General features: G+C 69.3%; 100 protein-coding genes, 1 tRNA gene and 1 pseudogene (1 of these 102 cut by a window edge). 53 read left to right on the plus strand and 49 right to left on the minus strand.

From position 1 onward, the window contains the following. Window positions 1-20 precede the first annotated feature (20 nt). Entirely contained in the window at window positions 21-2,057 is a 2,037-nt protein-coding gene (locus DDF67_RS16720; RefSeq protein ID WP_109101991.1) for a TonB-dependent receptor plug domain-containing protein, read from the plus strand. A gap of 113 nt (window positions 2,058-2,170) precedes the next feature. Here DDF67_RS16720 and DDF67_RS16725 read toward each other — a convergent pair whose 3' ends face one another. The 4 genes from DDF67_RS16725 to DDF67_RS16740 all read right to left on the minus strand — a co-directional run bounded on the left by DDF67_RS16725 (window position 2,171) and on the right by DDF67_RS16740 (window position 7,817). After that, window positions 2,171-4,747: an HWE histidine kinase domain-containing protein gene (locus tag DDF67_RS16725; protein WP_109101992.1), complete on the minus strand. Its 2,577-nt coding sequence runs from the start codon at window positions 4,745-4,747 to the stop codon at window positions 2,171-2,173. A gap of 94 nt (window positions 4,748-4,841) precedes the next feature. Next, complete coding sequence (locus DDF67_RS16730; protein ID WP_233247682.1) at window positions 4,842-5,573, minus strand: DUF4908 domain-containing protein; 732 nt, start codon at window positions 5,571-5,573, stop codon at window positions 4,842-4,844. Window positions 5,574-5,808: 235 nt separating this feature from the next. Continuing rightward, window positions 5,809-6,531 (minus strand): beta-ketoacyl-ACP reductase, encoded by a 723-nt coding sequence (gene phbB, locus DDF67_RS16735; RefSeq protein ID WP_109101994.1) that lies wholly within the window; start codon window positions 6,529-6,531, stop codon window positions 5,809-5,811. Between the two features lie 110 nt (window positions 6,532-6,641). Further along, a complete protein-coding gene (locus DDF67_RS16740) occupies window positions 6,642-7,817 on the minus strand; it encodes an acetyl-CoA C-acetyltransferase (RefSeq protein WP_109101995.1) in 1,176 nt (391 codons plus the stop codon). A gap of 221 nt (window positions 7,818-8,038) precedes the next feature. On the opposite strand from DDF67_RS16740, the gene phaR reads away from it, so the two are divergent. After that, window positions 8,039-8,728 (plus strand): polyhydroxyalkanoate synthesis repressor PhaR, encoded by a 690-nt coding sequence (gene phaR, locus DDF67_RS16745; protein WP_109101996.1) that lies wholly within the window; start codon window positions 8,039-8,041, stop codon window positions 8,726-8,728. Window positions 8,729-8,786: 58 nt separating this feature from the next. After that, on the plus strand, window positions 8,787-9,122 hold the full coding sequence (locus DDF67_RS16750; protein ID WP_101716084.1) for a hypothetical protein: 336 nt from the start codon (window positions 8,787-8,789) through the stop codon (window positions 9,120-9,122). Here DDF67_RS16750 and DDF67_RS16755 read toward each other — a convergent pair. From DDF67_RS16755 to DDF67_RS16775, 5 genes are all read right to left on the minus strand, one after another. Beyond that, window positions 9,103-9,429, minus strand: a complete 327-nt coding sequence (locus DDF67_RS16755) for a DNA-binding protein (RefSeq protein WP_109101997.1) — start codon at window positions 9,427-9,429, stop codon at window positions 9,103-9,105. The two genes, DDF67_RS16750 and DDF67_RS16755, sit on opposite strands and share 20 nt — an antisense overlap. A 529-nt stretch (window positions 9,430-9,958) precedes the next feature. Beyond that, window positions 9,959-11,227, minus strand: coding sequence for an acetyl-CoA C-acyltransferase (locus DDF67_RS16760; protein WP_109101998.1), 1,269 nt, complete (start codon window positions 11,225-11,227; stop codon window positions 9,959-9,961). Between the two features lie 78 nt (window positions 11,228-11,305). After that, complete coding sequence (locus tag DDF67_RS16765) at window positions 11,306-11,962, minus strand: sulfite oxidase-like oxidoreductase (protein ID WP_109101999.1); 657 nt, start codon at window positions 11,960-11,962, stop codon at window positions 11,306-11,308. 69 nt (window positions 11,963-12,031) lie between these two features. Next, complete coding sequence (locus tag DDF67_RS16770) at window positions 12,032-12,457, minus strand: hypothetical protein (protein ID WP_109102000.1); 426 nt, start codon at window positions 12,455-12,457, stop codon at window positions 12,032-12,034. A gap of 112 nt (window positions 12,458-12,569) precedes the next feature. Continuing rightward, window positions 12,570-13,310, minus strand: a complete 741-nt coding sequence (locus DDF67_RS16775; RefSeq protein ID WP_109102001.1) for a glycosyltransferase family 2 protein — start codon at window positions 13,308-13,310, stop codon at window positions 12,570-12,572. Between the two features lie 55 nt (window positions 13,311-13,365). Here DDF67_RS16775 and DDF67_RS16780 point away from each other — a divergent pair, with 55 nt between their 5' ends. Then, the gene (locus tag DDF67_RS16780) at window positions 13,366-15,144 is read left to right on the plus strand and encodes an ArnT family glycosyltransferase (protein ID WP_109102002.1); all 1,779 of its coding nucleotides are present in this window, start codon (window positions 13,366-13,368) and stop codon (window positions 15,142-15,144) included. Then, on the plus strand, window positions 15,141-16,043 hold the full coding sequence (locus tag DDF67_RS16785; RefSeq protein WP_109102003.1) for a hydroxymethylglutaryl-CoA lyase: 903 nt from the start codon (window positions 15,141-15,143) through the stop codon (window positions 16,041-16,043). Before DDF67_RS16780 ends, DDF67_RS16785 begins: the two co-directional genes overlap by 4 nt. Before the next feature lie 172 nt (window positions 16,044-16,215). Here the strand turns inward: DDF67_RS16785 and DDF67_RS16790 are convergent, their stop codons facing one another. Both DDF67_RS16790 and DDF67_RS16795 read right to left on the minus strand, forming a co-directional pair. Further along, window positions 16,216-16,920 (minus strand): glycosyltransferase family protein, encoded by a 705-nt coding sequence (locus tag DDF67_RS16790; protein ID WP_109102004.1) that lies wholly within the window; start codon window positions 16,918-16,920, stop codon window positions 16,216-16,218. A 70-nt stretch (window positions 16,921-16,990) separates the two neighbouring features. Then, complete coding sequence (locus tag DDF67_RS16795) at window positions 16,991-17,866, minus strand: bifunctional regulator KidO (protein WP_058349463.1); 876 nt, start codon at window positions 17,864-17,866, stop codon at window positions 16,991-16,993. A 100-nt stretch (window positions 17,867-17,966) separates the two neighbouring features. Here DDF67_RS16795 and DDF67_RS16800 point away from each other — a divergent pair, with 100 nt between their 5' ends. After that, window positions 17,967-18,962, plus strand: a complete 996-nt coding sequence (locus tag DDF67_RS16800) for an XdhC family protein (protein WP_109102005.1) — start codon at window positions 17,967-17,969, stop codon at window positions 18,960-18,962. Window positions 18,963-18,975: 13 nt separating this feature from the next. Here DDF67_RS16800 and DDF67_RS16805 read toward each other — a convergent pair whose 3' ends face one another. The 6 genes from DDF67_RS16805 to moaA all read right to left on the minus strand — a co-directional run bounded on the left by DDF67_RS16805 (window position 18,976) and on the right by moaA (window position 22,312). Continuing rightward, complete coding sequence (locus tag DDF67_RS16805; RefSeq protein WP_109102006.1) at window positions 18,976-19,482, minus strand: hypothetical protein; 507 nt, start codon at window positions 19,480-19,482, stop codon at window positions 18,976-18,978. 100 nt (window positions 19,483-19,582) lie between these two features. Next, on the minus strand, window positions 19,583-20,050 hold the full coding sequence (moaC, locus tag DDF67_RS16810; protein ID WP_109102007.1) for a cyclic pyranopterin monophosphate synthase MoaC: 468 nt from the start codon (window positions 20,048-20,050) through the stop codon (window positions 19,583-19,585). 7 nt (window positions 20,051-20,057) lie between these two features. Continuing rightward, a complete protein-coding gene (gene moaB / locus DDF67_RS16815) occupies window positions 20,058-20,609 on the minus strand; it encodes a molybdenum cofactor biosynthesis protein B (RefSeq protein WP_109102008.1) in 552 nt (183 codons plus the stop codon). Window positions 20,610-20,618: 9 nt separating this feature from the next. Further along, window positions 20,619-21,062 carry a molybdenum cofactor biosynthesis protein MoaE gene (locus tag DDF67_RS16820; RefSeq protein ID WP_109102009.1) on the minus strand — a complete coding sequence of 148 codons (444 nt, stop codon included), beginning with the start codon at window positions 21,060-21,062 and terminating at the stop codon, window positions 20,619-20,621. Then, window positions 21,059-21,298 (minus strand): MoaD/ThiS family protein, encoded by a 240-nt coding sequence (locus DDF67_RS16825; RefSeq protein ID WP_109102010.1) that lies wholly within the window; start codon window positions 21,296-21,298, stop codon window positions 21,059-21,061. Before DDF67_RS16825 ends, DDF67_RS16820 begins: the two co-directional genes overlap by 4 nt. A gap of 3 nt (window positions 21,299-21,301) precedes the next feature. Further along, complete coding sequence (gene moaA, locus DDF67_RS16830; protein ID WP_109102011.1) at window positions 21,302-22,312, minus strand: GTP 3',8-cyclase MoaA; 1,011 nt, start codon at window positions 22,310-22,312, stop codon at window positions 21,302-21,304. Window positions 22,313-22,358: 46 nt separating this feature from the next. On the opposite strand from moaA, the gene DDF67_RS16835 reads away from it, so the two are divergent. Continuing rightward, a complete protein-coding gene (locus DDF67_RS16835) occupies window positions 22,359-22,931 on the plus strand; it encodes a nucleotidyltransferase family protein (protein WP_109102012.1) in 573 nt (190 codons plus the stop codon). Here DDF67_RS16835 and DDF67_RS16840 read toward each other — a convergent pair. The 7 genes and pseudogenes from DDF67_RS16840 to DDF67_RS16870 form a co-directional block, all read right to left on the minus strand. Then, window positions 22,928-23,338, minus strand: a complete 411-nt coding sequence (locus tag DDF67_RS16840; protein ID WP_109102013.1) for a hypothetical protein — start codon at window positions 23,336-23,338, stop codon at window positions 22,928-22,930. The genes DDF67_RS16835 and DDF67_RS16840 overlap by 4 nt on opposite strands. A 106-nt stretch (window positions 23,339-23,444) precedes the next feature. Continuing rightward, a complete protein-coding gene (locus DDF67_RS16845; protein WP_109102014.1) occupies window positions 23,445-23,660 on the minus strand; it encodes a hypothetical protein in 216 nt (71 codons plus the stop codon). Between the two features lie 37 nt (window positions 23,661-23,697). Continuing rightward, on the minus strand, window positions 23,698-24,051 hold the full coding sequence (locus DDF67_RS16850) for a hypothetical protein (protein WP_109102015.1): 354 nt from the start codon (window positions 24,049-24,051) through the stop codon (window positions 23,698-23,700). A 218-nt stretch (window positions 24,052-24,269) separates the two neighbouring features. Next, window positions 24,270-24,551, minus strand: a complete 282-nt coding sequence (locus DDF67_RS25575) for a hypothetical protein (protein WP_233247683.1) — start codon at window positions 24,549-24,551, stop codon at window positions 24,270-24,272. 142 nt (window positions 24,552-24,693) lie between these two features. Next, window positions 24,694-24,870, minus strand: a pseudogene (locus DDF67_RS26410) (response regulator transcription factor); the annotation flags it as partial. Between the two features lie 74 nt (window positions 24,871-24,944). Beyond that, window positions 24,945-27,128 (minus strand): xanthine dehydrogenase family protein molybdopterin-binding subunit, encoded by a 2,184-nt coding sequence (locus DDF67_RS16865; protein ID WP_109102016.1) that lies wholly within the window; start codon window positions 27,126-27,128, stop codon window positions 24,945-24,947. Next, window positions 27,125-27,694, minus strand: coding sequence for a (2Fe-2S)-binding protein (locus tag DDF67_RS16870; RefSeq protein ID WP_109102017.1), 570 nt, complete (start codon window positions 27,692-27,694; stop codon window positions 27,125-27,127). The genes DDF67_RS16865 and DDF67_RS16870 overlap by 4 nt, the downstream gene beginning before the upstream one ends. Window positions 27,695-27,884: 190 nt before the next feature. Here DDF67_RS16870 and DDF67_RS16875 point away from each other — a divergent pair, with 190 nt between their 5' ends. The 3 genes from DDF67_RS16875 to DDF67_RS16890 all read left to right on the plus strand — a co-directional run bounded on the left by DDF67_RS16875 (window position 27,885) and on the right by DDF67_RS16890 (window position 31,534). Next, window positions 27,885-28,781 (plus strand): NAD(P)-dependent oxidoreductase, encoded by an 897-nt coding sequence (locus DDF67_RS16875; protein WP_109102018.1) that lies wholly within the window; start codon window positions 27,885-27,887, stop codon window positions 28,779-28,781. A 369-nt stretch (window positions 28,782-29,150) separates the two neighbouring features. After that, window positions 29,151-30,743 carry a bifunctional phosphoribosylaminoimidazolecarboxamide formyltransferase/IMP cyclohydrolase gene (gene purH, locus DDF67_RS16885; protein WP_109102020.1) on the plus strand — a complete coding sequence of 531 codons (1,593 nt, stop codon included), beginning with the start codon at window positions 29,151-29,153 and terminating at the stop codon, window positions 30,741-30,743. Window positions 30,744-30,760: 17 nt separating this feature from the next. Continuing rightward, entirely contained in the window at window positions 30,761-31,534 is a 774-nt protein-coding gene (locus DDF67_RS16890) for a dienelactone hydrolase family protein (RefSeq protein WP_109102021.1), read from the plus strand. A gap of 192 nt (window positions 31,535-31,726) precedes the next feature. On the opposite strand, the gene DDF67_RS16895 is transcribed toward DDF67_RS16890, so the two are convergent. After that, entirely contained in the window at window positions 31,727-34,063 is a 2,337-nt protein-coding gene (locus tag DDF67_RS16895) for a TonB-dependent receptor (RefSeq protein ID WP_109102022.1), read from the minus strand. Between the two features lie 51 nt (window positions 34,064-34,114). Here DDF67_RS16895 and DDF67_RS16900 point away from each other — a divergent pair, with 51 nt between their 5' ends. The 5 genes from DDF67_RS16900 (at window position 34,115) to DDF67_RS16920 (ending at window position 37,645) form a co-directional block, all read left to right on the plus strand. After that, window positions 34,115-35,203, plus strand: a complete 1,089-nt coding sequence (locus DDF67_RS16900; RefSeq protein WP_408608616.1) for an RluA family pseudouridine synthase — start codon at window positions 34,115-34,117, stop codon at window positions 35,201-35,203. A gap of 95 nt (window positions 35,204-35,298) precedes the next feature. Then, window positions 35,299-36,012: a hypothetical protein gene (locus DDF67_RS16905; RefSeq protein ID WP_199229262.1), complete on the plus strand. Its 714-nt coding sequence runs from the start codon at window positions 35,299-35,301 to the stop codon at window positions 36,010-36,012. A 78-nt stretch (window positions 36,013-36,090) separates the two neighbouring features. After that, the gene (locus tag DDF67_RS16910; protein ID WP_109102024.1) at window positions 36,091-36,930 is read left to right on the plus strand and encodes an MBL fold metallo-hydrolase; all 840 of its coding nucleotides are present in this window, start codon (window positions 36,091-36,093) and stop codon (window positions 36,928-36,930) included. Window positions 36,931-36,999: 69 nt separating this feature from the next. Next, on the plus strand, window positions 37,000-37,419 hold the full coding sequence (locus tag DDF67_RS16915) for a PaaI family thioesterase (RefSeq protein ID WP_109102025.1): 420 nt from the start codon (window positions 37,000-37,002) through the stop codon (window positions 37,417-37,419). A 136-nt stretch (window positions 37,420-37,555) separates the two neighbouring features. Next, window positions 37,556-37,645: transfer RNA gene (locus DDF67_RS16920), tRNA-Ser, on the plus strand. Window positions 37,646-37,676: 31 nt separating this feature from the next. On the opposite strand, the gene DDF67_RS16925 is transcribed toward DDF67_RS16920, so the two are convergent. Both DDF67_RS16925 and DDF67_RS16930 read right to left on the minus strand, forming a co-directional pair. Next, entirely contained in the window at window positions 37,677-38,072 is a 396-nt protein-coding gene (locus tag DDF67_RS16925) for a hypothetical protein (RefSeq protein WP_109102026.1), read from the minus strand. Between the two features lie 81 nt (window positions 38,073-38,153). After that, entirely contained in the window at window positions 38,154-39,155 is a 1,002-nt protein-coding gene (locus DDF67_RS16930; RefSeq protein WP_109102027.1) for a LacI family DNA-binding transcriptional regulator, read from the minus strand. Between the two features lie 202 nt (window positions 39,156-39,357). Between DDF67_RS16930 and DDF67_RS16935 the strand changes: the two genes are divergently transcribed. Continuing rightward, window positions 39,358-40,551, plus strand: coding sequence for an MFS transporter (locus DDF67_RS16935; protein ID WP_109102028.1), 1,194 nt, complete (start codon window positions 39,358-39,360; stop codon window positions 40,549-40,551). Between the two features lie 72 nt (window positions 40,552-40,623). On the opposite strand, the gene nagE is transcribed toward DDF67_RS16935, so the two are convergent. The 4 genes from nagE to DDF67_RS16955 form a co-directional block, all read right to left on the minus strand. Further along, on the minus strand, window positions 40,624-42,363 hold the full coding sequence (gene nagE, locus DDF67_RS16940) for an N-acetylglucosamine-specific PTS transporter subunit IIBC (protein WP_109102029.1): 1,740 nt from the start codon (window positions 42,361-42,363) through the stop codon (window positions 40,624-40,626). Window positions 42,364-42,367: 4 nt separating this feature from the next. Continuing rightward, window positions 42,368-44,890 (minus strand): phosphoenolpyruvate--protein phosphotransferase, encoded by a 2,523-nt coding sequence (gene ptsP / locus DDF67_RS16945; RefSeq protein ID WP_109102030.1) that lies wholly within the window; start codon window positions 44,888-44,890, stop codon window positions 42,368-42,370. A gap of 22 nt (window positions 44,891-44,912) precedes the next feature. Continuing rightward, window positions 44,913-47,225: a family 20 glycosylhydrolase gene (locus DDF67_RS16950; protein ID WP_109102031.1), complete on the minus strand. Its 2,313-nt coding sequence runs from the start codon at window positions 47,223-47,225 to the stop codon at window positions 44,913-44,915. Window positions 47,226-47,444: 219 nt separating this feature from the next. Continuing rightward, a complete protein-coding gene (locus DDF67_RS16955; protein ID WP_109102032.1) occupies window positions 47,445-50,198 on the minus strand; it encodes a TonB-dependent receptor in 2,754 nt (917 codons plus the stop codon). Between the two features lie 285 nt (window positions 50,199-50,483). Between DDF67_RS16955 and DDF67_RS16960 the strand changes: the two genes are divergently transcribed. From DDF67_RS16960 to nagA, 3 genes are read left to right on the plus strand one after another with little or no spacing between them, the layout of a single operon-like run. Then, a complete protein-coding gene (locus DDF67_RS16960) occupies window positions 50,484-51,230 on the plus strand; it encodes a GntR family transcriptional regulator (protein WP_109102107.1) in 747 nt (248 codons plus the stop codon). Window positions 51,231-51,252: 22 nt separating this feature from the next. Further along, a complete protein-coding gene (locus DDF67_RS16965) occupies window positions 51,253-52,320 on the plus strand; it encodes an SIS domain-containing protein (protein WP_408608617.1) in 1,068 nt (355 codons plus the stop codon). Continuing rightward, window positions 52,320-53,462, plus strand: coding sequence for an N-acetylglucosamine-6-phosphate deacetylase (nagA, locus tag DDF67_RS16970; RefSeq protein ID WP_109102033.1), 1,143 nt, complete (start codon window positions 52,320-52,322; stop codon window positions 53,460-53,462). Before DDF67_RS16965 ends, nagA begins: the two co-directional genes overlap by 1 nt. Before the next feature lie 15 nt (window positions 53,463-53,477). On the opposite strand, the gene DDF67_RS16975 is transcribed toward nagA, so the two are convergent. After that, window positions 53,478-53,942, minus strand: coding sequence for an Lrp/AsnC family transcriptional regulator (locus tag DDF67_RS16975; RefSeq protein ID WP_456297805.1), 465 nt, complete (start codon window positions 53,940-53,942; stop codon window positions 53,478-53,480). A 122-nt stretch (window positions 53,943-54,064) separates the two neighbouring features. Here DDF67_RS16975 and DDF67_RS16980 point away from each other — a divergent pair, with 122 nt between their 5' ends. From DDF67_RS16980 to DDF67_RS17000, 5 genes are all read left to right on the plus strand, one after another. Next, entirely contained in the window at window positions 54,065-54,313 is a 249-nt protein-coding gene (locus tag DDF67_RS16980; protein ID WP_109102035.1) for a DUF6356 family protein, read from the plus strand. 156 nt (window positions 54,314-54,469) lie between these two features. Then, window positions 54,470-55,888, plus strand: a complete 1,419-nt coding sequence (locus DDF67_RS16985; protein ID WP_109102036.1) for an amino acid permease — start codon at window positions 54,470-54,472, stop codon at window positions 55,886-55,888. A gap of 33 nt (window positions 55,889-55,921) precedes the next feature. Then, entirely contained in the window at window positions 55,922-58,204 is a 2,283-nt protein-coding gene (locus DDF67_RS16990; RefSeq protein WP_109102037.1) for a S8 family peptidase, read from the plus strand. A gap of 83 nt (window positions 58,205-58,287) precedes the next feature. Beyond that, window positions 58,288-59,436, plus strand: coding sequence for an acyl-CoA dehydrogenase family protein (locus tag DDF67_RS16995; RefSeq protein WP_109102038.1), 1,149 nt, complete (start codon window positions 58,288-58,290; stop codon window positions 59,434-59,436). 120 nt (window positions 59,437-59,556) lie between these two features. Beyond that, the gene (locus DDF67_RS17000) at window positions 59,557-61,137 is read left to right on the plus strand and encodes a globin-coupled sensor protein (protein WP_109102039.1); all 1,581 of its coding nucleotides are present in this window, start codon (window positions 59,557-59,559) and stop codon (window positions 61,135-61,137) included. 242 nt (window positions 61,138-61,379) lie between these two features. On the opposite strand, the gene DDF67_RS17005 is transcribed toward DDF67_RS17000, so the two are convergent. Continuing rightward, complete coding sequence (locus DDF67_RS17005; RefSeq protein WP_101720636.1) at window positions 61,380-61,691, minus strand: hypothetical protein; 312 nt, start codon at window positions 61,689-61,691, stop codon at window positions 61,380-61,382. A gap of 347 nt (window positions 61,692-62,038) precedes the next feature. On the opposite strand from DDF67_RS17005, the gene DDF67_RS17010 reads away from it, so the two are divergent. The 13 genes from DDF67_RS17010 (at window position 62,039) to DDF67_RS17070 (ending at window position 74,928) form a co-directional block, all read left to right on the plus strand. Then, a complete protein-coding gene (locus DDF67_RS17010) occupies window positions 62,039-64,006 on the plus strand; it encodes a methyl-accepting chemotaxis protein (protein ID WP_109102040.1) in 1,968 nt (655 codons plus the stop codon). Continuing rightward, a complete protein-coding gene (locus tag DDF67_RS17015; protein WP_408608618.1) occupies window positions 64,006-64,290 on the plus strand; it encodes an STAS domain-containing protein in 285 nt (94 codons plus the stop codon). Before DDF67_RS17010 ends, DDF67_RS17015 begins: the two co-directional genes overlap by 1 nt. Continuing rightward, the gene (locus DDF67_RS17020; RefSeq protein WP_058347355.1) at window positions 64,287-64,652 is read left to right on the plus strand and encodes a response regulator; all 366 of its coding nucleotides are present in this window, start codon (window positions 64,287-64,289) and stop codon (window positions 64,650-64,652) included. Before DDF67_RS17015 ends, DDF67_RS17020 begins: the two co-directional genes overlap by 4 nt. Before the next feature lie 57 nt (window positions 64,653-64,709). Further along, on the plus strand, window positions 64,710-67,019 hold the full coding sequence (locus tag DDF67_RS17025; protein WP_109102042.1) for a chemotaxis protein CheA: 2,310 nt from the start codon (window positions 64,710-64,712) through the stop codon (window positions 67,017-67,019). Between the two features lie 4 nt (window positions 67,020-67,023). Next, window positions 67,024-67,491 carry a chemotaxis protein CheW gene (locus DDF67_RS17030; protein ID WP_109102043.1) on the plus strand — a complete coding sequence of 156 codons (468 nt, stop codon included), beginning with the start codon at window positions 67,024-67,026 and terminating at the stop codon, window positions 67,489-67,491. Then, window positions 67,491-68,369, plus strand: coding sequence for a CheR family methyltransferase (locus tag DDF67_RS17035; RefSeq protein ID WP_109102044.1), 879 nt, complete (start codon window positions 67,491-67,493; stop codon window positions 68,367-68,369). The genes DDF67_RS17030 and DDF67_RS17035 overlap by 1 nt, the downstream gene beginning before the upstream one ends. A 2-nt stretch (window positions 68,370-68,371) precedes the next feature. Beyond that, on the plus strand, window positions 68,372-69,400 hold the full coding sequence (locus tag DDF67_RS17040; protein WP_109102045.1) for a protein-glutamate methylesterase/protein-glutamine glutaminase: 1,029 nt from the start codon (window positions 68,372-68,374) through the stop codon (window positions 69,398-69,400). 4 nt (window positions 69,401-69,404) lie between these two features. Then, window positions 69,405-69,794: a response regulator gene (locus tag DDF67_RS17045; RefSeq protein ID WP_058347350.1), complete on the plus strand. Its 390-nt coding sequence runs from the start codon at window positions 69,405-69,407 to the stop codon at window positions 69,792-69,794. After that, window positions 69,791-70,366 (plus strand): chemotaxis protein CheD, encoded by a 576-nt coding sequence (locus DDF67_RS17050; protein ID WP_109102046.1) that lies wholly within the window; start codon window positions 69,791-69,793, stop codon window positions 70,364-70,366. Before DDF67_RS17045 ends, DDF67_RS17050 begins: the two co-directional genes overlap by 4 nt. Window positions 70,367-70,371: 5 nt before the next feature. Beyond that, window positions 70,372-70,761 carry a chemotaxis protein CheU gene (locus DDF67_RS17055; RefSeq protein WP_109102047.1) on the plus strand — a complete coding sequence of 130 codons (390 nt, stop codon included), beginning with the start codon at window positions 70,372-70,374 and terminating at the stop codon, window positions 70,759-70,761. A 7-nt stretch (window positions 70,762-70,768) separates the two neighbouring features. Then, the gene (locus DDF67_RS17060; protein WP_101711067.1) at window positions 70,769-71,371 is read left to right on the plus strand and encodes a response regulator; all 603 of its coding nucleotides are present in this window, start codon (window positions 70,769-70,771) and stop codon (window positions 71,369-71,371) included. Further along, window positions 71,368-71,823, plus strand: coding sequence for a chemotaxis protein CheE (locus tag DDF67_RS17065; RefSeq protein ID WP_109102048.1), 456 nt, complete (start codon window positions 71,368-71,370; stop codon window positions 71,821-71,823). The genes DDF67_RS17060 and DDF67_RS17065 overlap by 4 nt, the downstream gene beginning before the upstream one ends. 255 nt (window positions 71,824-72,078) lie before the next feature. Next, window positions 72,079-74,928 carry a TonB-dependent receptor gene (locus DDF67_RS17070; RefSeq protein WP_109102049.1) on the plus strand — a complete coding sequence of 950 codons (2,850 nt, stop codon included), beginning with the start codon at window positions 72,079-72,081 and terminating at the stop codon, window positions 74,926-74,928. 215 nt (window positions 74,929-75,143) lie between these two features. On the opposite strand, the gene DDF67_RS17075 is transcribed toward DDF67_RS17070, so the two are convergent. Beyond that, window positions 75,144-75,773 carry a TetR/AcrR family transcriptional regulator gene (locus DDF67_RS17075; RefSeq protein ID WP_109102109.1) on the minus strand — a complete coding sequence of 210 codons (630 nt, stop codon included), beginning with the start codon at window positions 75,771-75,773 and terminating at the stop codon, window positions 75,144-75,146. Window positions 75,774-76,092: 319 nt separating this feature from the next. On the opposite strand from DDF67_RS17075, the gene DDF67_RS17080 reads away from it, so the two are divergent. Together DDF67_RS17080 and DDF67_RS17085 are read left to right on the plus strand one after the other, a co-directional pair. Then, the gene (locus tag DDF67_RS17080; protein ID WP_058347344.1) at window positions 76,093-76,917 is read left to right on the plus strand and encodes a UDP-2,3-diacylglucosamine diphosphatase; all 825 of its coding nucleotides are present in this window, start codon (window positions 76,093-76,095) and stop codon (window positions 76,915-76,917) included. Further along, a complete protein-coding gene (locus DDF67_RS17085) occupies window positions 76,917-78,008 on the plus strand; it encodes a glycosyltransferase family 4 protein (RefSeq protein ID WP_109102050.1) in 1,092 nt (363 codons plus the stop codon). Before DDF67_RS17080 ends, DDF67_RS17085 begins: the two co-directional genes overlap by 1 nt. 244 nt (window positions 78,009-78,252) lie before the next feature. Here DDF67_RS17085 and DDF67_RS17090 read toward each other — a convergent pair whose 3' ends face one another. From DDF67_RS17090 to phnC, 8 genes are all read right to left on the minus strand, one after another. Beyond that, entirely contained in the window at window positions 78,253-79,014 is a 762-nt protein-coding gene (locus DDF67_RS17090; RefSeq protein WP_109102051.1) for a TIGR02281 family clan AA aspartic protease, read from the minus strand. Between the two features lie 25 nt (window positions 79,015-79,039). Next, window positions 79,040-80,347, minus strand: a complete 1,308-nt coding sequence (locus DDF67_RS17095; protein ID WP_109102052.1) for a hemolysin family protein — start codon at window positions 80,345-80,347, stop codon at window positions 79,040-79,042. 168 nt (window positions 80,348-80,515) lie between these two features. After that, the gene (locus DDF67_RS17100) at window positions 80,516-81,559 is read right to left on the minus strand and encodes a substrate-binding domain-containing protein (RefSeq protein ID WP_109102053.1); all 1,044 of its coding nucleotides are present in this window, start codon (window positions 81,557-81,559) and stop codon (window positions 80,516-80,518) included. 69 nt (window positions 81,560-81,628) lie between these two features. Further along, entirely contained in the window at window positions 81,629-82,864 is a 1,236-nt protein-coding gene (locus DDF67_RS17105) for an OprO/OprP family phosphate-selective porin (RefSeq protein ID WP_109102054.1), read from the minus strand. A 351-nt stretch (window positions 82,865-83,215) separates the two neighbouring features. Beyond that, window positions 83,216-85,627, minus strand: coding sequence for a TonB-dependent receptor (locus DDF67_RS17110; protein ID WP_109102055.1), 2,412 nt, complete (start codon window positions 85,625-85,627; stop codon window positions 83,216-83,218). A 439-nt stretch (window positions 85,628-86,066) separates the two neighbouring features. After that, complete coding sequence (gene phnE, locus DDF67_RS17115) at window positions 86,067-86,885, minus strand: phosphonate ABC transporter, permease protein PhnE (protein ID WP_109102056.1); 819 nt, start codon at window positions 86,883-86,885, stop codon at window positions 86,067-86,069. 8 nt (window positions 86,886-86,893) lie between these two features. Next, window positions 86,894-87,901: a phosphate/phosphite/phosphonate ABC transporter substrate-binding protein gene (phnD, locus tag DDF67_RS17120; protein WP_109102057.1), complete on the minus strand. Its 1,008-nt coding sequence runs from the start codon at window positions 87,899-87,901 to the stop codon at window positions 86,894-86,896. Then, the gene (gene phnC, locus DDF67_RS17125) at window positions 87,898-88,692 is read right to left on the minus strand and encodes a phosphonate ABC transporter ATP-binding protein (protein ID WP_109102058.1); all 795 of its coding nucleotides are present in this window, start codon (window positions 88,690-88,692) and stop codon (window positions 87,898-87,900) included. The genes phnD and phnC overlap by 4 nt, the downstream gene beginning before the upstream one ends. A 238-nt stretch (window positions 88,693-88,930) precedes the next feature. Here phnC and DDF67_RS17130 point away from each other — a divergent pair, with 238 nt between their 5' ends. The 7 genes from DDF67_RS17130 to DDF67_RS17160 all read left to right on the plus strand — a co-directional run bounded on the left by DDF67_RS17130 (window position 88,931) and on the right by DDF67_RS17160 (window position 95,016). Beyond that, complete coding sequence (locus DDF67_RS17130; RefSeq protein WP_109102059.1) at window positions 88,931-90,202, plus strand: type III PLP-dependent enzyme; 1,272 nt, start codon at window positions 88,931-88,933, stop codon at window positions 90,200-90,202. A gap of 162 nt (window positions 90,203-90,364) precedes the next feature. Next, entirely contained in the window at window positions 90,365-91,417 is a 1,053-nt protein-coding gene (locus DDF67_RS17135; protein WP_109102060.1) for a 1,9-bis(guanidino)-5-aza-nonane synthase, read from the plus strand. A gap of 62 nt (window positions 91,418-91,479) precedes the next feature. Continuing rightward, window positions 91,480-92,250 carry an acid phosphatase gene (locus DDF67_RS17140; RefSeq protein WP_109102061.1) on the plus strand — a complete coding sequence of 257 codons (771 nt, stop codon included), beginning with the start codon at window positions 91,480-91,482 and terminating at the stop codon, window positions 92,248-92,250. A gap of 36 nt (window positions 92,251-92,286) precedes the next feature. Further along, entirely contained in the window at window positions 92,287-92,772 is a 486-nt protein-coding gene (locus tag DDF67_RS17145) for a Fur family transcriptional regulator (protein WP_109102062.1), read from the plus strand. Between the two features lie 50 nt (window positions 92,773-92,822). Continuing rightward, entirely contained in the window at window positions 92,823-93,017 is a 195-nt protein-coding gene (locus DDF67_RS17150; RefSeq protein WP_109102063.1) for a hypothetical protein, read from the plus strand. Window positions 93,018-93,076: 59 nt separating this feature from the next. After that, complete coding sequence (locus DDF67_RS17155) at window positions 93,077-94,024, plus strand: thioesterase family protein (protein ID WP_109102064.1); 948 nt, start codon at window positions 93,077-93,079, stop codon at window positions 94,022-94,024. Window positions 94,025-94,086: 62 nt separating this feature from the next. Further along, a complete protein-coding gene (locus DDF67_RS17160; protein WP_109102065.1) occupies window positions 94,087-95,016 on the plus strand; it encodes a bifunctional helix-turn-helix transcriptional regulator/GNAT family N-acetyltransferase in 930 nt (309 codons plus the stop codon). A gap of 546 nt (window positions 95,017-95,562) precedes the next feature. Here DDF67_RS17160 and hisG read toward each other — a convergent pair. The 3 genes from hisG to hisS are packed head-to-tail and all read right to left on the minus strand — an operon-like array spanning window position 95,563 to window position 99,144. Continuing rightward, complete coding sequence (gene hisG, locus DDF67_RS17165; protein ID WP_109102066.1) at window positions 95,563-96,525, minus strand: ATP phosphoribosyltransferase; 963 nt, start codon at window positions 96,523-96,525, stop codon at window positions 95,563-95,565. Beyond that, window positions 96,522-97,697, minus strand: a complete 1,176-nt coding sequence (locus DDF67_RS17170) for an ATP phosphoribosyltransferase regulatory subunit (protein WP_109102067.1) — start codon at window positions 97,695-97,697, stop codon at window positions 96,522-96,524. The genes hisG and DDF67_RS17170 overlap by 4 nt, the downstream gene beginning before the upstream one ends. After that, window positions 97,660-99,144, minus strand: a complete 1,485-nt coding sequence (hisS, locus tag DDF67_RS17175; protein WP_109102068.1) for a histidine--tRNA ligase — start codon at window positions 99,142-99,144, stop codon at window positions 97,660-97,662. The genes DDF67_RS17170 and hisS overlap by 38 nt, the downstream gene beginning before the upstream one ends. A 297-nt stretch (window positions 99,145-99,441) precedes the next feature. Between hisS and DDF67_RS17180 the strand changes: the two genes are divergently transcribed. Then, window positions 99,442-102,471, plus strand: a complete 3,030-nt coding sequence (locus tag DDF67_RS17180; protein WP_109102069.1) for a DUF4982 domain-containing protein — start codon at window positions 99,442-99,444, stop codon at window positions 102,469-102,471. A gap of 10 nt (window positions 102,472-102,481) precedes the next feature. On the opposite strand, the gene DDF67_RS17185 is transcribed toward DDF67_RS17180, so the two are convergent. After that, entirely contained in the window at window positions 102,482-102,994 is a 513-nt protein-coding gene (locus DDF67_RS17185) for a hypothetical protein (protein WP_109102070.1), read from the minus strand. Between the two features lie 223 nt (window positions 102,995-103,217). Between DDF67_RS17185 and DDF67_RS17190 the strand changes: the two genes are divergently transcribed. Further along, complete coding sequence (locus DDF67_RS17190) at window positions 103,218-105,290, plus strand: TonB-dependent receptor plug domain-containing protein (protein ID WP_109102071.1); 2,073 nt, start codon at window positions 103,218-103,220, stop codon at window positions 105,288-105,290. Window positions 105,291-105,439: 149 nt separating this feature from the next. Here DDF67_RS17190 and pgi read toward each other — a convergent pair whose 3' ends face one another. Beyond that, the gene (pgi, locus tag DDF67_RS17195; protein ID WP_109102072.1) at window positions 105,440-107,059 is read right to left on the minus strand and encodes a glucose-6-phosphate isomerase; all 1,620 of its coding nucleotides are present in this window, start codon (window positions 107,057-107,059) and stop codon (window positions 105,440-105,442) included. A gap of 104 nt (window positions 107,060-107,163) precedes the next feature. Here pgi and DDF67_RS17200 point away from each other — a divergent pair, with 104 nt between their 5' ends. Continuing rightward, the gene (locus DDF67_RS17200; protein ID WP_109102073.1) at window positions 107,164-107,655 is read left to right on the plus strand and encodes a hypothetical protein; all 492 of its coding nucleotides are present in this window, start codon (window positions 107,164-107,166) and stop codon (window positions 107,653-107,655) included. Between the two features lie 180 nt (window positions 107,656-107,835). Here DDF67_RS17200 and DDF67_RS17205 read toward each other — a convergent pair whose 3' ends face one another. After that, entirely contained in the window at window positions 107,836-108,438 is a 603-nt protein-coding gene (locus tag DDF67_RS17205) for a redoxin domain-containing protein (RefSeq protein ID WP_109102074.1), read from the minus strand. A 190-nt stretch (window positions 108,439-108,628) separates the two neighbouring features. On the opposite strand from DDF67_RS17205, the gene DDF67_RS17210 reads away from it, so the two are divergent. Both DDF67_RS17210 and DDF67_RS17215 read left to right on the plus strand, forming a co-directional pair. Further along, window positions 108,629-109,363, plus strand: a complete 735-nt coding sequence (locus DDF67_RS17210; protein WP_199229263.1) for a DUF1353 domain-containing protein — start codon at window positions 108,629-108,631, stop codon at window positions 109,361-109,363. A gap of 56 nt (window positions 109,364-109,419) precedes the next feature. Next, window positions 109,420-109,872, plus strand: coding sequence for a hypothetical protein (locus DDF67_RS17215; RefSeq protein ID WP_109102075.1), 453 nt, complete (start codon window positions 109,420-109,422; stop codon window positions 109,870-109,872). Here the strand turns inward: DDF67_RS17215 and DDF67_RS17220 are convergent. Next, on the minus strand, window positions 109,869-112,052 hold the full coding sequence (locus tag DDF67_RS17220) for a protein-disulfide reductase DsbD family protein (protein ID WP_109102076.1): 2,184 nt from the start codon (window positions 112,050-112,052) through the stop codon (window positions 109,869-109,871). The two genes, DDF67_RS17215 and DDF67_RS17220, sit on opposite strands and share 4 nt — an antisense overlap. A gap of 114 nt (window positions 112,053-112,166) precedes the next feature. Between DDF67_RS17220 and DDF67_RS17225 the strand changes: the two genes are divergently transcribed. Further along, on the plus strand, window positions 112,167-112,559 hold the full coding sequence (locus DDF67_RS17225; protein WP_109102077.1) for a hotdog family protein: 393 nt from the start codon (window positions 112,167-112,169) through the stop codon (window positions 112,557-112,559). A 33-nt stretch (window positions 112,560-112,592) separates the two neighbouring features. Then, a protein-coding gene (locus tag DDF67_RS17230) for a hypothetical protein (RefSeq protein WP_109102078.1) crosses the window boundary here: on the plus strand, window positions 112,593-112,867 show its 5' portion. 268 nt of this gene lie beyond the right edge of the window; the window shows 275 of its 543 coding nt (coding positions 1-275); the start codon lies at window positions 112,593-112,595; its stop codon lies beyond the right edge, outside the window.

Raw genomic sequence — 112,867 nt, forward strand, 5'->3', positions numbered from 1 at the left:
GGCCAGGGGACGGAAAAGACATGCAGTTCGGATCGCTTTTCGCGGCGCTCGCGGCCGCCTCGCCCGAGGCCGCCGCGCAAGCCCCCGGGATCGCGGCGTCGACGGAGGGCGTCACTCGCTATCCCGCCGCCTTCTTCGCAGAGCGCCAGCCGCTGTCGGCCTACGACATGGTCGTGCGCGTGCCGGGCTTCACCTTCGACGGCGGCGACAGCGTGCGCGGCTTCGGCGGCGCGGCCGGCAACGTTCTGATCGGCGGCCAGCGCCCGGCCACCAAGAGCGAGTCCCTGGAAGACGCCCTGCGCCGCATCCAGGCCGGCCAGGTCGACCGCATCGAGATCATCGTCGGCGGCGCGCCGGGGATCGACATGCAGGGCAAGACCGTCGTCGCCAACGTCATCCTGCGCGCCGACGCCAAGGGCTCGACCCTGCTGGCCGTGGCCAGCTCGTTCCAGCAGGACGGCCGCACCACCCCGGCCATGCGCTTCGAGGGCTCGCGCCAGTACGGCGTCAACGCCGTCGACTGGTCGATCCTGGCCTTCCGCTATGTCGACGACGGCGCCGGCGAGGGGCCCAGGGTCGTGCGCCGCGCCGACGGCGCCGTCAGCCCCTCGTGGCTGGACGAGACCGGCGGCGGCGACGGCCTGACCGCCAAGGCCAACCTCAAGCGCCCGCTGCTGGGCGGCCGGCTGTCGGTCAACACGGTCTACGAGCAGGAAACCTATGACTGGAGCCTGGAGGATATCCCGCCCTCCGGCGTCGACCGCCTGAAGGTCATCGACGCCGACCAGCGCGAGGAAGGCGAGATCGGCCTGGGCTGGGAGAAGGCCCTGACGAACAGGTCGCGGGTCGAGCTGACCGGCCTCGTCCGCCGCAAGCACGTCGACTACGCCAGCACCTTCACCGAGGCTGGCGGATCCGGCCGCTTCACCTCGGCCCGCGACAGCGGCGAGACCATCGGCCGGGGCGTGCTGCGCCACACCCTCAATCCGGCCTGGTCGTTCGAAGGCGGCGGCGAAATCGCGGTGAACTTCCTCGACAGCCAGATCGGCTACGTGGTCAACGGCGCGCCCCAGGTGCTGCCGGCCGCCAACGTGCGGGTCGAGGAAAAGCGCGGCGAGGCCTTCGGCGTGGCCACCTGGCGCGCCCGCCCGGACCTGACCCTGGAGGGCGCCGTGCGGCTGGAGCGCTCGACCATCTCCCAGACCGGCGACACCAACCTGGAGAAGTCGTTCACCTTCCCCAAGCCGCGCCTGTCGGCGACCTGGTCGCCCAGCCCGCGCGACCAGTTCCGCGGCCGCATCGAGCGCGAGGTCGGCCAGCTGGACTTCACCGACTTCGTCTCCTCGACCACCTTCTCCACCGGCCGCGACACCGCCGGCGGGGCGGAACTGGCGCCCGAGCACGGCTGGGTGTTCGAGGCCGCCTGGGAGCGCAAGTTCGGCAAGGACGGCGCCGTGGTGCTGACCGCCCGCCACAAGGAGATCAGCGACGTCGCCGACCGCATCCTGGTGGTGGTCGACAACGGCGACGGCACGACCAGCGCCTACGACGCCCCCGGCAACATCGGCGACGCCGCCAGCGACGAGCTGGAGCTGTCGGTGAACCTGCCGCTGGAACGCTTCGTCCCCGGCGGCCTGCTGCGCGGCAAGGGAACCTGGACCCGTTCGCAGGTCGTCGACCCGATCACCCGCCACAAGCGCAGGATCAGCGACCAGGAGCCGTTCGAGGGCGAGCTGCGGTTCTCGCAGGACCTGCCCAAGCGCAAGCTGCAATGGGGCGTGGAGCTGTTCTCCGGCTCCACCGAGACGGCCTACGCCTTCAACGAGGTCAGCCGCTTCGAGATCGAGCCGTGGCTGCTGGCCTATGCCGAGGTCCAGCCGCGCCAGGGGCTGTCGCTGCGGGTCGAGGCCCAGAACCTCACAGGCCGCGGCCTCAATCGCCAGCGCGAGGTGTTCGAGGGCCGCGCCCGCGCACCGGGCGACTTCGCCTATCTCGACGACCGCCGCGTCGACTTCGACCCGTTCATCTATTTCCGCCTGCGCCAGACCTGGGGCTAGGCCGGACGAGACGAGAACCAGGCCGCCGCCCGCGCCTATCGGTCCCCAACCCAGCGGATAGAAGCGGCCAACTGAAAGGACCCCGGCGCACCTTTACCGGGGTCCCTTTTTCTTCAGCCCTCGCCGGGACCGACGCCCAGGCTGTCCATGGCCCGGGCCAGGTTCTCCAGGGTGTAGGGCTTCTGCACCACCAGGCGACCCCGATGGTTCTGCGGCAGGTTGGCCTGCTCGCCGTAGCCAGTGGCGAACAGGAACGGAACCTTCAGCTCGGCCAGCCGGTCGGCGATGGGATAGCTGTTGCGGTCGCCAAGATTGATGTCCAGCACCGCCACGGTCGGGGGATGGGCCTCGATGCTGTCCAGCGCTCCCTGCACCGTCGCCGCGGTCGTCACGCCGCGCGCGCCCAGCCGGTTGGCGATGTCCTCGGCGTCCAGCGCGATGATCAGGCTGTCCTCGACCAGCAGCACGTCCTGGCCCTCCAGGATCCTGGTCGGCGCGGGATGGGCGTGACCCGGCGCCGGGCGCGGATACTTGATCGCCTGCGGCCCCGCGCCTTGGCGCGGTTCGGACAGGTGCCTGGCCGGGATGCAGAACACCGCGTGGAAGCCCTTGGGATCGTAGTCGACCTTCACCGTCCCGCCCAGGTCATAGGGCACAGAGCGCTCGATGATCGTGGTGCCGAAGCCTTTGCGGGTGGGCGGAACCACCGGCGGGCCGCCGGCCTCGCGCCACTCGACCGCCAGTTCGCCGCCCGCCTTGCGATGCCAGCCGATGGTCACCCGCCCGCCCTCGGCCGACAGCGCCCCGTACTTGTTGGAGTTGGTCACCAGCTCGTGGAAGACCAGCGCCAGGGTCGAATAGGCCTGCGGATTCAGCGACACCGGCTCGCCCTGCACGGCGATGCGGTCGCGCTCGTCGACGAAGGCGGCGGCCTCGGCGTCGATCAGCGCCTGCAGGGGCGCGGGGCCCCAGTGGTCGTCGGTGATCTGGTTGTGGGCCCGGGCCAGGGCGTGGATGCGCCCGTCCACGACCTTGACGAACTCGGCGATGTCGCCGCCCGTCGGCAGCGACTGCCGGATCAGGCCCCGGATCAGACCAAGGATGTTGCGCACCCGGTGGTTCAGCTCGGCGATCAGCAGCTCCTGGCGGGCGCTGGCCTGCTGGCGCTCGGCCGAGGCCTCGTCGGCGAGCCGCAGCACCACCTCGATCAAGGTGGCGCGCAGGGTCTCGGCGACGCGGACTTCCGAACCGCTGAACGGCTGGGAATGGTGCTCGACCAGTTCCTTCCACTCGGCGAAGCTGGCGCGCGGCGTCAGGCGCGGACCGTTGGGTCCATACTCGATCGGCTTGTGCGGGTCGCCGGCCCAGCGCACCGAATGGATCAGCTCCTTGCGGAACAGCACCACGTAGTCGCGCGGCGAGCGCGAGATCGGGATGGCCAGCAGGCCGGCCGCGTCCGAGGCGAACGTGTGGGCGTCGCTGATCAGCGAGCCGATGTTGTCGGTGGCGAAGACCTTGCCGGCGGCGGTGCCGTTCAGCGCCCGGACGATACGGCGGAAGTCGTCCAGCGGCGGCGCCGTGCCCGAGAAGGCGTGGTTGCCGCCCAGCCACACGCCCACCCCGTCGGCGGGAATGGCGTTGGTGAGGATGTCGCCCAGCCAGTCGGGGTCCTTCAGAAGGGTCTCGTCCGAGGCCACCGCCCCCAGCAGTTGGTCGGAGATGTCGCGCGCCCGGCGCTCGTACTCCACCGTCTCCTGCCGCTCGCGGCTCTCCAGCCGCATCGAGAACATCTGGGCGAACAGCTCGCTGACCGAGCGCCGCTCGAAGGTCGGGCAGCGCGGCGCGTAGTGGTGGCAGGCGAACAGGCCCCAGAGCTTGCCCTCGACGATGATCGAGATCGACAGCGACGCCTGCACGCCCATGTTCTTGAGGTATTCGATGTGGATCGGCGAGACCGAGCGCAGCACCGACAGCGACAGGTCCAGCGGCTGGCCCGCCTGGTCGCGCTGGGGCACGATCGGCGCCGGCGTGGCGTTCACGTCGGTGATCACCCGCAGGAGGTTGCGCCGATAGAGCTCGCGGGCCTGGGCCGGAATGTCCGAGGCCGGATAGCGCAGCCCCATGAACGAGCCGATGCCGTGGCGCGCCGCCTCGGCCACCACCTCGCCCGAGCCGTCGGCGGCGAAGCGATAGACCATCACCCGGTCGAACTCGATCAGTGCGCGCACCTGGCGCGCGCCCTCGCGATAGAAGGCGGAAAAGTCGGCCGCCCCGTCCAGCCGGGCGATCATCGAGCGCACCATGCCGGTGGCGTCGCCATGCTCGCCCGAGGCCGGCTCGGCCTCGATGACGATCTGGCCGCCTGAAAAGTGCAGGGCCACGTCGAAGTTCGGCCGCCCCGCCACCAGTTCCAGGTCGAAGATCCGCTCCACCGCGTCGGCCCCGCGCAGCAGGGTCGAGCGGTTGCGCAGGTCGTGGATCGCCTTGGGCAGGAACAGCTCGAACAGCGGCTTGCCGAAGAGGTCGGCCGGCTGGAAGCCGATGAAGTCGCCGATGTTGGCCGAGGCGCGCGCCACCAGCCAGTCGGCGGTCAGGGCGATCAGGAAGCCGATGGGCTGGATCGCGCCGAGGATGTGGATCGGCTCGCGGTCGCAGTTGGTCAGATCGACGGGAGCGGTGTCGGTCGGCAAGTCAGGCTCCGAAAACCGGAAAAGCGCCTTGAGGAGCTTGGCCGTATGCTTGGATTTGCATGAACGTGGATCAACAGCCCAGGTTCCGCCCCCCCTACTTGTCCACCACCTTGATGATGCGGTCCGACGACGGCCGGCCGGCCAGGCCCTTGCCGGCGGCGTAGGTGACGATCAGGGCGTCGTCCTTGATCGTCGCGCCGGGCTTGCGGCCCTCGGCCAGCAGTACGCGGCCGATGCGGTTCAGCAGGCCGCGATCGCCGTTGCGGGCCATGCGCTCGAAGGCCTCGGCGGTGACGTTGGCGCATTCGGCGACCAGAACCGAGGTCTCGGGCCGGGCGTCCTGCACGGTCTCGAAACTGACCCGGTGGCGGGCCGCGCGGCTGGCGCGGTCGGCGGCCTGCAGCATGCGCTGGAACAGCACGTTGGGGGTGATGAAGGCCGGCGGCTGGATGGTCGGCGCCCGGCCCATCAGGGCCGCGGCCGCGCCGGCCGGCCGGTCGGCGGTGAACAGGGTCATGCCGCCCAGCTTGGTGGCGCGCAGCACCGGCTCGCCCAGCTCGTTCTTGTAGATGACGTCGCCGCGCGGACCGGCGTGGGGCGACAGCACCCACACCTCGCTGCTGTTCTCGAACTTCAGCAGGGTGGTCGGGGTGGCGCGATCGAGCACGAAGGCCCCGCCCCCGTCCGAGACATAGCGGGCAACCGGCGGCGGCGGCGCCTTGCGGGCCTCGGCGGCGGCGCGATCGCCGAACAGGGCGTCGCGAAGGCTGTGCTTGGATTGCGCCGCGACCGGCGTGGCGATGGTCAGGCCTGCCAGGGCGAGCATCAGCGTTGTCGCGCAGCCTCCCGGCCCCATCCTTTCCACCGTTGGTCGTATCATGCGAACGGTGATGGTCCCCGACTGGGGCGAATCTTGGACGTGGAGGCGGCGCTTCCTGGCAAGCGCTGCCGTGCGACTTTTCTGCAACGCTTCCCTTGGCGCATGACCCCCGTCACGCGCCCCCCTGATCCCGGTCGGCGGATTGACGCCAACCGGGACCGTCAGGTCAAGACATAAGGCCTCAGGCCAGGTACTGGCCGCCGTTCAGCGACAGGGTGGCCCCGGTCACGAAACCGGCGCGCTCGCCGGCCAGGAACGAGACCATGTCGGCGATCTCCTCGCCCTTGCCCAGGCGGCCGACGGGGATGCCGCCGATGATGCCGGCCAGCACCGTTTCCGGCACCGCGGCCACCATCTCGGTGTCGATATAGCCGGGGCAGATCACGTTGACGGTGACGCCCTTCTTGGCGTTCTCCAGGGCCAGGGCCTTGGTGAAGCCGATCAGGCCGGCCTTGGCGGCCGAGTAGTTGGTCTGGCCGACCTGGCCCTTCTGGCCGTTGATCGAGCTGATGTTGATGATCCGGCCCCAGCCGCGCTCGCGCATGCCCTCGATCACCGGACGGGTCATGTTGAAGGCCGAGTCCATGTTGACCCGGATCACTTCGGACCACTGCTCGTAGGTCATCTTGTGCAGGAAGCCGTCGCGGGTGATGCCGGCGTTGTTGACCAGCACGTCGACCGGCCCGAGCTCGGCGGTGACCTTGGCCACCGCGGCCTGGCAGTCGTCGAAGGAGCCGACATTGCCCTTCACCACCATGACGCCCAGCGCCTTGGCGCAGGCCTCGGCCGCCTCCTCGTTGCCGGAATAACCCGCCGCGACCTTGAGGCCGTCGGCGACAAGCCGCTCGCAGATCGCCCGACCGATGCCCCGCGTACCGCCGGTCACGAACGCAACTCTAGTCATTCACTAGTCTCCTGCTGCCGTTACGTCATGGTTGCACGTGGTCGCGTCCGGAGCGCAAGCCCCGGACGCAGTTTGTCACGAAGACTTCTTCCGGGGCCAGACTACCCGGCTCAGACGGCCTCGACGCAGAGGGCCACGCCCATGCCGCCGCCGACGCACAGCGTCGCCAGGCCCTTCTTGCCGCCCGAGCGCTTCAGCTCGTGCACCAGGGTGGTCAGGATCCGCGCGCCCGAGGCGCCGATCGGGTGGCCGATGGCGATGGCGCCGCCGTTGACATTGACCTTGGCCGGGTCAAGGCCCAGCTCGCGCACCACCGAGATCGACTGGGCGGCGAAGGCTTCGTTGCTTTCGATCAGGTCGAGGTCGCCGACGGTCCAGCCGGCCTTTTCCAGGGCCTTCTTGGTGGCCGGGATCGGGCCGGTGCCCATGATCTCGGGCTCGACGCCGGCATTGGCCCACGAGACGATCCTGGCCAGGGGCTTGAGACCGCGCTTCTCGGCTTCCTCGGCCGTGGTCAGCACCAGGGCGGCGGCGCCGTCATTGAGGCCCGAGGCGTTGGCGGCGGTCACCGAGCCGTCCTTGGCGAAGGCCGGCTTCAGGCCCGAGATGCTTTCCAGCGTCACGCCGTGGCGGATGTATTCGTCCTGGTCGACGACGGTGTCGCCCTTGCGGCCCTTGATCGTCACGCCGACGATCTCGTCGGCGAACTTGCCGGCCTTCTGGGCGGCCTCGGCCTTGTTCTGGCTGGCGACGGCGAACTTGTCCTGGTCTTCGCGGGTGATCTGCCAGCGGTTGGCGATGTTCTCGGCCGTCTGGCCCATGTGATAGCCGTGGAAGGCGTCCCACAGGCCGTCCTTGATCATGGTGTCGACGAAGCCCAGGTCGCCCATCTTCTGGCCGGTGCGCAGGGCCTGGGCGTGCGGGGCCTGGCTCATGCTCTCCTGGCCGCCGACCACCACGATCCTGGCGTCGCCCGACAGGATCTGCTGGGCGCCCAGGGCGACCGCGCGCAGGCCCGAGCCGCACAGCTGGTTGAGGCTCCAGGCCGGGCTCTCGACCGGAATGCCGGCCTTGACCGAGGCCTGGCGGGCCGGCCCCTGGCCAGCGCCCGCCTGCAGCACCTGGCCCAGGATCACCTCGTCGACGTCGGCCGGCGTGATCCCGGCTCGCTCCACGGCGGCGGCGATCGCGGTCTTGCCCAGCTCCGCGGCCGGCAGGCTGGACAGCGCGCCGAGGAAGGAGCCCACCGGCGTGCGGGCGGCGGAGACGATGACGATATCGGTCATTGGCTGTGATTTCCCGTGACTGTTCCGTGGCGCATTTCGCAGGTGCAGCGCCCACACTTTTGCAGTGCAACAGCACCATGCCCAAACGAACGCCGTTCGTCACGAATACATTTTCATGTCATCATCTGGCGTACAGCTTCTCGCGGGACTGGCGCCCCGGCTTTGCATTAGCGATAGTGCGATGCGAAAAGGCGGGCGACACCGCTGTCCCAGGGAACGAAATGTCCGAGAACCGCGAAAAAGGCGAAGCCGCCCCTGGCGCCGAAAAAGCGTCCGCCGACAAGGCTTCCAGCCAAGGGTCGAGCCAGCGCGTCGTCATCAAGAAGTACGCCAACCGCCGGCTCTACAACACCGCGTCCAGTTCCTACGTCACCCTCGAACACCTGTCGGACATGGTGAAGGAGGGCGTCGACTTCGTGGTCTACGACGCCAAGACCAACGACGACATCACCCGTTCGGTCCTGACCCAGATCATCTTCGAAGAAGAAAACCGCGGCGGCGGCCAGAACCTGCTGCCCATCCAGTTCCTGCGCCAGCTGATCGGCTTCTACGGCAACTCGATGCAGGCCTTCCTGCCCAGCTACCTGGAGATGTCGCTGGAAAGCTTCTCCAAGCAGCAGGAGCGCATGCGCCAGCAGTTCACCGGCGCCCCCGGCCTGGCTGGCAAGGCCGCCGCTCCGGGCATGGCCATCTACGAAGAGCAAATCCGCCAGAACATGGCGCTGTTCGACCGGGCCATGAAGATGTTCTCGCCCTTCGCCTACAGCCGCCCGGAAGACGCCGCGGCCGAGACGCCCGCCGCACCCCCGCCGCCCGCTCCCTCCGCGCCCAGCGAGGACAGCCTGGCCGACCTCAAGCGCCAGCTCGAGGCCATGCAGGAACAGATCGCCAAGCTGGCGACCAAGTCCTAATTCCCGTCAACCATGCCGGCGCATTCGTTCTTAACGGAGCGCCGCTAGCCTTGCGACCATGACCGGTCCTATCGACCCCATCCGACGTGCGGCCAACGCGCGCCGGGCGCTGGCCGCGCCCAAGGACTCCGACCGCCATGAGGCGGACGGCGAAGAGGTCGTGTTCGTTCGCGACGAGGAAGAGGCGCCCGCCGATCCGCCGCCGCAGCCGCGTCCGCGCGGTCCGTTCGCCGCCTTCGCCGCCCAGGTCATGGGCCAGCCCGGCCAGAAGCGCGGCCTGCGCGGTGGGCAGGAAGTGCTCGACGCGGCGCGTTCGACCTATCTCGGCACGGAATATTCCGGCCCGGCCGACCGCCGTCCCAAGGCGGGCCTGATCAAGAAGACCGAAATCTAGCCAGCAGTCCGGCGACCTGCGCCTCCAGCGCCGCCACCCTGGCCTCCAGCAGCGCGACGCGTCGATCGGCTGGATCGGCCGGCGCGGCATGCCCGCCCACACCGGCCCGGCGCGCGGCTTCTTCGCGGGAAACCCCGACCATCTCGGCGAAAACCGCCAGTTCGTCCGGTCCGATCTCGCGCTGGTCCTTGAAGACAAGGTCCAGATCCTCGGGACTCAGCCCCGCCGCCGCGGCCAGAGCCAGGCGATCCAGGCCCCGCTCGCCTAGCCGCGCGTCATACCACTGATGATCGAAGAACAGCGCCATGCGGGTTTTCTAGCGCCTCGCCCGGACTTGGCGCCAGTCTTGCTAGGTCGAGACCCGAATCTTTTCGGAAAGCGTCCCGACCTATGCTGTCCATCCTGATCCGAGCGTTCGATGTGGCCGTCGTCACCCTGATCTTCTCGGTCCTGACCTGACACCGATTTCCTGACAACGCTTCCCTGCGACAAAAGCGCCGAGCGACATCCATTCGCTTGATCGGGGGGACTGTCGGGTCCAATTTAACCGTGTCGCGTCCACCCCCCCACAACGCGACATGCGTACCGCCGGCCCGAGGTTGCCCCTAGTCCTCGGGCCGGTTCTACGTTCAGCCTCCAAAACATCGTTGGATTTCGCGGCCGCTCTTCGAGAAGAGGCGTGCGCTCGAAGACCATCCATAATTCTTCGCCTCCCTCGCCCCTGTGGCGAGAGCGCATGCCGGCGACCGCTCAGACCTCGATCTAGCTTGAAAGGTCTGAGCAGGCGAAACGATGGGTCCTGGGCGCAAGGCCCAGGACGGCAGCCGAGTTGAGGCCTATGCCGCCTCCAGCAACATCATCGTGCCCTGGCCGCCGTCGGCGCAGATGCTGACGATGGCCTTCTCGCCCTTGCCGCGTGCGGCCAGCTCTTTGGTCGCCTGGCTCAGGATCCGCGCCCCGGTGGCCCCGAACGGGTGACCCAGCGCGAGACTGCCGCCGGTGGGGTTCATCCGCTCGCGCGGGAAGGCGCCGAGATCGGCCGTGACCCCGGCCCTGTCGGCCAGGAACTTTTTGCTCTCCCAGGCGGCGATGTGCGACAGCACCTGGGCCGCGAAGGCCTCGTGGATTTCCCACAGCCCGATGTCGGAAAGCCTCAGGCCGTTGCGCGCCAGCATGCGCGGCACGCCGTAGGCCGGGGCCATCAGCAGGCCTTCGTTGCGCAGGTCGATGGCGGTGATCTCGTAGTCGAGGATCTTCACGCGCGGCGTCCGCTCGGGCAGGCGCGCCAGCCCCGCCTCCGACGCCACCCAGACGCTGGCCGCGCCATCGGTCAGCGGCGAGGAATTGCCCGCCGTCAGCGTGCCCTGGCCGCTGGTCTTGTCGAAGGCCGGCTTGAGCTTGGCCAGCTTCTCCAGCGTGCTGTCCTTGCGCGGAATGGTGTCGCGGCGCGCCTCGCCGACGGGGATCACCAGGTCGTCGAAGAAGCCGTTCTCCCAGGCGCGCACGGCGTTCTGGTGGCTGGAAAAAGCGATGGCGTCCTGGTCGGCGCGCGAGAGGCCCCATTCCTTGGCGGTGATCTCGGTATGCTCGCCCATGGAGAGGCCGGTGGTGCGATTGGCCACCTTGGGAATGAACAGCTTTGCATCCGCCGCCTTGAACGCCGACAGCACCGCCAGCCGCCCCTTCAGGTCGCGGGCCTGCTGGAAGCGGCGGATCCAGTCCGACAGCCGCACCGACAGGCCGATCTGCACCCGGCTCATGGCCTCGACGCCACCGACGAGGGCAAGATCCCGGCCGCGCCCGTCGATCATGCCGGCGGCCTCCAGAACGCCGGCCATGCTGGTCGAGCAGGCCATGACCGTGGAGAAGGCCGGGATGGTCGGATCGGCCCCGGCGTCCAGCAGCACCTCGCGGGCGATGTTGCTCCAGGTGAGGTTCGGAATGACCGTGCCCCACACCGCGAAGTCGGGCCGCGCGCCCTTTTCCAGCATGGCCTTCACCACGGGCACGGAAAGGTCGATGGCGTCGTGGGAGGCCAGCGCCCCGTCGACCTTGGCGAAGGGCGAGCGCAGGCCGGCGGCGAGCCAGAGGTTGGAAGCGGTCATGACACGGCGTCCGTAAGAGGGTCTGTTACCGATAGATAGGCGCTCGGATGCGCCGGCGCTTGTCGAAATCGGCCGCCCTCAGCCGTAGCGCTCCTCGCCCCAGGGATCGCCGCGATTGTGATAGCCGCGCTCCTCCCAGAAGCCGGGCCGATCAGCGGCGACGAACTCGACCCGCTTCAGCCACTTGGCGCTTTTCCAGAAATAGAGATGCGGCACGACCAGCCGCACCGGCCCGCCGTGCTCGGGCGCGATCGGCGCGCCTTCCCAGCCGTGGGCCAGCAGCGCGCCCTCATGGGCGAAGTCGTCGAGGGCGAGGTTGGTGGTGTAGCCGTCGTAGGAATGCAGCACCACGAACCGCGCCTCGTCCCTGGGCGCGACGGCCAGCACCACGTCGCGGGTCAGCACCCCGTGCCAGTGGTTGTCGTAGCGCGACCAGGTGGTGACGCAGTGGATGTCGGACACCGGCGCGCTCTGCGGCTGGGCCAGCAGGGCCGAAAAGCTCCACGTCGCCGGCCGCGACACCAGGCCGTCGATGCGCAGCCGCCAGTCCTCGCGGGAGACGTCGGGCTTGAGGCCCAGGTCCAGCACCGGCCAGTCGCTCGTCAGGTGCTGGCCCGGCGGCAGGCGCTCGGCCTCCGGTCGGCTCCTGTCGCCGGTCAGGAACTTGCCCGAGCGCGCCCAGGCCTCCTTGCTGCGGGTCAGCTTGCTGTCTTGCGGCGGCTGGTCGTCGTCCATCGGGGCCTCCTGGCGGAAGGCTAACGCGGGACGGCCCCTGGCGGCTTGAAGAAAGCGCTCGGCGCGCGCCTAGCGCATCTCGCCGAAGTCGACGTCGCGGCGGGCGGCGACGATGGTCACGATGAAGCCGGCCAGCACGTCCAGCAGCACCATCAGGGTGATCAGGAAGAACACCGAGGTCGCGAAGGCCGGCAGCAGCAACAGCTCCACCAGGCAGACGATGAACAGCACCATCGACAGCGAGTGGTTGACGATCGCCACCTTGCGGCTGGTCGTCGACTTCAGAAGCTCGACGAACAGCACCACCAGCGAGGCGGCCAGCAACAGGTCGCCCCAGCTGACGATCCAGTCGACGCGCGAAGCCATGTGGATGCGAAACAGCTGCTCGCTGAACCGATAGCTGGCCGCCTCCGACGAGAAGCCGCCGCCGACCGTCAGGGCCAGCAGATTGTAGATCAGCACCGGCAGGGCCAGCAGCGGAAAGGCGGCGAACATTGCGGTGAATTCCCCCGAAGTCGAGCTTCAGGGTTAACCGGTTTTGCGACGCCGGTGAAGCGGGGGGCGGCTCTCTTGCCCCTCTTCCATAGGGAGAGGGAGGGATCGAGAGTTACGCCTCGTCCACGCCCTGCGGGTTGCGGGCCCGCGACTGCAGCCACATCACGCCGAAGAGGTCGCTGACCGAGGCCTTCAGGCGGCCGAAGTTGGTATATTTCGACACGCCCGTCTCGCGGTGACGGTGGTTCACCGGCTGGAAGGCGATCTCGTAGCCCTCGCGCAGCATCAGCGCGGGGATGTAGCGGTGGATGTGATCGAAGTAGGGCAGCCGCAGGAAGGCCTCGCGGCGGAAGGCCTTCAGGCCGCAGCCGGTGTCGTTGGCGGTGTCCTTCAGGAGCCGCTTGCGCACGCCGTTGCCGAACTTGCTGGCGAAGCGCTTGGCGTTGCTGTCCTGGCGCTTGACCCGCTCGCCGCCGACCAGGGCCAGCTGCGCCGGCCCCGCCTGCAGCGCCTTGGCCAGGCGCGGGGCGTCGGCCGGGTCGTTCTGGCCGTCGCCGTCCATGGTCACCACGATCGGGGCGCGGGCGGCCAGGATGCCGCTGCGGATCGAGCGGCTCTGGCCCGAGTTCTTGCGGTGGCCCAGCACGCGCAGTTGCGGGATCTCGGCCTTGAGGGCGGTCAGCAGGGCCTTGGTGTCGTCGCGGCTGGCGTCGTCCACGAAGATCATCTCGTAGGACTCGCCGGCGAAGGCGGCGGCGATCTCGCGCGCCAGGGCCGGCGCGGCCCCGCCCTCGTCGAACACGGGCACGACGACGGAGAAATCGGGGGTCGCGGCGGAATTATCGGATGTCATGGCCGCTTTTACCGCAAATCTCGCGCCATGAAAGGATCGTGCTATTCCAGCACGCATGAGCGCGAACACCAGCCCTAATCCCGGTCAGAGCCCTACTCTTGAATCCCGTCTCGACGCCTGGTCGCGCGGCTGGCGCGCGCCGGTGTTCGCCGCCCTGGTGGCGCTGATCGCCGGCCTGCCGGGCCTCTTCGCCATGCCGCCGCTCGACCGCGACGAGTCGCGCTTCGCCCAGGCCACCGCCCAGATGCTGGAGACGGGCGACTATGTGAACATCAAGCTGCAGGACCAGCCGCGCAACAAGAAGCCGGTGGGCATCCACTGGCTGCAGGCCGTGGCGGTCGAGGCCGTCTCCGCGCCCGAGGACCGGGGCATCTGGGCCTATCGCATCCCTTCGCTGCTGGGCGCCATGCTGGCGGCGGCGGCCTGCGCCTGGGGCGCCGCGGCCTTCTTCGGCCCGCGCGAGAGCCTGCTGTCGGGCGCGATCCTGGGCGCGACCTTCCTGCTGTCGACCGAGGCCTTCATCGCCAAGACCGACGCGGCCCTGTGCGGCTTTACGACTTTGGCCATGGCCGGCCTGGCGCGGATCTACGCCGCCGGGCTGGCGAGCGAGAAGGTCGGCAAGGGACCAAAACTGGCCTTCTGGATCGGCATGGCCATGGCCGCCCTGATCAAGGGCCCCGTCGGTTTGCTGGTCGCGATCCTGGCCATCCTCGCCCTGTGGGCATGGGACCGGAGGATCGGCTGGCTCAAGCAACTGGGCTGGAGCTGGGGCCTGATCCTGTTCGCCGCCATCGTCCTGCCCTGGGCGACCATGATCACCATCGCCACCGACGGCGCCTTCTGGGGCGCGGCGGTCGGCGGGGATCTGGCCCCCAAGCTGGCCGGCGGCCACGAGAGCCACAGCGGCCCGTTCGGCTACTACGCCCTGCTCTCGCCGCTGCTGCTGTTCCCGGTGACCCTGCTGCTGCCCGCCGCGCTGGTGCTGGCCTGGACCCGTCGCGATGAGCCCGGCGTGCGCTTCGCCCTCTGCTGGCTGATCCCGACCTGGCTGATGTTCGAGATCCTGCCGACCAAGCTCGCCCACTACACCCTGCCCTCGTTCGGGGCTCTGGCGATGCTGATGGCCGCCGCCCTGCGCAAGCCGCTCGGGCTGGGTTCGCGGATCGTCGGCACGGTGCTGCTGGCGATCGCGGGCGTCGCCTTCGCCGCCGTCTGCATCGTCGCCTGGAAGACCTACGCCGCGCCGCAGACCCTGCCGCTGGCCATCCTGCCGGCCTTGCTGTTCCTGGCCGCCGCGGTCGCCGGCGGCTGGCTGATCCTGCGCCGGCGCAAGGCCGCCCTGGCTCTGGTCACCGCCGGCGCCCTCGGCGTCCTGGCGCACGGCGCCATGGCCGGCCTGCTGGCCCCGCGCCTCGATTCGCTGTGGCTGTCCAAGCGCCTGGCCCGAGCGCTGGAGGCCGCCGATCTGGCCCCCCGCGCCGGCGCACCCGGCCCGGTGGCGGTGACCGGCTATTCCGAACCCAGCATGGTCTTCCAGCTGGGCACGACGACGCAGCTGACTGACGCGGAAGGCGCGGCCGACGCCGTCGACGAGGGCCGCCCCGCCGTGGTCGAGGGCCGCGAGGACGAGAAGTTCCGCGCCGCCCTGGCCGCCTTGGGCCACTCGCCCCGCCTGGCCGGCGAGATCAGGGGCCTGAACTATTCCGACGGCGACGACGAGGTGCTGCGCGTCTATCGCGGCGAGCCCCGCCGCCCCTCTCTTCCTGGGCGCGAGGCGCCGGACGTCCTGCAGGACGCCGAAGCCCCCGCCGCAACCGAGGAGGCCCGCCCGTGAGCCGCTTCATCGAGATCGTCGAGGTCGGTCCGCGCGACGGCCTGCAGAACGAGAAGGCCATACTGTCGGTCGACGAAAAGCTCGACCTGATCCGCCGCCTTGAATCCGCCGGCGCCCGGCGCACCGAGGTCGTCTCGTTCGTCAATCCCAACCGCGTGCCGCAGATGGCGGGGGCGGAAGAGATCATGGACGCCCTGGGCGGCCCCGATCCGAAGCGTTCGCGCATCGGCCTGGTGCTGAACATGCGCGGCTGGGAGCGCTGCGTGTCCACCGGCTGCGACGAGGCCAATGTCGTGGTCTGCGCCTCCGACGGCTTTGGCACGCGCAACCAGGGCGCCACGGTCAATCAGCAGCTCGATGCGCTGGCCGCCATCGTCGAGCGCCAGGCCGTCGACGGCGGCCCGCCGATCACCGCCACCATCTCGGTGGCCTTCGGCTGTCCGTTCGACGGCGAGATCAGCGAGGACCAGGTCGTGGCCATCGCCCGCGAGGCCGCCGCCATGAACGTGCCCGAGATCGCCATCGCCGACACCATCGGCGTGGCCGACCCCTGGACCGTCCGCAAGCGCATCGAGGCCGTCCGCGCCGCCGCCCCCGACGCGCGCCTGCGCATCCACTTCCACGACACCCGCAACACCGGTCTCGCCAACGCCTTCGCGAGCGTCGAGGCCGGGGTCGACGTGCTCGACGCCTCGGTCGGCGGCCTGGGCGGCTGCCCCTTCGCCCCGGCGGCGACGGGCAATATCGGCACCGAGGACCTGGTCTACATGCTGGAGCGGGCCGGCTTCGAGACGAGCTACGACCTGGCCGCCCTGATCACGATCGGCCGCGACATCAGCGAGCGCCTGGGCAAGGCGCCCGCGTCGTCGCTGGCCCGGGCGGGCGGGTTTCCGGCTTAAAACCCCTCTCCCGTGGGGAGAGGGAGGGGCCCGCGCCGAAGGCGTGGGAGGGTGAGGGCGTACGCCGTCGGCGGTCCCGTCACTTAGATGAAGTGCGAAATCGGCAAGGGTGAAACCCCTCACCCTCCCAGGCTATCGCCTGGGCCCCTCCCTCTCCCTCTGGGAGAGGGGGTTAAGCCGCGAACCGTCCCAGGTCCTGCTTGCTCTCCACCAGGTCCAGAACGTCGCCCATGCGGAAGCCGGGATCGACCGGGTGCAGGGCGTCGTAGATCGAGCGGGCGAAGGCCAGGTCCGCCGGGGTCTTCACGCGCCAGTCCAGGGCGCTCCAGTCGCGCACGGCCCGCAGGTGGGCGTGGCGGAAGCGGTTGGGCTGGTTGCGGATGGCGGCGGTGGGCGAGATGCGGGCCAGCGGGTCGCGCTCCTCGGCGGCGGCGGTGCGCAGGGCCTGGGCCGAGATGACCTCGACCTCCAGGCCGGCCGGATAGGTGCGATAGACGCGGTTGGAGGCGTAGTCGGCGCCGGTGCTCAGCGCCAGCTTGACGGTCTGGTCGATCAGGCCCGGGTCGACGAACGGCGCGTCGCCCTTCAGGCGGACGATGTGGCTGACCGGACCTGCGGCCTCGGCGCAGCGGGCGATGCGGTCGAGAATGTCGGCGCCCGCCCCGCGATGGACGGTGACCCCGCGCGACACCAGGAAGCCGGCCAGGGCGTCGTCGGCCGGCTGGTCGCTGGTGGCGACGATGATCTTGGAAAGGGTGGCGGCCTGCCGGATGCGCTCCAGCTGGCGCAGGATCATCGGCTGTCCCTGGAGGGTGGCCATCGCCTTGCCGGGCAGACGGCTGGAGCCCATGCGGGCCTGCAGGACGGCGAGGATCATGGCGCGGCCTCCCTTCGAGGCGTCTTGTCTGGTTCTATCCTGAACCTTGAGCTTCGAGTCGGGTCCGCGGCTAGGCGACCCAACGTCGCGGGTCGAGCGCCACCGGATCGTCGATGGCCATCTCGTCCCAGTCCAGGTCCGGCGGCGGGCTCGAGGCGGCGGCGACGACGGCCGACAGTTCGGCCGCCGAGGTCACGCCAACGATCACGGCCGAGGCTTCCGGACGCGAAAGCGCGAAACCGAGCGCGGCCTGCAGCGGGTCCGAGCGGCCCTCGGCGATCATGCGGCGCACGCGCGACAGGCGGCCCGAGGCCCCCTTCAGCTGGGCTGGAACGCGGTCGGGCGGCAGGAACAGCAGGCCGTTGAGGAAGATCGAGCGCAGCTGAACCTCGACGCCCATGCCGGCGATGCGCTGCAGCGAGCCGTCGGCCAGCAGGCGCTGGTCGAGCAGGCTGGCCGGCGCCTGGATGATGTCGGGCTTGAAGCGACGGGCCACGCCCACCGGATCATCGGTGGCGTGCGCGGAGATGCCGATGTTGCGGAACAGGCCCTGCTCGCGCAGGCGCAGCAGGCGGTCCCACATGGCCGGGCCATGGGCGCCGAACAGTTCCGACGGCGATTGGACGACGATGGTGTCGGCGCGCTCCAGGCCCAGGCGGCGCAGCGAACCGCGGGCCTCGGCCTCGACGAAGTCGGGGCCGCGGTCGGCGCGGGCGGCGGCCAGGGTCACCCGGCACGAGACGGGACGCGGGATCAGGTCGCCGAGCACGGACTCCGAGCGGCCATAGACGCCCGAGACGTCCAGCACCGACAGGCGGGCGCGCGCGGCGATGTTCAGGATGTCACGCGCCTCGACCTCGGGGGAGCGCGAACGCGGCGACGCGTTCATGCCGTCCAGTCCGAACTGGGCGGCGGCAAGACCGAGCTTGGAGACGGTGAGCGACATGAACTTCCGCGTCGGATGAAGCACCAATGTCGGGGAGCGTACGCGCCAAGGTTTGAAGAAGGCGTTTCTGGAACCTTGCCGAGGCGTTAAGATCGGCCCGATGGACCTTACCGATCCCGCCGCCCCTTCCGGCCCCGAATGGCCGATGCACGGCCTGGCCGACGACATGCGGCCAGCGCTCGAAGAAGCCCTCGCGCAAGGCCCCGCGGCGCTGGCGACCATCATCGCCCTGGAGGGCGGCGGCCCGCGCCCGGTCGGCACGCAGATGGTGTTCGCACAAGGCTTCGTGGCCGGTTTCCTGTCGGGCGGCTGTATCGAGGGCGACGTCGAACTGCATGCCCGGGAAGTGCTCGAAACAGGGGTCCCCAGGCGCCTCGTCTATGGCGAGGGCAGCCCCTGGCCGGACATCCGCCTGCTGTGCGGCGCCCGCATCGAGATCCTGGTCGAACGCCTTAACGCCGACGATGGCGCGTTGCGCGACCTTTTGACTCACGCCGGAAAAAGACGCCCGGCCCTGTGGTTCACCGACGGGACCCGGCGGGTCTGCGCCCCGGTCGGCGCGACGCCCGTCCCATGGCCCGGCGTCTTCGTGCGCCGCTTCGATCCGGTCCCGCGACTGGTGGTGATGGGCGGCGATCCGACCGCCCTGGCGCTGGCCAGCCTGGGCGTCCAGGCCGGGTTCGAGACCACCCTGGTGCGCCCCAAGGGTCCGATGGCCGCCCCGCCCCTGGCCGGCGTGCGCTACAGCCGCGAGGCCCCGGCCTCCGCCCTGGCCGCAGCCGGCCTCGACGCCTGGACGGCGGTGGCGGTGTGCAGCCACGACATGGCGCTGGACCACGAGGCCCTGCTGGCCGCCCTGCCCTCGCCGGCGCCTTACGTCGGCCTGCTGGGAGCGCGGCGGCGGCTGTCCGAACGGCTCGCGGCGCTGAAGGCCGACGGCCTGACGGAAAGAGACCTCGCCAAGCTTCGCGCGCCCATCGGCCTGGATCTCGGCGGCAAGGCCCCGTTCGAGGTGGCCGTGGCCGTGATCGGCGAGATCATCGCCACGCGGAACGGGCAGCCGGCTCTGGAGCGGCGGGCCGAAGCGGTGGGCTGAGCCCCGGCCAAGCCTACGGATAGGTGATCGTCAGATCCTGCGACGACACGAGGGTCCCGCTGATCTCGCAGCCGTAGGGCGCGGGCGCCGGACCGACCGCCTGGGTCGGAATGGTCAGGATGTTGGCGGCGTCGTTCCACTGCACCTCGATCGTCTCGCGACAGTCCCCCAGGAACGTGTGCAGGAATAAGTTCGAGATCGTCATGTCGGTGACCGTCGTCCCGCCAGACGGCGGCAGGGTGTTGAACGACCAGGCCGGGCTGAACCACGGCGTGATGACGCCGCAAGGCGCACCGGGCGGCCCCATCGATCCCGACGAGACGGTCATGGTGGTTCCGCCGCTGCTGATCGTGGCGTTGAGGGTCAGGGTGCAGGTGTAGACCGGCGAGCCCGCGATCTTGAACAGGATCGGACCGCTCAGCACGATCGGCGTCCCGGCGGAGGTGAAGCCGGCCTGCGCCGCCGGCGCCACGCCGAGCGCCAAGGCCGCAACCATCACGGCGCCTGCGATCCTGACCATGAGACGTCTCCCTGCGTAGTTGTCCATGCACAACCCTGGGAGGCAATTTCCATTATTGTAAGTAGAGAGTCCAGAGCAATCTGCACGGGGTCGGCAGGCTTCAGCCCTTCCAGTCGCCCGACTTGCCGCCGGTCTTCTCCAAGAGCCGCACGGTCTCGATGACCATGCCTTTCTCGGCGGCCTTCAGCATGTCGTAGATGGTCAGGCAGGCTACCGAGACCGCCGTCAGGGCCTCCATCTCCACGCCCGTCGGGCCGGTGGTCCTGACTCGCGCGGTCACCGCCAGCCCGCCCTGCGCCGGCTCGACCTCGACCACCACCTTCGACAGGGCCAGCGGGTGGCACAGCGGGATCAGGTCGGAGGTTTTCTTGGCCGCCATCACCCCGGCCAGCTCGGCCACGGCGCGCACGTCGCCCTTGCGGCCGGTTCCCGAGACGGCCAGAGCCAGGGTCTCAGGGCTCATCCGCACGAAGCCCGTCGCCACCGCCTCGCGGGCCGTGGCGGGCTTGTCGGAGACGTCGACCATGCGGGCGCGGCCCTGGTCGTCGATGTGGGTCAGCCTGCTCAAAGTCGCTCTATTTCTCTAGAAGCCGGGGCATCAGCTCGACCATGTTGCAAGGCTTGTGGCGGCTGTCGAGCTGGGCGGCGATCACCTTGTCCCAGCCGTCCTTCACCGCGCCGTTCGAGCCCGGCAGGCAGAACACGAACACCCCGTCGATGATCCCGGCCGTGGCTCGCGACTGCAGGGTCGAGAGCCCAACCGTGGCGTAGGAGACGAGGTGGAACACGACGGCGAAACCGTCGATCACCTTGTCGAACAGCGGCTGCAGCGCCTCGACGGTGACGTCGCGCCCCGTGAGGCCGGTGCCGCCGGTGGTGACCACCGCATCCACTTCACCGCCGTCGATCCAGCCGCGCACGGTGGAGCGGATCTTCTCGATATCATCGCGCACCACCGCCCGTCCGGCGAAGTCGTGGCCGGCGGCCTTGACGCGCTCGATCAGGATCTGGCCCGAGGTGTCGGTGGCCTCGTCGCGGGTGTCGGAGACGGTCAGGATCGCCACCCGCACCGGCTTGAACGGCAGCTCCGGCTTGATCCCGCCGCCCTGGGTGAGGCCTGCCGACATCCGCTTCTCCTAAACGTCCCAACGCTGAGCGTCGGTCCTATCCTGAGCCGTCGGCTCGATCCAGCGGGCTCCGGCAGGACCATGCTCCTTCTTCCAGAACGGCGCCCGGCTCTTGAGCCAGTCCATCAGGAAGTCGCACGCCTCGAAGGCGGCCCGGCGATGCTTGGCCGCCGTCGTCACGAACACCACCGCCTCGCCCGGCGCGATCTTCCCCACCCGGTGGACGATCCGCCAGTCCTGCAGGCCGAACCGCCCCGCCGCCTCGACCGCGAAGGCCTCGATCGCGCTTTCGGTGAAGCCTGGATAGGCCTCCAGCTCCAGGATGCTGGCGCTCCCGCCCTCGGCGCGGGCCAGCCCGACGAAGCTGGCCACCGCCCCGGTCTCGTCGCGGCCGGCGCAGAAGGCGGTCAGCAGCGCGCCAGGGTCGAACGGCGCCTGGGCAAGCGTGATCATCCGCCGCTCATCGGCGGCAGGAAGGCGACCTCGGTGGCCGCGGCCAGCACGGCTTCGCCACGCACCAGCGCCTTGTCCACGGCCACCTGAACGCCGGGGCCTTCCAGGGCCCGCGCGAGGGCCGCATCGTCATGGGCGATCGACGCGCGCAGGGCGGCCAGGCTGGCCGCCTCGACCTCGCGCTCGCGCCAGCCGGCCTGGTCGGCCAGGCGTCCGAACAGCAGCACGCGCGCCATCGCCTAGCCTCCGGTCGTCGACATGTGGCGGGCCACCGCCGGACGCGGGGCGTCGACCTGGAAGTCGTGGCCCTTGGGCTTGGCGCCGATCGCCGCGTGAATCGCCGCCACCAGCTCGCCGTCGGTCGCCCCGCCGCGCAGCACGGCCCGCAGGTCGCTGGCGTCGTCGCGGCCAAGGCAGGTGTGCAGGGTGCCGGTGCAGGTCAGCCGCACGCGATTGCAGGCCTCGCAGAAATTGTGGCTCAGCGGGGTGATGAAGCCCAGCCGCCCGCCGGTCTCCTCGACCTTGGAATAGCGGGCCGGACCGCCCGTGGCGTAGGCCAGGTCCGTCAGCGTCCAGTAGGAGGAAAGCTCGCGCCGCACCTCGCGCAGCGACAGGAACTGGTCGGTGCGATCCTCGTCGATCTCGCCCAGCGGCATGGTCTCGATCAGGGTCATGTCGCAGCCGCGCGCATGGGCCCACTGGATCAGATGCGGCAGCTCGGCGGCGTTGTCGCGCTTCAGCGCCACGGCGTTGATCTTGACCTGGATGCCGGCGGCCAGGGCCGCGTCGATGCCGCCGACCACCTTGGCCACGTCGCCGCCGCGCGTCAGCCGCCGGAAGAGATCGGGCTTCAGCGTATCGAGCGAGACGTTGATCCGCTTCACGCCCAGGGCCGCCAGCCGGCCGGCGTGCTGGGCCAGCTGGGTGCCGTTGGTCGTTAGGGTCAGCTCGTCCAGCGCGCCGCTCTTTAGGTGGCGCGACAGGGCCTCGACCAGCTCCATGATCCCCTTGCGCACCAGCGGCTCGCCGCCGGTCAGGCGCAGCTTGCGCACGCCCAGCCCCACGAAGGTCGAGGCCAGGCGGTCCAGCTCCTCCAGCGTCAGCACCTGCGCCTTCGGCAGGAAGGTCATGTGCTCGGCCATGCAGTAGACGCAGCGCAGGTCGCAGCGGTCGGTCACCGAAACGCGCAGATAGCTTACGGCCCGGCCAAAGCCGTCGACCAGTCGGGGGCTGTCGTCAGGGGACGTCATATCGGCGATAGAATAGGCGTCTCGGAGGCTGGCGGAAAGGGATCGCATGCGGCTGGAGGCCATTGTCCTGGCGGCTGGCGCGGGAACGCGCTTCGGCGGCGGCAAGCTGCTCGCCCGCTATCGCGGCCGGCCGCTGCTGGATCACGCCCTGGACGCGGCCCTGGCGGCCCCGGTGCACCGGGTGAGCGTCGTGCATCGCCCCGGCGACGCCGAGGTCGCCGCCCTGGTCGCCGCCCGACCTGGCCCCCGTCTGCGCGCCTTGGCCGCGCCCGACGCCGCCGAGGGCCTGGCCGCCTCGTTGCGGGCGGGAATCGCGACGCTCGATCCGGCGACCGATGGGGTGTTCGTCTTTCTCGGCGACATGCCCGGCGTGCCGCACGATCTGGCCGGCGACCTGGCGGCGGCGCTGTCGGGCGAGGTCGAGATCGTCGCCCCGGTCCATGCCGGCCGGCGCGGCCATCCGGTGCTGTTCGCGCGCGCCTGCTTCCCGGCCCTTGAGGCCCTGACCGGCGATCGCGGCGCACAGGGGCTGATGGCGGCGCGCGCCGTGGCCCTGGTCGAGACCGACGCCCCCGGCGTGCTGTTCGACGTCGACCGCCGCGAGGACCTGGAACGCTAGACGCCTTGGTTCCGGACTCGCCGCTGCTCGCGCCAGTGGCGCCAGACGGCGACGGCCAGCACGACCAGTATGCCGTAGCTCCAGACCGCCAGGCTCACCCTGTAGGTGTTGATGGTCACGCGATGATCGATGACCGTGGCCAGGTGCGAGGCCACGCCCAGCATCTGGAACGCCGCGATGACGACGGTCCACAGCCGGCGCGACGACAGCGAGACCCAGACGAACAGCGCCGCCACCACCCCATCGACCAGCATCAGGCCCGCATCGGCGAAGCGCGTGCTGTGCCTGACGACGATCAGCGAGATGATCCAGCCGCCCAGCGTGATCATGCCCACGCGCTGGGCGGGCTTGTCGCCGAAGCGTATGGCCAGGGTGCAGACGGCGATCGCCACGCCGAAGGAAATCAAGGCTTGTATCAAAGGAGGGGCCCCCGACTCGCGGGGGCAACATGACGCAAGTCGGGCCCGGATCAAGCGCGATCCGGGCCCTTGCTCACTTCGGGAGCGACGCGCCTCAGTGGTGCGTCAGCCGCCCCTCGCCGAGGATGCGCCGCACCTCGTCGATCACGACCAGGGCGCCTTCGGCGTCGTTGGCCTCTTCCATCGCGATCAGCCGGTGCATCAGCGCGGTCAGCACCCGTTTCTGGACCGGGCAGAGGTCGCGCACACAGCGGCCGAACTCTGCGGCTTCATCGATCGCCGGCTTGAGCGCGGCGAGAACGGCGGTCATGGATTGGCTCCAGGATTAAGAGGAGATTCGCGCGGCCTCAGGCGGCGCGGCCGCCGTCGACGGCGTGCAGGCCCGCGGTGCGCGGCGTGTCGCCACCCTCGATCTTGCCCATGTCGCCGATGGCGAGGGCGCCGCAGCCGATCTGGGCGCGGACTTCGGCGAGGTCGCCATGCGCCTTCACGATCGTCCGGCGGGCGGAAAGGATATGGGTCAGGGTGTCGCCGAGGGTCTCGATCGCTTCCTGGCCGATCACGGCCGACAGTTGCGCGTCGAGCCGCAGAGAGGGCAGCAGGCCCACCAGCTCGGCGGTTTCACGCAGGGCCGCATCGATGGCGGCTTCGGCGCGCTTCAGTTTCTCGGCCCCAGCACGGGCCGCGTCGCTGCGTTTCATGCAAGACTCTCCCACTCGCGCGGGAGCCCCCCGCACGTTCAAGGCGATGAATTGTTCGGAACTTGGTTTTGCCGGTCAGTGCGCCGGCGGCGTGCTCCAGCCCTCGCGGAACCGCTGAAGGGCGAAGAGGAATTCATGGGCGCCCATGGTCACCACGCTGAGCAGCACGCCGGCCGCCAGGGCAGAAACCAGGATCAGGCCCAGCCATTGGGCGGGAGTCAGGTCATGGCGCCAACCTCCCCGCGTTCGGACCGGATCGGACTGTCGTCCGACAGGAACGCCGTCGCCGCGAGAACTCGCAGCAGCAGCTTCGACGGAGGGTCGCCAGCCGCCTGCGCCTTGCGCAGCGCCGAAACCGTCTCCGGCACCAGGCGCTCCCGCTCGGGGGTGCCCGCCATCAGGGTCAGGCCCTCTTCCAGCGACTTCCAGCTCGCGATGAAGAACGCCGAACCGGGAGCGCCCGAAGGCCTCGTCTTGGATGAGTTGTCGTTCATGGCCATGGCCGCTCCCGCTGTTGAAAGCAGGAGAGACCGGCTCGAGCTCGACCGCTAGGCCTGGCGATTGCCTACGGTAGTCATTACCGGGGTCCCAATTACCGGGGGTCTGCTCCCAGGCCACGAAGGCCAGGGCGGCGTCGCGGCGCGGCATGCCGGCCAGGCGGCGGCGCGCGCTGAGCACGTGCATCTCGACGGTCTTGGGCGACAGGCTGAGCAGGCGCGCGATTTCCTTCGAGCGCTGATGCTGGGCGATCAGGCGCAGGATCTCGCGCTCACGAGGCGTGAGTTTCTCGAAACCAAGGCTGTCGGCAGGCTCGACCATGGCGCTAAGATGGTCCTAGCACAGCCTCTCGTCCAGCGGTCCGACGTCAATTCCGGTCGCTTCAAGGTTAACGATCAGACAGATCTGACCAGGGGCAGCCTCGCGGTCGCCTGGCCTGACAGCGCCAGCAGGGCGTTGGCGAGCGCCGGGCCGATCACCGGCGTGCCCGGTTCGCCCACGCCGCTGGGCGGCGCGGCCGACGGCACGATGTGGGTCTCCACGCTCGGCGCCTCGCCGATCCGCAGCACGCGATAGGTGTCGAAATTGCTCTGGTCGACCGCGCCTTCGGTCAGGGTGATCTCGCCATAGAGCGTCGCCGACAGGCCATAGCAGGTCCCGCCCTCCATCTGGGCGGCGATCTGGTCGGGCGAGACGGCCACGCCGCAGTCGATGGCCGTGACCACCCGGCCGACCCTGGGCGCGCCGTCCACCAGCCTGACCTCGGCGATCTGGGCGACGACCGAGCCGAAGCTCTCGTGCACCGCCACGCCGCGCGTCCAGCCGTCTGAAACCGTCGGACCGGCCTTCTCGACCGCCAGGTCCAGCGCCGCCAGGTGGCGGGCGGCGCCGGCCTTGGCGTAGAGCGCGCGGCGATATTCGACCGGATCCTTGCCGGCCTTGCGGGCCAGCTGGTCGATGGTGTGCTCCATGACGAAGGCGGTGTGGGTCGCCCCCACCGATCGCCACCACAGCACCGGCACGCCCACCTCGGGAAAGGCGACCTGGGCGTCGACCACGGGCGTGGCCTTCAGGTAGGGCGAATCCATCGCCCCCTCGACGGCGGTCTGGTCGACGCCCTTGGCGGGCATCGGCGAGTCCTTCATGATCGACTGGCTGACGATGCGGTGGCGCCAGGTCGCCGGCAGGCCGTCCTTGTCCAGCGTGACGCGCACGGCGTGGACCACCAGCGGCCGATAATAGCCGGCCCGCATGTCGTCCTCGCGCGTCCAGACCAGCTTCACCGGCTTGCCGCCCCAATCCTTCTGGGAGGCGACCTTCTTGGCCACGTGGACGCACTCGGCCACGTAGTCGGAGGTGAAGGTCGCCCGCCGCCCGAACGAGCCGCCGGCGAACAGGGTCTCGACCTCGACCGAACCCGGCAGGGTTCCGACGATCTTGGCCGTGTTCAGCTGGTCCAGGGTCTGGCCCTGCGAGCCGTGGATCAGCCGCACGTGACTGCCGTCGACGACGGCCACGCAGTTCATCGGCTCCATCGTGGCGTGGGCTAGGTAGGGGAACTCGTAGACCGCCTCGAAGGCGTCGGCCCCGCTCGCGGCCTGGGCCGCGTCGCCCTTGGCCCCGAACGATTCCCACTTCTGGTCGGCCGGGCCCTTGCCGGTCGCCAGGTCGCGGAAGGCGGCCGTGATTTCGGCGGAGCCGCGTTTTTCGGCCTTGCCCTCGTCCCAGCGCACGTTCAGCGCCTCGCGGCCCAGGCGCGCGGCCCAGGTGGACCTGGCCACCACCGCCACGCCGGTCGGGATCTCGAACACGTCGACGACGCCCGCCACCTTCCTGGCCGCGTCGGCGTCGAAGCCCTCGACCTTGCCGCCGAACCTGGGCGCATGGGCGACCATGGCCGTCAGCATGTCGGGCAGGTGGACGTCCTGGGTGTAGCGGGCGCTGCCGTCGCTCTTGGCCTGCGCGTCCTTGCGGCGCACGCGGTCGGTCCCGATCAGGGTGAAGGTCCTGGGGTCCTTCAGCACAGGGTTCGCCGGCGGGGTCGCCCTGGCCGCGTCGGCCATCAGGTCGGCGAAGGCGGCGGACTTGCCCGAGGCGTGGGTCAGCACCCCGTCCTTGACCACCACCTCGCCGGCCGGGACGTTCCAACGGTTGGCGGCGGCCTCGACGAACATCGCCCGCGCCCCGGCGCCGGCCTTGCGCAGCTGCTCCCAGCTGTTGGAGATCGCCGAGCTGCCGCCGGTCAGCTGCGCGCCGAGCGCGCCGTTGCCATAGAGCTTGGCGTTGGCCGGCGACTGCTCGACCCGCACCTTGGTCCAGTCGGCGTCCAGCTCCTCGGCGACGATGGCCGCCAGGCCCGCATGGCTGCCCTGGCCGAACTCGACGTGCTTGGAGATCACCGTGACGAAGCCGTCCGGCTCGAAGCGGATGAACGGCCCGAACGCCCCGACCTCGACCTTTGAGCCGGCGCTCATCAGGTCGGCCGGCGAGCAGCCGACGCTCAGCGCCCCGCCGACGAGCACCGCCCCGACCACCACCTCGCGGCGGCTTAAGCCTTCGGGTTTGACGGGCGGGTTCATCGCACCTCTCCGCGCTGCACGCGCGAGGTCGCGCCGGAAGCGGCCGAGATGGCCTCGTCGACATCGGCCTCGACCTGCGCCTGGTTCGCGGCCGGCGGCGCGGCGACCACCGGGGCGGCCGTGCTGGTCGCGGCCTCCTTGATCGCCGCCCGGATCCGCTGGTAGGCGCCGCAGCGGCAGATGTTGCCGCCCATCGCCGCGTCGATGTCCTCGTCGCTGGGCGCCTTGCTGGCCGCCAGCAGGGCGGCGGCCGACATGATCTGGCCCGACTGGCAGTAGCCGCACTGGGGCACGTCCAGCTTCACCCAGGCCTGCTGCAGCGGATGGGCGCCGCCCAGGCCCTCGATAGTGGTGATCTTCGCGCCGGAAAGGGCGGCGATCGGGGTGACGCAGGACCGCACCGGGTCGCCGTTCACATGCACCGTGCAGGCCCCGCACTGGGCCAGGCCGCAGCCGAACTTCGTGCCTGTCAGGCCCAGCTCGTCGCGCAGCACCCACAGCAGCGGCGTATCCGGCTCGGCCTCCACCGACACGGTCTTGCCGTTGACGTCCAAGCTCGCCGCCATGCGTCCTCTCCTGCCCCTGAAGCGGAGCTAACACCGTTATCTCGATGCGCCGCCAGCGAAATTTCACGCCGCCAGGGCGGCGCGCGCCTCAGTTCCTTGAACGCCTGTTGCGCGAAAGGGCTCACGTTCGCGGCCGACGCGCCCTAGCTTTGGGGCAGGACCCGCACGACCACCGCCAGAGGACCCCGCCTTGGACTCCTTCCCCGCCTACTTCCCCCTCGCCGGCCGCAAGGTGGTGATCGCCGGAACCGGCGAGGGCGCCGACGCCAAGGCCCGGCTGTTCGACGGCTCGCCCGCCGCCCTGGTGCGGCTCGAGGATCACGCCGCCTTCCTGCCCGGCTCCTACACCGGCGCGGTGCTGGCCTTCGTCTCCAGCGCCGACGAGGTGTTCGCCCAGGCCGCCGCCCGCGCGGCGAGGGCGGCCGGCGTGCTAGTCAATGTCGTCGACAGACCCGACATGTGCGACTTCAACACCCCCGCGGTCATCGATCGCGGCGAGGTGGTGGCGGCCGTCGGCACCGGCGGCGCCGCGCCCGTGCTGGCCACCATGCTGCGCTCGGACATCGAGGCCCAGGTGCCCGAGGGCGCCGGCCGCGTGGCCGCCCTGATGCGCAACTTCCAGAGCGAGGTGCGCGGCGCCCTGCCCACCCTGCACGAACGCCGCGCCTTCCTGCGCGAGGCCCTCTCCGGCGAAGCCGCCCAGGCGGCCATGACCGGCGACATGGAAAAGGCCGGCCAGCTGTTCCGCGAGGCCCTGGCCCGCAACGTCAGAAAGGAGGGCAAGGTCCGCTTCGTGGCCGGCAAGGGCCCCGCCGACCTCCTGACGCTCCGGGCCGTCAGAGCGCTGTCGGCCGCCGACGTGCTGGTCATCGACGAGGCCGCCGACCCCGAGGTCGTCACCATGGCCCGCCGCGACGCCCACCGCCTGTCGCCCGCCGAAGCCACGCCGGAACACCTGATCGAGCTGGCCAGGAGCGGCCGCCAGGTCGTTCGCCTGGTCGCCGCCCCGGTCGAGGCCGCCGACATCCAGGCCCTGGCGGCGGCCGGCGTCGCGGTCGAGGTGCTGCTGGCGGCGCCGAACGCATAAGATCCTCCCCCTCTGGGGGAGGTGGCCCGGAGGGCCGGAGGGGGGCGTTTTCAGCTTCCGCGAAGCCGGCCGATCGTCACGCAACTCCCCCCACCGATCGCTACGCGATCGCCTCCCCCACAGGGGGATGTTCCTCGATCATCGCGCCGCATTGACTCCCCGCCCCCCCTCCGTATGTTCCGCGCCGTTCGAGTGACTGGCGTTGAAGGTGGGTGACCACCGGGGAGCTCGAGACGGTGCGCTTTCATTAGAAAGCGCACTCGGCAAGCAAGCTTGCGAGCGGACGCAAAACCGGCGTCCACTTTTGCTGCTCGCAAGCCGCCGCGCGCCTGGGCTCCCTTCTGACCGCAACCAGACCCGGAGTCCCCCGTGCCCGCCGCCCCCGACTATCCGTCCGCCCCCGATCTCGTCGCCCCCAAGCGCGCCCTGCTGTCGGTCTCCGACAAGACCGGCCTCGTCGAGGCGGCCAGGATCCTGCACGAGGCGGGCGTCGAGCTGGTCTCGACGGGCGGCACCAAGGCGGCCATCGCCGCGGCCGGCCTGCCGGTGAAGGACGTCTCGGACCTGACCGGCTTCCCCGAGATGATGGACGGCCGGGTCAAGACCCTGCACCCCATCGTCCACGGCGGCCTGCTGGGCGTTCGCGATGCGCCCGAGCACGCCAAGGCCATGGCCGACCACGGCATCGGCGGCATCGATATCCTCTATGTGAACCTCTATCCGTTCGAGGCCACCGTCGCGAAGGGCGGCGCCTACGAGGAGTGCGTCGAGAACATCGACATCGGCGGCCCGGCCATGATCCGCTCGGCGGCCAAGAACCACGGCTATGTCGCCGTCTGCACCGACCCGGCCGACCTGGCCGACGTGCTCGAAGCCCTGAAGGCGGCCGGCGGCACCTCGCTGGCCCTGCGCAAGACCCTGGCGGCCCGCGCCTACGCCCGCACGGCGGCCTATGACGCGGCCATCTCGGCCTGGTTCGCCGCTCAGCTTGGCCAGGACTTCCCGGCCCGCAAGTCGATCGCGGGCGAGCTGCGCCAGACCATGCGCTATGGCGAAAACCCGCACCAGAAGGCGGCCTTCTACACCTTCCCCAATCCCCGCACCGGCGTGGCCACGGCCAGGCAGCTGCAGGGCAAGGAACTCAGCTACAACAACATCAACGACACCGACGCGGCCTTTGAGCTGATCGCGGAGTTCGATCCGGCCCAGGGCCCGGCCGTCGCCATCATCAAGCACGCCAACCCCTGCGGCGTGGCGCTGGGCGCCACGCAGCGCGAGGCCTATGAGCGCGCGCTGGCGTGCGATCCCACCTCGGCCTTCGGCGGCATCGTCGCCACCAACACCCGCCTGACCCGGCAGGCCGCCGAGGCCATGGTCGAGATCTTCACCGAGGTGGTGATCGCCCCCGAAGCCGACGACGACGCCGTCGCCGTCTTCGCCGCCAAGAAGAACCTGCGCCTGCTGGTCACCGGCGGCCTGCCCGACCCGCTGTCGACCGGCGACACCTTCAAGAGCGTGGCCGGCGGCTTCCTCGTGCAATCCCGTGACGACGCGCGGATCAAGGCGGCCGACCTGAAGATCGTGACGAAGCGCCAGCCCACCGAGGAAGAGATCCGCGACATGCTGTTCGCCTTCCAGGTCGGCAAGCACGTCAAGTCCAACGCCATCGTCTACGCCCGCGCCGGCCAGACCCTGGGCGTCGGCGCCGGCCAGATGAACCGCAAGGACAGCGCGCGCATCGCCGCCCTCCGCGCCGCCGACTTCGGCCTCGACCTGGCGGGCTGCGCCTGCGCCTCGGAAGCCTTCTTCCCGTTCGCCGACGGGCTGATCCAGGCGGCCGAAGCCGGCGCCACGGCGATCATCCAGCCGGGCGGCTCCATGCGCGACGCCGAGGTCATCGAGGCCGCCGACAAGCTCGGCCTCACTATGGCCTTCACCGGCGTGCGAGTGTTCCGCCACTAAGGTTTGAGCGAAAAGTCATGGACAGCGCCAGCTGGGGAGCCAAGGTCGTCGCGCGCTCGCGGGTGTTCAAGCCCGCGGGCCTGGGCCCCTTCCCCGTGGCGCTGATCCTGCACGGCTGCGGCGGCAAGACCCCGTTCCTGGAGACCTATGCCGAGGTGGCGGTGAAGGCCGGCTACGCCGCCATCGTGCTCGACTCCTTCAAGCCGCGCGGCATGAGCACGTTGGACGGCAAGCTCTTCGTCTGCACCCTGATGACCCTGCACGGGGCCAGGCGCGCGGCCGACGTGTTCGGAACCCTGGCCTGGCTGAAGACGCAAGGCTGGGCGCGGGCCGACCAGGTGTTCCTGGCCGGCTGGAGCCACGGCGCCTGGACGATCATGGACGCCTACGCCGCCGGAACCTCGGCCCCCGGCGCCACCGGCCTGCCCGACGCCGACGCGGTCGCCCTGCGAGCACAGGTCAAGGGCGCGCTGCTGGTCTATCCGTATGCGGCCTATCCCTCGATGACCAGCCGGCGCGGCTGGGGCCCCGGCGCCCCGCCGGTGTGGTCGGTGCTGGGCCAGAAGGACGGCGTCGTCGGCTGGCGGTTCCCCAAGAAGGCGCTGGACCGCCTGACCGCCGACGGCGTGAAGGTCGACCTCAAGCTCTATGCCGACGCCACCCACGCCTTCGACGACGACAAGGCCAACGACCCCCGCGCCATCTACCGCCCCGACCTCTTCCAGGAGGTGCAGGACTATTTCGGCGCGGCCCTGAAGGCGGTGGCGCCGCCGAGGCCGTTGTTCAGCTGAGGAAGAGCCTCAAGATCCTCCCCCTCTGGGGGAGGTGGCCCGAAGGGACGGAGGGGGAAGTGACTGATGCGTTCGGCACATCCCCGACGCCAGCAATCACTTCCCCCTCAGTCGCTCCGCGACAGCTCCCCCTTCAGGGGGAGCATCTGGAGCGGTGAACCTCCCTCCGGGCGAGGTTCCGAAAGACGCCCCCTACCGCTTGATCGACATCGACACGCCCACGAAGCGCGGTTCGCCGGCGATGAAGGTGGGGATGCCGAAGGCGTCGCCGGTGTTGCCGGCGTCCTTGATGTACTTCTGCTTCAGCGCGTTGGTGACGAAGGCGCCGAAGGTCAGGGCGCTGTCCTTGGGCTGGTAGGTCAGGCGCAGGTTCAGGAGGCCGTAGCTCTTCTGGATCTCGTCCTGCACCGTGTCCTTGATCACCCCGGTGGTGGTCTGCAGCGCGGCGATGTCGTTGTTGTTGTCGAAGAACATCTCCGACTGCCAGGTGTAGGTCGGGATCAGGGTGAAGCGGCCCACGCCGGTGTCGACCGAGGCCTTCACACCGATCGAGGCCTGGTGGTCGGGCGACAGGCGGAAGTGGTTGCCGTCGAACAGGCCGTTGCCGAAGCGGGCGTGGCTGTAGCCGTAGGTGGCGAAGACCAAGAGGTTCTGCGTCGCCTGGAAGTTGGCCTGGCCCTCGAAGCCGGTGGCCTTGGCCTCGCCGGCGTTCAGCGGGATCACCTGGCCCGCGTCGGTGCGCTGGCTGGTCTGGAAGTTCTCGTAGTCGTAGCGGTAGACCGCGCCTTCCAGGGTCAGGCGACGGTCCAGCAGGGCGGTCTTGGCGCCCAGCTCGTAGGAGGTGACCTCCTCGGCCGCCACTTCACGGAAGGTGGCCGCCGCGCCGGGCGTCCCGTTGCTGCCGGCCAGCACCTTGGGCCGGCGGCCGGTCGAGACCGAGCCGTAGAGGCTGGTGTTGTCGGCCGCCTTGTAGCGGGCCACCAGGCGGTAGGTGACGCCGTTGTCGGTGAAGTCCTGGTACTGGGCCTTGCCGTTCAGGGTGGGCTGCACGATCAGGCCGCGCTGGGTTCCGGTCTGGGCCAGCATGATGATCGACGGGCCGCTCATCGTGGCGCCGTAGCCGCTGGTCTTGTCGTCATAGGTGTAGCGGGCGCCGGCGGTCAGTTCGAGGCGGTCGGTGGCCTTGAAGGTGAAGTCGCCGAACACGTCGTACGAATTGGTCTCGCCGTAGTTGGTGTATTCCTCCAGGCGGCTGGACGGCAGGGCCGCCAGCGCCGGCAGGACGTTGATCACCGACATCGGCAGGCCGTTGGGGATCGGCAGCTGGCCGGTCAGGAAGAGGCCGGCGACCTTCTCGTTGATCAGCATCGGCACGCGCTGGCTGCCGTCCTCCCAGAACCAGCTGGCGCCGCCGAAGGCGGTGACGCGGCCGCCGGCGTCGTAGTTGAGGCGGAATTCCTGGCTGGCCGACTTGCCCTGGGCGTCCTCGGCGAAGGTCAGCATCGGCAGCGAGAAGCCGTCCGGATCGAACACTTCCTCGCCGGTGAAGTAGCGATAGGCCGAGGTCGAGTTCAGCGTGAAATTGTCGTTGAGCTTGTAGCTGGCCAGGGCCGTCAGGCTCCACAGGCGGCGGTTCAGGCCCAGTTCCTGGTCGTTCTCGAAGCCCGCGACGGTCGACAGGGCCGCGCCCGAATTGCGGCCCCGGTCGCCGATCACCGCGCCGGTCTGCGGATTGGTCGGCGCATAGGTCAGCGACTTGAACGAGGTGCCCGACGGCTTGTCCTGCTGGTAGTTATAGAGCACGTCCAGCTTGAAGCGGTCGCCCGGATCATAGGCAATGGCCACGCGCACGGCCTGGGTGTCAGTCGAGTTGAAGTCCTCGCCGCCCAGCAGGTTCTCGACATAGCCGTCGCGCTTCTTGGAGCGGGCCGAGACGCGCACGGCCAGGGCGTCGCCGATCGGCGCGTTGATCATGCCCTCGACCAGGGCGTAGCCGTAGTCGCCGCCTTCGAGCTTCAGGCTGGCGGCGGCGTCGTGCCTGGCCTTGGCCTGGATGATGTTGACCGCGCCGATCAGGGCGCCGCGGCCATAGAGGGTCGACTGCGGCCCCTTGGCGATCTCGACGCGCTCCAGGTCGAAGAGCTCGACATAGGAGCCGCGCGACTTCGAGATCGACACGCCGTCCTGGTAGACCGACACGCGCGGCTCGGTGGTGGCCTCGCCGCTGTCGGACGTGATGCCGCGCATCACGAAGCCGGGGTTGTTGGGCGACTGGTTCTGCACGTCGAAGCCGGGCACGAACTGGCCCAGCTCCTCGAATTCCGAAAGGCCCAGCGCATCCAGCGTCTCGCCCGAATAGGCGGTCAGGGCGATCGGCACGTCCAGCACGCTCTGCTCGCGCTTCTGGGCGGTGACGACCACCTCCTGCACTTCGGTCGAAGCCGGAGCGTCGGCGGCGAAGGCCTGGCCGGTGAGGGTGAGAGCCAGCAGGCTGGCTCCGGCGAGCGAGGTGGTGCGGATGGCGCGCATGGACTATTCCCCTCCAACAACTGTACGAGGCCTCGCCCCTAGGGAGCGGCCATGTCGCCCGCGCGACGAGGTTGTGAAGGAGCCGTGAAACCCTTGGCCGACGCCGACGACGATATCGAGGACCTGCTGGACGCCCCCGACGAAGGAGGGGCCGCCGATACGGCGGGCGAGCGCCGCCTGCAAACGCGTCTCGACGGCGATCTCGCGGGCCAGCGGCTCGACAAGGCCCTGGCGATCCTGTTCGACGACCTGTCCCGCGCCCGGCTGCAGGCCCTGATGGCCGAGGAAAGGGTCTTCCGCCTCGACTCAGGCGGCCGACCGCAAGCGGTGACGAACGGCTCGGCCAAGGCCCAGGCCGGCGACTACCTCGTGGTCGAGCCGCCGCCGGCCCCGGCGATCCCGCAGCCCGAGGCCATCCCGCTCAGCGTGCTCTACGAAGACGCCCACCTGATCGTGGTCGACAAGCCCGCCGGCATGGCCGTCCACCCGGCGCCCGGCAGCGAGACCGGCACCCTGGTCAACGCCCTCCTCCACCACTGCGGCGACAGCCTGTCGGGCGTGGGCGGCGTGGCGCGTCCGGGCATCGTCCACCGCCTGGACAAGGAGACCTCCGGCGTCATGGTCGCGGCCAAGAGCGACGCGGCCCATCGGGGCCTGTCGGCGCTGTTCGCCACCCACGACATAGACCGCATGTACGTGGCCCTGGTGCGCGGCGCCCCGCACCCGTCGTCCGGTACGATCGAGACACGGCTGGGCCGCTCGCCGCACGACCGCAAGAAGATGGCGGTGCTGAAAAGCGGCGGCCGCGAGGCGGTCACCCACTACAGGGTCGAGCGCACCTTCGGCGGCGACAGGCCGCTGGCCGCCCGCGTGTCCTGCCGGCTGGAGACGGGCCGCACCCACCAGATCCGCGTCCACATGGCCAGCAAGGGCTCGCCTTGCCTGGGCGATCCGGTCTACGGCGCCGGCGCGCCGGCCGCTCCGGTCAAGGCGGTGCTGGCCGAGACCGGCTTCTCCCGCCAGGCCCTGCACGCGGCCCTGCTGGGCTTCGTCCATCCGGTGACGGGCGAGACCCTGCGCTTCGAGACCCCCCTGCCGCCCGACATGGCCGCGGTCCAGGCGGGGCTGGAGGCGCTGTGAGCATCGTCCGGTCGCGGAACTTGCGCCCGAGCAACATTCGCGCCCTAATTCGGCTTCGCCGCCCGCGTATCGGTTCAGGGCTGGAGATCCGTCGCATGCTGTTCGCCGCCCGCCTCATCAAGACCTTCCCTCTGGGTCTCGCCCTGCTCGCCGCGCCCGCGCTGGCGCTCGCCGCCGGCGCCGACGACGAGGTCGTGGCCACCGCCAAGACGACGTCCAGCCCGGCCCAGGCCGAGGCCGCTCCCGCGCCGGCCGCGCCGACCGCCACCCGCCCCCTCACCACCCAGGAACAGATCGACGCCTGGCTGAAGGCCTCGCCCGTGCGCACCACGGCCGAGGACGGCGGCGGCCCGCTGAACCTGTCGCGCGACGACGACGCCGGCCCGCTCAAGCGCAAGGTCCACGGCAGCGTCGAGGTCGGTGTCGGCACCGGGGGCTATCGCCACATGTCGGCCAGCGCCCTGTTCCCGGTCGGCGAGACCGGCACGCTGGGCGTCGCCGTCTCGCAGACCGAGTTCGGCAAGAACGGCCGCTGGGGCTACGGCTACGACGATTTCGGCTACGGCCCCGGCTACGGCGGCCTCGGCTACGGCGGCGGCCTGGGTTATGGCGGCTATGGCTACGGCCCCTACGCCCGGGGCGGCAAGAGCCAGTCGGTCGCCCTGTCGCTCGACATGTCCGGCCGCGGCGCCTCCGCCGAGCGCTGCGTCGACGGCCTGCGCGCCGACGACGGCCGCTATGTCGAGCCGCTTTGGGCCACTCAGATGCGCGGCTCCCAGCGCCCCTGCGATATCGACGACCGTCGCTGACGAGACGATTGCGCCGTTCGCCGAAGCTTAACGGCTTGCCGTCATGGTGCCCGCAAACGGGGACCTTCAGGCGTAAGCATGCAGCCGGAAATCACAGCGTACCACCACGTCGCCACCGGGCGGGTGACCTATCTCGTCGCTGATCCGGCGACCCTGCTCTGCGCCATCGTCGACCCGGTGCTCGACTTCGACCCAGCCACCGGCGAGACCTCCACCGCCTTCGTCGACGGCATCATCGCCGACATCCGCGCGCGGGACCTGGGGCCGACCTGGATCCTGGAGACCGCCGTCCATACCGGTCACCTGTCGGCCGCCGGCCACCTGAAGTACGAGACCGGCGCCTCGGTCGCCATCGGCGCGGCGGTGCTGGAAAGCCTGCAGCGCCTCGTGCCAGCCCTCGGCGCCGAGGGCGTCGACCTGGACGGCTGGGACTTCGACAAGCTGGCCCGCGAGGACGACGAGCCGCTGATCATGGGCGGCATCGAATTCCAGCCCATCGCGCTGTCGGGCCGCCTGCCCGGCGCGGTGGCCTACAAGGCCGGCGACGCTGTCTTCGTCGGCGACGCCCTCCTGCCGACCGGCCTGCCGGCCAGCGACGCCCCCGGCGCCGACGCGGCCGGCCTCTTCGCCGACGCTCGCAAGCTGCTGGCCCTGCCCGACGACGTGCGGGTGCTGTCGAGCTGGGCGGGCGCCGACCCGGCCGCCGCCGACACCACCATCGCCGCGCAGAAGGCGCATAACCCGGACGCCGGCGACGCGGTCACGCAAGGCCAGTTCGTCGAGCGCCGCGCGGGCGACGCCGGCGAGCCCTCGGCCCTGACGCTCGCCGCCCTCGACGTGGCCGTGCGCTCGGGCAAGCTGCCGCCAGCCGACGAGCATGGCGTACGCTTTCCGCCGCGGAACATTCGTTCTCTTTAGAAACCCACTTGCCACGAGCGCTGTCGTCGCGCCTAATGCTTCGCACGTGAAGTATCAGGAGGCCTCGTCATGGCCGACGACCAGAGCGCCAATCTCACCGCCGTCCAGGCCGGCAGCCTGCCCGACCACCTGGGCCTGCAATGGCTGGAGGCCGTGCCCGGCCTGGTGCGCGGCCGCTTCGACGTCAAGCGCCATCACATGGCGCCCAACGGCTTCCTGCATGCCGCCGCCGTGATCGCGCTCGCCGATTCGGCCAGCGGCTACGGCTGCGTGGTCTCCCTGCCCGAGGGCGCTACCGGCTTCACCACCATCGAGCTGAAGTCGAACTTCCTGGGTACGGCCCGCGAGGGCGGCGTCGCCTGCGAGGCCAGGCTGGTCCACGGCGGCCGCAACACCCAGGTCTGGGACGCCGTCGTCACCGCCGAAGGCACGGGCAAGACCATCGCCCTTTTCCGCTGCACCCAGATGATTTTGCACCCCAAGGCCTGAGGCGCCACGGAGGGCCGCGGCGCATCGCGAGAAAAGACGAAAAAGCGCATCATAGCCTCTTGCGCTCTTTCGGCGGCGCGGATAGGTATCCCGCCCTCACTCAAGGCCGGCCCCAAGCTGGCCACCAAGACCCCCTGGAGAGGTGGCAGAGTGGTCGAATGTACCGCACTCGAAATGCGGCGTGCCTGGAAGGGCACCGTGGGTTCGAATCCCACCCTCTCCGCCATTACCCCCTGAAAATCAGACCGACCAAAAGCTCAGGCATCGAGCAGGCCCAGCCGACGCGCGCAGCGTAGCAGGCGGCCCAGATACCTTCGGCGCAAGGCCGTGGGCGATGTCTGCGCGATCTGAACGATCCAGTCCTCGTCGTCTTCTTCCAGGTCCAGGCGGGCTTCATGGCACCGGCGGATAAGGCTGGCGATCCGCATGCCCTCGAACATGGAAAGCACTTCCACGTCGTCGCGGATCTGCAGCAGCTTTTCCGCCTGCAGAGTGCTGAGATCGTCGTACAGCAGCCGCCGGGGCACGCCTTCCAGGAAGTCCTGCTCCCAGTCGGTCAGGGCCTCGGGGCCGAGCGCGAACAGCGCTTCAGCCAGCCGCTGGGCTGCGCCCCGATCCTGCTTCAGAGCTTCGATCTCACGCCACGACGCCATCGCCACCTCTCAGGCGCAGACTGCCGATACGCTGTGAACAACTCTGTGGATCGTGCGGTGAGTCGTTGATTCTATGAAGACTTATCCCCGCCGCGTGCTCTCGCGCTCGACCAGTCGAGACGGAGCCACGCGCGCCACGCATTCGGCGCCAGCCTCCAGGTCCAGCAACTCCATGGCGATCGCCACGTGGGCGTCAACGTCCTGGTCGAAGGTGGTCAGGCGGTAGGGGGCCCAGGCGGCCATGTCGAGATTGTCGAAGCCGACCACCAGCACGTCGTCGGGGGCGGCCAGGCCGAAGCCCTCGCGCAGCACGTCGATGACCCCGAAGGCGGCCAGGTCGTTGGCGCAGAACAGGGCGTCGGGGCGATCGGCTCCCGCGAACAGCTCCCGCGTCGCCCGCGCGCCGCTGGCGTAGTCGTAGCCGCCGCCAGCCCGCATGGCGGGCGGCAGGCCCAGCGCCTCGAGGCCATGGGCGAAGCCGGCCTCGCGGGCGACCTGCGCCGGGCTGTCGCCGGGACCGGCCACGAAGCCGAAGCGCGTCCCGCCCCGCTCGCGCAGCAGCCGGGCGGCCGCCTCGCCGGCGGCGAAGTTGTCGGACGACACCGAGCGGATCCAGTCGCCCGACAGGTCGGAGTTCAGGGTGACGATCGGGATGCGCAGCTTCGACAGCTGGTCGGCGGCGTCCTGCGACGTCAGGGCCAGGGCCGAGACCACCGCGTCGACGCGGTAGCCGGCCAGCTGGCCCACCACGCTGTCGAGCTTGCGGTCGCTCTCGACCCGCACCAGCAGCATCTGCAGCCCCCGGGCGGTCAGCGCCTTGGAGAAGGCCTCCAGGGTCATGGCGAAATAGGGATTGTAGAAGCCGCCGACCACGACGGCGACAATGCCCGAACGGTTGGTCTGCAGGATCTTGGGCAGGAGGTTGGGCCGATAGCCCAGGGCTTCGGCGGCGGCCATGACCCTGGCGCGCGTAGCCTGCGCGATCCGGGCGCCCGGCGTGAAGGCGCGCGACACCGCCGATTGCGACACCCCCGCCGCCCTGGCCACGTCGGTCGACGACGGCGGCCGCCAGTTCCCGCTCATGCGGCGATCCCTCGCACCCTTTTCCCCTCGCGATTCCTATTAGAGGGTTGCGCGCCGACTGGCGAGTGAATAGCTATGCACACATTCGACCAACCGCAGCGCGGCTCCTAACCGCGCGCCGTCCCCGCCGGTTTTTCATCCGGGCGGGCGATAGGCGCGTGCGCGACCGGCCTCGCCGCTTTCCGCCCCAGCAAGGTCCGCCATGAGCGTCCCCGCCCGCCGCGCCGCCCCGTCCGCCGCCCTCGTCCAACTGGCCCTCGCGCTTGGCGGCTTCGCCATCGGCACCACCGAGTTCGCCTCGATGAGCCTGCTGCCCGACTTCGCCCGCAGCCTGGGCGTCGATGAGCCCACGGCCGGCCACGCCATCAGCGCCTACGCCCTGGGCGTCGTCGTCGGCGCGCCGGTGATCGCGGTGCTGGCCGCCAGGATCGCCCGCCGCACCCTGCTGGTTGGCCTGATGGTGCTGTTCGCCATCGGCAACGGCCTGTCGGCCCTGTCGCCGACTTTCGAGACCATGGTGATCTTCCGCTTCCTCAGCGGCCTGCCGCACGGCGCCTATTTCGGCGTCGCGGCCCTGGTCGCCGCCTCGCTTGCGCCGCCCGACAAGCGGGCCACCGCGGTGGCGCGGGTGATGATCGGCCTGACGGTGGCGACCATCGTCGGCGTGCCGCTGGCCAATGCCGTCGGTCAGTGGATCGGCTGGCGCTGGGGCTTCGTCATCGTCTCGGTCCTGGCGACCCTGACCGCCGTTTCGGTGTTCCTGCTGGCCCCGCGCGAGCCCGCGCCCAAGGACGCCAGCCCCCTGCGCGAGCTGTCGGCCCTGGCCAGCCGCCGCGTCTGGCTGACGCTGGGCATCGGCGCCATCGGCTTTGGCGGCATGTTCGCGGTCTATACCTACCTGGCCTCGACCCTGATCGAGGTGACCCACGCCTCGCCGTCCGCCCTGCCGCTGGTGCTGATGGTGTTCGGCCTGGGCATGACCGCCGGCACCCTGGTCTGCGCCTGGGCCGCCGACCGCGCCCTTATGCCGGCCGTCGGCGCCATCCTGCTGTGGAGCGTCGCCTCGCTGGCCCTCTACCCCATGGCCGTGGGCAGCCTTTGGACCCTGGTCCCGGTCGTCTTCCTGATCGGCTGCGGCGGCGGTCTCGGCGCGGCCCTGCAGACCCGCCTGATGGACGTCGCCGGCGAGGCCCAGACCCTGGCGGCGGCGCTGAATCATTCTGCCTTCAACACCGCCAACGCCCTGGGCCCATGGTTGGCGGGCATGGCCGTGGCGGCCGGCTTCGGCTGGCGCTCGACCGGCTGGGTCGGCTGCGCCCTGGCGGCCGGCGGTTTCGTTATCTGGGCGATCGCCGTCTGGGACGACCGCCGCGAGCGGGCGGTGGCGGCGGCTTAAAACGTTAGCCCCCAATTCCCGTAAAACCCCCGCGAAAGCGGGGATTTTACGGAAGGAAGGGTTGGCGCCCTCCTAGACCGTAACTCCAGCCTCCAGCGCCTGGGCCACCGCCTCGGCTTGCGGCCCCAGCACCAGGTGAACCACCGGCCCATCCAGACGCACGAGCGCGCGGACGCCGGCCGCCTTCAGCGCGGCTTCGTCCAGCTTGGCCGGATCGGCCAGCTCAAGCCGCAGACGGCTGGAACAGGCGCTGACCGAGACGATGTTGGCCGCGCCGCCAAGGCCCGGCAGCAGGGCCTCCGCCGCCTTCGGATCGGCGGCCTTCACTGGGGCCGCAAACACGGTGGCCGGCGCAGCGACGCCCGCACCGACCGCGGCGCGGATCTCGCCGGCCACCTCGTCGGCGATCGGCCCCAGCACCACCTGCAGCGCCTTGTCGGACGGCCGCACGATCCCGCGCGCGCCCAGGGCCTTGAGGCGAGGCTCGTCGACCGCCTTCTGGTCGGCGACGATCAGGCGAAGGCGCGTGGTGCAGGCGTCGACGCTGACCAGGTTGGCGCTGCCGCCCAAGGCCAGCACGAAGTCGGCGCCGCGGCCGCCCGCGCTGGTCGCCGGAGCGGCGGCCAGGGCCGCGGCTTCCTCGGCCGGTTCGCGGCCGGGCGTCTTGAGGTCGAACTTCAGGATGAAGAAGCGGAACAGCCCGTAATAGAGCCCGAAATAGACCGCCCCCAGCGGCAGCAGCCATAGCGGGTGCGTCGCCTTGCCAAAGTTCAGCACATAGTCGAACAGGCCCGCCGAGAAGGTGAAGCCCAGCTTGATGTCGAGGGCGTTCATCACCGCCATCGACAGCCCCGTCAGCACCGCGTGCACGGCGTAGAGCATCGGGGCCAGGAACATGAACGAGAACTCGATCGGCTCGGTCACGCCGGTCAGGAACGAGGTCAGGGCCAGCGAGAAGAGCATGCCGCCGACCGCCTTCTTCCGTTCGGGCCGGGCGGTGTGGAACATGGCCAGGCACGCGGCCGGCAGGCCGAACATCATCACCGGGAAGAAGCCGCTCATGAACGCCCCGGCGCTGGGGTCGTCGGCGAAGAACCGTCGCAGGTCGCCGGTCGAGCCGTGGAAGTCGCCGATCACGAACCAGGCGATGTTGTTGAGGATGTGGTGCAGGCCGGTGACGATCAGCAGCCGATTGAGGAAGCCGTAGACGAACAGGCCGATCTCGCCCGAGCCGACGATGCCGCGGCTGGCGCCGTCGACCGCGCCGTTGATGCCGTCGTAGCCGAAGCCCACCAGGAGGGCGAGCACCAGACCCGCCACGCCCGAAATGATCGGCACGAAGCGCCTGCCACTGAAGAAGGCCAGGTATTCAGGCAGCTTGAAGCCCGAGAAGCGGTTGTAGAACAGCCCGGCGATCACCCCGGAAATGATCCCGATCGGTACGCTGAGCTTGGCCAGGGCCTTGGCCTTGTAGGCGGGTCCGGCCAGGTCGGCGGCCTCCTTGGGCAGGCCGGCCAGCACCTCGGCCGGCACGTGCAGCAGGGCCTTGGCGCCTTCGGTGGCGATCAGGAAACAGACGACGCCGGCCAGGCCCGCTGCGCCGTTGTTCTCGCGGGCCAGGCCCACGGCCACGCCGATGGCGAACAGCAGGCCAAGGTTGGAGAAGATCGCCTCGCCGGCGGCGGCGATGAAGGGGATGTTCAGGAGGTCGGGCTGGCCGAAGCGCAGCAGCAGACCCGCGACCGGCAGCACCGCGATCGGCAGCATCAGGGCCCGGCCCAGCGGCTGGAGGATTTCGAGCGGAGACTTCATCGGCTCAGGCTCCGAAGGACTTGGCGAGGTCGCGGACCGCCTCGGGCGAGGTCTGATCCAGGGTCTTGGCCGCGAGGTCGCGGCAGGCGGGCAGCGACAGGCGGCGCACCAGGGCCTTCACCTCGGGAACGACGGCGGCCGTGGCCGAGAGCTCGGTCACGCCCAGGCCCAGCAGCACCGGCACGGCCACAAGGTCCGAAGCCAGCCCCCCGCAGACGCCGACCCAGCGGCCGTGTTTCGCCGCGCCCCTGCAGGTCTGGTCGATCATCCGCAGCACCGCCGGATGCAGGGCGTCGATGCGGGCCGCCAGCTCCGGATTGCCCCGGTCCATGGCCAGTACGTATTGGGTCAGGTCATTGGTCCCCACCGACAGGAAGTCGGCCTCCGCGGCGATCAGGTCGGCGGTGACGGCGGCGGCCGGGGTCTCGATCATAACGCCCAGCTCGACCCGCTCGGTGACCCCCATCTCACGCTTGGCCTCGTCGAGCACGGCGCGGACGGCGCGCAGTTCGGCCAGGCTGGCGACCATCGGCACCATGATCCTGCACTGCCCCCCCTTCTGGCCTTGGGGCGGTTTGACCCGCAGGATGGCGCGGATCTGGGTCTTCAGGAGATGCGGCCGCCACAGCGACACGCGCACGCCGCGCAGGCCCAGGGCCGGGTTCTCTTCGGTGGGGATCGGCAGGTACGGCGCGGCCTTGTCGCCGCCGACGTCCAGCGTGCGGATGATCAGCGGCCGCCCTTCAAGGGCCGAGGCCACAGCCTGGTACTGGCGGGCCTGCTCGTCCTCGTCGGGCGGGGTGTCGCGATCGAGGAACAGGAACTCGGTGCGCAGCAGGCCCGAGCCCTCGGCCCCATTGGCCACGGCGGCCAAGGCGTCCTTCTCCGAGCCGACATTGGCGAACACCTCGATGCGCTCGCCGCAGGCGGTGCGGCTTTCCTGGTGGGCGGCGGCCTTGGCGGCGGCGCGGCGCTCGTGGCGGGCGGCGATGGCGCTCTGGGCGGCGGCAAGGGCGTCGGCGTCGGGCGCCACGCGCAGCCTTCCCCCTTCTGCATCCAGGATCAGGGCCGTGCCGTCGGCGATCTCCAGCACGCCGGCGCCCACGGCGACCAGGGCCGGCAGGCCCATGGCCGCGGCCAGGATGGCCACGTGCGAGGTCGGCCCGCCGCGCGCGGTGGCGAAGCCGGCCACCTGGCCGGGATCCACGCCCATCAGCTGCGAGGGCAGCAGCTCGTCGGCCAGCAGGACAGCGCCGGCAGGCAGCAGCCGGGCAGTCTCCTCCTCTCCAGTCAGGGCGCGCAGCACCTGACGTTCGAGATCGACCAGGTCGTCGACGCGTTCGGCCAGGCGACGGTCGCCGAGGCCCCGCAGGGCCTCGACATAGCCGCCGACGGCGCGCCGCCAGGCGAAGCCCGCGCTCTTGCCCTCGCCGATCAGCTTGCGGGCGGCGGCGGTCAGTTCGGGATCTTCCAGGAAGGCGAGATGCGCGCCGAGAATGGCCTTGCGGGCGCTGTCGCCTTTCGCCGCCGAAGCCTCGATGCGGTTGCGGACCTGGCACAGGGCGTCGTCCAGGGCGGTCAGCTCGGCGCTGGCGCCGGCGCCGGTCTCCACCACCACGATCTCGTCGGCGACGAGCCGCACGGCCTGGCCGATCGCCAGGCCCGGGGCGGCCATCACCCCGCGCAGCACGCCCGGCTCGGCCGGTTCGGCGGGGGCGACGGCGATAGGCGCGGCCTCCTCGGCGGCGAGCGCGGCGGCCTCATGGGCGCTTTCGCCCATGCCGCCCTCGATCAGCTCGGCGATCGCGGCGACGGCGAAGTCGGCGTCGACGCCGGAGGCGGCGATGACGATGCGATCGTGCAGGCGGATGGCCAGCGACATCACCCCGACCGGGCTCTTGGCGCTGGCGCGGCGGTTGACGGCCACGAGAGCAACCTCGGCGGCGAACTTGCGGGCGGTCTCGGCGATGCGCGCGGCCGGACGGGCGTGAATGCCGTGCACCAGAGGCACGACCACCTCGCGCGTCACCTCGCCCTCGGCCGCCACAACGGCGGCCTTGGCGCCGCCGGCAGGAACCAGCTCCATCAGGAAGCCGCCGACGGCGGTCTCGCGATCCTGCTCGCGGCGAACGATCGAAAAGGCGTCGGGATTGGTCACCACGATCGGGGTGATCAGGCTTCTGGCCTTGCGGGCCAGCAGGTCGAGGTCGAAGCCGATCAGCGGGTCACCGGCCTTGACGGCCTGGCCCTCTGCGACGTGGACGGTGAAGCCCTCGCCGTCCAGCGCCACGGTCTCCAGCCCCACATGCATCAGGATCTCGGCGCCGTTGTCGGCCCGCAGCGTCACCGCGTGGCGCGAGCGGTGGACTGTGACGACCCGGCCATCGCATGGCGCGTGCAGCACCTGCCCCGTGGGATCGATGGCCAGGCCGTCGCCCAGCATGCGTTCGGCGAAGACGGCGTCCGGCGTCTCGTCGAGCGGGGCGACCCACCCCTGGAGCGGCGCGGAAAGAACGAGGGTGGACACGTGGGGAACTCTCGTCGGGAAGTTACTGGCCGGCCGCCGTCAGGGTGACGCGGTCGAGGGCGGGCATCGGATCGAGGCCCTTGGCGGTGAAGCTGAAGCAGAGGTCGTGGACGCCGTCGCGGGCCGGCAGGACGCCGCCGACGGTCCCAAGGCCCGGGCCGCGACCGGCCCTGCCCAGCGGAATGGCGGCGATGCGCTCGCCCTCGCAGCCCCCGACACGAACCTCCAGCTCGCCGTCGGGCGTAGCCGGCTTGCGCACCACGATCTGGTCCTTGGCCTTGCCGATCTGGAAGTTCCACGGCGTCTGGCCGACGCGGGCGGTCAGCGTCAGCCCCCTGGAAAGGTCGGCGCCCTTCCACACCCAGCACGGCTTCATCACGTCGGTGGCGAAGATGGCGCGCTCGCCGTCGCGGCCGTTTTCCGGGGCGTCGTCTTCGAAGAGCAGCGGGATCGCATTGCCGCACAGCTCAAGCTGGCGGTTGACGCGCGTCTCGGCGGCCAGCTTCGTGGCTGTCCAGGCGCGGGTGCGGCCCAGTGGCTGGCCATCGAGGAAGCTGCGGGCCTTCAGGGTGGTCCCCGCCTTCAGCGACAGCGTCTCACCATAGGCCGGCGAGGCCGTGGTCGGCTCGGCGCCGTCGGTGGTGTAGCGGATCTGGCCCAGCTCCAGCCCGCTCTTCAGGCTGGCGGCGATCGCCCCGCCCTCGCCGGGGCGCAAGGTCGCCTGCGGCTCGAACGGCGCGGTGTTGGCCTTGAGGCCCAGCGCCTTCAGCCGGGCCATCTGGGCCGGAATGCGAGTGGTGAAGCCCTGCCAGTCGCGGCGCTCTTCCTGAGTCCAGGCGGTTTCCGACAGGGCCACCAGGCGTGGGAAGGCCATCAGCTGCACCCGCTCGTCGGTGCGGATGTGCTCGACCCAGAGGTTGGCCTGGACGCCCAGGATGTGCTTGCGCTGATCGGGCGTCAGGGCGTCGGGCGCGGCGTCGAACTGGTAGACGTCCTTGAGGCTGCTGACGGTCATGCGGCCGGGCGGCTCGTCGACCGAGGTGCTCTGGCGGCGGTCGAAATAGAGCGTCGGCTCGGGCGACAGCACCGTGTCGTGGCCCTGGCCGGCGGCGGCGATGGCCCCCTCGATCCCGCGCCACGACATGACCGTGGCGTTGGGCGCCAGGCCCCCTTCGAGGATCTCGTCCCAGCCGATCAGCCGGCGGCCGCGGCCGTTGATGTGCTTTTCGACCCGCTGGATGAACCAGCTCTGCAGGCCGTGCTCGTCCTTGACGCCCAGTTCCTTGATCCTGGCCTGGATCGCCGCGCTTTCCTTCCACTGGTCCTTCACGGCCTCGTCGCCGCCGACGTGGATGTATTCCGACGGGAAGAGGTCCATGACCTCGTCGAGCACGTCATTGAGAAAGCCGAAGGTCTCGTCGTCGACGTTGTAGAGGTAGGGGAAGATCCCCCAGTCGTGGCGGGCCAGGGCCGGCGGGTTGGGCGTCAGGCCAAGCTTCGGATAGGCCACGATCGGCGCCAGCGCGTGGCCTGGCATCTCGATCTCGGGAACGATGGTGACATTGCGCGCCGCCGCGTAGTCGACGAGGTCGCGCACCTGATCCTGGCTGTAGAAGCCGCCATAGCGCACCGGCTTGCCGGTCTTCAGGTCACGGGCCGCCGCGCCGGCCGGCGTGCGCCAGGCCGAGACCTGCGTCAGCTTCGGATACTTCTTGATCTCCAGCCGCCAGGCCTGGTCGTCGACCAGATGCCAGTGCAGCGTGTTGAGCTTGTGGGCGGCCATGCCGTCGATCAGCAGCTTGATGGTGTCGATCGACTGGTAGTGGCGGGCGCTGTCGAGCATGAAGCCGCGCCACGCGAAGCGCGGGGCGTCCTCGATCTTGGCCGACGGCACGTCGACGGCCCCCTTGCCCTCGTCCTGCACGGCCAACTGCCACAGGCTGATCGCGCCGTAGAACAGGCCGGCGCGCTTCTGGGCGGTGATCTTGATCCCGCCGGGCGCCGCGTCGAGGCCGTAGCCTTCGCCGTCGGGGCCGCCGCGCACCAGCGAGATCGCCGCCTCACCGGTGGCGGGCTCGCCCTCCACCACCGCCGGGCGGACGCCCCGGGCGCGATGCAGGAGGTTTGAAAGCTGCTGGGCCACGCCGCGCGCCTCGACGTCGCCCTTGGCCACGTGGATGCGGGTGGCGGCGGTCAGGCGGAAGCTGCCCTCGAGCGCCTCCCCCTTCACCGGCGCGGGGGTCAGGGTCAGCGGCTCGGCCGCCATCGCGGGCGCGGCCAGGACCACGGAAGCGGCGCTGGCCAGGAACAGGGCGGCGCGACGAATTTCGATCATGTGCGGGACGCTCTCACCGGCAGGCAGTCGGCAAAAAGGCGGGCGGGCCGGCCAAAGCCGTCCCGCCCCAGCTCGCTGCTTGCAGTCAGGAGGGGAATGAGGGCGATCGGCGCGGCCTGGCGGGTCATGAGGGCGATCCTGAACCAAGCCGCGCGCGATGCAAATCAGCGGCCTCCGAGACGCGCCGCGCGGAGCCGCGCGCCTCGGGACTTCCGGGCCTTAGAAGGCGACGTTGAGGGTCGCCTGCAGCTTGCGGCCGGTGCGGTAGACGCCGCGCGGCAGCATGGTGGTGTTGGCGTAGGCGTAGTACTCGCTGTCCAGCAGGTTCTGCGCCGAGACCGACAGGTTGACGTTCTCGCTGAAGGCGTAGCCGGCCGTGGCGTCCAGGCCCTTGAAGGCGCGGACGAACATCTGGTCGCCGCGATCCAGGCCCGTGAAGTACTTCGAGCGCCAGTTGTAGGTCACCCGGGCCGAGAACGGACCGTGCTCGTAGAACGGGCTGACGTTGATCTGGTGCTTGGAGTTGTAGGGCAGCGGCGCGCCGCCGTCGGCTTCACCATCAGCATAGGTGTAGTTGGCCAGTAGGCCGAAACCCATGCCGAAGGTCTGCTGGTAGGCGACCGCCAGGCCCTTGACCGTGGCCGAGCCGGCGTTGGTCGGACGGCTGATCTGATAGGTCGTGACCGCGTTGCGCGCCTGGTTGAAGTGCTGCTCGGCGACCGTCTGCTGCAGGATGTAGTTGCTGATGTCCTTGTGGAAGACTTCAGCCGACAGGATGGCTTCCGGCGCGAAGTACCATTCCAGCGAGGCGTTGACGTTGCTGGACTTGTACGGGTTCAGGTCCGGGTTGCCGCCGCCGCCGGTCAGGATCTGGTCGGAGAGCCAGAAGTAGTTCGACATGTCGGCGTAGTTCGGACGCGAGATCACCTGGGCCGCGGCGAAGCGGAACACCAGATCCTCCTGCACGTCGACGATGACGTTCAGGCTGGGCAGGAAGTCCTCGTACTTCTTGGACTTCACCTCCCAGGCCCAGTCGGCGGCGGTGGTGCCGCAGCCGGTGGCGGTCTGGTTCACGCAGGTGTAGCCGCCGCTGTCGGACTCGGTCTTCACGTAGCGCAGGCCGAAGTTGCCGCGCACGTTGTCGGCCTGGAAGTTGGCCTGGCCGTAGAGCGCGTTGATGGTCTCTTCGATGCCCCAGTTCTGAGCGGTGAACTCGGCGTTGCCGAACACCGTCGGCACCGGCTTGGCCTGCCACGGACGCAGGTAGCCGCCGCGGTCGATGTAGTCGGCCAGGGCCTTGCCGTCGATCTTGAAGCGGCTGCCCATCTGGTCGGTTACGCCGTCGAAGCCCTTCAGGTAGTTACTGGGCACGATCGACGGGCTGAACTGCGAGGCGCTGGCCGGGTTGCCGTAGACGGCGACCGTGACGCCCGACATGGCCTGGGTCGTCTCGTGCTTGCGGTACTTGTAGCCGAACTGGACGCGCTTGATCACGCCCTCGAAGTCCTTGCCGAAGTCCAGCTGGCCGTAGGTTTCCTTGTCGGTGGTCGGCTTGGAGACGATGTTGCCGCCCCAGCCGGAGTTGTAGCCCGGCGCGCCGGGAACCGACGGGTCGCCCGCGCCCCAACCGCCATCGAACGAGAACTTGCTGGCGTCGGCCAGCGGGTTACCGTTGGCGGCGGGGTTGGTGTAGGTCAGCACGCCCGGCGCGCCCGGCGTTCCCGTGAAGTCGACCGTGTAGTCGGCCCAGTTCAGGAACTCCCCGTACAGCTGGCGGGTGGTGCCGCCGTCGGCCTTGGAGTAGCCGAGGTCGCCGGCCACGTCGAAGCCGTCGCCCGTCCACTTGCCGTTGAAGTGGTAGGTGTCGGAGTTCAGCTCGGCCTCGCGGTACTGCACGTCCAGCACGCTCAGCGCGTTCTTGAACGAGGCCTTGCGGATGACGTTGTCGGTGATGACGATATCGGTCAGCGCGCCGAGGCTGTTCCAGGTGTTGCCCTGGAAGGCGAACAGCGACTGGTTGGTGTTGTCGTAGGTCGCCTTGATCTTCAGCCAGTCGAAGTTCAGTTCGAGGGCGTCGGTCGGGCGCCACTGGACGGCGGCGGTGTAGCTGTCGCGGACGCGCTCCTGCTCGAAGTACGACACCGACAGCGAGTTCACGCCGCGGGCGTTCGGATTGGCCGCCAGGGTGGTGGCGCAGGCCCCCGTGCAATTGCCGTTGGTGATCGAGCTGACCGGGTTTTCCGGGTTGCCGCCGTTGTAGTAGCTGGCCGGAATGGTGCCGTAGGACTCGATGCCGTCGCGGCGCAGCTGGTCCTTGGCGTGCTGGGCCGAAACCGCGATGCCGAAGGTCTGGTCGGCGTTCTTCCAGCTGCCCAGGAAGGAGACCTGCGGATCGGACTTCTTGGAGCGGTCGTTATAGAGGTAGCTCAGCGAGCCCTGCAGCGTCAGCGGCTTCAGGTCCAGCGGCTTGCGGGTGTTGACGATGACCGTGCCGCCGATGCTGCCCTCGTCGATGCGGGCTTCCGGCGACTTGTACACTTCGACCTTGCCGACGATCTGCGGCGCCAGCAGGGCGTAGTTGAACGTACGGCCGGGCTGATCAAGGATGAACCAGTCGGCCGAGGCCACGGTCTGGCCGTTCAGCAAGGTGCGGTTCAAGGCCGGATCCGTCCCCAGGATCGAGACCTTTTCGCCCTGGCCGAACTGACGGTCGACAGTGACGCCCGGAACGATCGTCAGCGCTTCGGCGACGTTCGAGCTCGGGAACTTGCCGACGTCCTCGGCGGTGACCACGTCGACGATGGCGTCGGCGTTACGCTTGGATTGAATGGATTGCTGCAGCGACGCGCGAATGCCGGTGACTACCACCTCCTCGACGGAGGTCGAAGTCTCCTGCGCCATCGCGGGCGCGGCGACCAATACGGCCAGCAGGCTGGCGGAAGCGGTAAGGACCGCCTTGTGGATGCTCTTCATAACTCGGCTTCTCCCCTTTGTGCCGGGCCACTGGACCCGGAGCCGAACCCCAAAGCCCAATCTGATACCAATTTCTCGCGGCGAACCCGCAACGAGCGGTACTTCTCAGGCCTCGGAGTGTGACTGTGACGAAATTTTTGCACCTGACAAGACCTAAAAAGAACCAATTGCAGACCACGATATAATTGGTATGAAAATGGTCATGCACTGTTGCGCCGCTCTTCCGGAGAGGCGCATCCGGGCGATTGTTGGCCTGTCGGCTTCGGGCCAGGGGGTTTGGACGTGATGCAGTTTGCCGAGAAGATCGGGGGCCTGGATGGCCACGGGCAGGACCACGCGCCGCTGTACAAGCAGCTGCAGCGCGCCCTGCGCGAGGCGATCCAGAAGAAGATCCTTTCGCCCGACGACGCCCTGCCGGCCGAGCGTGACCTTGCCGAAGAATTCAGCATTTCGCGGATCACCGTGCGCAAGGCGCTGGACGGTCTGGTCAGCGAGGGCCTGCTGACGCGTCGCCAGGGCGCGGGCACCTTCGTCGCCGCCCGGGTTGAGAAGAGTTTCTCGAAGCTGTCATCGTTCACCGAGGACATGATCGCCCGCGGCCGGGTCCCTCACAGCGAATGGATCAGCCGCAGCGAGGGCCAGGTGACGCCCGAGGAGTCGCTGACGCTGGGCCTGTCGCCCGGCACGCCGGTCTTCCGCTTCGCCCGCATCCGCTATGCCGACGGCGCCCCGATGGCCGTCGAATACACCACCGTCGCCGCCTTCGCCCTGCCCTCAACCGAGGTGGTCGGCACCTCGCTCTACGAGGCGCTGGAGAACACCGGCCATCGCCCGGCGCGCGCCCTGCAGCGGCTGCGCGCCATCCTGTTCGCCAGCGAGCAGGCCGACCTGCTGGGCGTGCCGGTCAAGGACGCGGGGCTGCTCATCGAGCGGCGCGGCTTCCTCAAGGACGGCCGGCCGGTGGAAGTGACCCAATCCTACTATCGCGGCGACGCCTACGACTTCGTGGCCGAGCTGAACGCCCTGTCTTGATCTCTGAGTAAAGGAAGCCGTCTTGGAGGCGACCGTCTTGACCCGACCCGAAGCGCAATCCCTCACCGCCGAGGCCACCCGCATGTTCCTCGAGGCGGGCGAGGCCGCGAGCGTGGTCGCGCGCCAGATCGCGGCCAACGCGCAGGCCGCGGGCGAGATCGCCGAGCGGCTGCGCAGCCAGCCGCCCCGGGCCGTGGTCACCTGCGCCCGCGGCAGCAGCGACCACGCGGCCACCTTCGCCAAGTACCTGATCGAGACCCGCACCGGCGTGCTGACCTCGTCGGCGGCGCTATCGGTGTCGTCGGTCTACGCCGCCCAGCAGGACCTGGAGGGCGTGCTCTACATCGCCATCTCGCAGTCGGGCAAAAGCCCGGACCTGCTGGCCGCCGTCGAGGCCGCCAAGGCCGGCGGCGCGTTCGTCGTGGCCCTGGTCAACGACGTGACCTCGCCGCTGGCGGCCCTGGCCGACGCGGTGCTGCCGCTGCACGCCGGCCCCGAGCTCAGCGTCGCCGCCACCAAGTCCTACATCGCCGCCCTGTCGGCCATCGTGCAGCTGGTCGCCGCCTGGACCAGCGATACGGAACTCACCACCGCCCTCGAAACCCTCCCCGCCGGCCTCTCGGCCGCCTGGGACAAGGACTGGAGCGCCGGGATCGACGCCCTGCGCGAGGCGACCAACCTCTATGTCCTGGGTCGCGGCGTCGGTTTCGGCGTCGCCCAGGAGGCGGCCCTGAAGTTCAAGGAGACCTGCGGCCTGCATGCCGAGGCCTTCAGCGCCGCCGAGGTGCTGCACGGCCCGATGGCGCTCGTGAAGGACGGCTTCCCGGCCATCGTCCTGGCCCAGCACGACGAGACCTTCGACTCGACGATCGCCATGGCCCAGGGCCTGGCCGAGCGCGGGGCCACGGTGCTGCTGTCGGGCGGCGAGGCCTCCGGCGCGACACCCCTGCCGACCGCCTCGGGCCATCCGGTGCTGGAGCCCATCCTGGCGGTGCAGAGCTTCTACCGCATGGCCGCCGGCCTGTCGGTCGCGCGCGGCTACGACCCCGATCGCCCGCCCCACCTCAACAAGGTGACGAAGACCGTCTGATGTCGACCGCCTCCCAAACCGCCCTGGTCAACGGCGCCGTCCTGACGCCCGACGGCGTCATCGACGGCCGGGTCCTGCTGATCGACGGCGGCGCCATCGTCGGCCTAGTCGACCGCGCCGAGGTCCCGGCGAGCGCGATCGTCGAAGATCTCGCCGGCGGCCTGCTGGTCCCAGGCTTCATCGACACCCAGGTCAACGGCGGCGGCGGCGTGCTGTTCAACGACGCCCCGACGGTGGAGACCATCGCCGCCATCGGCGCGGCCCACCGGGCCTTCGGCACGACCGGCTTCCTGCCCACCCTGATCAGCGACGACCTCGACGTGGTCGACGCGGCCATGCGGGCGACGGAAGACGCGATCGAGGCTGGCGTGCCCGGAGTGCTGGGCGTGCACATCGAAGGGCCGTTCCTCAACGAACAGCGCAAGGGCATCCACGACGCCGACAAGTTCCGCGTCCTGGACGAGGCGGCGATCAGGCTGCTGTCTTCGCTGAAGCGCGGCAAGACGCTGGTCACCCTCGCCCCCGAGATGACCACGCCCGACATGGTGCGCCGCCTGGCTCAGGCCGGGGTGGTGGTCGCGGCCGGCCACACCAACGCCCGCTACGAGACCGTGAAGGCCGCGCTCGACGCCGGCCTGACCGGCTTCACCCACCTGTTCAACGCCATGTCGCCGCTGACCAGCCGCGCGCCCGGCGCGGTGGGCGCGGCCCTTGAAAGCCAGGAGGCCTGGTGCGGCGTCATCGTCGACGGCCGCCACGTGGATCCGGCCACCCTGCGCATCGCCCTGCGCACCCGGCCGCTGGACCGCTTCATGCTGGTCACCGACGCCATGCCGACCGTGGGCATGAGCGACAAGCGCTTCGAGCTGCAGGGCCGCCAGATCACCGTGCAGGACGGCGTCTGCGTCGGCCCCGACGGAACCCTCGCCGGCTCGGACCTCGACATGATAGGCGCGGTGCGCAACGCCGTCTCGATGCTGGGCCTGTCGCTGGAGGACGCGGTGATGACCGCCTCGGCCGCGCCGGCGGCGTTCCTGGGCCTTTCGGCGGCGCGCGGGACGATCGCCCCGGGCCAGGCGGCGGACCTGGTGCTGCTGGATGGCGGGCGCAACGTCGTCCGCACCTGGATCGACGGCGCCTGAAGCCGCATCCTGCGGCTAGGTCGGGATCGGCAGGGCCGTCGTGAACTTGATCTGCTCCATCGCGAAGCTGGACGACACGTCGGTCAGCGGCGCGGTGGCGATCAGGCGCTTGTAGAAGCGGTCGTAGGCGGCGATGTCCTTGACCACCACCTTCAGCAGATAGTCGACATCGCCGGCCATCCGATAGAACTCGACCACTTCGGGCAGGGCCCCGGCGCCCTTGGCGAACGTCTCCAGCCAGGCCTCGTCATGGCGGCCGGTCTTGACGGCCACGAACACCGTCAGCGGCAGGTCCAGCGCGTCACGATCGAGCAGGGCGACGCGGGCGGTGATGACGCCGGTGTCCTGCAGGCGCTTGAGCCGCTTCCAGCAGGGCGTCTGCGACAGCCCCACCCGCTCGGCCAGTTCGGCGATCGAGGCCGTGGCGTCCTCCTGAAGGATGGCGAGCAGGCGGCGGTCGATGGAATCGAGATCGATCATCTCGCTTCTTTGCATATCGGAGATGGAAATTCTCCCAACCTGTCGTGCCGGCCGCAGATCGACAATGTCTTTCTCGCCGACGCGGCGCATCCTTCCAGGTCTCGATCGAGGAGGGACCCGCGATGCTCGAGCTCTTTACCCGTCACCCCAGACAGGTCGGCGAGACCTATGGCGAGCATTTCGCCATGGCCTGGAGCTTCGGCGTGCCGATGATCGCCGCGGGCCTTGCCTGCCTGGTCCACGGCATTCTGCCCTTCGCGTTCGAACGCACCGGCAGCGACTGCGTCAAGACGCTGCACGCCCGCATGAAGGGCCGCGGCGCGCCGGCGCCGGTTCCCGTCAGCTTCCAGGCCTTCGACGCGGCCATCTAACCGACGATCCTTCGGCGCGAGGCCGCTCAGACCGGCGTTTCGTCCGTAGAGGGCGCATTTTCGGCCCCGCGCCGAATATCCGTCGTCTTTGCGCCTCGCCCCCTTGGCGGCTTCTCGATCCCCAGCCATGGTCCCCCGGCAGTCGGGAGGACGAGCATGAGTTTCTGGATGCGCCGCAAGGCGATCGATGGGGCGAGCGGCGGCCATGAAGGCCACGCGCTGAAAAAGACCCTGAGCTGGTATCACCTGGTGGCTCTGGGGGTCGGCGCGATCGTCGGCACCGGCATCTACACCCTGACCGGCGTCGGCGCGGGCCTGGCCGGCCCCGGCGTGATCCTGTCCTTCCTGATCGCCGGCGCGGTCTGCGCCTGCGCGGCCCTGTGCTACGCCGAACTGTCGACCATGATCCCGGCCTCGGGCAGCGCCTACACCTACAGCTACGTCGCCATGGGCGAACCTGTGGCCTGGGTGATCGGCTGGAGCCTGATCCTCGAATACACCCTGGTCTGCGCCGCCGTGGCGGTAGGCTGGTCGGCCCACGCCCAGGGGCTGTTCAAGATGATCGGCACGCCCGACGTCCTCTTGGCCGGCCCCCACGCCGGCGGCATCATCAACCTGCCGGCGGTGATCATCTCGATGGCGGTGGCCGGCCTGCTGGCGCTGGGCACCCGCGAGAGCGCCACGGTGAACATGGTGCTGGTGGTGATCAAGATCGCGGCTCTCGCCGTGTTCGTCGCTCTCTGCCTGCCGGCCTTCGACGCGACCCACTTCACGCCCTTCATGCCCAAGGGCTTCGCCGCCAATCCGGGTCCCGACGGGGTCAAGGTCGGCGTCATGGCCGCCGCCAGCCTGATCTTCTTCGCCTTCTACGGCTTCGACGCGGTGTCGACCGCCGCCGAGGAGACCAAGAACCCCAAGCGCGACCTGACCATCGGCATCGTCGGCTCGATGGCCGCCTGCACGGCCATCTACATGATCGTCGCCGCCGTCTCGATCGGCGCCTCGCGCACCGAAGTGTTCTCGGCCAGCGAAGCGCCGCTGGTTTTCATCCTCGAAACCCTGAGGCATCCGAAGATCGCCGCCGGCGTGGCCCTGGCCGCCGTGATCGCCCTGCCGACCGTGATCCTGGCCTTCATGTACGGCCAGAGCCGGATCTTCTTCGTCATGGCCCGCGACGGACTGCTGCCGCGCGCCCTGTCGCGGGTGAACGCCAGGACGGGCACGCCGGTGCTGATGACCCTGCTGACCGGCGTGCTGGCTGCGGTGCTGTCGGGCCTCTTGCCGCTGAAGGAGATCGCCGAGCTGGCCAACGCCGGCACCCTGGCGGCCTTCATCGCCGTCGGCGCCTCGGTGATCGTGCTGCGCCTGCGCGAGCCGGAACGCCCCCGGGTGTTCTCGACCCCGGCCTGGCCCGTCGTGGCCGCCGGCGCGATCCTCGGCTGCCTCTATCTGTTCGCCAGTCTCCCGGCCAAAACGCAGCACTATTTCTTCTACGCGCAGTTGATCGGCCTCGCGATATACTTCCTTTACGGCGTGCATCGCAGTGTCCTGGCGAAGGGCGCGTCTCCCAGGTAACGTGAGCGCGGGGACGGGCCGGAGGGGTTTTCGATGACCAGTCTCTACCGCGTCCTGCGCATCTGGCCCACCGCGCTGGTCCTCGGCGCGGCCCTGCTGGCGACGGCATGCGGGGGCGGAGGAAGCGGAGGCGGCCCGTCGACGGGCGTGACCACGCCGCCTCCGCCGCCCCCTCCTCCGCCACCACCACCTCCACCCCCTCCTCCTCCGCCACCACCACCGCCCCCTAGCGTCACCAGCACCGAGTACCAGCGCAGCTGGGGCCTGGCGGCGATCCACGCCAATGTTGCCTATGACGCCGGCTACACGGGCGCGGGGGTGACGGTCGCCGTCGTCGACACCGGCGTCGATCCGGCCCAGCCCGACCTGGCGGGCCGCCTGTCGGCCGCCTCGACCGACATCGTCGCAGGCCGCAACACCCCGTTCGACACCAGCCGCCACGGCACCCGCTCGGCCGGGATCATCGCCTCGAACTTCAACGGCACGGGCACGATCGGCGTGGCCTACGGCGCGACGATCCTGTCGATCCGCGCCGACACCGTCTCGACCAATCCCGACTGCGCAGACTGCGTCTTCGGCTCGACCAACCTGGCCCGGGCCGTCGACTACGCCGTGGCCAACGGGGCCAAGGTGATCAACCTGTCGCTCGGCGGCGAGGATCCGCTGGGCGCGACCTTCGAGGCGGCCCTGGCCCGCGCCACCGCCGCTGGCGTGGTCATCGCCGCCGCCTCGGGCAACGAGGGCCTGGCAGATCCCGGCTGGCCGGCGCGCTACGCCGTCGATCCCCGCTATGCAGGCGCGGTGCTGGCGGTCGGCTCGGTGTCGCGCGCGGGGACCATGTCCAGCTTCTCCAACCGCGCCGGCGTCGCCGCCAACGGCTACCTCGTCGCGCCCGGCGAAGAAGTCGTCACCGACTGCGACGGCACGAGTTGCTGGCGGATCTCGGGCACCTCGTTCGCCGCGCCGCATGTCTCCGGCGCCCTGGCCCTGCTGCTGCAGGCCTTTCCCAACATCTCCGGCCGCGACGCGGTGTCGATCCTGCTGCGCACCGCCGCCGACCTGGGAACGACCGGCACGGATTCCACCTACGGCCGCGGCTCGCTGGACCTGACCCGCGCCTTCCAGCCGGTCGGGACCAGCAGCCTGGCCACCGGCCAGGGCGCGACAGTGGTTCTGGACGAGGGCTCGACCCCGGGCACGAGCCTGGCCGGCGCGTTCGGCAACGCCATGGCCCGCACCACCGCCCTCACCACCGTGCTGACCGACGACTACCACCGCCGCTTCGTGGTCGACCTGGCCGGAACCGTGCCTTCGGCCTCGCGCCGGGGTGTCGGCGACCTGCCGCCGGCCGCCGCGTCCAGCTCGGTCGTGCTGGGCGGCCCCGCCCTGGCCGGCGCCCAGCTGGCCTTCAGCGCCGAGGCCCCGCTGTTCGAGGACATCCCCAACGCCAGCACTCCCGACCTGCTGCTGGCGCCCCAGCCGATGCGCTCGGCGCGGATGCAGGCCGCCTTCGGCCGCTTCAGCTTCTCGACCTGGAAGGGCGAGGGCGGCGCGCCCGCCCCGGCCGGCCCCGAGGGCCGCGACGCCTTCCGCGCGGTGGCCCGCCCCGACCAGACCATGCAAGCCGCCGTGCGGCTGGGCCGCTTCGCCTTCAGCGCCGAACAGGGCGAGGCCGAGCGCCGCCTGCCCTTGCAGACCACCGAGATCAAGGCCTCGCGCTATGTCTCGGCCACCGGCCAGACAGTGGTGGCTGGCGGCGTGCTGAGCATCACCGCAGGGACCCTGGACGAGCCGCTGGGCCCGCTGGGCTCGTTCCTGGCCCCCGGCTCGACCTTCGCCCTGCCCTCGACCACCCGCTTTACGGCGGCGGCCTTCGACATCTCGCCGCGCCCAGGCGTCAGCCTGCGGGCCGAGGCATCGATGGGCCGCATGGACGCCCAGGGCGGCCTGCTGGCCCTCGACGGCGCGGTCAGCGGCGCCTGGCGCCTGGCCGCGGCGGCCGACTGCGGCCTTATCGGCTGGTCCTGCGCCCAGCTGACCTTCGAGGTCAGCCAGCCACTGCGCATCGAGGCTGGCCGCTTCACCACCACCCTGGCCGACGCCCCGCTGTCCTACGAGGATCCGCTGACCTATTCGACGCGACGGTTCAGCGCCTCGCCGAACGGACGCGAGATCGACCTGCGGCTGGGCCTGGAGAAGGCCCTGCGCGGCGATCGACGCCTGACCTTGCGCGGCGGGGTCGCCCTGCAGCCCGGCCACGACGCCTCGGCCGATCCGGAGCTCAACCTGTCGGCAACCTATCGCGCCCGCTTCTGAAGAGCCCTTCCATTCCGCCGCGCGCCGGCTAAAGTCGGCGAATAAAACGATCGTTTGACGCGACGGAACAGGAAGGAAACACCATGGCCCTCGACCGCGAGACCCGCGACCAGCTGCTCGACATGGTCGCCCGCTTCGTGGCCGAACGCCTGCGGCCGATCGAGGCCCAGGTGGCCGAGGACGACGTGGTTCCCGAATCGGTGATCGCCGAGATGCGCGACCTGGGCCTCTTCGGCCTGTCGATCCCCGAGGAGCACGGCGGCCTTGGCCTTTCGATGGAGGACGAGGCGCTGGTGGCCATCGAGCTGGGCCGGGCCTCACCGGCCTTCCGCTCGGTGTTCGGCACCAATGTCGGCATAGGCAGCCAGGGCCTGGTGATGTTCGGCACCGACGAGCAGAAGGCCAGGTGGCTGCCCGGCATCGCTTCGGGACAGACCGTGACCTCCTTCGCCCTGACCGAGCCGGAGGCCGGTTCCGACAGCGCTTCGGTGCAGACCCGGGCCGTGCGCGATGGCGACGACTATGTCCTGACCGGCTCCAAGCGCTTCATCACCAACGCCGGCAAGGCCTCGCTGTTCACGGTGATGGCCCGCACCGATCCCGACGCCAAGGGCGGCTCGGGCGTCTCGGCCTTCCTCGTCCCGGCCGGCCTGCCGGGCCTGCACGTGGGCAAGGCCGAGAAGAAGATGGGCCAGCAGGGCGCCCACATCCACGACGTCACCTTCGACGGCGTGCGCGTGCCGGCCGAGAACCGCCTGGGCGCCGAGGGCGAGGGCTTCAAGGTGGCCATGCAGGTGCTCGACCGCGGCCGCCTGCACATCGCCGCCGTCTGCGTGGGCGTGGCCGAGCGGCTGATCGCCGACTGCGTGGCCTACGCCTCCGAGCGCAAGCAGTTCGGCCAGCCGATATCGAGCTTCCAGCTGATCCAGGCGATGCTCGCCGACAGCAAGACCGAGGCCCTGGCCGCCCGGGCCCTGGTGCTGGAGACCGCCCGCAAGCGCGACGCCGGCGAGGGCGTGACCCTGGAGGCGGCGGCCGCCAAGCTGTTCGCCTCGGAGATGGTCGGAAAGGTCGCCGACCGGGCCGTACAGATCTTCGGCGGGGCCGGCTATGTCGCCGACTATGGCATCGAGCGCCTGTATCGCGATGTCCGTATTTTCCGGATTTATGAAGGCACCAGCCAGATCCAGCAGCTGGTCATTGCTCGCGAAACACTTCGGCGTGGCGGATAGCCGCAAGCAGAACACGGTAGAGTGCGACGACCTGACGCGCTCAAAACGGGAAAAGTTGTTGGCGGATTAACCATCAGCCGCGAGAGTGAACCTCGATATCTCAATCGAGGATGCGGCCAGATGAGCCAGGACTATGCACTGAGTGACCGCGTTGCGTTCATGGGTCTCGATAATCGAGCCCGTGCGGCTCTGCGGGCTCTGCGTCCGCTCATCGAGAAGGAAATCGGTCCGGCCCTGAAGGGCTTCTACGACCGCGTGAAGGCCACCCCCGAGACCCGCAAGTTCTTCGGCGACGAACGCCACATGGACGCGGCCGGCAGTCGCCAGAAGTCGCACTGGTCGGTGATCGCCGAGGCCGACTTCAGCGACACCTACGTCAAGGCGGTCCGCACCATCGGCGAGACCCACGCCCGCATCGGCCTGGAGCCGCGCTGGTACATCGGCGGCTACGCCCTGGTCAGCGAGCACCTGATGCGCGCGGCCATCCGCGAGGTCTGGCCCAAGGGCTTCATGGCCAAGGCCGACGGCGCGGAAAAGGCCGGCGACGCGGTCTCGGCGCTGATGAAGGCGGTCATGCTCGACATGGACTTCGCCATCTCGATCTATCTGGAGACCATCGAGGCCGAGCGCCGGCGCCTGGAAGAGGTGCGCCTGGCCAATGAGCGCAGCCAGACCGCCGTGGTCCAGGCCCTGGGCGAGGCTCTGGCGCGCCTGGCCGAAGGCGATCTCGCCTCCCGCCTCGACATCGAGGTCACGCCCGACTTCCAGAAGCTGAAAGGCGACTTCAACGCCGCCGTGGCGACGCTGGAAGAGGCCATGGCCGCCGTTTCAGCCGCCACCGACGGCATCCGCTCCGGCACCGACGAGATCGGCGTCGCCGCCGACGACCTGTCGCGCCGCACCGAGCAGCAGGCGGCCAGCCTGGAAGAGACCGCCGCAGCCCTCGACGAGATCACCGCCACGGTGAAGCGCGCCGCCGCCGGCGCCCGCCAGGCTTCCGACGTGGTGGCCGGCGCCAAGACCGACGCCGAGCGCTCGGGCGTGGTGGTCACCGACGCGGTGGCCGCCATGGGCGAGATCGAAACCAGCTCCCGCGAGATCAGCAACATCATCGGGGTGATCGACGAGATCGCCTTCCAGACCAACCTTCTGGCGCTGAACGCCGGCGTCGAAGCCGCCCGGGCCGGCGATGCGGGCAAGGGCTTCGCGGTCGTGGCGTCGGAGGTACGGGCGCTCGCCCAGCGCTCGGCCGAGGCGGCCAAGGAGATCAAGGCCCTGATCGGCGCCTCGTCCAAGCAGGTCGAGGCGGGCGTGGCCCTGGTCGGCCAGACCGGCGAGGCCCTGCGCGGCATCGTCGTCAAGGTGGCGGAGATCGACGCCCTGGTCGGCGAGATCTCGTCCTCGGCCCAGGAACAGTCGAGCGGCCTGGCCCAGGTCAACATCGCCGTCAATCAGATGGACCAGGTCACGCAGCAGAACGCCGCCATGGTCGAGCAGACCACCGCCGCGACCCACTCGCTGAAGGGCCAGTCCAACGAGCTGACCCGGCTGGTCGGCGGCTTCAGGACCTCTCGCCAGGCGGCCAAGGCGCAGATCGCCCGCCCAACGCCTCGCCCCGCCGCGCCCCAGGTGGCGTCCCGTCCCGGCGCGCACCGCGGCTCGGCCGCCGTCGCGCTCGACCAGGACTGGGAAGAGTATTGAATTCTGTGCAGCCGGGGCGCGGCGTAGCTTAGCGCGCTCCGGACAGTTTCTTCGCGCGTCTCCTCAACTGGCCCGCCTTCATGGCGGGCTTTTTCTTGGAGCGCATCCGGCTTTACTTGGCAGAGCTGTCGTCCGGACAGCAAAACGCCCCCGCCGATCCGGCCTTGGCGCGTCCCGTGCGGGATGCGCCGGCCTGGACCAGCGGAGGCGTTTGAAACCCCCTCTGGGAAGGCGCGTAAGTCTTACGCGCCGCCCGGGAAGCGGAACGGAACCTTCACGGTGCCGGTCTTGGCGCCCATCGGCAGCTTCTCGGCGATGCACATGGCCGCCTTGTCGAAGCCCTTGCCGGCCGCGCTGTTGTCGACGACCTTGCAGCCCGAGAGCTTGCCGGCGTCGGCGGTGCACTCAAGCATCACCTGGGCGGCGTCCTTGGTGTTGGCGAACTGCTGCAGGCAGCGGCCCATCTGGTCTTCGAAACCGCCGGCGGCCGAAGCGGCCTGAGCGACGAAAAAGCTGCCGGCGATTCCCGCGGCAATAGCGATCGGATATTTCATCCCGCTGCTCCTAGTATTTTTTCTTCGTCCGTTGGACGTTGCGCCAACCGGACGCCTGCACCTTTTCGCAGCCGCAAGTTAAGATAGTCTGAGTCACCGAAGAATAATCGATATTTACTTATCGATAACCATAATGACTTGTGAATGGCGCCATGCCGCCACATTCACCCCACTCTAGACTCAAGTATGCGCGCGTACGCACACATCGATACGGGTGCGACAGGGGGTGCGACAGGGTGCGGCCATCATCCTTAACCAAAGTCAGGAAGAATTAGGAATCTATCGTGATGATCGCCCCACATTGCGGACGGTCCGTGGGCACGGCCGTCTCTTGGAGGGGATTTGTCATGAAGCGCTTTCGACTCGTCGATCTGCCGTTGATCATAAAAATCGGCTTCGCGCCGGCCTTCGCACTGCTGATGCTGGCGGCCATGGCCGTCGGGTCCATCGTCGTGCAGAAGAGCCAGTCGGCGGCGCTGCAACAGGTCGTCGAGACCGACATGCGCACCAACAGCGAGATCCAGTCGCTGTCGCGCCGCATCACAGACTCCCATGGCAAGCTCTACCAGATCCTGGCCTCCAAGGCCGACCCGATGGCCGCTCCCGCCGGCCCGCGCATCACCGAACTGCTCGCCGAGTTCGACACCCTGGGCAAGGAAATGAAGGCCATCTCGGGGCGCCTTCCGGCCTCTGAGCGTCCGAAGATCGACGCCCTGGTCAAGGCGCTGGCCGAGTGCCGCAGCGCCGTCGACACCGTCAGCGGCATGGTCGACGTCGACGCGGGCATGGCGATGAGCTTCGCCGGCAGCTTCGAGGACCAGTACGTCAAGATGGCCGCGCAGCTGCAGAAGGTCGTCGACGACGCGGCCAACCGCGCCAAGGCCCAGGCCGCCAAGCGCCAGGCCGAAGCCGCCGCCTCGATCAGCATCACCATCGTTCTCTCGCTCATCACCCTGGCCGCCGTCGGCGTCCTGGCCTTCATGACCGTGATGACCACCCGCAAGTCGATCGCCGACATCGCCGGCGCGACCGAGAAGCTCTCCAAGGGCGACAACGGCATCGATCTGGAGCGCCTGACCCGCGGTGACGAACTGGGCGCCATCGTGCGTTCGCTGAAGGTGTTCCGCGACAACCAGCTTCACCTCGAGCAGCTGCGCGCCGAGCAGGAAAAGACCGCCGCCCTGACCGCCGACGAGCGCCGCGCCAAGGAACAGGCCGCCGCCGCCGCCGCCCGCGAGAGCGCCCTGGTGGTCAGCTCGCTGGCCGAGGGCCTCGAGCACCTGGCCCAGGGCGACCTGACCTTCCGCGTCACCGCCAGCTTCCCGGGCGAGTACGCCAAGCTGAAGGACGACTTCAACGGCGCCATCGCCCAGCTGCAGGACACCGTGAAGGTCATCACGGCCTCGACCGACGGCCTGCGCACCGGCGCCGACGAGATCGCCCACGCCTCCGACGACCTGTCGCGACGCACCGAGCAGCAGGCCGCCAGCCTGGAAGAGACCGCCGCCGCCCTCGACGAGCTGACCGCCACCGTGCGCCGCACGGCCTCCGGCGCCCGCCAAGCCTCGGACGTCGTCTCGACCACCCGTGGCGAAGCGACGCATTCCGGTCAGGTCGTGCATCAGGCAGTGTCCGCGATGGGCGAAATCGAAAATTCCTCCAAGCAGATCAGCCAGATCATCGGCGTGATCGACGAGATCGCCTTCCAGACCAACCTCCTGGCGCTCAACGCCGGGGTGGAGGCCGCCCGGGCGGGCGAAGCGGGACGTGGTTTCGCAGTCGTCGCCCAGGAAGTCCGCGCGCTCGCCCAGCGCTCGGCTGAGGCCGCCAAGGAGATCAAGACCCTGATCTCGTCGTCGACCCAGCAGGTCTCTGCGGGAGTGAGCCTGGTCGGCCAGACCGGCGAGGCCCTGCAGCGGATCGTCGTGAAGGTCGGCGAGATCGACGCCCTGGTCACCGAAATCGCCGCCTCGGCGGCCGAGCAGGCGACCGGCCTCAACGAAGTCAACACCGCCGTCAACCAGATGGATCAGGTGACCCAACAGAACGCCGCCATGGTCGAGCAATCGACCGCCGCGACGCACTCGCTGAAGGGCGAGACCGCGGAGCTGGTGCGCCTGATCGGTCGCTTCCGTGTGGGCGAAGGCTCGAGCCAACGTTTTGAACGCCCGCGCGAAGCCGACGTCGCCGTCGACTCGCCGGCCCGCAACCCCGTCGCCGAGCAACGCGCCCGGCTCGGCGCCTTCGCCCGGCCCGGCCGTGGCGGAGCCGCCGCAGCGGCCGCCCCGGTCAGCGACGGCTGGGAGGAGTTTTGATGACTGTTCTTTCGCTGCCCGAGACGCTTGATCTGAAGGCGTCGGGTCCCCTCAAGGCGGCGTTCCTGGAACGCCGGGGCGATGCGGTCGAGGTCGACGCCGGAAGCGTGCGTCGCCTCGGCGGCCTCTGCCTGCAAGTGCTCCTGGCGGCCAAGACCGCCTGGGCGGCGGACGGAAAGTCCTTCTCTATCCGGGCCCCTTCGGAGGCCTTTGTCGAAACCACCCGTCTGTTCGGCGCCGAAGGGGCGCTTCTTTCGGCGGATACTCATGGAGTTCAATCGTGACGCGGACGGTCCTCACGGTCGATGATTCCCGGACGATGCGGGACATGCTGCGCATGGCCCTCGCCGGCGCCGGGTTCAACGTCGTCGAAGCGGTCGACGGCGAGCACGGGCTCGAAGTTCTTTCGGCCCATCGCCCCGACGTGATCATCACCGACATCAACATGCCCAAGCTGGACGGCTTCGGCTTCATCGAGGCGGTGCGGGTCGACGACGACTATCGCGCCATCCCGATCCTGGTGCTGACCACGGAAAGCGACCCGGCCAAGAAGGACCGCGCGCGCCGCGCCGGCGCCACGGGCTGGATCGTCAAGCCGTTCAACCCGGAAAAGCTGGTCGACGCCATCCGCCGCGTCGCGGCCTGACGTCGTTTCCCCCTGCCCGGGGGCACTTAAAGACTCTCTCGTTTTAGGAACGTTGGAATGGACGAGTTAGAGGCCATCAAGGTCACCTTCTTCCAGGAGTGCGAGGAACTGCTCGCCGACCTCGAAGGCGGGCTCCTGGCCATGCAGGACGGCAACGACGATGGCGACACCGTCAACGCCGTGTTCCGCGCCGTCCACTCGATCAAGGGCGGCGCCGGCGCCTTCGGCCTCGAGCCGCTGGTGCGCTTCGCCCACGTGTTCGAGACCCTGCTCGACGCCGTGCGTTCCAACGAAGTGCCTTCGACCCCGGACCTGGTCGCGACCCTGCTGCGCGCCTCGGACGTCCTGGCCGACCACGTCAGCTCGGCCCGCGGCCTGGGCGTCGTGGACGAAGCCGTCTCGGCCGCCATGGCCGCCGAACTGAAGGCGTGCACCGACCCGAACGCGGCTCCGGCGCCCGTCGCCGCCGCGCCCGTAGTCGAGGCTCCGGCCTTCGAAGCGGTGTCCGCCGCTCCGGCCGAGGTCCTGATCGGGGCCGACGACGCCCTGGACGACGACGACCTCGGCTTCGACTTCCAGCCGATGACGATCACCATCGACGAGCAGGCGGCCGACGTCGCCGCCGCCGTGGGCAACGTCTGGACGGTGTCGATCCGTCCGAAGTCGGACCTCTACCGCAAGGCCAACGAGACCGCCCTGCTGCTGCGCGAACTGGCGCGCCTGGGCCCGATCGAGGCTGCCCTGGACGCCAGCGCGATCCCGCCGCTGGACCAGCTCGACGCCGAGGCCGCCTACGCCACCTGGACGGTGCGCCTGGAAACCGAGGAAGACGAGAACGCCATCCGCGAAGTCTTCGAGTTCGTCGACGGCGATTGCGACTTGGAAATCACCCGCGGCGAGGCCCTGAGCCCCGACGCCGCCCTGGCCGCGCTGCTGGCCGGCCCGGCGCCCGCCGCCGTTGAAGCCGCGCCCGAGCCGGTGGTCGTCACCGAGGCGCCGGTGGAGATCAAGGCAGCCCCCGAACCCGTCGCCGCGGCGCCGGTGGTCGAAGCCGCGCCGGCTCCGGTCGCAGCGCCGGTCGCTCCGGCCCCGGTCGCCGCCGCGCCCGCCGCCCCGGCCGCGGCCAAGACCCAGCAGATCGACGTCCCGGGTCCGGGCCAGTCGGTGATCCGCGTCGATCCCGAGCGCATCGACCGCCTGATCGACCTGGTCGGCGAGCTGGTCATCAACCAGGCCATGCTGGCGCAGCGCGTCGGCGAATACGGCATCGCCCCCTCCTCCAACCTGGCCATGGGCCTCGACGAGCTGGAACAGCTGACGCGCGAGATCCAGGACAGCGTCATGGCCATCCGCGCCCAGCCGGTGAAGTCGGTGTTCCAGCGCATGCCGCGCCTGGTCCGCGAAGTCGCCAGCATGACGGGCAAGCAGGCCCGCCTGGTGATGGACGGCGAGAACACCGAGGTCGACAAGACGGTCATCGAGCGCCTGTCCGACCCGATCACCCACATGCTGCGCAACGCCATCGACCACGGGCTGGAAAGCCCCGAGGAGCGCAAGGCGGCCGGCAAGAATCCGGAAGGCGTCGTGAAGCTGGCCGCCCTGCACCGCAGCGGCCGGATCGTCATCGAGGTCTCCGACGACGGCAAGGGCATCAACCGCGAACGCGTCCACTCGATCGCGATCAAGAAGGGCCTGATCTCGCCGGAGCTGCAGCTGACCGACGAGGAGATCGACAACCTGATCTTCCTTCCGGGCTTCTCGACCGCCGACAAGATCTCGGACGTCTCGGGCCGCGGCGTCGGCATGGACGTGGTCAAGCGCTCGGTGCAGGCGCTCGGCGGCCGCATCTCGATCACCTCGCGCCCGGGCCAGGGCTCGACCTTCACGCTCAGCCTGCCGCTGACCCTGGCCGTCCTCGACGGCATGGTGGTCGACGTCGCCGGCGAGACCCTGGTGGTGCCCCTGGCCGCCATCGTCGAGAGCCTGCGTCCCAAGCCCGAAGAAGTTCGCCCGCTGGGCCCGGTCGGCTCGGTGCTGGCCGTCCGCGACAGCTTCGTGCCGCTGATCGACGTCGGCCTGACGCTGGGCTACCGCGAAGCCTCGCCGCCGCCGACCGAAGGCGTCGTGCTGCTGGTCGAGGGCGAGGACGGCTCGCGCGCCGCCCTGGTGGCCGACGCCATCCACGGCCAGCGCCAGGTGGTCATCAAGTCGCTGGAGCAGAACTACCAGCAGGTCGACGGCGTCGCCGCCGCGACCATCCTGGGCGACGGCCGCGTGGCCCTGATCCTCGACGTCGACGCGGTGATCAGCCTGCGTCGCCGCGAACCGCCCCGCCCCGTCGAACCCACCCTGATCGCCGCGGAATAAGCCGATGTCCGAAGAAATCATCACCACCGGCGCCGAACGCCGCGAGCTGATCTCCTTCCGCGTAGGCGAGCAGGAATACTGCGTGGACATCATGGCCGTTCGCGAGATCCGCGGCTGGAGCCCGGCCACGACGCTTCCGCAGTCGCCCGGCTACATGCGCGGCGTCATCAACCTGCGCGGCGCGGTGCTGCCGATCATGGACCTGGCCTGCCGCCTGGGCATGCCGGTGATCGAGCCGACCGTCCGCAGCGTGTTCATCGTCGTGAAGGCGGGCGACCGCATGATCGGCATGCTGGTCGACGCGGTGTCGGACATCCTGTCGATCACCGACGACCTCGTTCAACCGACCCCGGACCTGGCCTGCGACGCCGTTCGCAGCTTCATCCGCGGCATCATTTCCATCGACGGCCGGATGATCAGCGAGATCTCGCTCGATCGCCTGCTGCCCGAGCGTGAGGCCCTGGCCGCCTGATGACCTTCGCTTCCGCCCCCACGGATCGCCGCGAAGCCATCGTCGATGGCGAGTTCGCGTTCACGACCCAGGACTTCAAGCGTATCGCCGAGATCCTGTACGGCATGGCCGGCATCAGCCTGCCCGACACCAAGGCCACGCTGGTCTATTCGCGCCTGGCCAAGCGCCTGCGCGCCCTGGGCCTGCGCTCGTTCAAGGAATACTGCGCCTTCGTGACCAGCGAGCAGGGTCACGACGAGAGCCAGGAAATGCTGCGGGCCCTGACGACCAACGTCACCCGCTTCTTCCGCGAGCCGCACCATTTCGACGACCTGCGCGCCAACATCCTGGAGCCGATCGCCGACCAGGTGCGCGCCGGTCGCCGCCTGCGCCTGTGGTCGGCCGCCAGCTCGTCGGGCCAGGAACCCTATTCGATGGCCTTCACGGTGCTGTCGGTGTGGCCGAATGCGGCCGAACTGGACATCCGCATCCTGGGCACCGACATCGACACCAACGTTCTGGCCACCGGCCGGACCGCCGTCTATGACGAGCACCTGCTGGAAGGCGTGTCGCAATCGATGCGCGGCCAGTTCTTCGAGCGTGATCCGAGCGACCGCCGCGCCTGGCGGGTCTGCGAGGCCGCGCGCAGCCTCGTCGCCTTCCGCGAGCTGAACCTCAACGGTCCGTCGTGGCCGATGAAGGGTCCGTTCGACGCCATTTTCTGCCGGAATGTCGTGATCTATTTCGATGAACCGACCCAGGAGCGGGTCTGGAGCCGTTTCGCGCCGCTTCTGGCGCCGGGCGGCAAGCTCTATGTCGGCCACTCCGAACGCGTCGGCGCCAATGTGCGCGGCTTCGAGAGCTGCGGCCTGACCGCCTATCGCAAGGCGGGGGTCTGACCATGGCCAAGATTCGCACCCTCGTCGTCGACGACTCGGCGACCATGCGCGGCCTGATCACGGCCGCCCTCAACCGCGATCCCGAGATCGAGGTGGTCGGCGCGGCCGGCGACCCGTTCGAGGCCCGCGGCATGATCAAGGCCCTGAACCCCGACGTCGTGACCCTCGACATCGAGATGCCGAACATGAACGGCATCGAGTTCCTCGAGAAGATCATGCGCCTGCGGCCGATGCCGGTGGTCATGGTCTCCAGCCTGACCCAGGCCGGGGCCGAGATGACCCTGCGCGCGCTGGAGCTGGGCGCCGTCGACTGCGTGGGCAAGCCCACCACCGCCACCGGCACCGCCGAGGCGCTGGCCGAAGTCGCCGAGAAGGTGAAGACGGCGGCCCGCGCCTCGGTCCGCACCAAGGCCGACGCGCCCGCCGCCCCCGCTCGCCGCGGCGCGTACCTGCCTTCGGGCGACGTCGTGGCCATCGGCTCGTCGACGGGCGGCGTGGAAGCCCTGCTGACCATCCTGTCGCAGTTTCCCGAGACCTGCCCGCCGACGGTCATCACCCAGCACATGCCGGCGACCTTCACCGCCAGCTTCGCCGCGCGCCTCGACCGCGCCAGCGGAGCCAAGGTGCAGGAAGCCGTCGACGGTGCGCCGCTGGAAGTCGGCAAGGTCTATGTCGCCCCCGGCGGCGCCACGCACCTGGAAGTCGTCCGCTCGGCCGGCCTGCGCTGCCGCCTGGTGGCCGGCGACCCGGTCAGCGGCCACCGCCCCTCGGTCGACGTGCTGTTCCGCTCGGTGGCCCAGGCCGTCGGCGACAAGGCCGTCGGCGCGATCCTGACCGGCATGGGCCGCGACGGCGCTCAGGGCCTGCTGCAGATGCGCCAGGCCGGCGCCCGCACGGTGGGCCAGGACGAGGCCAGCTGCGTCGTCTACGGCATGCCGCGCGCCGCCCAAGAAATCGGGGCCGTGGAGAAGCAGGTTTCCCTGTCCTCCATCGGCCAATCCATCCTCGATCTGGCCTCCGCGAGGCGATAGTCCCATGCCCCAAGCAAGCTCCATTTCCGTTCTCGTCGTCGATGACCAGCTGACCATGCGGGCGCTGATCCGAAATGCGCTGCAGCAGATCGGCTTCAAGGACATCCGCGAGGCTCCCGACGGCGAAGAGGCTCTCAAGAACCTCCTGGCCAAGCCGGCCAACCTGGTGATCTCGGACTTCAACATGCCGAAGATGGACGGCCTGGCCCTGCTGCGCGCCGTGCGCTCGCATCCGCCGATCCGCCAGACCGCCTTCGTCATGCTGACCGGCCGCGCCGACCGCGAGCTGGTGCAGCGCGCCGTGCAGTTCGGGGTCAACAATTACTGCGTCAAGCCGTTCACGGTGCAGGGCCTGCGCGACAAGATCGAGCAAGTGTTCGGACAGCTGACATGATCGGCAGGGATTATTCTCACGACGACGAGCTGCGCGCGACCAAGGTCCACGTGACCCAGGGCGAGAGCCATGTCTCGACCGACCCCAACGTGGTGATGACCACGGTGCTGGGCTCGTGCATCGCCGCCTGCATCCGCGATCCCCAGGCCGGGGTCGGCGGCATGAACCACTTCCTGCTGCCCGACGCCGGCGACGGCCGGAGCGGCAGCGGCGGCGACGCCGTGCGCTATGGCGCCTACGCCATGGAACTACTGATCAACGGCCTGCTGAAGAAGGGCGCCCGCCGCGAGCGGCTGGAAGCCAAGATCTTCGGCGGCGGCAAGCTGTTCGACAGCCTGTCGGACGTCGGCGCCAGCAACGCGGCCTTCGCCGAGCGCTTCCTGCGCGACGAAGGCATCCCGATCGTCTCGTCCAGCGTCGGCGGAGTCTCGGCCCGCCGGGTCGAATTCTGGCCGGTCACCGGCCGGGTGCGCCAGCGCCTCGTGGCCGTCGACAACGCGCCGCAGGAAGTGCGTCGTCCCGCCCCCATTCCCCAGCCTGCGTCCAACGCCGGCGACCTGGAGCTGTTCTAGTCCTCATGACCGCCCCGTCGACCGCCGCCGCCGCTCTCATCGTCTCGCCGGATCACCAGCTTCCGGTGGGCGAGCTGTCGCGCCGGCTGGCGGCCGAACTGGCGGCCGCGGCGATGATCTGCCGCGAGTGCGAGCACGTGGCGGGCGAACTGGCCACCGGCGGCGCGGCGCTCGAGAACATCACCCGCCTGCAGGCCCTGGACGAGCTGAGCCAGCGCCTTCACGGCCTGTCCGACGTTCTGGCCCGCATCAGCCAGCATGCCTCGGGCGAGTGGAGCCTGTCGGTCGATCCGCTGCTCGAGGGCCTTGGCCTGGCCGACCTTGTCGTGCGTCTGCGTTCGGACCAGGAGCATGCCGGCTGGGGCGCCGAGGCCGGCGAACTCGACTTCTTTTGAGGCTTCGATGCCCGAGCCGCTCAATCCATCGACGCGGATAAACCTCGAGCGCGCCACCGTGCTGGTGCTCGACGACAACGGCGCGTCCCTCGACATCCTGTCGGGCGTCGTCTCCGGCTTTGGCGTGCGCACCCTGCACCGCGCTGAGTCGGTCAAGGACGCCCAGGCGCTGGTGAAGATCCACACCTTCGACCTGATCATCAGCGACGTGCAGATGCCTGAGGTCGACGGCTACGAATTCATCCAGTGGCTGCGGCGCGAGGCGTCCGAGCAGAACCGCTACGTTCCGGTGATCCTGGTCACCGGCCACACCCGCATCTCGCAGATCTACAAGAACCGCGACGCGGGCGCGAATTTCACCGTCGCCAAGCCGATCACGCCCAAGGTGTTGCTGGAGCGGATCTTCTGGGTGGCGCGCGAGGAACGAGCCTTCATCGAGTGCGATACGTACATCGGGCCCGATCGACGGTTCAAACACGAGGGGCCGCCGCCGGGGACGGACGGCCGACGCAAGGACGACCTTCAGGGGGAGGTTGGGGATGCCCAGGAGCCCAACATGTCCCAAGAGGAAATCAACAATCTGATGAAGATCGCGAAGGTGCAGATATGACCGTTCGCAAGTTCCGTCCGCCCAACCGCCTGGCCTCGATGATCAAGGACCGCGGCGGCATCCTGGCCAAGGATGCGGTGGCCGCGGCCGAAGCCAACATCGAGACCCTGCGCGAAAGCTCGCTGGCGGCGCTGGACGCCGCGCTGGAGGCCATCGAAGCCCGCTTCGGCCCGGTCGCGCCCGATCGCGGCGGCGAGGACTTCGAGACCCTCTACACCATGACCCTGAAGATCGTGGACGTATCCGGCTTCGCGGCTGACGCCGGGGTCGACGAGGCGGCGGTGTCGCTGTGCGCCCTGGTGGACGCCTGCGCCGAGGCCAAGGCCTGGCGATGGGACGCCGTCGACGTCCACCTGTCGGCCCTGCGCCTGCTGCGCAACGTCGGGGCCAGCCTGCCGGCGGAGCATCGCCGGGGCATGCTTGAGGGCCTGCACAAGGTCGTTCAGCGCTGAAATCCCCGCTTTCGTAGCGCCGGCGCCACGCTCGCGCCGGTCGTTGCAACTGTTACCGGTCCCATCACTTGATGCGTTCTCCGGTGTTTGTTACGCGTTCGTTGCTACCGGTGTCAGAGAACTCCAACAAGGAGTGACACCGGTTTCCAGAATGACGGCCGAGAACGGTCGCGCGGGAAGGACGCGGGACTGTTTCGAAGCCACGGCGGGGTCGTCCAAGACCACGTCGCAACGAAACGAACGGGAGGAGGAACAATGTCCTACGGACATGCTGCGCGCCTGCGCGCTCTGAAGATCAGCGTCTCGGCCGGCGCCGTCGCCATGGCCCTGGCGGCCGCGGGTTCGGCCATGGCCCAGGAAGCCCAAGCGACCACCGAGGACGACGCCGTCGAGGCCGTCGTGGTCACCGGCTTCCGCAACAGCCTGGCCAAGGCCCTCAACGTCAAGCGCGAGGAAGCCGGGGCCGTCGACTCGATCCTGGCCGAGGACATCGGCAAGTTCCCCGACCTCAACCTGTCGGAATCCATCCAGCGCATCCCGGGCGTGGCCCTGGCCCGCGACGGCGGCGAAGGCCGCCAGATCTCGGTGCGCGGCCTTGGTCCCCAGTTCACCCGCGTGCGCATCAACGGCATGGAAGCCCTGACCACGGCGGGCAGCGCCGACTCGTCGGGCGGCACCAACCGCGGCCGCTCGTTCGACTTCAACATCTTCGCCTCGGACCTGTTCAACTCGATCACGGTGCGCAAGACCGCCGAGGCGACGACGGAAGAGGGCTCGCTGGGCGCCACGGTCGACCTGCGCACCGCCCGTCCGTTCGACTACAACGGCTTTGCGATGTCGGCCTCGACCCAGGCCAGCTTCAACGACCTGTCGGAGAAGGCCACGCCCCGCGGTGCCTTCATGATCTCCAACACCTGGGCCGACGGCAAGTTCGGCGCCCTGTTCTCGATCGCCTACACCAAGCGCAAGATCGTCGAGGAAGGCCACAGCACCGTGCGCTGGGCCACCGGCAACGCCTTCTCGCCGGGCTTCGACGCCGTGCCGAACGGCGCCGGCCTGCCGACCACGGCCAACACCACGCCCACGGCCGTGGCCAACAACGCCGCCCTGCACCCGCGCTTCCCGCGCGTCGACCGCTTCAACAGCGACCAGGAACGCCTGGGCGCGACCCTGGCCCTGCAGTTCCAGCCGTTCGAAGGCACGACGATCTCGTTCGACGCCCTCTACGCCGACCTGAAGGGCACCCGCGAGGAGGCGTACCTGGAGGCCCCGTCCTTCAGCACCGGCGGCGCCTGCACCGCGGCCAACGTCGCCACCAGCTGCGGCATCGCCGACACCAACGTCGTCTCGTCGACCATCCAGGACGGCGTGATGGTCAAGGGCGTGTTCGACGACGTCGACCTGGCCGTCGAGAACCGCTTCGACAAGCTGCGCACCAAGTTCACCCAGTTCTCGCTGACCGGCGACCACCAGATCAACGACAACTTCACCATCCACGGCTTCGTCGGCCACTCGGAGTCGGACCACACCAACCCGATCCAGACGACGCTGCGCTTCGACTACTTCAACGTCGACGGCTACGGCTTCGACTACACCGACAGCCGCAATCCGAAGTTCAACTACGGCAACGCCGCGCTGACCGACCCGACCAAGTGGCGCCTGACCCAGATCCGCCTGCGCCCGCAGACGGCGCTGAACACCTATGACGCCGCCCAGGCCTGGGGCGTCTACAAGCTGAACGACGCTTGGTCGATCAACGCCGGCCTGAACTTCAAGCAGTACGACTTCGAAACCACCGAGATGCGCCGCACGGTCGGCACCACGACCAACCAGGAAACGGCTATCCCGACTGCCATCGCGGGCATGTCGCTGGCCAACTTCTCGACCCTGGCCACCCTGGGCGGCACGCAGACCATCATCCCGAGCATCGCCAAGGCCGTCTCGGCGCTCAGCCTCTACGACCCGACCGCCTACGGCGGCGCCTTCCGCCTCGGCGCCGAGCCGTCGCTGGGCAACAACCGCAGCGTCACCGAAGAGAACCGCGGCGGCTACGCCCAGGCCGACTTCCGCACCGAAGTGGGCGACTGGGGCCTGCGCGGCAACTTCGGCGTCCGCTACGTGAAGACCAAGCAGTACGCCACCGGCTACACCTATGTCGGCGGCGCGCCGGTCGCGATCTCGGCCGGCCGCGAGTACGACGACACCCTGCCCTCGATGAACCTGGTGCTCGAGCCCAGCGAGAACTTCCTGATCCGCTTCGGCGCGGCCAAGGTGATGTCGCGTCCCGACCTGGGCAGCCTGACCCCGGGCTCGACGGTCAGCGTCTCGGGCACCGCCCGCAGCGTCACCGCCGGCAACCCGAACCTGGACCCGTTCCGCGCCAAGACCTTCGACCTGGCGTTCGAATGGTACTTCCAGAGCCAGGCCCTGCTGTCGCTGGCCCTGTTCCAGAAGAACATCGACAGCCTGGTGCAGACGGTCACCACCTCGACCACCTTCACCGGCAACCCGTTCGGCATCCCCGACAGCGTCGCCGTCGCCGCCTGCGGCACGACGGTCGGCTGCAGCCCCTCGGCGCAATGGAACTTCTCGACCCCGGTCAACACCGACGGCGGCAAGGTCAAGGGCTTCGAGGTCAATTACCAGCAGCCGTTCAAGTTCCTGCCCAGCTTCCTGGCCAACACCGGTGTTCTGCTGAACTACACCTACGTGAAGTCGGACGTGAAGTACGTGAACTCGGCGGGCGCGGTCGTCGCCTCGACCGACCTCACGGGCCTGTCGCGCAACGGCTACAACGCCACCCTCTACTACGAGGACGCCAAGTGGAGCGCCCGCGTCTCGGCCTCGTACCGCGACCGCTACCTGACCCGCGTGCTGGGCCAGGAGAACACCGCCGCCGCCCCGGTGCTCTATGACGGCACCAACGAGACCTTCAATGTCGACGCCTCGGTGCAGTACACCCTGAACGACCAGTTCAAGATCACGCTGGAAGGGGTGAACCTGACCGACGAGTACCAGGACCAGTTCACCGGCGCCCAGAACATGCCGGTGGTCTACCACCACACGGGTCGCGAGATCCTGCTGGGCCTGCGCTACAAGTTCTGATCCGGACTTAGAAGCGCCCCGCCTTCGGGGGGAGGCGGAAAGGGCGTCGGCGAAAGCCGGCGCCCTTTGTCGTGGGTGGAGCACAAGGAACCTCCCCCTCTGGGATCGGAGGGGGAGTTGGTGCGAGAGCGGCCGCCCCCTCGAAAGCTGAAAACGCCCCCCCGCCGGCCTGCGGCCGCCTCCCCCAGAAGGGGAGGTTCCAGGCTCGCTCGCCCTCAGTCCGGCCAGAGGTCCTGGATGTCGCCCTTGCGGTTGAGCATGTGGGTGGCGCGCTTGATCAGCATCAGCAGGCGCTCGCGGCGGCCTTCGCCATCGTAGGTCAGGGTGGTGCGGGCCAGGCCTTCGAGCATGAAGCGGGCCAGGTCGCGGCTGGCCTGGAAGCGCGGGCCGGCGCCGGCATGCAGGATCTTCAGGAAGTGATCGCCGGCCTGGGCGCGGTCGAACTCGGCCTGGGCGGGCGCCAGCAGGGCCTGGATGGCCGGGTCGGTGCGGCCGGCCGCCTCCAGCTCGGCGAAGGCCAGGAAGGGCTCGCTGTGCAGCAGGTCCCAGTAGCTGTCGATGGCGTGCTCGGTGACGTCGGCGCCGGCCGGGATGCTGTCGGCGGCGGCGCGGAACAGGGCCGAGCGGGCCGCCTGGACGTGGGCCACCGCGGCCTCAACCAAGGCCTCGCGAGTGGGGAAATGGTAGAGCATCGCCCCGCGCGTCAGGCCCGCGGCGTCGGCGATCACCGGGTTGGTCGCCGCGTGATAGCCGATCTCGGCGAACAGACGCATGGCGCAGTCGAGGATGCGCGCGCGCGTCTTCAGCGACTTCGGTGTGTCCTTGGCGAGGCGGGCGGCGTCCATCGGGGTCATCTAGTGCGGACGATGCTGCGCTGCAACAGTCGTTTTCCCAATCAATGCAAGGGATCGCGGCGGTTTCAAGTCGTCGCGTGAGCGCCCGCCACAACGGCGCCGTCTGATCGAAACGAGGGCTTACGCAACGGCGCCCGCCGACTCGGCCCGCCCCGGCCGCGAAACAGTCCTTGCGACAGACGACCGCGCCCCAAGCCGAACCCGGACGGTTTCATTAAAGCGACATGCAATCAGCTTATCCGCCAACCTAGTTCTCGCTTGGGGAGCGGCCGCTGCGGGGGCGGGAGCCGCGCAGCGCTGGGGAGCCGTCATGGCCGCCGAAACCGAGATCCGCCGCTATCGCAGCATCTTCATCAGCGACGTCCACTTGGGCACGCGCGGCTGCCAGGCCGAGCTGCTGCTCGACTTCATCCGCCACGTCGAGTGCGACAAGCTCTACCTGGTGGGCGACATCATCGACGGCTGGAAGCTGCGCAGCGGCTGGTACTGGCCCCAGAGCCATAACGACGTGGTGCAGAAGATCCTGCGCCTGGCCCGCAAGGGCGTCGAGGTGATCTATGTGCCCGGCAACCACGACGACCGGGTGCGCGACTTCTGCGGCACCCACTTCGGCGGCGTGGTCGTGGCCCGCGACGTGATCCACGAGGCGGCCGACGGCAAGCGCTACCTCGTGGTCCACGGCGACGAGTTCGACGGCGTCGTGCAGCACGCCAAGTGGCTCGCCTTCCTCGGGGATTGGTCCTATAGAACCATCCTCATGCTGAACACCTTGCTCAACCGCGCGCGGCGGAGGATGGGGTTCGGCTACTGGAGTCTCTCGGCCTATCTGAAGGTCAAGGTGAAGAACGCGTTGCAGTTCATCGAGAACTTCGAAGCCGCTGTCGCCGACGAAGCCCGTCGGCGCGGCGTCGACGGCGTCATCTGCGGCCATATCCACAAGGCCGAGATGCGGGAGATCGACGGTATTCTTTACGTCAACGACGGTGACTGGGTTGAAAGCTGCACCGCTCTGGTGGAGCATATGGACGGCCAGCTCGAAATCCTCGAATGGTCCAAGATGAGGTCCTGGTCGGTTATCGACCGGGCCCGGGCGCTCGCCGTCGAGCCCCCGTTGCCGGAGCCTGCCGCCGCCTGATGCGGATACTTCTCGCCACCGACGCATGGGAACCGCAGGTCAACGGCGTGGTTCGGACCCTCACCAAGGTGATGGCCGAGCTTCGCGCCATGGGCCATGAAGTGGACGTGGTCAGCCCTGACCAGTTCCCGACCTTCCCGCTGCCCACCTATCCCGAGATCAAGCTCGCGATCGGCGCCTACGAGCCGGTGCAGGAGCGCTTCAAGTCGTTCGAGCCCGAGGCGATCCACATCGCCACCGAGGGTCCGATCGGCCTGGCCGCGCGCCGCATCTGCCTGGAATGGAAGCTGCCGTTCACCACGAGCTACCACACGCGCTTCCCCGAGTACGTCTCGGCCCGCCTGCCGTTGCCGCTGGCGGCCGGCTACACCTACATGCGCTGGTTCCACAAGCCGTCGGGCCGCCTGATGGTGGCCACGCCCACCATGCGCGACGAGCTTGTGCGCCACGGCTTCCGCAACATCTCGCCCTGGTCGCGCGGCGTCGACACCGACGTCTTCAAGCCGCGCGCCGAAGGCGAGCCGGATCTGTTCGAGGGCCTGGCCCGTCCAATCTTCCTCAATGTCGGCCGCGTGGCCGTGGAGAAGAACATCGAGGCCTTCGCCAGCCTCGACCTGCCAGGCACCAAGGTCGTCATCGGCGACGGCCCCCAGCGCGAGGAGCTGGCCGAGAAATATCCCGAGGTGAAATTCCTGGGCGCCAAGTTCGGCGACGAGCTGGCCCGCCACTTCGCCTGCGCCGACGTCTTCTGCTTCCCGTCGCTGACCGACACCTTCGGCCTGGTGATCCTGGAGGCCATGGCCGCCGGCGTGCCGGTGGCGGCGTTCTCGGCCCCCGGCCCCATCGACATCATCCCGGGCTCCGGCGCCGGCGTGCTGGCCCCCGGCCAGACGGACGGCCTGCGCGAGGCGTGCCTGGCGTGCCTCGACATCGACCACGCCACGGTGCGCAAGTTCGCCGAGGGCTTCTCGTGGCGCGCCTGCGCCGAGGAGTTCTTCAAGAACCTGCAGCCCTACCCCGAACCGGAAAAGACCCGCTTCTGGCGTCGCCTGCGCCGCCTGGCGCGGATCCGCCGCAAGACGGCGGCCTAGGGCTAGGACCCTCCCCCTGAAGGGGGAGATGTCGGCGAAGCCGACGGAGGGGGACGTAACCAGCCCCAACCCAACATCCGTAAAATCCCCGCGAAAGCGGGGACCCAGTGTTTTATCGTCGAGCGCCGTGGGTTTCGGAAAAAGCCTGGGTCCCCGCTTTCGCGGGGATTGTACGGAAAGAAGACCGGTCAAAAACCTTGGACGCTTAAACGCTTCCCTTTCGGGGGAGAGGGTCTAAAGCCCCCTACTCCCGCCACCGCAGGATCAGCTGGTCGCCGCGCACCTCGTAGGACTCCAGGGTGTTGAGGAAGCTCATGCCCAGCAGCGAGCCGCTCATCGGGGCCTTGTTGATGTCCATGGGAAAGGCGTCGCGACGGATCGGGCCGATGTCCAGGCGGTCGGCAGTCCAGCGGGCGCCGTAGCCCAGGCCGTTGGCCGTCTCGGCGGTCTGGTCGTAGCGCAGGGCGGCCATGTCCACGCCCACGCGTTGGGCGTCGGCGGGGCTGAGGACGGTGTTGCTGGCGCCGGTGTCGACCAGGAAGGGCACGCGCCGGCCATTGACCTCGCCGACGATGACGAAGGCCCCGCCTTCGCTGCGCATCACGCGCAGCTCGTGCGTCCCCGTGGCCACCGGCGCGCCGACGCCGAGCGCGACGCGCAGGCGCTGGGGCGCCTCGGCCAGCTCGGCGCGATAGAGGTAGCCGACGGCCAGGACGGCGACGATCGCCGCCCACACCGCCACATAGCCTGCGCCGTGCAGCATCTGGCGGCGGGTGGCGTACAGCGCGCCGGCCGACAGGGCCGGGATCAGAAGCACCGCCCAGGCCACACGCACCCAGTCGACGTCATGGAGGGTCCAGGGCGAGGCGCGCAGCAGCAGCAGCGCCAGCAGCGCGACGCCGGCCCCGACCAGGATCAGCCACGCCAGCCAGCGCCGCCACGAGACCCCGGACACGGGCCGTGGCGGCTGCGGCGGCTCGGCGCCCCACGGCCCCAGCTGGCTCATGCCCGCGTCTCCCCGCGCCCGATGATCAGTCCTCGTCGCCCTCGCGGCCCTTGCCGGCCTTGAGGATGACCTTGTCGATGCGCGAGCCGTCCATGTCGACGATCTCGACGTCGAAGGCGCCCAGGTGGACGATCTCGCCCTCGGCCGGGATGCGGCCCAGGCGGTCGAGGATCAGGCCGGCAACGGTGTGGTAGCCGCCCTCGGCCTCGAAGTTCTCGCCCAGGGCGTCGTTGAGCTCCTGGATATCGAGGCGGGCGTCGACCAGCCAGCTGCCGTCCTCGCGGCGCAGGATGCGGCGCTCGCCCTCGTCGTGGTCCTCTGGGAAGTCGCCGGCGATCATTTCCAGGAGGTCGATCGGGGTGATCACGCCCTGCACCGAGCCGAACTCGTCGACCACCAGGGCCACGTGCAGCGAGGTCTGCTTGAAGACGGCCATGGCGCGCAGCAGCGACATGGTCTCGGGGATGGCGATCGGCTGCTGGATGTGGGCGCGCAGGTCCAGCGGCTCGCCGCCAAGGCAGGCGTCCAGCAGGTCCTTTTTCAGCACCACGCCGATCTCGCCGTCGAGATCGCCTTCCAGGGCCACGACGATGCGCGAATAGGGGCACTCGCGGACCTCGGCCAGCACGGCCTGCGGCTCGTCCGACAGCGAGATCCAGTAGAGGTCGCGGCGCGGGGTCATGGCCACGCGCACCGGACGGTCGCCCAGGCGCAGCACTTCCTGGATCATCGAGCGCTCTTCCGGCTCGATCAGGCCGGCGTCAGCGCCTTCGGCCAGGACGGTCTCGACCTCTTCCGACGTAATGCCGCTGTTACGCTCGTCGCGCACGCCCATCAGCTTGAGGATGCCGGCCGTCGAGGCGGTCAGCAGGGTGACGAACGGGCGCAGCACGGTGGCCACGAAGGCCAGGAACGGCGCCATGGCGCGGGCCACCGAGTCGGGAAAGATCAGGGCCAGGCGCTTGGGCACCAGCTCGCCCAGGATCACCGACACATAGGTCAGGCCGATGACGACGATGGTGGTGGCGATGATCTCGGAATGGGGGCCGATGACCGGGAAGCCTTCGAGCCAGGCGTCGAGCGCGCCGGCGATGGTGGCCTGGCCGTAGGCGCCGGCCAGGATGCCGATCAGGGTGATGCCGACCTGGACGGCCGACAGGAAGCGCGTGGGGTGCTCGGCGAGGGAGAGGGCGATCTTCGCGCCGCGGTCGCCGCGATCAGCCAACGACTGAAGCCTGGCCCGCCGCGCGGAGACGATCGCGAGTTCGGACATGGCGAAGACCCCGTTCAACAGAACGAGGAACAAAACGACGGCGAGCGCGAGGAGTATCATTGTCCCTAGGGGCAAGTGACGCGGCGCCGGACGGCGGCCACGGCCCAGACTTTCATGACGCGGCGCGGGCGGACCGGGGGCCACTATACAAAAGAAAACGCCGCGGCCCATAGGACCGCGACGCAATCTTCGGTCGCGCGGCCAAAACGGCCGCGAAAAGGGCTCTTTCTACGACGCCGGGCGCGCCATGGCGGTCTTCCTGGCCACCACGTCCTTCTGGGCCTGGTGCTGGCCGGGCGGCAGCGGGATCAGGCCGCGCCCCTGCAGATAGCCGCCGCGACCGGTGGCGGCGTCGGAGGTGAACTCCTTCAGGAAGTCGTCCAGGCCCGGCGTGACGCCGATGTTGGACTTCTTGACGTAGATGAACAGCGAGCGCGACAGCGGATAGGAGCCGTCGGCGATGGTCTGGGCCGAGGGCCGCACACCATTGATCGAGGCCCCCTTGATCTTGTCCATGTTCTCTTCGAGGTAGGACCAGCCGAACACGCCCAGCGCGCCGGGGGTCTTGGTCAGGGTGCCGACCAGGGCGTTGTCGTTCTCGCCGGCGTCGATCCAGCCGTCGCCACGCAGCGGGTCGACCTTGGCCTTGAACAGCTTCTCGTTGTCCGAGCGGATGGCGTCGATCGACGGGAACTTGCGGGCGCCGGCCTCGATGGCCAGCTCGACGAAGGCGTCGCGGGTGCCCGAGGTCGGGGGCGGACCATAGACCAGGATCTTGTTGCCCGGCAGGCCGCCGCCGACGTCGTCCCAGCTGTTGGTGGTGTTCTTAACCCACTGGCCGCCCTTGTAGACATTGGCCGCCAGGCCCAGGAACAGCTGCTCGGTCTTGAAGTTGTAGTCGGCGCCGTCCTTGTCGGTGGCCACCACGATGCCGTCGAAGCCGATCTTGATCTGGAGGATGTCCTTGACGCCCTTGGCGGCGCACTGGTCGAACTCGCTCCTCTTCATCGGGCGCGAGGCGTTGGCGATATCGGGAAAGCCCTCGCCCGCACCGCCGCAGAACAGCTTGATGCCGCCGCCGGTGCCCAGGCTCTCGACCTTGGGAGCCTTCTTGCCGGACTTCTTGGCGAAGTTCTCGGCGGTGCGGGTGGCGAACGGGAAGACGGTCGAGGAGCCGGCGGCCCAGACGTAGTCGCGGGCGGCGTGGGCGGGAACGGCGGCCAGGCCCGACAGGGCGAGCGCTGCGGCCGCGCAGGACAGAAGCTTCTTCATCGTGGATTTCCTGACAGGGAAAAGGATGGAGCCGGGCGGAGCATCCCGTCCGCCCGGCGGGGATGGGCCCTAGAAGTCCAGCTGGGCGCGCAGCTGGAACTGCTTGATGCTGAAGTCCTGGTTGGCCCCGAAGTTGTCGACGTCGCCGTCGGTGTAGTTGGCCTGGAAGCGGACGTAAGACGTCGGGTAGTAGTTCACGCCCAGCGTCACGCCCTTGTATTCGCCGGCCTGCGAAGTCGCCGGCCTGGTCTTCAAGGTCTCGTAGGCCTCGGTGGTGTCGGCGATATCGTAGCGCAGGGCCAGCTCGACGCCGCCCCAGCCGCCGGCGGTGACCGGGTTGAGGATCTTGGGCCGCTTGAACTCGCCGACAACCGGGTCGTAGTTGCGCATCTCGCCGGTCGGCCAGAAGGTCACGTAGGCGTAGCCGACCTTGATCTTCGGATCGCCGCCGACCGTCGCGCCGCCGGCGCGGGTGACGTCGATCGAGGCGTACTCGCCCTGCACCGAGAACGGTCCATGCACATAGGCGCCCTCGAAGGCCAGGGTGTTGTCGCGATTGCCGATGCCGCCCGAGGTGTAGAAGGTGGCGTTGCTGTAGGCGGTGTTGGTGCGGCCGCTATAGACGAAGGCGCCCTCGTCGCCCCGGTTGCGGTAGCGGTAGGACGCCGCCAGGTGCAGCTTGTCGAGGTCGCCGTTGACCGGCGCCCAGTGGCCGCGGGTCGTGATCGTGATCCGCTCCTTGGAATCGGCGTTGGCGTTGGCCAGGTCGACGGTGTTGATCGGCGCGCCCTGGACGGCCCCGGTCAGGCTGTAGTTCAGCCCCTGGTACTTGGCCACGACGCCCAGCAGGTAGGAGTCGACGCCGAAATCGCCGTAGGGACCGCGGTCCATGAAGGTGATGAAACGGGTCGAGGTGAGGTTCTCCAGGCCGGCGGCCTTGATGTTGCCGAACAGGATCGAGACTGGCTCGTTCGGCTTGTACTCGATGACCACGTCGTCCCAGGTCCAGGCGCCGCCGTTCACGGCGCCGCCCTCGGCCTTGTAGGCGAAGTGGTTGTTCAGCTTGCCCTCGATGCCGAGGAAGACCTGGCGGCCGCGCACGTTGCGGGTGTCGAAGTCGCCGCCCGGACCGTCGCGCTTGACGTCCTGGAAGACGGCGTCCAGCAGGATCCGTCCACGGACCTTGAAGGCTACGTCGTCATTGGAGAATTGCGGCGAGCCGCTCCATTTCACGCCCAGGTCCTGGGCCTGGGCGGCGACGCCAAGGCCCAGGGCGAGGAACGCTCCCAGGGCCGGACGGCGCACAACGAGGTACTGATACTCATACGAGACCCCCCTCTTGCAGCTGCCTCTCCTTGTTGCCGGTCCATGAGGGGCCGGCGGAGGCGATTTCGGGCTTTAAAGAGGGGTCGTGACGGTTCTGGAACCGTTTAGCGACAGGTCGGTGACAATCGATATTTCGTTCGACGAACTGCGATATTTTTGATGCCAGAAGCGCCAGCGGATCGCCCGACACATCCGCTCACTGACGAAACGCGCGCCCAGGACACCCTCCGGCAGCGGCCAAAGAAAAAGGGCGGCCCATCGCTGGGCCGCCCTTCGTCTTGCCGGAATCGCCGCCGGTCCGGGATCGCCCCGGACCGGAGGAAGCCGATCCTAGTACTTCACGCGCAGTTCCAGACCGTAGGTCCGGGGCGGGTTGAAGTTGGCGTAGTCGCCGATCGTGCCGCGGTTGGCGGCCGAGATGCGGTAGATGTGCTCTTCGTTCAGCAGGTTACGCGACCACAGCGACAGGCTCGCCGAGGCGGCGCCGTCGGCCATGCTGATGTCGGCCAGGGTCAGGTTGCCGTTGACGATGAAGCTGCTGTCGGTCTTGGCCGCCACGTACTCGGTGCGCGAACCGGTCGCCGAGGTGTCGGCGAATTCGGTCTGGAACGAGTACTGGGCGTCGGCGTAGTTGGCGTCCAGGTGAGCGCGGAAGGTCATGGAACCGACCGGCTTCTTGTAGTCGATATAGGCCGAGGCGGCGTTCGGCGGCGTGTAGACCACGTTGACCGGGAACGGCGTGCCCTGCGGAACCACCGAGTTGCCGGTGAACGGGAACGGCGCGTCCGGCACCTTCACGTCGGTATAGGCGTAGGAGAAGCCGACCACGATATCGTCGGTGACCTTGGCCGTGATGTCGGCCTCGAAGCCGCGGATCTTCGAGGTGCCCGGCGCATTGCGGGTTTCCTCGGTGTGAGCGCCCTGGGTGGGGCTCCCCGGGGTGGTGTCGACGCTGTCGAAGTCGATCTGGGTGCCGGTGCGGTCCATGGCGTAGGCGGCCAGGTTCACGCGCAGGCGGTTCTCCAGCAGGTCCATCTTGGCGCCGACTTCGTAGGACTTGACCTTTTCCGGGTCGAAGGCCTGGAAGTTCTGCGAGCGGGCGTTGGCGCCGCCGGCGCGGTAGCCGGTCGAGAACTTGGCGTAGAGGTTGATGTTCTCGGCGGCGTCGTAGGCCACGTTGATCATCGGGTCGAAGCGGCCCTTGTCGTAGTCGAACTTGAAGTTCGTGGCCTTGCCGTTGACGACGTAGAGCGTGCCCTCACGGCTGTCCTTGGTGTAGCGGCCGCCCAGCGTCAGGTGCAGGGCGTCCATAGACGGCGGGGTGTAGGTGCCCTGGCCGTAGACGGCGTAGCTCTCGGCGTCGGCTTCCGAGGCGCGGGTGATGAAGCGCGTGCCGCGCTGCCAGCCGGCGGTGCCGGCGGCCGCCTTCGAGGTGCCGTAGGCCGAACGGATCGTGTAGGCGGTGCCGTCGGCGTTCCACTGGTTGGTGAACGGCGTGGCGGCCGATTCCTTCACGTGTTCCTTGAAGTAGTAGAGACCGCCGACATAGGTGAAGTTGTCGCCGAAGTCGCCGACCAGCTGAAATTCCTGGCTGAACTGGCGCTGATACAGGTCCGACAGGCTGTAGCGGCCGAAGTTGGCGTTCGGCGCGAAGACGTTGCGCGACTCGATGCCCGAGTTGTCCCACTGGTTGGTGGCGACGGCGCGGGCGGCGGTGATCGAGCGCAGTTCCAGGTTCGGCGCGAAGCGGTACTTCAGGTTGGCCATCAGGCCGCCGGTCTCGTCGACGCTGGGCTGCTGGACCGTGCCGATGTCGGAAACCGACTGGCGGTCGGTATGGACCTTAACCAGCGGCGAGAGCGGGTTGATCGTGCCGGCCGGGGCGCTGGCGGCGGTCAGCAGCTCGGCCTGGGTGCGCACGCGCTTGCCGTAGGGGTTGTAGCTGACCAGCTGGCTGAAGAACGGGGTGTTCTCGTCCTTGGCGTAGTCGAAGGCGACCAGGGCGCTGAACTTGTCGTTCGGACGGTAGAGCGCGCTGATGCGGCCGCCCTTGCGGTCGTACTGGTTCCAGCCGGCCTGGCCTTCCAGCGGGTTCTTGGTGGTCGGATCCTGGTGTTGCAGCAGGGCGTCGACCTTGACCGACAGGTTGGCGAATTCCTGGAAGTCCTGGTGCAGTTCACCGGTGTAGGCGCCGTAGTTGCCGACGCCGGCGGTGATGCGGCCGCCGAACTCGCCCGTCGGGGCCTTGGTGACGATGCTGAGGGCGCCGCCCTCGGTGTTGCGGCCGAACAGGGTGCCTTGCGGGCCGCGCAGGACCTCGATGCGCTCCAGGTCGAGCAGGGCGGCGTTCAGGCCCTGCTGGCGGCCCAGGTACACGCCGTCGATATAGACGCCGACGCCCTGATCGCGCGCGGTCTGGTTGGCGTCGAACGGCACGATGCCGCGGATGCCGATGGTCAGGGCCGACTGGCGGGCCTCGAAGGTGGCGACGCGCAGCGACGGGATGGCGCCGTCCTGCAGGCTGATCAGGCTTTCGGCATGGCGGTCGGCCATGGCGGTCGCGCTCAGGACCGAGATCGCGATCGGCGTGTTCTGCAGATTGGTTTCACGCTTGGTGGCGGTGACGACGACGTTGTCCAGGGCGGTGGCGTCATCGGCGGGCGCCGCGTCGGCGGCGTAAGCGACTTGGGCGGTGGCGAGCAGGAGGGCGGCGACGGCCGCGCCTTCGAAGTACTTGCGCATGAAAATTTACCCCTATTTGGTGGGGCGGGGGATATGACGCCAGCGATGACGCTTCCGCGACATCAATATGTATGTTTCACGACGTGATAAAAATGCGCCACACGCCAGAAGCAATACGACGGTTTTGTGTATAGGCTGCAAAATCCTACGTTGCAGAGTCGCTATTAAATGAAGCCTGAAACTATTGGGCCGCCGAACAGCGTTCCGCGTACCGAGAATTTTGCATTTTCAATTTAGAACCGCATCGACGCGACGCCAGAGGACGAACAGCACTCTAGACTCGCTCGGATTTTATATTTCGGCTCCGGCGAATTGCGGACCTTACGCAAAATCTAGAGACATCGCGGCCATGCGGGCCCGCCTGAACCCGCGCACGCCGACCTCGAAAAGCGCACGCCGAAGGGCGGCGCGGCCGTCCGGGCGTGAAAACCCTGCGCGCCTACAACAGTCGCGAGCGGATGACCTGCGACAGAAGATCGATCAACGACACGGCGACGACTATGACCAGGACGATGCAGCCGGTCTGGTCCCACTGGAAGGCGTTGATGGAGTCGAGCAGGATCTGGCCCACGCCGCCGGCTCCGATGATGCCCAGCACGGTGGCCGAGCGGGCGCTGCTTTCGAAGCGGTAGAGGGCGTAGCTGGTCCACAGAGGGGCCACCTGCGGGATCACCCCCCAGACGATCTCCTGCAGCTTGACGGCGCCGGTGGCGCGAACGCCCTCGATCGGCCCCTTGTCGATCGACTCCACGGCCTCGGCGAACAGCTTGCCCAGCACGCCGCCGGTATTGAACATGATCGCCATGACGCCGGCGAACGGCCCAAGGCCCACGGCGGTTACGAAGATCAGCGCCACCACCATGTCTGGGATCGAGCGGATCAGGTCGAGCAGGCGGCGCACCGGCTGCTGGATCCACCACGGGGTGATATTGCGCGCGCCCAGCAGGCCCAGCGGCACGGCCGCGACGATGGCCAGCGCCGTGCCCCACAGCGCCATCTGGATGGTCTGCCACATCTTGCCGATGAACAGGTCCCAATCCATCGACATGAACAGCTGAGGATCGACGAAGGCCGAGAAGAAGCTCTTGGCGAACGCCTGCATCTTGCCGCTGTCGGTGAACAGCTGCGGGAACTTGTCGATCTCGGCCGGCTTGAAACTGGTCACCAGCAGGACGGCGACGCCGCCCCACAGGAGCAGGTCGAAGCCGATGGCCGAAGCCGGACGCTTCGGCGGGGCCGGGATCTGGGCGTCGCTCATCGCTGCGGTCAGTTGGCCGGCAGGCCGGCCTTGGCCTCGGCGGCCAGGCGTTCGGCGCGAACGCCGTCGAGGGTCTTCTGGGCGGCGGCGATCCTGGCCGCGTCGCCGGTCTCCTTGGCCAGGCCGAAGCCCTCCAGGGCCTCCATCTCGCGGACGGTCAGCAGGTGGCTGTCGTCGGCCGGCTTGAAGCCGCCGATCGACAGGCGCTCGAGATTGGCGCGCTGCCTCGCAGCCTCGGGGCTGTCGCCCTGGGCGTAGGTCAGGAAGAACTGGCGCAGCTTTTCCTTCACCACCGGGTCGAGGTCCTTGCGCCAGATGATCGGGTCCTCGGGCAGCGTCGGCGACTCCCAGATCACCTTGACCTTGTCGGCCTGACCGTCCTTGCGCGCGGCGTTGAGGCGCAGGCTGGTGGAATTGTTGGTGGCCGCGTCCAGCTTGCCGTTGGCCACGGCGAACAGGTTGGCCTGGTGGTTGCCGGTCAGCACGGTCTTGAAGCAGGCCTCGGGCTTCTTGCCGGCCGGGATGAAGACGTAGGTCATCGGGGCCAGGGTGCCCGAGGTCGACTTCTTGTCACCGATGCCGAAGTTCAGCGACTTGTCGCACTTGAGCAAGCCTTCGAGGGTCAGCTTGCTGTCCTTGGGCACGATGATCACCGACTTGTAGCCGTCCACGCCCGACGGGTCGAAGGTGCGGGCGAAGACCTCGCCGTTCGAACGGCGCACGGCCTCCAGGCCCGACTGGTTGGAGAACCAGCCCAGGTCGGTCTGCCTGGCGCCCATGGCCACGATCAGCGAGGAGTAGTTGGACGAGAAGAACGGCTTCACCTCGAGGCCGGTCTGCTTTTCCATGTCGGCGAGGATGGGCTCCCAGTAGCTCTCCATGTTCTGGGCGGACTCGGTCGACAGGATCGAGAAGGTGACCGTGTCCTTGCCCGCGGGGGCCTCGGACGGGCCCGAGCAGGCGGCGAGCGCCAGGCCGGAAAGCATCAGGCCGGCGATCAGGCTGCGGCGGATCATTGCGGGGCTCCTTCCCAGAACACGTCCTCGAATTCCGGGCCGTAGATTTCGATGAGCTTTTCGCGGTCCAGCGCGTCGGCCGGACCGTCATAGACCTTGTTCCCGGCCTTCAGGGCCACGACCCGGTCGCAGTAGCGCAGGGCGTAGTCCACCTGGTGCAGGGTGACGATGACGGTCAGGCCGTCGCTGGCGTTCAGGTCACGGAGGATTTCCATGACCTTGCGGGCCGACACCGGGTCGAGCGAGGCGACCGGTTCGTCGGCGAGGATGATCTTGGCCTTCTGGACGAGCGCGCGTGCGATGGCGCCGCGCTGCTGCTGGCCGCCCGACAGGGTGTTGGCGCGCTGGCCGGCGTAGTCGGAGACCCCCACGCGGTGCAGGGCCGCCATGGCCGCCTCGCGGGTCTCCCTGGGCCAGACGCCCAAGAGGCCGCGGACCAGCGGGATGCGCCCCAGCGAACCCAGCGCGACATTGCTGAACAGCGACAGCCGGCCGACGAGGTTGAACTGTTGGGCGATGAAGCCGATGCGGATGCGCGCCTTGCGCACCTGGTCGGAAACGCGGCCCCTGGCCTGCACCGGACCGCCAAAGGCGCTGATCGTTCCATCACCTTCATCGATGGTCTGCAGACCGTCGATCGAGCGCAGAAGGGTCGACTTGCCCGAGCCCGAAGGACCGATGAGCGCGATCATCTCGCCCCGCGCCACGTCGAGCGATACGGCGTTCAGGGCCTTCCGCGACCCGAAGGTCTTGGATACGGCGCGGATCGAGAGAACAGGGTCCGACGTCATGGTCGGGTCGAATCCTTAACGTGGTTTCCGGCGCGGGCAAATCCGTTCCCTGCTTTGCTGGTCGCACGCAACGGATTTGTGACAAGCGGTGGATCAATTCGCCTCGCCCGCCGCGATCAAAAGGGACTTTACATCCTTCGCCTATGCCCCTATCTCGCACGGCTCCGGCGGACCCGAAGTCCTCTAAAGCGCTGCTAACGCCGGCCTGGGTTTAACTTCCAACAGGGGGTTACGTGCATTGTCCACGTACCACACGCCCCTGGACCTGGTCCGTGAGCGGTCACCGGAACGTCCTGTCGCACTCGTGCGACCGGACGCGGTGTCGGTAGCGGCGCGCTGGTTCCAGTCTGAATTCAAAGGCGACGTTTTCTACGCGGTGAAGGCCAATCCTTCCCCGTGGGTGATCCGCGAGCTGGTCGACGCCGGCGTGCGGTCGTTCGACGTCGCGTCCGTGGCCGAGATCGAGCTCGTGGCCGAGCACGCTCCTGGTTCGCGCATGGCCTTCATGCACCCGGTCAAGAGCCGGCGCGCCATCTCGGCCGCCTATTTCGACCATGGCGTGCGCACCTTCTCGTTCGACACGCACGAGGAGCTGGCCAAGATCATCGACAGCACCGGCCAGGCCAAGGACCTGAACCTGATCGTCCGCATGGGCGTGCAGGCCGAAGGCGCGGCCTATTCGCTGTCGGGCAAGTTCGGCGTCGATCTGCACAACGCCCCGTCCCTGCTGCTGGCGGCCCGCCGCTCGACTCAGGACCTGATGGGCGTTTCGTTCCACGTCGGCAGCCAGTGCATGCGGCCTACGGCCTATCAGGCCGCCATGGCCCAGGCCAGCCGCGCCTTGGTGCGCGCCGGCGTGCTGGCCGACGTCGTCGACGTGGGCGGCGGCTTCCCGTCGATCTATCCGGGCATGGTGCCGCCGGATCTGTCGGAATACCTGGCGGCCATCGACCGCGGCTTCGCCGAGATGATGGTCCACGAGACCACGCAGCTGTGGTGCGAGCCTGGCCGCGCCCTGTGCGCCGAAGCCTCGTCGCTTCTGGTCAAGGTCGAGCTGAAGAAGGGCGACGCGCTGTATCTGAACGACGGGTCGTACGGCTCGCTGTTCGACGCGGCGCACATGAAGTGGCCCTTCCCCGTGAAGCTGTACCGCAAGAACGGCCCAAGTGGCGGCGAAGTGGTGGAAGAAGGCCTCAAGCCCTTCCGCTTCTACGGCCCGACCTGCGACAGCGTCGACCACATGCCCGGCCCGTTCTGGCTGCCGGAAAGCGTCGACGAGGGCGACTACATCGAGATCGGCATGCTGGGCGCCTATGGCGTGGCCATGTCGACCCGCTTCAACGGCTTTGGCGAGACCGACACCGTCGAGGTGCAGGACGCGCCGATGGCCTCGATGTATGGCCTGGCCAAGCGCTCGATCCCGGTCGTCCGCACCGAGGCCGAGGAGCGCAAGGTCGTACGCTTCTCGCGCCCGAAGGGCGCGGCCGGCAAGCGCAAGCGCCGTCGCTAAACAGACGTGTTTCGTCAGTAGACAGTTTCTGAGTTAAACCGCGCGCCGCGCTCGACGTTAGACGTCGGGTGCGGTTCGCATTTTCCGCCCCTGTCGGTCGCTCCGTCCCGACAGGCGGCCCAGTTCCAACGACGGGCGTCCAAAGTCAGGGAAACCGAAGCGATGAACGCTCCCGTTCCGAACAACCAGAAGGCCGAGCTGCTCCAGAACGTCGTGGAGCACGTCGACATCAAGTCGTACGACGCGCGCCCGATCATCGACTCCATGCGCAAGATGTCGTTCAGCTCGCGCGACACCGCCCGCGCGGCCGACATCTTCAACATGGCCCTGGCCGACAAGGGCTGCTCGACCTGGCTGATCCTGGCCGGTTCGACCTCGGCCGGCGGCTGCATGCACGTCTACCGCGACATGGTGAAGAACGGCATGATCGACGCCGTGGTCGCCACCGGCGCCTCGATCGTCGACATGGACTTCTTCGAAGCCCTCGGCTTCAAGCACTATCAGGCCGCCGGCCCAGTCGACGACAACGTGCTGCGCGACAACTACATCGACCGCATCTACGACACCTATATCGACGAAGAAGAACTGCAGGCCTGCGACCACACGATCCTCGAGATCTGCAACCGCCTGGAGCCGCGCGGCTATTCCTCGCGCGAGTTCATCTGGGAGATGGGCAAGTGGCTGTCGGAAGGCAACGCCAAGAAGGAAGGCAGCCTGATCCAGACCGCTTACGAAGAAGGCGTGCCGATCTTCTGCCCGGCCTTCGTCGACAGCTCGGCGGGCTTTGGCCTGGTCAAGCACCAGAAGGCGAAGATCGCCGAGAAGGCGCCCTACCTGATGATCGACGCCGTGGCCGACTTCCGTGAACTGACCGACGTCAAGATCGCGGCCGGCACCACGGGCCTGTTCATGGTCGGCGGCGGCGTTCCCAAGAACTTCGCCCAAGACACCGTCGTCTGCGCCGAAATCCTCGGCGTGGAAGCCGACATGCACAAGTACGCCATCCAGATCACCGTGGCCGACGTGCGCGACGGCGCCTGCTCGTCGTCGACGCTCAAGGAAGCCGCCTCGTGGGGCAAGGTCTCGACCACCTACGAACAGATGGTGTTCGCCGAAGCCACCACCGTGGTGCCGCTGATCGCCAGCGACGCCTACCACCGCAAGGCCTGGGAAGGCCGCGAGAAGCCGCGCTGGAACAAGCTGTTCGGCAAGTAGGCTTGATCGGCGAAGGCCAAGATTGCAGGGTCCCGGAAAGTCATTTCCGGGACCTTTTTCTTATGCGCCTTCCCACCGTCGCCGCCGCCGCGCTCGCCCTGGCGAGCTGCGCCGCCCTGCCCGGCGACGGCGACGACCGCTACCTGCATCCGCGCGCCTTCGACGCTCGCGACCACCTGCCCCCGCCGCCCAGGGAGGGCACGGCGGCCGAGCGACGCGACCGCGAGATCTTCCACGCCACCCGGCCGCTTAAAGACACCCCGCGCTGGTCGCTGGCCCAGGCCGACGCCGACAAGAGCCGGATCCTCGACGGCTATGCCTGCGCCCTGGGCGCCAGCATCACGCCGCAGAGCAATCCCAGGCTGGCGGCGATGATGGAGCGCATGCGCGGCGACGTGCGCGCCGCCGTGGCCGGCCCCAAGTGGCGCCACCTGCGCCCGCGCCCCTACCTGTTCGAGGACGGCCCGATCTGCCTGCCCAAGACCGTCGGCCTGGCCGTCTCGCCCGACTATCCGTCCGGCCACTCGACCTGGGGCTGGAGCGTGGGCCTGCTGCTGGCCGAGGCCGCGCCCGATCGCGCGCCGGCGCTGCTGGCCAGGGCGCAGGGGTTCGGCGAGAGCCGGGTGGTCTGCGGGGTTCACAACATGAGTTCCGTCGAGGCCGGGCGGCGCAACGCCCGCAACCTGCACAAGGCCCTGCGCGGCTCGCGGACCTTCAAGGCCGACCTGGCGGCGGTGCGGGCCGAGATGACCGCCGTGCGCCAGACCGCCCCCGCGCCGGACAAGGCCCGCTGCGAGGCCGAGACCGCCCTTGTGGCCCGGCCGCTGCTGTAGCTTGCGCCGGGCGGTCCGGACCTCTACCTCTGCCCCATGGCCCACACAGCGTGCGATCACGACCACCACCACCACGGCGTCGCCGGGGATGCGCTCGCCGCTGAACTGACGGCGGCCGAGGCTCGCTGCGCGGCGGCCGAACAGCGCCTGACCGCTCCACGCCGCCGGGTGCTGGAACTGCTGCTGGAAGCGGGTCAGCCGGTGAAGGCCTATGACCTGATCTCGACCTTCGCGGTCGACGGTCCGCCGGCCAAGCCGCCGACCGTCTATCGCGCGCTGGAGTTCCTGGAAAAGCAGGGCTTCGCCCACCGCATCGAGAGCCTCAACGCCTATGTCGCCTGCCGGCGTGAAGCCGACGGCCATGCCGCGGCGTTCCTGATCTGCGACTGCTGCGGCGCGACCCGCGAATTCGAGCCGGAAGCCACCGCCGACATCATCGCCGCGGGCCAGGCGGCAGGCTACGCCCTGACCGGCGTGACCATCGAGGCGCACGGCAAGTGCGCCGACTGCAAGGGCGAGTAGCGGAACCCTCCTGGCGGCCCTCGGTTCTCCTTGGCGAAAGGAGGCTCGCCATGACGCAACAGCCCAACTCCAAAGGCCGGCAGGCCAACGAGGCCGAGCCGCTCGGCGACTTCACCGCCCTTGGCGGCAAGGACAAGGTCACGAAGACGGGCGAGGAGTCGCGCAAGCGCGCCGGCCCGGACGGCCCCGACGCCACCGAGGTCGGCGACACCTTCAAAGGCGGTCCGGGTTCAGGCGACCGCTAGCCAAGCTCGCCTGAACCTCGCTAGTCTCGAACGACCGTTCCAGCCGCTTGAGAGACGCCATGACGACCGCGCAGCCGCTTCCCGGCGTCGAGATCTGGCGCGGCGGCGTCAACACCTGGGACTGCGACGAGATGGGGCACATGAACGTGCGCTTCTACGTCGTGCGGGCGATGGAGGGGCTGGCGGGGCTGGCGGCCGAGATGGGCTTGCCCCACGCCTTCGCCCCGCACGCCAACGCCACCCTGGTCGTGCGCGAGCACCACATCCGCTTCCTGAAGGAGGCCCACGCCGGCGCGCCGCTGCACATGCTGGGCGGGGTGATCGAGATCGGCGAGACCGAGGCCAGGCTCCTGCAGCTGCTGGTCCATTCGGCCACCGGCGAACTGGCCGCCACCTTCCAGACCACCGTCGCCCACGTGACGCCCCGCGAAGGCGAGGCCTTCCCATGGCCGTCGATCGTCCGTGAACGGGCCAAGGCCTTGGCGGTCGAGGTTCCCGAGCGCGCCCAGGCCCGCAGCGTCGACCTGGCGCCCGCCGTTCCGCAGGCCAGCCTGCCCCGCGCCGACGACCTGGGCCTGACCCGGATCAGCCTGGGGGCGCTGTCGACCGGCGAGTGCGACGCCTTCGGACGGATGCGGGCCGAGCAGTTCATCGGCCGGGTCTCCGACGGCATCGGGGCCTTCATCGCCCCCCTGCGCGACATCGTCGCCGAGGCGGCCGATCCCGCGCCCGACCGAGTGGGCGGGGCCGTGCTGGAATATCGGATCGTCTATCTGGCCTGGCCGCGCCTGGGCGATCGGCTGGAGGTGCGTTCGGGCCTGATCGGCAGCGAGGGCCGCGTCATGCGCTGCGCCCACTGGCTGCTGAACCCCGACACCGGCCAGCCGTGGGGAACCTCGACCGTCAGCGCCATCACCTTCGATCTCGACGCCCGCAAGGCCGTGGCCATCAGCCCGGCGGCGGCCGCGAAGCTGGCGCAGCGGTCGGTGGAGGGCCTGGGGCTATAGCTCCATGATTATTGACTCAGTCAACATGCTGGAATATTGACTTCATCAATATTGGAGTCGCCATGACCACCCAGCACGACCAGGACGTCGCCGATCTGCGGGCCTTCAACCGCACCTACACCCGCCGGCTGGGCCTGCTGGACGCCAGCTACGACGGCAGCCCCTTCACGCTGAGCGAAGCGCGCGTGCTGTACGAGCTGGCCACACGCACCGATCCGGTAGCCGCGGGGATCGTCCGGGCCCTGGGCCTGGACCCGGCCCAGGTCAGCCGCACGATCAAGCGCTTCACCGAGCGCGGCCTTGTCACGTCGCGCGAGAGCCCCGCCCACGGCCGTCACCTGCTGCTTTCGCTGACGGACGAGGGCCGGGCCGCCTTCTCGACCCTGGAAACCAACACCAAGGCCAGCATCGGCCAGTTGATCGACGGCCTGCACCCGCTGCGTCGCGCCCGGCTGCTGGCGGCGGCGCGGGCCATCAATGCGGTGTTCGAGGGCGACGCGCCCCCCGCGGCCCGCCTGCGCGGGCTGGAGCCTGGGGACCTGGGCATGGTCACCGCGCGCCAGGGCTTTCTCTACGCCGGCGAGTACGGCTGGGGCCGCGACCACGAGGCTCTGATCGCCGAGATCGTCGCCCGGTTTCACCAGGACTTCGATCCGGCCAAGGACGACGCCTGGATCGCGGAGGCTGACGGCCGGATGGTCGGCTCGATCTTCCTTGTGCGGGGCGAGGCGCCCGGGACCGCCAAGCTGCGCCTGCTTTATGTGGAGCCCGACGCGCGCGGCATGGGCGTGGGCCAGATGCTGATAGAGGCCTGCGTGGCGCGGGCCCGGGCGCTGGGCTATCGACGGCTGGACCTGTGGACCGTCACGACCCTGACCGCAGCCCGGAAACTCTATCAGCGGGCCGGCTTCCAGGTGGTGGAAGAGACGCCCTGCCGACGGTTCGGCCAGGACCTGGTCGACCAGATCTGGTCGCTGGATCTGACGGCGTAGCCCCCTCCCCGCCGCGTCATCCCGGCCGGAGCGCGTAGCGCGGAGAGCCGGGCCCCAACGGCCGCCGCCTCGCGTTCGCAACCGCTTGGGGAGCGAACCTTGGCATCGCGCCCGGCCCCCTGGATTCCGGGCCTGCGGTCCGCTGCGCGGCCCTTCGCCCGGGATGACGGCGCAAGACGCGCAAAGACGACAACGGCAGCGCTCAAACGCCCGTTCGCCGTTTTTGACTCTTTTGTCGAAAAATGAAACCAGGGCCCAGATACACCAAGACCCGCTGCGGGGGATAAACGCAGCGGGTCTGGCTATTTCTCGATCATTCGATCTAGGCGGGCGTTTCCTCCCCGAAACGCCGAAGAGAGGGGGTTCTCTGTGGACCCGTTTCTCTCTTGCCCAGTCAGAAGACGGCAAAACCGAGATCGTGTCAACGGCAACGATCTAGATTCCATAAGGGGTTCGACGTTTTTTTGACATCAGACCCGTAGTTTGGACGCTTCAGTCAAACTAAGCACCGTTCGGTTGATCTATTTTTGACGACACCGTCAAATATCAGCCCTTCAGGCGACCTTTCAGGGCTTCAAGCACGGACGAACGGGACTCGAACACATAGTCGGGACGCGAGACCGTCACCGGCTCGACTCCCGCTTGCGCCAGGGCGGCGGCGGCGGCGAACAGGTCGCCGGTGGCCAGGAGGGCGCCGTTGGCGCGGCGCGAGCCGCCGGCGTCGACGAACGGAGCGACCGCGGCCTGTCCGGCGGCGTCCTGCTCGGCGGGCCAGACCAGGGTAGCCAGGGTGCGGGCGCGCCCCTTGGCCTCGACCACCGACAGCAGGCGCGCCAGACTGTCGAGCTGACCCGGCGTCCACGGGGTGACCAGCGAAGCCGTCAGCTGGGCCTGGCTCTTCAGGATGACACCATCGGACAGCACCTTCAGGCCGTTGGCGGCCAGGGTGGCGCCGGTGGTGGTGATATCCACGACCAGTTCGGCCGCGCCGGCGGCGGGCGCGCCCTCGGTGGCGCCGCTGCTCTCGACGATGCGATAGTCGGCGACGCCGTGACGGGCGAAGAAGGCCCGTGTCTGGGTGACGTACTTGGTGGCAACCCGCAGGCGACGGCCGGTCTTGGCCAGATGCAGGTGCCCGACCTCGTCGATATCGGCCATGGTGTCGACGTCGAGCCAGCTCTTGGGCGCGGTCACCACCAGGTCGGCGCGGCCAAAGCCCAGGGCGCGCAGCAGCATCACCCGGCTGTCCATGTCGTCGCCGCGCTCGCGCAGCAGGTCCTCGCCGGTGACCCCCAGGTGCAGGTCGCCGCTGTCGAGGCCGGCGGCGATGTCGCCCGCTGACAAGAGGCGCACCGAGACGCCGGGCAAGCCCGACAGTTCGGCCGAATAGCCGCGCGCGCCGCCGGTCATCTCGACGCGGAAGCCGCATTCGCCGAGCCAGGCCTCGACCTGTTCCTTCAGGCGGCCCTTGGAGGGGATGGCGAAGATCATCGGGGTGTCGGTGGTCATTCGCCGCCTCCGGCATAGGCGCGGGCCGGGCGCACCATGCAGCCCACGGCCCCGGTTTTCGTCTCGCTACCCAGGCGGGCGGGCAGACCGTCGTAGCGGCCGCCGGCGGCCACCGGGCGTTCCTCGCCGAGGGCGGCGCTGCGCACCTCGAACAGGTAGCCGTCGTAATAGCCGAAGGCTCGCCCGAAGGCCGCGTTCAGCACCAGGCGCTCGGCCGGGACGCCGCCAGCGACCATGCCGGCCAGGCGCTTGCGCCAGCCTTCGATGGCGGCGTCGAGGGGCGCGCGATTGGGACCGGCCAGGGCGGCGATGGCGTCGAGCGCGGCCTCGGGCGCATCGCTGACGGCCAGGAAGGCGCGGACCTTGTCGGCCTGATTGGCCGAAAGACGGCCGGCCTTCACCACCTCGGCCTTTTCGACCAGGCGATGGGCGATCTCGGCGGGACGACGGCCGCCGACCGGCTCGATGCCGGCCAGCGACCACAGTTCCTGCAGCACGGCGGCGGCCTCGGCTTCCGGCAGGCCGGCCAGCAGGGCGGCGATGCGGCTGCGTTCGGTCGCGGCGGCCGGCGCGGCGTCGCCCTCCAGCTCGGCCTTCAGCTGGCGCGGGCGCGAGAAGGTGCGCTTCAGCCGCGCGCCCAGCGGCGGGGTCAGGTCCAGGCTGTCGACGAAGGCGGCGAACAAACCAACGTCGCCCAGCAGCAGGGTCAGGTCGTCGCGACCGCCGGCCGCGGCGCCGGCCCAGGCCAGGGCGGCGATCTCGGCGTCGGCGGCCACCGGATCGGCGGCCTCGAAGGCCTCGACGCCGATCTGCAGGAACTCCTCGGCCCGGTCGCTGCCGCGCGGCGCCACCCGGAAGGCCTTGCCCTCATAGAGATAGCGGCCCGACGCCGCGCCCGACGACAGGTGCTGGCGGGCGACGGCGACGGTAAAGTCCGGACGCAGGCAGGCCTCCTCGCCGCCGTCGCCGGAGACGACGAACAGCCGCGAGCGCATGGCCTCGCCGGCGAGATCCAGCAGCAGGCCGAGCGGCTGCAGCACCGGGGCGTCGACCGGCGCGGCGCCGGCCGACAGGAACGGAGCGCGGATGGCGTCGAGCGCCTCCGCGGGGATGGAACGCTCTAGCCTCAACGGATCAGCCCCCGATGATCTTCTTGACGGCGGCGACGAGATCGCCGCGCGGAATGGTCTGCTGGCCGGGCCGCTCGGCCTTCCAGGCGGCGTTGTCGGCGACGCCCGAGGCCAGCTCGCGGCCCAGGTCCAGGTCCTTGATCGTCACCGTGCCGGCGGCGATCTCGTCGCCGCCCAGCATGATGGCGGCCGGCGACAGGCGACGGTCGGCATACTTCATCTGCGGGCGCATGCCCGAGGTTCCCAGATAGACCTCGGCCGGGATCCCCGCCGCGCGCAGCTGGCCGGCGACGGCGAAGTATTCGCCCATGTGCGCCTGGTCGAAATTGATGATCACGACGGGACCGCGCGCGGCGCTCGCCGGCTCGCGACCCGCCGCCCGCAGGGCCGCCGCCAGGCGCGAGACGCCGAACGAGAAGCCCGTGGCCGGCACCGGCTGGCCGGTGAAGCGGGCCACCAGGTCGTCGTAGCGACCACCGCCGCCGATCGAGCCGAAAGTGACCTTGTTACCCTTCTCGTCGGTGGTGCTGAGCAGCAGCTCGGCCTCGAACACCGCGCCGGTGTAGTATTCCAGGCCGCGCACGATCGACGGGTCGATGATCGCCTGGTCGTCGGCGACGCCCAGGCTGGTCAGGGCCGCGTCGATCCTGGCCAGCTCTTCCAGGCCCTCGTCGCCCTCGGCCGAGCCGGCGACGACCTTGGCGATGTTGTTCAGCGTCGCGCTGCGACCACCGACGCCCGCCTGGACGAAGTCGAGCACGGAGTCGATCGCCTTGCCGGCCAGGCCCGCGCCCTTGGTGAAGTCGCCGCTGTCGTCGAGACGCCCCTCGCCAAGCAGCAGGCGCACGCCGTCGACGCCCAGGCGGTCCAGCTTGTCGACCGCGCGCAGCACGGACAGCTTCTGGCCTTCGCTGGTGGCGCCGGCCTGGGTGAGCAGGCCGTTGAGGAGCTTGCGGTTGTTGATCTTCAGCACCGCCGCGCCGCGCGGCAGGCCGGCGGCCTGCAGGCCCTCGACGGCCATGGCGATGATCTCGGCGTCGGCCTCCGGACGGGCCGAACCCACGGTGTCGGCGTCGCACTGGATGAACTGGCGGAAGCGGCCGGGACCGGGCTTTTCGTTGCGCCACACCGGACCGAAGGCGTAGCGGCGGAACGGCTTGGGCAGGGTTTCCCAGTTCTGGGCGGCGAACCGCGCCAGCGGCGCGGTCAGGTCGTAGCGCAGGGCCATCCACTGGTCGTCGTCGTCCTGCAGAGCGAAGACCCCTTCGTTGGGACGGTCGCTGTCGGGCAGGAACTTGCCCAGGGCGTCGGCATATTCGAAGGCCCCGGTGTCGAGCGCTTCGAAGCCGTAGCGCTCGTAGACGGCCGAGACGGCCTCGAGGATCGACTTTTCGGCGCGCAGGTCGCGGGCGCGCTTGTCGGCGAAGCCCCGCGGGGCGCGGGCCTCGGGGCGGAAGTCTTCGGTCTTGGGTGCGGTTTCGTCGGTCATCGTCGGTCCTTGGTCTTTCAGGCTCGACGGATGGCGCTTTTCGCAAGCCCCATCCGCTAGGCGGGGCTCTGGCTGGGTCGCTCGGCTTTAGAGCGTGCGGACCCGGCCGATCCCGCGAGGCGAGGTCGGATGGTGGTGGCGGCCGTGGTGGTGCGGCGTGCGGGTCATCGCGGCGGCGTATAGCGCAGGCGGGACGGCGACGCCACCCACAACCCGCATCGACTTGACAGCAGGCAGCGGTCAAGCCACATCTCCGCTCAACAACAAATTGGCCTGACCAATATGAGGGAGAGGTCCATGCGACGTTCGTTGACGCTTCTGGGCGCCGCCAGCCTGCTGGCCCTGGTCGCCGCGCCGGCCCAGGCGGTCGAGGCGCCGTTCAACGACGGCTGGCGGATGACCACCGGCGACCTGAAGGGCGCCGAAGCCGTCGCGTTCGACGACGCCGCCTGGAAGCCGGTCACCCTGCCCCGCGCCTTCAACGAGGACGAGGCGTTCTCGCGCGACATCCACGACCACTCGACCGGCATCACCTGGTACCGCAAGCGCTTCGTGCTGCCGGCCGGTCAGGGCCCGGCCGTAGGCGGCCGCGCGATCCTCGACTTCGAGGGCGTGCGCCAGGCCGGCGAGGTCTATGTCAACGGCGTGCGGGCCGGCGGCCACGAGAACGGCGCCACCGCCTTCGGGGTGGACGCGACCAAGCTTCTGAAGCCCGCCCCGTTCGTCAACGTCATCGCCGTGCGGGTCGACAACGACTGGAAGTACAAGGAGCGCGCCACCGGCAGCGGCTTCCAGTGGAACAACAATAACTTCAATGTGAACTATGGCGGCATCCACCGCTTGGTGCGGCTGCATCTGACTGGCGACCTGCACCAGACCCTGCCGCTCTACACCAGCCTGGGCACCACCGGCGTCTATGTCTGGGCCGACCAGTTCGACATCAAGGGCCGCAAGGCCACGATCCACGCCGAAAGCCAGGTGAGGAACGACGGCGCCAAGCCCCGCACCTTCGCCTATAGGGTGACGCTGAAGGACGTCGACGGCAAGCCGGCCGGCCAGTTCACCGCGCCGGCCGTGACCATCGCGCCGGGCGAGACGAAGACGGTTTCGGCCAGCCAGCGGCTGTCGGACCTGCGGTTCTGGAGCTGGGGTTACGGCTATCTCTACGCGGTGACCACCGAACTGGTCGAGGACGGCAAGGTCGTCGATAGCGCCCTCACCCGCACCGGCTTCCGCAAGACCGAGTTCCGGAACGGGACCGTCTTCCTCAACGACCGCGCCATCCAGGTGCACGGCTACGCCCAGCGCACCAGCAACGAGTGGCCGGCCCTGGGGACCAACATCCCGCCGTGGATCAGCGACTTCTCCAACGGCCTGATGGTGGAAAGCGGCGGCAACCTGGTGCGCTGGATGCACATCGCCCCGGCCCGCCAGGACGTGGAGAGTTCGGACCGCGTCGGCCTGATGCAGGCCATGCCGGCCGGCGACGCCGAGAGCGACGTCTCCGGCCGTCGCTGGGACCAGCGGGTCGAGGCCATGGCCGACGCCATCATCGCCTTCCGCAACAACCCGTCGATCATCTTCTACGAGGGCGGCAACGAGAACATCAGCGAGGCCCATATGGCTGAGCTGAAGGCGGTGCGCGACCGGTTCGACCCGCACGGCGGCCGCGCCATCGGCTCGCGCGAGATGCTCGACAGCAAGGTCGCCGAGTACGGCGGCGAGATGCTCTACATCAACAAGAGCGCCGGCAAGCCGATGTGGGCCATGGAATATTCCCGCGACGAGTCCGCGCGGAAGTTCCAGGACGAGTTCACCGCCCCGTTCCACAAGGACAGCCCCAGCTACAACCGCAACCAGGACAGCATGGTCGTCGAGACCGTGCAGCGCTGGAATGACTACTGGGTCGAGCGCCCCGGCGGCGGCGAGCGTGTCAGCGCCGGCGGCGTCAACATCATCTTCTCCGACAGCAACACCCACTTCCGCGGCGACAACAACTATCGCCGCAGCGGCGAGGTGGACGCCATGCGCATTCCCAAGGAAGGCTTCTTCGCCCACCAGGTGATGTGGGACGGCTGGGTCGACGTGGAAAAGCCGCGCTCGCACATCGTCGGCCACTGGAACTACGCGGCCGGAACGGTGAAGGACGTGCTGGTCGTCTCCAGCACCGACAGCGTCGAACTGGTCCTGAACGGCAAGTCGCTGGGCAAGGGCGTGAAGTCGGACGGCTTTCTCTTCACCTTCAAGACCGTGCCTTACGCCCCCGGAACCCTGACGGCGATCGCCCGCGACGCCAAGGGCAAGGAAGTCGCCCGCGACGAGCGGTTCACCACCGGCCCCGCCGTCGCCCTGAAGCTCACTCCGCGCACCGGCCCTGGCGGCTGGAAGGCCGACGCGGCCGACATCGCCCTGGTGGACGTCGAGGCGGTGGATGCGCAGGGCCGGCGCGTGCCGACGGCGCTGGACATGGTCAGCTTCGACGTGGCCGGTCCGGCCGAATGGCGCGGCGGCATCGCCCAGGGCGACTCCAAGGGCGCGGCCAAGCCGACCGACACCCCGGTCTCGGCCTCAGGCGAGCCGGTGACAAAGGGCCCGGCCGGCGTCGATGCAGTCACCCAATACGCCGGCTCCAACCGCAAGGACGACAACTACATCCTGGCCAAGGCCCTGCCCGTGGAAGGCGGGATCAACCGCGTGGCCCTGCGCTCGACCCTGGCGGCCGGCAAGGTCACGGTGGTCGCCAAGGCCGAGGGCCTTAAGCCCGCGACCCTGACCCTGGACGCCGTCGCGCCGCCCGCCGAGGCTGAGCTGCTTCCGGTCAGCCTGGCGCGCGGCCCCACGCCCTCGACCCCGGCCTTCAAGGTCCGCCGCGACACCATCAAGGCCGTGGAGATCACCGCCGGCTCGAACGCAGGTGCGGTCCAGGCCACCGTCGATGACGATGAGGCCACCCACTGGGCCAGCGACGGCCAGCTGGCGAACGCCTGGATCGAGTACCGCCTGCCGAGATCCCAGCAGGTCGACGAGATCTCGCTGAAGCTGATCGGCTGGCGCATCCGCTCCTATCCGCTGCGGATCACCATGGACGGCAAGGTGGTCTACCAGGGCGAGGCGCCCAAGAGCCTGGGATACGTGACCCTGCCGCTGAAGGCCGCCAAGGGCTCGCGCCTGCGCATCGCCCTGACCGGCGCCACGGCCGACCGCGACGCCTTCGGCAAGATCGTCGAGGTCACCGGCGCCAAGGGCGGCTTCGACACCGGCGCCGAGAAGGTCAAGACCGGCGGCGCGCTGAGCATCGTCGAGGCGGAGTTCTACCGGAAACGGTAGGGCCCGCGCCTCAGGTCAGGACGAAGACGCCGTGGCGCCGCGCGGCGGCCGCCGCCGTCTCGCGGACGGCTTCCGACGCCGGCAGGATGGCGTCCGTTCGATTCCATCCGCCGATCACGCGCACCGGCGTCGCCACGAAATAGATGTCCATGCTCCTGCGCTCGCGAAGGCTGTCCCGAATGATCCGGGACAGCCGGCCGCTCGAAGCAGGCATGAACCGGAAGCCGCGACGTACGCCTTGCCAGACATAGGCGCCTTCGCGCGCGAGCTCGGCGTAGTACGCCTCCAGGCGCCGCTCGCCTTCCAGGTAATCGGCCAGCACGCCTTCACGCACCGCGCCGGGGAAGTTCACGAATAGCGCCGCGATGTACTCCTCCCGGGACAGCCAATGATCGAAGGCGGAAACCCAGAACGGCAGATCGCCCCACTCGTGGAAAGGCGGCGGCTCCCTAGGCGGCTGGCCGGGCAGGCTGTCGTCGACATGGATCTTCTTGGCCATCAGCGAGGCGAGTTCGGGCGTCATGAGCACTCCAGCGTCACGCATACCGGACGTCGAGCCGCCAAGTCGCAATCACCTATATGGCGCGGGGATATTCGGAAGCGACAGATTAAATCAAGACGATTTGCACAGCGCCCAATGTGAACACGCCGTAATGATTTCGTATATTTAATCCACCTTTCCGGCGTTTAATTTGAGAACGCCGACAGGGCGCGGCAAGACCTTCCCCGGATTGAGGGGAAAGTTCATGTCAAAGTCCGTGCTGTTCGCCACCGCCGCCTTCGCGCTGCTCGCCGCCGGCGCGGCCCGGGCCGCCGACGCGCCGCAAGCCGCCCAGGCGCCGGTTCCGACCGGCCCGGTCAGCGAGGCGCCGCTGGACGACGCGACCCAGAAGGGCGTGCTGATCTTCGTGCCGGACTTCTTCACCAGCCTGCGCCCCAACACCGCGCTGGACATGGTCAACCGCCTGCCGGGCTTCGTGCTCAACGACGGCGCCGGCACCCGCGGCTTCGAGGGCGCGGTCGGCAACGTGCTGGTCAACAACAATCGCCCCGCCTCCAAGGCCGAGACCGGCTCCAACGTCCTGCAGCGCACCCCCGCCGCCCAGGTCGAGCGCATCGAGCTGATCCGCGGCGGCGCGCCCGGGATCGACATGCAGGGTTATGGCGTGGTCGCCAACGTGATCCTGAAGAAGGGCGCGGTCCGCCAGTCGATCCTGACGCTGAACAGCCAGATCTTCGACGGCGGCCACGACGTGTGGGGCGGCTCCTACCAGTTCACGGCCCGTGACGGCGACAGGAGCTGGGGCGTCACCCTGTCGGACGGCACCAGCAGCAGCGACTCCAACGGCGCGGGCCGCTCGGTGCGCCGTGACGGAAACGGCGTGGTGCTGCGCGACGAGGCCTTCGTCAACGACGGCTACGGCGGCGGCCGCTCGATCCGTGGCAACTACGCCGGCCCCCTGGCCGGCGGCAAGATCGACGCCACCGCCCGCTACGGCGTCAACGACTGGCAGGAATGGCAGGAACTGACCTCGGCCACCTCCAAGCGCCGCACCGCCTATGAGGAAGACAGCCGCTCGGGCGAGCTGGGCCTGACCTACACCCGCCCGCTGGCCCCGCGCTGGAACCTCGAGACCCGGGTGATGCACGAGTTCGAGAAGTTCGACAGCGAGGCCCTGAACGACGCCATGGAGGGCGGCGACGTCAGCCCGCAGGAGCGCTTCGGCGCCGAGGGCGACTCCTCGGAATCCATCCTGCGCGCCACGATCCGCCACGAGCGCAAGCCTGGCCTGACCTTCGAGTTCGGCGGCGAGGTCGCCTACAACATGCTCGACGTGAAGCAGGCCTATTCGGTGGGCGGCGCCGCCGTCGAGCTGCCCTCGGCCTCGGTCAAGGTCGAGGAGACGCGCGGCGAGGCCTTCCTGAAGACCACTTGGCGGGTGAACCCCAAGCTGACCCTCGAGGGCGGGCTTCGCCTTGAGACTTCGACGATCAGCCAGTCGGGCGACGCCGACCAGGAGAAGAGCTTCTTCTACGCCAAGCCCCGCTTCCAGGCGACCTGGACGCCCAAGGCCGACCACCAGCTGCGCTTCCGCTTCGAGCGGGAGCTGGGCCAGCTGGACTTCGGCGACTTCGCCGCCTCGGCCGAACTCGGCGACGGCGCGGTCTATGGCGGCAATGTCGACCTCGTGCCCGAACAGCGCTGGATTTCGGAGCTGACCTACGAGCGTCGGTTCTGGGGCGAGGGCGTGGTGTCGATCGGCTGGCGCCACGACGAGATCATCGGCGTCATCGACCGCCTGCCCCTGCCCGGCGGCCTGTCGGCGACCGGCAACATCGGCGACGGCACGCTGGACAAGCTGTCGCTGAACATCGTCGTGCCCACCGACAGGCTGGGCGTGAAGGGCGGCCGCCTGACCTTCAAGAACGACTGGAACGAGACCCACGTCACCGACCCGACCTCGGGCGAGGACCGTCCGATCACCCAGATCCGCCCGACCCAGGCCAATATCGGCTTCCAGCAGGATCTGCTGCGCGGCCAAGTGCAGTGGGGGATCAACTGGCTGCCGCTGCTGGGCCAGCGCACCTACGATCCGGACCAGACCAACGGCTGGCGCGGCGCCAACTATTACGAGGCCTTCGCCGAGTACAAGCCGACCAACACCCTGGCCATCCGCGCCCAGCTGAACGTCTGGGACGACTTCGTCGTCACCCGCACGGTCTATGCCGACCGCGTGACGCGCCCGGTGCGCTACCAGGAAGTCCGGGATATCGATCCGCGGACGTTCGTCAGCCTGCGGGTGCGGAAGACGTTCTGATTTCGGGCCACCTCCCCCTGAAGGGGGAGGTGGCCCGAAGGGCCGGAGGGGGAAGACCCTTCTGAATCCGATGAAGCCGCCGGAGGGAGCAGACACGTCCCCCTCCGTCGGCTTCGCCGACACCTCCCCCTTCGGGGGGAGGATCTTTCCTACGTCTTCAGCCGCCCGATCAGCGCGGTCGTCGACGGATCGTGCTCGCCCACGGCGCCGGCTTCCAGTTCCGGCAGGATCCGGCCCGCCATCACCTTGCCCAGCTCCACGCCCCACTGGTCGAAGCTGTTGATCCCCCAGATCACGCCCTCCACGAAGGTCTTGTGTTCATAGAGGGCGATCAGGGCGCCGAAGGTCTGGGGCGTCAGGCGGTCGAGCAGCACCAGGGTCGACGGACGATTTCCGGCGAAGGTGCGCTGCGGGGCCAGGGTGGCGATCTCGGCTTCGGAGACGCCCTTGGCGGTCAGCTCGGCCACCACGTCTTCAGTGGTGCGGCCGACCATGAAGGCCTCGGCCTGGGCCAGCAGGTTCGACAGCAGCTTCTCGTGCATGCCGGCCGGACCTTCATCCGACTTGGCCAGGCCGATCAGCTCCATCGGGGTGATGTCGGTTCCCTGGTGCATGCACTGGAAGTAAGCGTGCTGGACGTTGGTGCCCTCGTCGCCGAACACGACGGTGGCCGTGCCGCGCTGGGCGGGCTTGCCGTCCGGGCCGACCGACTTGCCGTTGCTCTCCATCTCCAGCTGCTGGAGGAAAGAGGCCAGGCGGCGCAGACGGTGCGAGTACGGAACGACCGAGCGGGCCCGGCGGTCCAGGCCGTTGCGGTTGAAGATCTGGGCCAGGGCGACCAGCACCGGGGCGTTCTTTTCCAGCGGGGCGCTGGCGAAGTGGGCGTCCATCTCGGCGGCGCCGTCGAGGAAGCCCTGGAACACGTCCCAGCCGGCGGCCACGGCCACCGACAGGCTGACCGCCGACCACAGCGAATAGCGGCCCCCGACCCAGTCCCAGAAGCCGAACACCCGCTCGTCCGAAACCCCGAAGGCCGAGGTCTTGTCCAGCGCGGTCGACACCGCGGCCAGGTGAGCGTTGGCGCCCTCCTCGCCCAGGGCCTCGACCAGCCAGGCGCGGGCGGCGGCGGCGTTGGACATGGTCTCCTGGGTGGTGAAGGTCTTGGAGACCACCACGACCAGGGTTTCTTGCGGATCGAGATCGGCCGTGGTCAGCAGGAACTCGGCGCCGTCGACATTGGCCACGAAGCGCAGGTCGATTTCAGGCTTCACCGGACGCAGAGCGTCCCACAGCAGTCGTGGGCCAAGGTCGCTGCCGCCGATGCCGATGTGCAGGATCGCCTTGAACGGCTTGCCGGTAGCGCCCTTGATCGCGCCCGAACGGACGGCCTCGGCGAAGGCCTTCATCCGGCCACGGACGGCCTCAACCTCGGCCATGACCGGAACGCCTTGCGCCTTGACGTCGGCGTCCGCCTTGGCGCGCAAGGCCACGTGCAGCACGGCGCGGCCTTCGGAGGAATTGATCGCCTCGCCGCCCAGCATGCGGGCGCGGGCGGCCTCGACGCCGGCGGCGTGGGCAAGATCCAGCGCGGCTTCGAGCCCGGCCTCGTCCCAGGCCTGCTTGGAGAGATCCAGATGCAGGCCGGCGACGTCGAGCGTCAGGGTTTCGAGACGCTGGGGCTCGGTGTCGAAGAACTCGACGATGCGCTTCTCCCCGGCGGCCTTGGCGGCGGTTTCCAGGCGGGTCCAGGCGGCGTCGAGATCGGACAAGGTCGTCTCCTATATGTAGTAAAACGATGTTTACGCAGGCGGGCTTACCAAAGGTCCGTCTCGGCGTCATGAAGACCAATGACGTTTTTCGACAGGAGTTTGCGATGTCCTGCGACGTGGTCGCCTTTTCCGCCATGCTATGGCTGGCTTCGACCGGTTCGGCGGCGCCCGTGAACCAGGCTCCCGCCGTCATCCAGCAGGGCCAGGCCCCGCCTTCGGTGGCCGGCGAGCCGCTGTTCGCCGACATCGTCAAGCGCGCCGGCGCCCTGAAGACCCGCGTCGAAGGCTATCGCGAGACCCTGCCCAAGGATCCCGCCGCCGCGGCCGTAGCCCTGCCGGGCTTTGCCGCCTTCAAGGCCGAGATCGAGGCGCTGTCGGCGCTCGACATGAAGGGCCACGTGACCCTGAAGGAACGCGGCGCGGTCGACGACCTGAAATGCATCCTGCGCGGCATAGCTGCGGACCTGCCGGAAAAGCTGACCGCCATGGCCGAGGCCAAGACCGTCAAGACCCAGGACCAGGCCCTGCGCGACATGGTCTACCTGCTGAACGACAACGTCGAGGTCATCACCGCGCCGCCGCAGCCGGCGGCTTGAATCTAACCTCTCCCAGAGGGAGAGGGAGGGGCCCATGCGCAGCATGGGAGGGCGAGGGGTTTCAGACTATCCGGATAAGGTGCGGGAAAAGGGGGATGGGACCGCAAGCGGTTTACCCCCTCACCCTCCCACGCCTATCGGCGCGGGCCCCTCCCTCTCCCCATGGGGAGAGGTTCTCTCTTAAGCGTCCTTGTACTTCACCGCGCAGCCATACGGCTGGCTGGCGGGCACGGCGACCTTGCGGCCGGCCTTCAAATCCGAGAGCGCGGCGGCGACGTAGTTCTTGGCGCCGGCGATGTCCTCGACCTTGTTGGACGGCTTGTCGTCGATGGCGCCCTGGTAGACCAGCTGGCCGGCCGGATCGATGACGTACATGTGCGGGGTGGTCTTGGCCTTGTAGGCGGTGGCCACCACGCCGTCGGGGTCGAGCAGCAGGGTGGTCGGCTTGGCGCCCTTGGCGCTCATCCAGGTCCTGGCCTGGGCGCCGTCGGCGAAATAGCCCTGCTTGCCGGGGGCCGACGAGGCCACGCTGAGCCAGACCACGCCGTCGGCCGTGGCGGCCTGCTGCAGGCCCTGCATGTTGCCCGAGTAGTGCTTCTTCACATAGGGGCAGCCCTCGTTGACCCATTCGAGCACGACGGTCTTGCCCTTGAACTCGGCCAGCGAGCGGGTCTTGCCGTCGATGTCCCTGGCGGTGAAGGCCGGGGCGGGCGCGGCGAGGGCGAAGCTGGGCGCGAGCACGACCAGCGGGGCGCTGGCGACGATCAGGCGACGGGTGATCATGAGGAACCTCCGAAGGGCGAAAGCCGGCTTTGCGAGACATTCTCACGGATCGCCCTGCGGTGGAACAGCGCATGAGGCGCGCAATCCTTTGTCGCGGACGGCCAAGCTTCACTACGACGCTTGATCCGCCGCATTTCGGCCGCCAGAAGACGGCATCGCTCGCCCCGTTTCCTCCCCGCCCAGCACGATCATGACCCTCCGCTCCAAGCTTTCGCTCGTCGCCGCTCTCGCCCTGGCCTTGGCCGTCGCCGCGTGCACGACGACCAAGGAGACGACCGTCTTCGTGCCGGTGGTCGCCCCGACCCCGCCCAGCTCGCTGACGCCGCAGCCGGTGATGCTGTTCAACCAGTCCAAGGAGGGCCGCAAGCTCTTCACCCTGGAGGCGGAGTTCCCCTATTGCGACGTCGAGACCGGCAAGGTCATCGTCGTGCCGCGCTGGTATGTCACCGACTTCGCCAGCGTGCCGTGGTATGGCCAGGGCTTCATCGACCCGCAGGGCCCGACAGCCCGCGCCGCCATCGTCCACGACTGGCTGTACGCGGTGGGCGAGCCGGGAAAGCGGGCCGAGGCCGACGCCATCTTCCTGCGCGCGATGCTGAGGTACGGCGTCAAGCCCTTCCAGGCCAACCTGGCCTACCAGGCGGTGAAGACCGGCGGCGAGAGGGGCTACGCCCTGCCCGGCGACTGGCGGTTCATCGATCCGCGCCGCCAGACCGTCAACCAGCCCCCGCCCTTCGCCCGGCCCCGGACCGGCGCGGTGCGGGTCATGCCGCGCTGCCAGGGCTTCGAGGCCCTGATCCAGACCGGCTGGCGCGCCTATCCCCTTCCCAAGCCCGTCATCGCCGCCCCGCCGTCGGTGACCACCACCCGCACGCCGATGGACGGCGTGAAGGAACGCCTGCCCTGGGGCGGCAAGAAGAAGTAGCGACGCGATCGCGCACCGCCGTTGTTCAGCCTCCCCTGCAGTTGTAGTGCAGGAGCATGCTCGACCTCCTGTGGACCTTGCGCGGCTCCGTTCCGCTGGCCTCGACCACTGCAAATCAGACCGTCATCGACCGGGTGACGGCGCTGCTCGAGAGGCAGGAGCAGCAGCCTGAGCTGGCGGCCGGCGGTCGGGTGACATTCAAGGTCCCGCTCCTGACAAAACGCCGCTATTTTCGCGACGCCACGGCCGTCTTCGATCAGGGCTGGTTCCGGGTGGAGCACGGACTGGACGGCCGCGTGTTACGCTATGAGCTGAGGGGCCTGCACTCTTTGTGGCGCTTCCTGCTGTTCGCGGGGATCACAGCTGTGGGGAGCTTCCGGGTCGGCGGCGCAACCCGCGACGAAATTCCAGAAATGTTCGGCATGAGCGCCCTGGGGTACGGCGCCATCGTCCTGCTCGCGTCGGCGCGGACGATCCGACTGCTACGCGAAGTCGCTCAGGGACGCTAACCCTTTGCCGCTTTCTCAACCGCCTCGATCACCAGGCCCTCGGTCAGGAGCTGGGGCAGGATGACCGGCGCGCCGGCGCCCTTGGGATAGACCAGGTAGAGCGGCACGCCGGCGCGGCCGTGCTCGGCGAGCGCTGCGGCGATGGTTGCGTCGCGCCTGGTCCAGTCGGCCTTCAGCAGCACCGCGTTCTGGGCCTTGAAGGCGTCGGCCAGGCGCGGGCCGGCCAGGGCCGTCTTCTCGTTGACCTTGCAGGTCACGCACCAGTCGGCGGTGAAGTCGACCATCACCACCTTGCCCTGCGCTTGCAGGGCGGCGACGCGCTCGGGGCTCCAGGGTTCGGCGACGAGGCCAGGACCGGCCGCCTCGGCAGTCTGCGGACCGGCGGCGGGAACTGGGGCCTTCAGGGCGCCAATCGTCAGGAGGACGCCGCCGGCCAGGCCCACCACGGCGAAGCCGAAGGCGACCAGCGGGGTCTTGCCTGCGAACCGGCGGGTCTCGCCCAGGCCATAGGCCCAGGCGGCGAAGGCCACCAGCACGGCGGCGGCCAGCAGGAGGGCCAGGGCGACGCCGCCGGCCTGCTGGCTGAACACCCAGACCAGCCAGGCGGCCGCGCCGTACATCGGGAAGGCCAGGGCGTGCTTGAGCACGTCCATCCAGGCGCCGGGCCTGGGAAGCTTCTTCAGCAGGCCAGGCGCGAAGGCCAGGATCACGAAGGGCGCGGCGAAGCCGAGGGCCAGGGCCAGGAACACCAACAGGGCGAAGGCCGGCGGCTGGGTCAGGGCGAAACCGAGGGCGCCGGCCATGAACGGCGCGGTGCAGGGGGCCGCGACGATCACCGCCAGGGCCCCGGTCAGGAAGGCGCCGGCCAGTCCCGAACCGGCCGAGACGCCGCCCGCCGCGCCCTGGACGGCGGCGCCGACCTCGAACACGCCCGACAGGTTCAGCGCCACCAGCAGCATCAGGAGAGCCAGCACGGCGACCACCGCCGGCGACTGCAGCTGGAAGCCCCATCCGACGGCCTCGCCGCCCGCGCGCACGGCGATCAGCAGGCCGGCAAGCGCGATGAAGGTGGCCACCACCCCGGCGAGAAACGCCAGGCCCTGGGCGCGGGTCCTGCCGGCGTCGTGGGCGTGGGCGGCCAGGCTGGCGGCCTTCAGCGACAGCACCGGGAAGACGCAGGGCATCAGGTTGAGGATCAGGCCGCCGAGAAAGGCGAACAACAGGGCGACCGGCAGGCCGCCGGCCAGGCCGGAGGCGTCGCCGCCGCCAGCCGCTTGCGAACCGCCGGTCGAACCGGCGCCGGCCGCGGGAAGCGAGCCTAGCCCTACAGAGCCTGCGGGCGTCTCGCCGGGCGTGGCGGTGATCTCGTAGGCGCGGCCCTTCAGGGCCAGCACGCCGGAGAGCTCGGTCGGCGCCTCGGTCGCCTCGGGGCCGAAGTCGAAGCCGGCGGTCAGCGACAGGGTCAGGCCCTCGGCGCCGCGCTCGATCGCCTGCGGCGCGGCGTGATCGATGGCCTTGCCAGAATAGGGGAAGAAATAGGCGTCGGCGAAGTCGGCGCCCCTCAGGGAGGCCCCCGTCACCGAGAGCCTGATGGTCTCGCCGTCTTTCTTCCACGTGGCCTTGAGGCCGGCGGGCTTGGGGGCGGCGGCCAGCACCTTCCCGACCGTGTCGCCCCACTTGGGGTCGGGCTTGGCGGGTCCGGCGACGACGGGCAGCGACAGGGTCACCACCGCGTCCTCGGGCACGCAGATCTCTTCGCAGACCAGGAAGGCGGCGGCCGCCTGCAGGGTCACGGTCTGGCCCGGCTTGGCCGAGGCCGGCACGGTGATGGGCACCGGCAGCAGCACCTCGCCGCTGTAGGCATAGTCCTGCAGCGGTCCGACGCGCACGCGCTCGGGCGTCGGCCAGACGATGTCGCCGGCGGTCCAGCCGGCCGGCAGGGTCCAGACGATCTTGGTGGCGTCGCCGGCGTCGCCGGGATTGCGCCAGTAGGTGTGCCAGTGGGCCTGGATCTTCTGGCGCAGGGCCACGAACACCGTCGAGCCGGGAACGGCGGCGGCTTCCTGCGAAACCAGCTCCACCTCCAGGTGCCCGGTCTTGACCACCTCGGCGCTCGCGGGGGCGGCGGCGAAGAGGGCCAGCGGGGCCAGGACGGCGGCGAACAACCTGCGCAACAGCATCGGCGACCTTGTGGGATAAACGTACAGACCGACACATGGCCCGTGCGCGCGCTCTCGACAACCTTCAAGGCGCCGTGGTCAGGTCGCTTATCCGCTTCGACAGGAGAACCCCGAGTGCCCGCATCGTTCGACGATATCCAGATCGGCCAGGTGGTGACGCTGGGCGCGACGGTGGTGGACGAGAAGGCGCTGGACGTCTTCATCGCCGCCTTCCAACCCGGCTGGGACCCGTCGTTGGGGGCGCCCGACGCCATGGTCTTCGCCATCTGGACCCGCCTGGACAGCGAAGCCTCGGCCGACTGGCCCCAGACCAAGCGGGTCGGCGTCGACGCCCTGCGCTGGCTGCGCAACCCGCCGCCCGGCGAATTGCTGCGCGGCCGCATGACGGTGATGGGCAAGGATCCCGTGGGCGAGGGCAAGGGCATCGTCATCGCCCAGCAGGACCTGCTCGACGAGGCCGGGCGCCTGGTCTTCTCGTGCCTGACGCGGAGCATCTTCGCCCGCTGAGGCCATGCTTAGTCCACCAGTAGGAGCGTACCCATGATCAAGACGCTGATCGTCGGCGGACTGGCCCTTGCCTTGACCTGCGCTAGCCCCGCCCTGGCCCAGGACGACGAGATCGATCCCAAGACCGTCGACCTGGCCAAGCTGATCGCCTGCGAAACCTATGACGTGCCCACCTACAACAGCGTCGCCTTCTGGCTCGCGGGGACCGAAGGGGCCGACGCGCGGAGGCACTTCGGCCTGACCGAGGTGAAGTCGCCCAACTTCATGCTCAAGCAATATCGCCTGGCCAGGCCGATCGAGGTGTTCGG

It is taken from the genome of Caulobacter endophyticus, from assembly GCF_003116815.1.
GTDB lineage: Bacteria > Pseudomonadota > Alphaproteobacteria > Caulobacterales > Caulobacteraceae > Caulobacter > Caulobacter endophyticus.

Excerpts from the sequence above, each read along its gene's own strand:
- DDF67_RS17050 (WP_109102046.1), top strand. The coding sequence starts at position 69,791 with ATGATCGGCAGGGATTATTCTCACGACGACGAGCTGCGCGCGACCAAG.
- DDF67_RS17025 (WP_109102042.1), top strand. The coding sequence starts at position 64,710 with ATGGACGAGTTAGAGGCCATCAAGGTCACCTTCTTCCAGGAGTGCGAG.
- DDF67_RS25575 (WP_233247683.1), bottom strand. The coding sequence starts at position 24,551 with ATGGCCATGAACGACAACTCATCCAAGACGAGGCCTTCGGGCGCTCCC.
- DDF67_RS17005 (WP_101720636.1), bottom strand. The coding sequence starts at position 61,691 with ATGAAATATCCGATCGCTATTGCCGCGGGAATCGCCGGCAGCTTTTTC.
- DDF67_RS17085 (WP_109102050.1), top strand. The coding sequence starts at position 76,917 with ATGCGGATACTTCTCGCCACCGACGCATGGGAACCGCAGGTCAACGGC.
- nagA (WP_109102033.1), top strand. The coding sequence starts at position 52,320 with ATGTCGACCGCCTCCCAAACCGCCCTGGTCAACGGCGCCGTCCTGACG.
- DDF67_RS16780 (WP_109102002.1), top strand. The coding sequence starts at position 13,366 with ATGAGCGCGAACACCAGCCCTAATCCCGGTCAGAGCCCTACTCTTGAA.
- DDF67_RS17145 (WP_109102062.1), top strand. The coding sequence starts at position 92,287 with ATGGCCCACACAGCGTGCGATCACGACCACCACCACCACGGCGTCGCC.
- DDF67_RS17205 (WP_109102074.1), bottom strand. The coding sequence starts at position 108,438 with ATGATCACCCGTCGCCTGATCGTCGCCAGCGCCCCGCTGGTCGTGCTC.
- DDF67_RS16720 (WP_109101991.1), top strand. The coding sequence starts at position 21 with ATGCAGTTCGGATCGCTTTTCGCGGCGCTCGCGGCCGCCTCGCCCGAG.
- DDF67_RS16975 (WP_456297805.1), bottom strand. The coding sequence starts at position 53,942 with ATGATCGATCTCGATTCCATCGACCGCCGCCTGCTCGCCATCCTTCAG.
- DDF67_RS17030 (WP_109102043.1), top strand. The coding sequence starts at position 67,024 with ATGTCCGAAGAAATCATCACCACCGGCGCCGAACGCCGCGAGCTGATC.
- DDF67_RS16935 (WP_109102028.1), top strand. The coding sequence starts at position 39,358 with ATGAGCGTCCCCGCCCGCCGCGCCGCCCCGTCCGCCGCCCTCGTCCAA.
- DDF67_RS16990 (WP_109102037.1), top strand. The coding sequence starts at position 55,922 with ATGACCAGTCTCTACCGCGTCCTGCGCATCTGGCCCACCGCGCTGGTC.
- DDF67_RS16835 (WP_109102012.1), top strand. The coding sequence starts at position 22,359 with ATGCGGCTGGAGGCCATTGTCCTGGCGGCTGGCGCGGGAACGCGCTTC.
- DDF67_RS17000 (WP_109102039.1), top strand. The coding sequence starts at position 59,557 with ATGAGCCAGGACTATGCACTGAGTGACCGCGTTGCGTTCATGGGTCTC.
- DDF67_RS17150 (WP_109102063.1), top strand. The coding sequence starts at position 92,823 with ATGACGCAACAGCCCAACTCCAAAGGCCGGCAGGCCAACGAGGCCGAG.
- hisS (WP_109102068.1), bottom strand. The coding sequence starts at position 99,144 with ATGACCGACGAAACCGCACCCAAGACCGAAGACTTCCGCCCCGAGGCC.
- phbB (WP_109101994.1), bottom strand. The coding sequence starts at position 6,531 with ATGACTAGAGTTGCGTTCGTGACCGGCGGTACGCGGGGCATCGGTCGG.
- DDF67_RS17015 (WP_408608618.1), top strand. The coding sequence starts at position 64,006 with ATGACTGTTCTTTCGCTGCCCGAGACGCTTGATCTGAAGGCGTCGGGT.
- DDF67_RS16820 (WP_109102009.1), bottom strand. The coding sequence starts at position 21,062 with ATGATCACGCTTGCCCAGGCGCCGTTCGACCCTGGCGCGCTGCTGACC.
- phnD (WP_109102057.1), bottom strand. The coding sequence starts at position 87,901 with ATGATCCGCCGCAGCCTGATCGCCGGCCTGATGCTTTCCGGCCTGGCG.
- DDF67_RS17080 (WP_058347344.1), top strand. The coding sequence starts at position 76,093 with ATGGCCGCCGAAACCGAGATCCGCCGCTATCGCAGCATCTTCATCAGC.
- DDF67_RS17190 (WP_109102071.1), top strand. The coding sequence starts at position 103,218 with ATGTCAAAGTCCGTGCTGTTCGCCACCGCCGCCTTCGCGCTGCTCGCC.
- DDF67_RS16865 (WP_109102016.1), bottom strand. The coding sequence starts at position 27,128 with ATGAACCCGCCCGTCAAACCCGAAGGCTTAAGCCGCCGCGAGGTGGTG.
- DDF67_RS16800 (WP_109102005.1), top strand. The coding sequence starts at position 17,967 with ATGGACCTTACCGATCCCGCCGCCCCTTCCGGCCCCGAATGGCCGATG.
- DDF67_RS16905 (WP_199229262.1), top strand. The coding sequence starts at position 35,299 with ATGCTGTTCGCCGCCCGCCTCATCAAGACCTTCCCTCTGGGTCTCGCC.
- DDF67_RS16985 (WP_109102036.1), top strand. The coding sequence starts at position 54,470 with ATGAGTTTCTGGATGCGCCGCAAGGCGATCGATGGGGCGAGCGGCGGC.
- DDF67_RS16790 (WP_109102004.1), bottom strand. The coding sequence starts at position 16,920 with ATGATCCTCGCCGTCCTGCAGGCCCGCATGGGCTCCAGCCGTCTGCCC.
- DDF67_RS17135 (WP_109102060.1), top strand. The coding sequence starts at position 90,365 with ATGAACGCTCCCGTTCCGAACAACCAGAAGGCCGAGCTGCTCCAGAAC.
- DDF67_RS16960 (WP_109102107.1), top strand. The coding sequence starts at position 50,484 with ATGCAGTTTGCCGAGAAGATCGGGGGCCTGGATGGCCACGGGCAGGAC.
- DDF67_RS16805 (WP_109102006.1), bottom strand. The coding sequence starts at position 19,482 with ATGGTCAGGATCGCAGGCGCCGTGATGGTTGCGGCCTTGGCGCTCGGC.
- DDF67_RS16925 (WP_109102026.1), bottom strand. The coding sequence starts at position 38,072 with ATGGCGTCGTGGCGTGAGATCGAAGCTCTGAAGCAGGATCGGGGCGCA.
- DDF67_RS16915 (WP_109102025.1), top strand. The coding sequence starts at position 37,000 with ATGGCCGACGACCAGAGCGCCAATCTCACCGCCGTCCAGGCCGGCAGC.
- DDF67_RS16910 (WP_109102024.1), top strand. The coding sequence starts at position 36,091 with ATGCAGCCGGAAATCACAGCGTACCACCACGTCGCCACCGGGCGGGTG.
- DDF67_RS17185 (WP_109102070.1), bottom strand. The coding sequence starts at position 102,994 with ATGACGCCCGAACTCGCCTCGCTGATGGCCAAGAAGATCCATGTCGAC.
- DDF67_RS17065 (WP_109102048.1), top strand. The coding sequence starts at position 71,368 with ATGACCGTTCGCAAGTTCCGTCCGCCCAACCGCCTGGCCTCGATGATC.
- DDF67_RS17035 (WP_109102044.1), top strand. The coding sequence starts at position 67,491 with ATGACCTTCGCTTCCGCCCCCACGGATCGCCGCGAAGCCATCGTCGAT.
- moaA (WP_109102011.1), bottom strand. The coding sequence starts at position 22,312 with ATGACGTCCCCTGACGACAGCCCCCGACTGGTCGACGGCTTTGGCCGG.
- DDF67_RS16850 (WP_109102015.1), bottom strand. The coding sequence starts at position 24,051 with ATGAAACGCAGCGACGCGGCCCGTGCTGGGGCCGAGAAACTGAAGCGC.
- phnE (WP_109102056.1), bottom strand. The coding sequence starts at position 86,885 with ATGAGCGACGCCCAGATCCCGGCCCCGCCGAAGCGTCCGGCTTCGGCC.
- DDF67_RS16890 (WP_109102021.1), top strand. The coding sequence starts at position 30,761 with ATGGACAGCGCCAGCTGGGGAGCCAAGGTCGTCGCGCGCTCGCGGGTG.
- DDF67_RS17100 (WP_109102053.1), bottom strand. The coding sequence starts at position 81,559 with ATGAAGAAGCTTCTGTCCTGCGCGGCCGCAGCGCTCGCCCTGTCGGGC.
- DDF67_RS17140 (WP_109102061.1), top strand. The coding sequence starts at position 91,480 with ATGCGCCTTCCCACCGTCGCCGCCGCCGCGCTCGCCCTGGCGAGCTGC.
- DDF67_RS17055 (WP_109102047.1), top strand. The coding sequence starts at position 70,372 with ATGACCGCCCCGTCGACCGCCGCCGCCGCTCTCATCGTCTCGCCGGAT.
- phaR (WP_109101996.1), top strand. The coding sequence starts at position 8,039 with ATGTCCGAGAACCGCGAAAAAGGCGAAGCCGCCCCTGGCGCCGAAAAA.
- DDF67_RS16980 (WP_109102035.1), top strand. The coding sequence starts at position 54,065 with ATGCTCGAGCTCTTTACCCGTCACCCCAGACAGGTCGGCGAGACCTAT.
- DDF67_RS16955 (WP_109102032.1), bottom strand. The coding sequence starts at position 50,198 with ATGAAGAGCATCCACAAGGCGGTCCTTACCGCTTCCGCCAGCCTGCTG.
- moaB (WP_109102008.1), bottom strand. The coding sequence starts at position 20,609 with ATGTCGGCAGGCCTCACCCAGGGCGGCGGGATCAAGCCGGAGCTGCCG.
- hisG (WP_109102066.1), bottom strand. The coding sequence starts at position 96,525 with ATGACCACCGACACCCCGATGATCTTCGCCATCCCCTCCAAGGGCCGC.
- DDF67_RS17095 (WP_109102052.1), bottom strand. The coding sequence starts at position 80,347 with ATGATACTCCTCGCGCTCGCCGTCGTTTTGTTCCTCGTTCTGTTGAAC.
- DDF67_RS16825 (WP_109102010.1), bottom strand. The coding sequence starts at position 21,298 with ATGGCGCGCGTGCTGCTGTTCGGACGCCTGGCCGACCAGGCCGGCTGG.
- DDF67_RS16795 (WP_058349463.1), bottom strand. The coding sequence starts at position 17,866 with ATGTCGCTCACCGTCTCCAAGCTCGGTCTTGCCGCCGCCCAGTTCGGA.
- nagE (WP_109102029.1), bottom strand. The coding sequence starts at position 42,363 with ATGAAGTCTCCGCTCGAAATCCTCCAGCCGCTGGGCCGGGCCCTGATG.
- DDF67_RS16755 (WP_109101997.1), bottom strand. The coding sequence starts at position 9,429 with ATGGCGCTGTTCTTCGATCATCAGTGGTATGACGCGCGGCTAGGCGAG.
- DDF67_RS17070 (WP_109102049.1), top strand. The coding sequence starts at position 72,079 with ATGTCCTACGGACATGCTGCGCGCCTGCGCGCTCTGAAGATCAGCGTC.
- DDF67_RS17010 (WP_109102040.1), top strand. The coding sequence starts at position 62,039 with ATGAAGCGCTTTCGACTCGTCGATCTGCCGTTGATCATAAAAATCGGC.
- DDF67_RS16765 (WP_109101999.1), bottom strand. The coding sequence starts at position 11,962 with ATGGACGACGACCAGCCGCCGCAAGACAGCAAGCTGACCCGCAGCAAG.
- DDF67_RS17160 (WP_109102065.1), top strand. The coding sequence starts at position 94,087 with ATGACCACCCAGCACGACCAGGACGTCGCCGATCTGCGGGCCTTCAAC.
- DDF67_RS17110 (WP_109102055.1), bottom strand. The coding sequence starts at position 85,627 with ATGCGCAAGTACTTCGAAGGCGCGGCCGTCGCCGCCCTCCTGCTCGCC.
- DDF67_RS16950 (WP_109102031.1), bottom strand. The coding sequence starts at position 47,225 with ATGATCGAAATTCGTCGCGCCGCCCTGTTCCTGGCCAGCGCCGCTTCC.
- DDF67_RS16750 (WP_101716084.1), top strand. The coding sequence starts at position 8,787 with ATGACCGGTCCTATCGACCCCATCCGACGTGCGGCCAACGCGCGCCGG.
- DDF67_RS17215 (WP_109102075.1), top strand. The coding sequence starts at position 109,420 with ATGCTCGACCTCCTGTGGACCTTGCGCGGCTCCGTTCCGCTGGCCTCG.
- DDF67_RS16845 (WP_109102014.1), bottom strand. The coding sequence starts at position 23,660 with ATGACCGCCGTTCTCGCCGCGCTCAAGCCGGCGATCGATGAAGCCGCA.
- DDF67_RS16870 (WP_109102017.1), bottom strand. The coding sequence starts at position 27,694 with ATGGCGGCGAGCTTGGACGTCAACGGCAAGACCGTGTCGGTGGAGGCC.
- DDF67_RS16895 (WP_109102022.1), bottom strand. The coding sequence starts at position 34,063 with ATGCGCGCCATCCGCACCACCTCGCTCGCCGGAGCCAGCCTGCTGGCT.
- DDF67_RS16770 (WP_109102000.1), bottom strand. The coding sequence starts at position 12,457 with ATGTTCGCCGCCTTTCCGCTGCTGGCCCTGCCGGTGCTGATCTACAAT.
- phnC (WP_109102058.1), bottom strand. The coding sequence starts at position 88,692 with ATGACGTCGGACCCTGTTCTCTCGATCCGCGCCGTATCCAAGACCTTC.
- DDF67_RS17075 (WP_109102109.1), bottom strand. The coding sequence starts at position 75,773 with ATGGACGCCGCCCGCCTCGCCAAGGACACACCGAAGTCGCTGAAGACG.
- DDF67_RS17220 (WP_109102076.1), bottom strand. The coding sequence starts at position 112,052 with ATGCTGTTGCGCAGGTTGTTCGCCGCCGTCCTGGCCCCGCTGGCCCTC.
- DDF67_RS16900 (WP_408608616.1), top strand. The coding sequence starts at position 34,115 with ATGTCGCCCGCGCGACGAGGTTGTGAAGGAGCCGTGAAACCCTTGGCC.
- DDF67_RS17040 (WP_109102045.1), top strand. The coding sequence starts at position 68,372 with ATGGCCAAGATTCGCACCCTCGTCGTCGACGACTCGGCGACCATGCGC.
- DDF67_RS17090 (WP_109102051.1), bottom strand. The coding sequence starts at position 79,014 with ATGAGCCAGCTGGGGCCGTGGGGCGCCGAGCCGCCGCAGCCGCCACGG.
- DDF67_RS17200 (WP_109102073.1), top strand. The coding sequence starts at position 107,164 with ATGTCCTGCGACGTGGTCGCCTTTTCCGCCATGCTATGGCTGGCTTCG.
- DDF67_RS16930 (WP_109102027.1), bottom strand. The coding sequence starts at position 39,155 with ATGAGCGGGAACTGGCGGCCGCCGTCGTCGACCGACGTGGCCAGGGCG.
- DDF67_RS16995 (WP_109102038.1), top strand. The coding sequence starts at position 58,288 with ATGGCCCTCGACCGCGAGACCCGCGACCAGCTGCTCGACATGGTCGCC.
- DDF67_RS16740 (WP_109101995.1), bottom strand. The coding sequence starts at position 7,817 with ATGACCGATATCGTCATCGTCTCCGCCGCCCGCACGCCGGTGGGCTCC.
- DDF67_RS16760 (WP_109101998.1), bottom strand. The coding sequence starts at position 11,227 with ATGACCGCTTCCAACCTCTGGCTCGCCGCCGGCCTGCGCTCGCCCTTC.
- DDF67_RS17060 (WP_101711067.1), top strand. The coding sequence starts at position 70,769 with ATGCCCGAGCCGCTCAATCCATCGACGCGGATAAACCTCGAGCGCGCC.
- DDF67_RS16775 (WP_109102001.1), bottom strand. The coding sequence starts at position 13,310 with ATGACATCCGATAATTCCGCCGCGACCCCCGATTTCTCCGTCGTCGTG.
- DDF67_RS16730 (WP_233247682.1), bottom strand. The coding sequence starts at position 5,573 with ATGCTCGCCCTGGCAGGCCTGACCATCGCCACGCCGGTCGCGGCGCAA.
- DDF67_RS17180 (WP_109102069.1), top strand. The coding sequence starts at position 99,442 with ATGCGACGTTCGTTGACGCTTCTGGGCGCCGCCAGCCTGCTGGCCCTG.
- DDF67_RS17155 (WP_109102064.1), top strand. The coding sequence starts at position 93,077 with ATGACGACCGCGCAGCCGCTTCCCGGCGTCGAGATCTGGCGCGGCGGC.
- DDF67_RS17045 (WP_058347350.1), top strand. The coding sequence starts at position 69,405 with ATGCCCCAAGCAAGCTCCATTTCCGTTCTCGTCGTCGATGACCAGCTG.
- DDF67_RS17210 (WP_199229263.1), top strand. The coding sequence starts at position 108,629 with ATGACCCTCCGCTCCAAGCTTTCGCTCGTCGCCGCTCTCGCCCTGGCC.